Origin of the sequence: Deinococcus psychrotolerans, from assembly GCF_003860465.1 — a bacterium.
In the GTDB taxonomy this organism is placed as follows: domain Bacteria; phylum Deinococcota; class Deinococci; order Deinococcales; family Deinococcaceae; genus Deinococcus; species Deinococcus psychrotolerans.
In genome coordinates this window covers 568,294-680,676 of sequence record NZ_CP034183.1, presented here as the reverse complement: position 1 = coordinate 680,676, position 112,383 = coordinate 568,294, and the positions used below count along the sequence as shown (strand labels likewise).

The following is a 112,383-nucleotide window of genomic DNA, read 5'->3' as shown; positions in this document are numbered from 1 at the left end:
ACTGACTGGAGAGAGCATTAGCGGCAGCAGCGAAAGGGCGTCGAGGGAACGTGAGCGGCTCAGGTACGCGCCCAAAGCGTGTGATGCGCCCAAGACAACCGCGCCCAGCAAGGTAAAGCCCGCGAAGCGCAGCGTGTTGTACAGCATCAAGCTCAGCGGCGGGTCGTTATCGGGGCTGACGAGGCCGCGCCAAAACGCCAACGTCGGGCCGCCCACGCCGGAAAAGCTGCGAATGACCACCGCCAGCAGCGGTGAAAAGCAGATCAGCAAGGTCAGTGCCAATAAGCTGAACAGTGCCAGCGCTGCCGCGCCCCGCGCCCCCGGCAAGGTGCGGGCGGCTGAGGTCACTGCTCCGGTGGTCAGTCTGGTGTAGATCAATGTGGCCGCCAGCGTGACCACCAACTGTCCCAGAATCAGGGCGCTGGCCTCTGGCAGCCGCAGCTCGTAAGCGGTCAGGGTATAAATCTCGACTTCCAACGTGGCGTACTTCTCGCCGCCCAGCGTCAGCGGCAAGCCGAATGACAGAGCGCTATACAAAAACACCAAAATTGCTCCCGCCGCCAAACCCGGTAGGGCCAGCGGGAGGGCCACCGTCAGGGCCGCTTGCCAGTGACTGGCTCCCAGTGTGCGGGCCGCTCCGGTCAGGCTCGGCGGCACGCGGGCAAAGCCGCCGTAAGCGAGGCGTAGCATAATCGGTAAATTAAAAAACAAATTGCCCAGAATAATCAGCGCCGGGCTGTCCGAGAGGTCTAGGCCAGTCAGCTGGGTGATCCATCCGCGCGGCCCCAGCAAAGCGGTCAGGCCCAGCACCGCCACCAGCGTCGGCGTCACAAACGGCAACAGCAGCAGCCGCAGCAGGCCCAGTTTGCCCCTCAGGGCGTAGCGCGAAAGCAAGTAAGCCAGAGGCCAAGCGATGGCGGCTCCCAGCAGCACGGTGAGGCCCGCTTGGCTGAGTGTCCAACCCAATCGGCCCAGAAAATACGGCTCTCGCCAGATGCTGAGATTGATGCCGCCCACCCGCATCACGCTGATGAGCGGCCACACCAAAAAGACACCCAAAAAGCCGAGCGCGGGCAGCGCGATCAGCCAACCGAGAGCGGGAGAAGAAAAACGGCGCACCCGCTTACGGTAAAGCTTTTTCACGGAGCCAGCAGGGAGTAGCCTCACGGCCCGTCTTCACATCTCCAGCCTCTAGCATGAGCTTATGAATTTGTTCGGCTTTCTTGGTCACTACCCTTGGCTCGGCTACTTGTCAGGTGCGCTACAACTGATCTTTCTGGTTCACGCCATCACCACCCGCCGCCCCACCTATTGGTTTTTTATCTTGTTGTTCGGCAGTTATATCGGCGTGCTGGCCTACCTCTTTTTGGAAGTGCTGCCCGGAATGCGCGGCAACGCCCGGCGGGTGTCCAGCACCTTGCAGCCCGCGCTAGAAAATCTGCGGCCACTCGAGAGCCGCATCCGCGAAGTGAGAGAGCGCACCGAGGAGAGTGACACCCTGCAAAACCGCGCCGACCTCGCCGCCTTGCTGGCCCGCGCTGGTCGCGAGGATGAAGCGCAGGGTGTATTGGAGCCGCTGCTGACCGGCATTTACGCCGATGATCCGTTGGTGCTGCTGACCAGCGCAGAGCTGTCGATGGCAAGGTGCGATCCAGCGGCGGCGGCGGCGCATTTGAAGCGGGTCGACCTCAAAACCAGCGCCTCTATTCGTACACGCACACTGACGCTGCTGGCGCAGGCGCAGGCCGAACAAACCCTGAATAGTGAAGCCGAGGCCACCTATCAGCAAGCCCTTATCGGCGCGACCAGCGAAGAACCCCGCGTGCGTTACGCCGCTTTTCTGATTGCCCAAAACCGCAGCGCCGACGCGAAGCGCGAACTGGACATTGTGGCCAAAACCGAGCAGCGGGCCAGCCGACTTTATAAAGGCCAGGAGCGCGAGTGGTTCAGCATGGCGGGCAAGCTGCGGCGCGAATTAAACTGAAGCATGTCTACTTCTGCTCCCCTCCTGACCACCAAATTTCAAGAAGCGCTGGTGCTCGCTGCCCAGTGGCACGCCGCCCAAACCCGCAAAGGCAGCGGCGTGCCTTACCTCTCGCACCTTCTGGGCGTGGCTTCGCTGGCCCTCGAATTCGGCGCGAACGAAACCGAGGCTATCGCCGCCCTCCTGCACGACGCGCTGGAAGACGGCCCCCACAACACCGGGCGCAGCCACCAGGATCTCCGCGCTGAGATCGTGCGGCGTTTTGGCGAAGAGGTGGCCCGCTTGGTGGATGCCGCCACCGACGCGACCCCCGATCCGCACGGCCTCAAACCCGATTGGGCCACCCGCAAACGCGCTTACCTCGTTCACTTACCTCAGGTGTCGGTGTCTGCGCTGCTCGTCTCGGCCTCCGACAAACTCCACAACAGCCGCAGCATTTTGGTGGACACCTTTACCGATGGCGAAGGTGTGTTTGAGCGCTTCACCGCCGGGAAAAACGGCACAGTGCAGTATTACCGCTTGCTCTCCGACGCTTACCGCATGGCCGCCCAGCGGCCCGAAGTCGCCGCCCGCCCGCGTTTGCTGACTTTGTTCGCCGAGTTGGAACGTACGGTGAGCGCTTTAGAAACGGCTTTGGGATTCGAAAAAGAGGCGGTGCGGGTCTTTACGCCGCTGGGGTAAAACAAAAAACACCGCACTAGACGGTGTTTGTTTGGTGGGACGTGTAGGGCTCGAACCTACGACCCGATGATTAAAAGTCATCTGCTCTACCAACTGAGCTAACATCCCTTTCTGGTGCGGCCGCGCTCGTAAGCGGGCGAAAGGGAGTATAGGGGTCAAGTCCCTCCATTGTCAAACGCGGCGCGTACCTGAGCGCACAATCAGCGGCGCGGCAGCTTGGGCGGCAAAACCTGATTGGGCTGCAGGGCCCGCCCGCCTTTCATGCCTGCTCCTTTCATGCCGCCCCCCAGCGCTCCCATGCCTTTGCCGCCGCTCATGCGCTGAAGCATTTTCATCATGTCCTTCATCTGCTCGTGCATTTTGACCAGTTTGTTGATCTCGCTGACCTGGGTGCCCGCGCCCGCCGCAACGCGCTTGCGGCGCGAGGCATTCAAAATCTTGGGATTGCGCCGCTCCTTCATCGTCATGCTGGAGATCATCGAGTCGATTTTGTGAATCTGCTTCTCGTCGATGCTAAATCCTTCCGGCAGGGCGCGGCTCATGCCCGGAATCAGCTTGATGAGGTCGCCGAGTGGCCCCATCTTGCGAATCTGGCGCAGTTGATTGAGCAGGTCTTCAAGGTCGAATTCTTCGGCCTTCTTGGTTTCCATGCTCTGCAAATCGGCTTGCTGCGCCCGCTCGATCAGGCCCAGCACGTCGCCCATTCCCAGAATGCGGCCCGCCACGCGGTCAGGATAAAATGGTTCCAAACCGGTCAGCTTTTCGGAGGTGCCCGCGAAATAAATCGGCTTGCCCGTTACGAAGCGTGCCGAGAGCGCCGCCCCGCCGCGTGCGTCGCCGTCCATTTTGGTGATGATCAGGCCCGATAAGTTCACCCGCTCGTCAAAGGTTTTGGCCACGCTCAGCGCCTCTTGCCCGGTCATGGCGTCCACCACCAGCAGCGTCTCGGTGGGCTGCAAGGCGGCCTGAAGGTCGGCCAACTGGGTCATCAAATTTTCGTCGATTTGCAGGCGGCCGGCCGTATCCACAATCACCAGATCGCGGAAATCTTGCTGCTGAAATTCATTCAGGCGCTGTCTGGTCTGGGCGGGCGTTTCGCCGTTGGCGACTTCCAGCACCGGCACACCGACTTGGTTGCCGAGGGTGCGGAGTTGCTCGCGGGCGGCGGGGCGCTGGGTATCGGCGGCAATCAGCAGCACCCGGCGGCCTTTTTCCTTGTAGAACTTGGCCAGCTTGCCGGTGGAGGTGGTTTTGCCCGCGCCCTGAAGGCCGACCATAAACACCACGTTGCCTTCATTTTTGAGGGTCGGCTGCTTGGACTCGCCGCCAAGCGTCTGAATCAGCTCATCGTGAACCAGCTTGACCACCATCTGACCGGCGTTGAGGCTGCCCAGCACTTCTTGCCCCACCGCCTTCTCGCTGACGCGTGAGACGAACTCTTTGGCCACGCCGAAGTTCACGTCGGCCTCCAGGAGGGCCATCCGAATTTCGCGCATGGCGACTTTGACTTGCGCGTCGGTCAGGGTTTTTTCACGCTGGAGGCGTTCCAAAATGTCTTGCAATTTGTTGCCGAGGGTCTCAAACATGCTTTATACGCTAGCAGAACTCAGCCGCCAAAAAAGCGGTTTGGTCGCTGCGGCTCTCAGTAAGCCGGGCACGGTGGGGTGTATCATCGAGCTCAATTCACAGGAGGCCCCGCATGCGTTTTGAGAATGCCCCGTCATGTCCTGTTCAGCGCCCCCAATCGCCCCGCCCATTGGTGCTCAGAGCAAGCGCTGTCTGCGCGGGCGCACTCGGCTTTTTGTCGGTGGGCAGCGCCTTTGCCGGAGCCTGTGACCATCCTTATTTTGCCAACGCCGGCACGTTTACTTACCGCACCACAGCCGCAGGACAAGTCATCACCACCACCAGCACCATCAAGCTTTCCGGCAACACCGTCACGGTAAATGGAGAAACTTCGGGACAGGCTTACAACGTGGTCTACGACTGTAGAGGCGGCCAAATCAGCATCAGGGCCGGGAGCCAGCAAAAAACCGCGATGATCATGAGCAGCGTGCCGCCCGCCAGTCAGTGGAAAAACGGTTTTGTTTGGAAGTCGGCCGCGACGATTGGCAGCATGACCAGCCAGACGACCAACCGCATCGTGGGCAGTGAGCAAGTCACCACTCCTGCCGGAACATTCCAAGCCCTCAAGGTGCAGTCCAGCACCAGCATGGATATCAGCAAAATGTTTAAAGGCCAAAAAGTGCCGCCCGAAATGGCCAAAAGCATGAAGGACGTTCAAACCACCGCTTGGTATGCCAAAGGCGTCGGGGTCGTCAAACAGGTGTCGCCGAACTCCAGCTTGGAACTCATCAAGGTCAGCCGCTGAGGAGCGCTTCAAACACCTGTTCAGATCAAGGCTGAACACCCACCTGCTTCAGCGCCGCCCGCCCATGTTCTTTGGCGGGCCTTTTTTGACGCCGGCGAAGCGGTTTTTCTCGGCGCGTTTGGCAATCCGGACTTGCGAGGCCTGCGCCGCCGTCGGCTTTTGGCCGGGCTTGACGGGGCGCGGCGCGGGTTGGCCGACCAAGGTGTCCAGCGTCATCAACTTGAAAAAGGGGATATACACCACCGTGATGAGCAGCAAGGTGCCCCACCACGTTTTGAGATATGCGCCCAGTCCCACTGCGTACACCAGCGCCTGAAGCAGCGTGACCACCAACACGAACAGCAAGGTGCGGGCCAGGATTTTGAGCAGTTTGGTGCGGTTAAAGCCGGGAGCGGGGTCGGCGGTGGTGAGCCAAGTCCAAGGATTCATGAAAGCTCCTGTGAAGGGGTGGAGGAGACAGCCAACAACTCGGCGGCAAAAGCGCTGAGCTGCGGCTGGAAGTGGCGCGGCTGCTGAGGGTCGAGCTCAAGCAGCAGAGCAGGTTTGCGGGCCGTCTGCTCAAGGCGGGTCAGGGCGCTGAAGGTGGCGGCGTCGCGCACGGTGCAGGCGTAAATCAGGCCGCGCACCGCGCCTTTGCCTTCCAGCCACTGCTGAGCGCCGTAGAGGTCAGCCTCGCCTGCCGGAAGCGCTTTGCCACTGGGCAAGGTGAACCGCTGGCCGCGCTCACGCAGTTGCTCACGCGGCAAGTCGCTGGCCCACACCGCAAACAGCCCGGCGCTTTCGAGTTGGCCTCTCAGCGGCCCGATCAAAAATTCGTCGCGCAGCAGACTGGCCGGGCCGATCACCGCCACGCTGGTCTGAGAAGCGCGGCTCAGTGTCGGTACTTGTTCGCGCACCGGCAGCGAGAGCGGCTTGGCTTTGCTGAGCGCCAAGCGAACCTGCCCGGCGTTGTGGGTGAGCTGCTGGCCGAGTTCCAGCGCGGCGTCGGTCATGGCTGAGCCGCCGTCCGGTACGGCCTTGAGCGTCGGCAACCCGCTGATCCGGCGTGGCAACAACTCGGTGAGGTCGCTGGCCCAAGCGTCTTGCCACACCGCTAGGGTTTGCGGCAGCAGCACCAGGTCGACTTGGCCGAGTTCAATGACGCGCCCCAGCACCAACTGCACCTGAGCGGGCGCGTCGGGCAAGCTCTCAAAGCCCAGGGCAAAAGCGCTCTCGGCGGGCAGATGGGGCGTCACCACCTCGAGGCCAAGTTCTTCCAAAAAAGTAGTCCAGTAGCGCGTGTAGCGTGCGCCCAGAACGTCCAACAAACCAACTTTCATCCGCGTAGTCTAGCGGACTTGCGCGGCTGGATTTGCTCGCTTGCTCTCTGCCGCTTCAAAGCGGGACAATGCTGGGCATGATCACACTGACAGTAAACGGCTACGGAGAATTTCAAGTTCAAGACAACGAGCGCTTGGTGCTGGCTTTGGAGCGCAGCGGCGTGGACATTTTGCACCGCTGCGGCGGCGTGGCCCGCTGCACGACTTGCAAGGTGGAGTTCAGTGTGGGCGAGCCGTTTCAAATGACGCAGGCCGAACACGACAAACTCGAAGAAAAGGGCCTGAGCGGCGTGCGCTTGTCGTGCCAAATTCTGTGCCAGCACGATATGACGCTCACGCCTGTGCAGACCGAGAAAAACAGCGGCTTGGAAGCGGGCAAGACTCCTGCCGAAACAGTCGAGCCGGAACCCGTTTGGATCGAGCGGAGCTGAGGCGCGGCTTTTAAGAAAGTGTGTTCAGCGCCTGTGTGCTGGGCGCATTTTAATCCGGCCGATGTGAGCAGGAAAAATACTGATGCCGCGTTGTGGAGCTGGAATCAGGCAGAATCGGTATACAGCTATTCGTGTAATTTGCATCTTCATGCAGTAAACTTGCATCTTCATGCGTCGGGCCGTTAGACTGACCGTCTGATGCTGACTTCTTCTCTGCCTTCTCCGACGCTGCTGACCGCCGACACTTTGCCTGCTCCGGTAATGGCGGGGCGCGACTTTTTATCCAACCTCGATATGACCAGCGCCGAGCTCCGCAGCGTTCTGGACACCGCCGCCTCGATGAAGCGCGGTGAGTGGCGCGGTGTCAAGCCGCTTGCGGGGCTGTCGCTGGCGCTGGTTTTTGAGAAAGCCAGTTTGAGGACCCGCACCACTTTTGATGTGGGAATGTACCAACTCGGCGGCCACGCCATCACCCTGTCGAATCAAGAAATCGGCCTCGGCCAGCGTGAGCGCGTCAGCGACGTGGCCCGCAACTTGGAGCGCTGGGTAGACGGAATCATGGGCCGGGTTTATTTGCAGCAGACCCTGCACGAATTGGCCGACCACGCCTGCGTTCCGGTCATCAACGGGCTGTCGGACATGCTCCATCCGGTGCAGCTGCTGGCCGATTACCAGACCATCGAGGAGGAGTTGGGGAGCGCGGCGGGCAAGCGGGTGGTCTACATCGGCGACGGCAACAACCTTGCCAACAGCCACATTCATATGGGCGTGCTGAGCGGCTCCGACGTGACCATCGTGACGCCGGTGGGCTACGAACCCAACGGCGGCGTGCTTCAGGGCGCACTCAAGCGGGGCGCGGCCGTCACGCTGACCAACGACCTCGCAGCGGTGGAAGGCGCGGACGTACTGTATACCGACGTCTGGATTTCGATGGGCCAAGAAGCCGAAGCCGACATTCGCCGCCGCGCTTTTCAGGGCTACCAAGTCACGCCGCAGATGCTGGAGACAATCGCCCCAGACGGCATTTTTCTGCACTGCTTACCGGCCCACTACGGCGAAGAAACCGTGCCGGAAGCCACCGAACATCCCAAGAGCCGTGTGTTTGACCAAGCCGAGAACCGCCTGCACGCTCAAAAGGCCCTGCTGTATCATCTGCTGGGCGCGGCCAAGCCGAGGTGGTGAAGCGGTCAAGGCGCTGAGAGCGGCCGCCGCTTCCCGTGCTTGATCAAATCGAGGTCACTTGCTGAAAGGAGGAGTTTCAGCCCACTTTTCCCGCGCTGTTGGGTTAGGCTAGAGACGATGCGGCGGCTTTGGTTTTATTTGGTTTGGCTTGTTGGTCTGCCCACTCGCTTCTCACAGGGAAGGCCGTGAGCCAGTCCAATGACCTGGAGTCGTTCGATCTCATCGAGCTGCTCTCGGTGCTGGCAAAGGGAGCCAAAACGGGTGCGCTCCGCATCTACCGGGGCCAGCAGATCTTTACTTTATGGCTCTCGAGCGGGCGGGTGCGCCGGATGGACGGGGCGGGCTTTGACACGGGCGCAGCGGTCTTGGCCCAGCTCCTTGAAGACCCGAGCGGACGCTTTCATTTTGAAGCGGACGAAGTGGTTCCCTTTCCCAATCTCGATCAGTCGCACGACGCCTTTGCTTACGCTGCCCTCAAGCGGATGCCGCCTCCGCCGCTGAAATTTGACGGCCCGGGCCGCCTGGAGTCGCCGGAGCGCTTCGCAGAGTTGACTTTAGACTTATACGAACAAGAAGTCCTGCGCGGCGTGGCCGAAGGCAAGCCCCTTTCAGAATTGGCTGCCGCCCGTGATCCGAGGGCCGCGCCGCTGCTGGGCCGCCTGACCCGCCTGCGCTTAATTGGTGAGCGCCGCACGCGGGTGGCCCGCTTGGTGGTGCAAGTTCAGCGTCAAGCGGGCGGTCGCCAAGGCAGCAGCGCGGCCATAGACGAAACGATCTTCCGGCGCTGGCGCGAGGCGGTGGGCGGTCACATCGAATATATCCAGGTGCGCGAGGAACGCAGCGGCAAGGTGTATCAAATGCCTGTCAGCGCGGCAGCCGACGCCGGCACTTCTTTGCAGCTCAGTCCCGAACTGCTGATCCGAACTGGCCTGAGGGCTGGAGACGCGGTACTGGTGCGCCCAGTGACGGCGCTGACGGGTGCCGAACCGAACTCCAGCTGAAAGCAGCACCAAGCAAAGTTAAATTCGGCTTTAATCAAGTTGAGAAAGCTGGGCAGTGCAGCCGCCACAATACGTCCATGACTTCTTCCTCTGCTGAGGGCTTTACGCTGTCCGGCAACGGCTCGTCCAGTCCTGTGCTGCTCAGCCCGCTGCGTATCGCCCAACTGACTCTCAAAAACCGCGTGGTGGTCTCGCCAATGTGCATGTACAGCGCTGAAGACGGCTTTGCCAACGATTTTCATTTGGTGCATCTGGGCCGATTTGCACTGGGAGGCGCAGCTTTAATCTTCACGGAGGCCGCCGCCGTGAGTCCAGAAGGCCGCATCAGCCCAGGTGATTTGGGACTGTGGAACGATCAGCAGATCGGCCCGCTGGCCCGCATTGCCGACTTCGTGCATCAGCACGGCGCACTGATCGGCATTCAGCTGGCGCACGCTGGGCGCAAAGCCGGGATGTCCGCGCCTTGGAAGGGCGGCGAACTGGTGCCTGCGGAAGAGGGCGGCTGGACAGTGCTGGGGCCAGACGTACACGCTTATTCGCCGCGCTACGGCTCGCCGCACGCCATGAGCCCCGAAGACATCGCGCAGGTGGTCAAAGACTTTACCGCCAGCACCCGCCGCGCTGTGATCGCCGGATTCGACACCCTCGAAATTCACGCCGCGCACGGCTATTTGCTTCACCAGTTTCTCTCGCCGCTGAGCAACAGCCGCCTCGATCAGTACGGCGGCACTTTAGAGAACCGCGCCCGCTTGCTGCTGGAAGTCACCAGAGCCGTGCGCGGAGTCTGGCCCGATCATTTGCCGCTGTTCGTGCGCCTGTCGGCGACCGACTGGGCACCCGGTGGCTGGGACATCGAGCAGACCGTAGAAATCTCCCGCCAGCTTTCCCGCGAAGGGGTGAACGTCATTGACGTTTCAAGCGGCGGCCTGACGCCAGATCAGCAAATTACTGCCGGCCCCGGCTACCAAGTGCCGTTTGCCGAGCGCCTCAAGCAGGACACCGACCTGACGGTGATGGCGGTGGGCATGATCACCGAGCCGCAGCAAGCCGAGCAGATTTTGCAGGCCAAGCAAGCCGATTTGGTGGCGCTGGCCCGTGAACTCCTGCGCGATCCGCAGTTTGTTCAGCGGGCGGCGTGGCAATCTGGCCAAACGCTAGACGTGCCGGTGCAGTACCAGCGGGCGTGGCCGAAGCCCGAGTAAGAAAAGGTTTGACAAGATTCCGGACGCTGCGCCGGAAAATGAGAGAGGCCAGCGGATGGTGTGTGGGGCAGTGGAGCGGACAAGACCGTTCCACTGCCCCATTGCTCCTACCTCGGCACGTGGCTGGCTTCAATCACGATCTGGCCGTGTTGCAGCCGCGCCACTTCGGATTCCACTCCGCTGCTGAGTTTTCTCATGCTGCTCAGGCTGCTGCCCTCGGGAGCGCGGGCCACCGCTCCGGCGATGCGGATCTGGGGGCTGGCAATCGGTCTGCCCCAGACAATCGCGCTCTCGCGTCCGTCGGCTCCGGCGTGGACGACGCCCCTGAGCGCTCCCAGCACGATCACGTCACCGCCCGCCACCAGTTCCGAGCCGGGATTCACGTCGCCCAGCACCACCACGCTGCCGCCGTATTCGCCCCGGAAGCCTGCCCGCACGCTGTTGGGCAGCACGACGGTGTGGTTGTCCAGGCTCTGGGTGATGTTGCCCACTGGCAGGGCCGCTGTGGGCAGCGCGGTGCTGGAAGAGGACGGCGCTGAACCTTGCTCGGTGATCAGAGCGGGGCTGGGGGCCGTCACGCGGGGAGCGCGAACTCGGCTGATGCTGCCGCCCGCCGCCGCCACCGCGCCGCGCACCGCGTCGAGGGTGTCGAGGTGGGCTTCAATGTCTATTTCCAGCGTCACCTCGCTGGCCAGCAGCGCGGCGCGGGCAGCCAGCGGCCCCGCCACCGACTGCGGAGTGTCTGAGTCGTCGAGCTGGATATTCAGGCCGCCAAGTGTGCCGCGAAACTTCATGTATCTCACTTTACAGCTTCGGGGGGCGCTGTGCCGCGCCTCCGTGTCGCTTGTTGGCAAGGCAGGTGGGGGCCGAGGGAGCGTGGGCTGCGTCCTGCTGGGCTCCTGGCACAGTTTGCAAGCTTGTTTACACTCACTCCAAAGTGTGCATCTATCCGCAGTGCGTCTCGATGGTGTATCATCGGCGCATGCTTCTTTTGGAGGGCACTCTTCGTGCAACTTGATTCCGGCGCGGTCGCTGAAGGCCGCGTCACCCGCGTCACTGACTTCGGGGCGTTCATACAATTCGACAATGGCGAAACTGGGTTGGTTCACATCTCCCAAATTGCCCATTCGTTCGTTCGCAACATCCACGACCATGTCCATGAGGGCGACACCGTGGACGTCAAGGTCTTGGGCCGAGACGAACGCGGCAGACTTGATTTGTCGATCAAGGAACTGCTCGAGGAACCGGAAGAAATTCCGCGCCCCCGCGCCATTGGCCGCCAAAGCCCGCAGTTTGAAGCCAAGCTGCGCTCGTTTATGCGCGACGCCAAAGAGCGCACCACCGCAGGCGGTAAAAAGCCGACGACGCCCACCAAGCGCAAGAAGTAAGCGTTTTGGTGTAGGTGTCGACAGCAGTGCTGGGCAGCTTTGAAGGTGGCTGAGGAGCAATTGGAGTTCTAGGGTCTGAGCGAAAAGGTGCTCAGACCCTTTCGCTTTGCTCGTTTGAGCCGCCGCCTCCACCTTGCTCTAAACTGGCGGACATGGACGTTTCAAATGAGGCCCAACCTGCCCTGCGGGGGCGTATTGTTTCACTGCTGCTCGTCGACGATCATCCGGTGGTGCGCAAGGGCACCCGCGAACTTTTTGAAGGCCAGAGCGATCTTCAAGTGGTGGGTGAGGCCGACAGCGGCGAAAGCGCTGTGCGGCAGGCCCGCGAACTGCTGCCCGACGTGATTTTGATGGACGTTTCGATGCCCGGCATGAACGGCATCGAGGCCACCAAGCTGATCAAAGCCGAGCGCCCCAGCGTGGGCGTGCTGGTGCTGACCAGTTACGACGACGACGCTTACGTGTTTGCCCTTCTGGAAGCGGGCGCGGCGGGCTACATCCTCAAAAATGCGGGCGAGGAAGAACTGCTCGGCGCGGTGCGGGCGGTGGCGGCGGGTGAAAGTGCTCTGACGCCAGCGGTGGCCCGCAAAGTGCTGACCCGTTTCAGCGCCCAAAGTACCCCGAGTCCGGTGGACGACTCGCTCTCGCCGCGTGAACTCGAAGTCTTGCGAATCGCCGCTTCGGGCCGCACCAACAAAGAAATTGCCCGCGACCTCGATATCTCTCCGCGCACCGTGCAAGTTCACCTCGCCAATATCTTTTCCAAATTGGACGTGGGCAGCCGCACCGAGGCTGTGCTGTACGGCATCAAGCGCGGCTGGATTGACCTGAGCGCAGGGGAGTGATGCTGGAGTTCCCCAAGTCAATTTAAGGAAAGACCAAAAACTGACCCGGCACCTCGTCCACCAGCCAGACGCCGTTTTCGGAGCGGTAAAAGAGGTGTCCTCTGGCGTGCATCAAACCGGAGCGTACCGTCAGAACCACGGCTGGGCCGCGCCTCGCACCCACGCGGTGGGCCGTCTCCACATCTGGCGAGAGGTGAACGTGGTGGCGCTGCATAGGCCGTAGACCGCTAAGCCGAATACGGCCGAGCGCGGTGGCCACCGTGCCGTGATACAGGACGCTTGGTGGCTCGGCGGGCAGCAGCTCCAAATCCACCGGAACGCTGTGGCCTTGGTTGGCGCGAATTCGCTCTCCGTGCAGCGAAAAGCGCTGTTTGTCGGACTGGGCCACCACCCGCTCCACTTGCGGGCGGCTGACGCCCAGATGCATCAGGAGCGGCGCTAACGGCACCCAGCTGCCCACTTCTAAACTCAGGCCCGCTTGGTGCGGTGCGTGCCGGAGCAGATACGAGAGTTGGTGAGAGAGTTGTTTGTCGGTCACTGGACTGTTCATCTTTCCAGTCTTGCCCTCAAGGCGGCGCGGCGCATCGGCCAAACAACTTATGAAGATTCCGGTCAATGAGTTACGCCGTTTAGGGCTGAGCGAGATTGTGGGCAAGCACGGCCAGCACGACACGCAGCCGTAAGGCGGCTACGGTTTTCGTTTGTGCCGAACGAATTTGGGCGTTGACCAGTTGAGAAAAGACCGTTTCAATACGTTTGCGGAGCTGGGGGTGGCGGGAAACCCGCCACCCCGTGTCATAGCGAGTGTTTTTCTTGGGTGGAAAGACGAACCCTAAGCAGCAATAGCCTTTACCGCCAATGATCTTCGGGCCGTCAAAGTCCGGCCAACGCTGGTTGAGTTCAAAACCGACCGTCGTGTCGTGGAGATTGGCAGGTTTCACGAGATATTGGAGAATCCGGCCTTGAGGGCTGACCCAAGCGTGAAGCTTGTATCCGAAGACATGGCCTTGTGTGCCGTACCCCCAGCGAGCACCCGGAAACGCACACCCCTTCGCCCGCTTGGGACGACAGACTGGGAGTGGCATGGAGTCAATGATGACCCCCGCACACTGCTGTGGTGGGCTGACCACGGCCTCCAACTGCGCGAGGAGCCGGACGCCACGTGTGTAGGCTTGGGTGTAAGACGGAAGACCGGGACGGTCTTCACACAAGATGTTCCACCATACTGAAGCGTAGGGATGCTTGAAAACAAATCGCGTCAACAGCAAAGCGACGAGCATCGCGTCGGTCATTTTTTGATGTTTACAGCGCTTCGTATCCCAGAAGTAACGTTGAGACCAGCGATGAAAGAAGCGGATGACCGAACGACGGGTTAAACTGTGGTGGGGACGGTATCTGTACATACCGTCCCCATTTTCGCTGTCCACGTGCATCCGGAGTCAACCTCATCGCACCCCTAAACGGCGTGAGTTATGAAATAACTGTTGACCCGACCAGCGGGAGTGGGAGCAATACGGATTCCAGAATGGAGTTGGCTTTCGGTACTTTTCCGAAAGAGAACGGAATGACCGGAATCCGTACGAGGGAGTTTAAGCTGTTTGGCTGCTAGGCTTACTTCACCGTGATGCTCGCCGCCCTCGCCCAGCTCAGCCAAGCCCAGCACGCCAGCGGATTTTTGCAGGCGCTGACCGCCATTGCCGCCGAGCAGACCAAAGCGCACGGCGCACAGGCGCGGCTGGGCGACTCGCTCAGCGTCATCTGCGCCGAGGGGCGCGGGCTGGGGCTCAGCGACGGCAGTTTGGCCCGCCTCGCCCTGACCACTGGCGCACCGCAGCGCAGCGCCATGATCTGTGCCTTGCCGCTGCTGTGCGGTTCCGGCGCAGTGCTGGAAGTCATCGGCGGCGCTGAGGCGGCCCTCCTTGAGCTGGAAACCGCGCTGCCGCTGCTGTGCCTCGCTTTTGAGGGCGCACTGGCCAGGGAAGCGCGGCGCGGGCGCGGACGCGTCACCGAGACGCTGGCGCAGCTGAGTACCCGCATTGGCGGAAGCTTGGATTTGGCCGAGGTGCTGACCGCCACGGCCCACAGCGCCGCCCATTCGCTGGGCTTCGAGCGGGCGCTGGTGGGCTTGTTTACCGAGCAGGACGAGAGCGGAGCGCGGGCACGCGAGGTTTTCACGCACGGCTTTGACCAGAGTTTCAGCGGCGATGTGGGGGTGGGGCCGGAGAGCTTCGAGCGCTTGATGGAGCGCGGCGAGGTGATCGTGTATGACCACGAGCGCGACCACGCGACGCCGCTGAGCCGGGGACTGGCCGAGTTCGCGCCGCTCTTGGCCTTGATCGCGCCGCTCAAAGCGCGGGGCAGGGCGCTGGGGATTTTGTACGCCGATGTGCGGGTGCGCCGCCCGCTCAGCGAGGGAGACGACACCTTGCTGCTGGCGCTGGCCGAGCAAGCCAGCCTCGCCATCGACAACGCCCGGCGTTACGCCGACGAAACCCGCAAGCGCCACGTGGCCGAGTCGCTGCGTGAAGTGGGCGCGGCCCTTTCGCACAGCCTGCACCTCGCCGATACCCTCGGCAGCGTGCTGAGCTACGCCCGCACTCTGTTTGGGGCCGACGCCTGCGCTGTTCACGAGCTGCAACCCGATGGGCGCACGCTGAGCATTCGCAGCGCGGTGGGGCTGAGCAGCGAGTACGTGCTGCGCTCGCGGGCCAAAGTCGGCGCGGGTGTAACCGGGCGGGCCATAGAAAGGGGGCAACTGACTTTTAGCCGCGACGTGAGCGCCGAGAAACAGGGCGGCGGCTCGCGCTACACCCGTCAACTGCTGGCGGCGGGCAAGTACCCTTACCGGGGCGTGGTGGGGCTGGCACTCTCGGCACGCGGGCACGTCTTCGGCGGCCTGACCTTGTATTACAAAGACCCCTTGCCGCTCGATACCGAAGACTTGGCGCTCACCGAAGTGTTTGCTGCGCAGGCCGCGCTGGCCATTGAGAATGCCCGCCTCTACGAAGACGAAGTGCGCCGCGAGCGGGAAGGGGCTGTGCTGCTGAGCGTCGCTGCCCGCTTGCAGTCGCCGCTGGCCCGTGACGCCCTGAGTGAAGTGGCCCGCGAACTCACGGAGGCTTTGGGCGCGGAGCGCGGCCTGCTCATGACTTTGGACGACGCGGGGCGGTTTCATGAGCTGGCCACCGTCCATTTGCCGACCGTCCATTTGAGCGCTGCTGTTCAATCAAATACAACCGTTTACTCGAGCACTGCTGTTCAATTCCACACAGCTGTTCAATCAAGTCCAGATGTCCAGTCGAGTTCAACCGCTCAATCAAATTCAGCCGCTCAATTGAGTGCAGCCGAGCTGCAAGACGCCGCCGACTCCGAGCCGCTGCACTGGCTGGCCTCGCAACTCGGCAAGGGGCCGCGCCCGCTGACCCGCCGCCACCTGTTTGACGGCGCGTCCAGCGGCCTGCTCGCGCCCGTGCAGCATCAGGGCAGTTTGCTGGGCTTTTTTTACGCCGACCACACCCGCGAAGACCCGCCCAGCGAGCGCCACTTGCATTTGGCCCGCTCACTGACCGATCAGGTGGCCCTCTCGCTGAGCCGGGAGCGGCTGCTCAGCGCTCTGGCCCGCGAGGAAGCCCGCTACCGCTTGCTGGCCCACAGCGCCCACGACCTGATTCTCGCCGCCGACCCTGCCGGACGTGTGACCTACGCCAATCCGGCCAGTCAGCGCCTGCTGGGGCCAGTTGAGGGCCGCGACCTGTGGCCGCTGATGAGCGCCCCGGCTTTTTTGACGGCGTGGCAACTCTGCTTGGCCGAGCCGGAAAGCGGGGGAAGGTGCGAGATCGCCGTCAGCGGTCTGGAGCGCGAATTGCGCTTGGAAGTGCGCCTGTCTGCCGTGACGGGGGGTGGCGCGGCGGGCGTACAGGGCATGCTGCTGGTGGCCCGCGACCTCAGCGAACTTCAAACCCTCGCCGCCGAAATCCAGCGGCGCGGCCAAGAGCTGGAGGCGGTGTCGGCCCGGCAAGGCGAGTTGCGGCAATTTCTTTCGCTGTTTACTCAGGCGCAAGAAGAAGAACGCCGGCGCATCAGCCGTGAGTTGCACGACGACACCGCGCAGGTGTTGGTGGCGCTGGGCCGCAGAATCGACCGCCTTGGCCGCGATTTGACCGGCGAGAGCCGCGAGCGGGCCGCCGACATCCGGGCTGATCTCAACTCGGCCATCGAGAGCGTGCGCCGCTTTGCCCGCAATTTGCGCCCCAGTGTGCTGGACGATCTGGGTTTGCTGCCCGCGCTGGAATGGCTGGTGTCGCAGTCCCGCACCCCCACCCGCTTGGAGGTGCAGGGCGCGGAGAGGCGGCTCAGCGGCTTTGCCGAGCTGACGGTGTACAGGGCAGTCCAAGAAGCGCTGGGCAACGTGGACAAGCACGCGCAGGCCAGTAGCGCCGCCGTCAGGGTGATGTTTCAGGCCGGTGAAGTGGATGTCAGCGTCAGCGACGACGGGCGCGGCTTAGACCGGGCCGAAGCGGAGCGGCAAACCCAAGCGGGTCACATGGGGCTGCTGGGTTTGCGTGAGCGGGTCGCACTTTCCGGCGGGGAACTGAGCGTGGAAAGCAGCGCTGGGCAGGGCACGCAGGTGCGCTTCGCGTTGCCGGGGTGACGTTTACCCCCTTTCTGAGCGCGGCTCAGCCGCTAAACTTAAAGGATGAAGACCGCTGCTCCCCGTCTGATCGCCTCGCTGGTGGCGGGTCTCGCCAGCGCCCTGATTCTCTACGGCGTCTTTTTGTCGGATGGACGGCCCTTTCCCTACCACAACCGCGTCCCCGACGCTGAGCTGGCCTTTAAGATGATCCCGCTGGAACTGCTGGTCGGTCTACTCATCGGCTGGCTGGTGTACGGGTTGTTTGGCCGCCGCCAAGCTGCCGCGCCGCGCGGCGACATTCAGGAACGGATGGTCTACCGTTTTGCCCACCGCCGGGGCGGAGCATTCACCTTGCCCGAGCTGGAAACCCAGTCGCCGCTCAGCGCCGAGCAGGCCCGTCAGGTGGTGGAAAAACTCTTGGAAGCGGGCCGCCTGAGCCGCGAGGGCGAGACGTACCGCCTGAAGGCTTGAGATGACCCCAGAAGAATGAACACCGAAGAGATGAACACGGAAGAGATGAACACCGAAGCGCTGCTGCTCACCGAAGCCAATTTCGACGCCTGGGAATCGCTGGGCGCGGTTCTGAACAGTCTTGAGCCGCCATCCGAGCGCTCTGTCTGGTTGCTGGAGCATCTGCGCGAAACCAAGCTGGAAATCTGGGCGCTCTGTCTGGCTGCAACGGACAGGCCCGCCCCGCCCGCCTCCCTGTCGCTACTGGAGTTGTGCCGCTGGGAGGTGGAAAGCGCCCGCTCATTGAGTGCCGTCGAACTCGGAACAAACGCCGTTCACGCGGGCCGAACCTTTGACGTGTCGGGTTTGCTGCGCCAGAGTGCGCGTCATACGGTCTGGCACGCGGGTCAACTGGCGGCGCTTGCCAGCTCTCTGTGAGCGCTCCCTATGCCCTGTTTGATTTGGCGATCAACCGCGCCGCCAATACCCTGCGCGGCCTGCCCACCACTGGGCGGGAAGCGGCACTTGACGAGTGGCATGTCCGAACCCGTTTTGCCCGCCGCGTGCCGCTTAGTGAAGTGCGGCGCTGCTTGGAGACCCGGCCTGCTGGCGTGTGGCACTGGCAAGGCGGGCCGGAAGGCGGCTGGGAAGCAGGGAAGGGGGCGTTTCCTTAAATTCCGTTGCCCTCCTCGGTCAGCTCGCGCAGTCGGGCAATCAAAGGCCGCAGCATCTCGCGCTTGAGTTTGAGCGCCGTGCGGTTGACCACCAAACGGGCGGTCGAGTGCATCACCACGTCGCGCTCCTCTAGGTTGTTGGCCGCCAGAGTGCTGCCGGTCTGCACCAAGTCCACCACCGCGTCAGCCAGTCCGGTGAGGCAGGCCAGCTCGATATTGCCGCTGAGCTTGATGACCTCGGCACTCAGCCCCCGCTGTGCCAGATATTCGCGGGTCAGGCGTGGGTACTTGCTGGCAACCCGGCCAAGCGGCCCCGCCGCGCCCACTTCGCGGATGAGGCTCAGGCGGCAAGCGCTGAACTTCAAGTCCACCGGCTCGTAGACGCTGCGCCCGCTCTCGGCCAGCACGTCTTTGCCGACCACACCCGCGTCGGCCACGCCCAGATCCACGTACACCGGCACGTCCTGATTTCGCAGCTCCAAAACCTGCACGCCGTTCATGTCAAAGCGCAGGGCGCGGCTTTTTTGTGGCAGATACAGCGGCAAGCCTGCCCGCGAGAGCAGGTCTATGGCCTCTTCAAAAATGCGGCCTTTGGGCAGGGCCAGCGTCAAGCCCGCCGCGCTGAACTCGGGAGCCGGATTCACGCCTTCACCTCAATCAGTTGCTCGCCGCGCACCATCCGCACGATGCCCCGCGCCGCCGCGTAGCGTTGCCAGTCGGCTGGGTCGTTTGTCCAGGCCCGCTCTGCCACCAAGCCCAGCGTTTGGGCGTAGTTCACTCCGGCTTCGTCGAGCGCCAGCACCGCTTCGCGCTCGGGGGGAAGGTGGCGGGCGGCCACTTCGGTGAGGCGCTCTAAGCCCACCGCGAAGCCCGCGCCGGGAAGCGTCTCGCCGCGCCCGCCGTAGCGCCCGCCGCCCAAGACCGGCTGCGCGTGGCCCGCCACGTAAGCCCGGAAGGTGTAGCCGCTGTAATAGCCGTAGCGGCGGCTCATGCCCAGATCGAACAGCAACCGTTCTGGCCCGAACGCGGCAGCGATGGCCAAGAGATCATCAAGCGCTTGCCGTGCCCGCTCACCCAGAGGCAGGGCGCTGGCTGCACTCAGCACGTCCGGGCCGCCGTACAAGTCCATCACCCGGTAAAGCAGGTGGCCCAGCTCGGCGGGCAAAGCGTGGGCGCTCAGGCCCGCTGCCAGATCAGGGCCACTTTTTCTATCCATCGCGTCGTGGAGCGTGTCGCGGGCCGCGCCAGTAATGCCTGCGTCTTCGAGGAGGCCGTCCACGAAGCCGGGGTGGCCGACTTCCAAGTGGGCAGCGACCCCCACCGCCGAGAGGGCCGACAGCGCCACTTCCAGCAGCTCGGCGTCGGCCTGTGGGCTGCGGACGCCCAGCAGTTCCACCCCGACTTGGGTAAATTCGCGCAGGTGGCCGAGTTCGCTGGTCTGACCGCGCAGCCACAGCCGCCCGGCGTATTGCAGCCGCAGTGGAAAGGGGCCAGCCGGAAAGCGTCTGCGGGCGAGTTGGGTAATGGCGGTGGTGAATTCGCTGCGCAGCGCCAGCACCGAGCCGCCTACATCAATCAGCTTGAAGGCGGTGGCGTCTTGCGGGTGGTCGTGGTTTTGAAATTCCAGCGTGGGCACGTCCACGCCCCGGTAGCCGTGCTGGGCAAAGTGGGCTGAAAGTTTGGAGCGCAGGTATTCGCGCCAGGCCCATTCGGGCGGCAACACGTCGCGGGTGCCTTCGGGAAGGGTCATGGGGTGTGGGTGGGGGAGAAGGAAAAAAGGAGAGCAAGCATCGCCGGGCATGATAGCGCCGCCCCGAGTGTGTGGGCCGGAGAGCGCCGCCTTCTCACGCGGGCTGCCCTATACTCCGGGCCTATGCCGCGCCTCCGTTTCGCCTTGCTGCTCATCCTTCCGGCGGCGCTCCTCAGCTGCGCCCGCGAAAGCGATCAGTTTAAGCCGCACATCATCATCACCAGTCCTGAAGGCGGCGCAGTCAGCGCCAACAAAAGCTTTACCCTCAAGGGCTACGTCCTCGACGACAAAGCAGTGGCGCTGCTCAAGGTGCAAGGCGAGAAAGTGCCGATCAAAGCGGGCAGCAAAATCGCGCCGTTCAGCTATCAGACCAGTATCAAGGGTGATACCACTACCCTGAGCTTGCTGGCCCTCGACAGCTCCGGCAACAAAACCACTTTGGAGTTGCCGCTGCGGGTAGACAACACCCCGCCGGTCATTCGCGTGACCAAGTTCGAGCGTGACAACAAAATCATCCGGGTCAGCGGCGTTGTTACCGACAACACCAGCGTGGCCCAAGTCTCGGTGGACGGCAGCGTACTCAATATTACGCCGGGCAACAGCACCGAGTTTTATGCTGAAACGACAGGAACTTATGCGGACATTGAGGCCAAAGACGGCGCGGGTAATGTTGCTCAACTGCGGGCCAGATAAGAGCGGTGCGCAGTGAGCTTGCCGCCTCAAACCCGTCCAGCGCAGCGATATCTCTCTGAGCAGCAACCCACTGAACAGCAGCCGACCCGAACACCGCGCTCCAAACCCAGCCTCGCTGAGCAAGCGCCGTCGCCCGCCGAGCTGCCGGAAGTGGCCCGCCGTCTGGCAAAGCGCTATCTGCCCACGCCGCCCACACCCCGCAGGGCGGCTGAGCCCCTCGACGGCCTGATCAGCACCATTTTGTCGCAACAAAACACCGCGCCGATCACCCGGCGGCAGTTCGGGGGGCTCAAGGCGGCATATCCGAGTTGGGAGATGGCACTGGCCGACGGCCCCGACGGCATTGAAACGGTGCTGAAGGCGGCGGGCGGCGGCCTATCGCGCATTAAGGCCAACTACATCTGGAATGTGCTTGACCAACTCGAAACCACACGCGGCGAACTCAGCTTAAAAGACACCCGCCAGATGAACGACGCCGAGGTTCGCACGCTCCTGGAAAGCTTGCCCGGTGTGGGCATGAAAACCGCTTCGTGCGTGCTGCTGTTCGATCTGGCCCGTCCCGCCATGCCGGTGGACACCCACATCCTGCGGATCACCCGCCGCTTGGAGTGGCTGCCCGCCCAGTGGAATGCGGTGAAAGTCGAGCGTTGGTATGACGAAGTCTTGCCCGCGACTTGGGCTGAGCGCTACACCTTTCACGTCTCGGCTATTCGGCACGGGCGCGAAACCTGCAAAGCCCAGCGGCCCAAGTGCGGCGAGTGCGTACTGCAAGAGCTTTGCCCATCGGCGGGAGTATTTTTGAAGTGAAGCGTAGGGCTGGTTTTGTTTACTTGCGCCGCAAGAATGTTCCCAAGCGCTGTAAGGCTGACGGTGTTTCAGCAGCGCTTGGCTTCTCTGCGCCCGTTTCAGATGCCGACCCGAGTTCGCCTGCCATCACCGCGCTCAGCAGCAGCTTGTCGAGTTTGCCCAGCGGTGACTTATCCGGCGGCGGCTCATTTGGTGGCAAGTCATGACCTGTAGGCAGAGAAACCGAACTTGGACTGACTTCAATCTGTAGGGCACCTGCAAAGTTCAGGAGTTTGTTGAAAGCAGATTGACCTCGCTCACTGCCCATGTCTGCACTGATGATCTGATGGGCGCTGAGTTCTATTTCTCCGAGCCAGCGGGGCGCAGAGGGATGAACGCTGAGATCAGAAAGTTTCACCCGGTAACTCCGGCGGCTCACCGAAAACAGTTGCAAGACATCGGCCAGAGGCATCTCCGCCGAAGAAGTCAAAAACGCGGTGCGGTGGGCGTCCGGCTGCAGGTCTTGCACCGAAGCCAACTCCGCTGAGCTGTCAAAGGTGGTGCCGGAGAGGACAGCGGGGGCGCTGCGCTCGTCGCCCTGCGCCGCCAGCGCCATCAGCAGGTTCTCACCGCTGCCCGACAAACTGCGCCGCCGGATGGGAGCCGCGCTCCGGCTGACGCTAAACTGTCCGCCCTGCTGCTGAAAGAGGGTGCGCAGGGCCTTGAGGCCCACATAAGCGCCGATAGGACGGCTGGGCCGGAACATGCAGTCGGCGGGCTGACCCTGATCGAACACCACGCTGAACTCACCCGCCAAGGTCGTGAGCTGCCACACCAGCGTCTCTTGGCGGCGGCACAAGTACAAAAACAAATCTTCCAAGATGTCGTAGGTCAGTTGCCCTTCGATGAAAGTGAGTTGCCGCTGGTCGGTAGCGGGCGGCAGCGCTGCTCTCAGTCCGCTCCGGTTCTCCCGTTGCTGATCCATTCCCGTCTCCTGTGGCCTGCTTGCTGCTGACTGGTCGGCCCGCGTGCTTGGGCGGCCTGCTGTGCATTGTGGCACCTGCTTGCCCCCGAGTGGAGAGGAAAAAGCCGCAAAACCAAGCCGGGTGGTGGGGATGGTGATAAGGGAGCGGCTTTAGCCAGATGCGGGTATGAGAGAATGGAAGCGTGAGCATTGTCATTCTTGATTTCGGCAGCCAGTACACCCGCCTGATCGCCCGGCGTTTCCGTGAACTCGGCACCTACAGCGTCATTTTGCCCGGGAACGCTTCGCTAGAGCGTATCCAACAAGAAAATCCTGCCGGCTTGGTGCTCTCGGGTGGCCCCAGCAGCGTCTATGACGAAGCCGCCCCGCGCCCTGCCGAAGGCGTGCTTGACCTTGATATTCCCATTCTGGGCGTCTGTTACGGCATGCAGTACCTTGCCCACCAAGTCGGCGGCGAAGTCAAGCGGGCAGGCAAGCGCGAGTACGGCAAGGCCGATCTGACGCGCTACGGCGGGCAACTCTTCGAGGGGATTCAGGGCGAGTTCGTGGCCTGGATGAGCCACTCCGACAGTGTGACCCAGTTGCCGCAGGGCTACGAAGTGGTGGCCGAAACGGAGGACACGCCTGTCACCGCCATCGAGAACAGCGTGACCCGCCGCTACGGCGTGCAGTTTCACCCTGAAGTGGTGCATACCCCCAAAGGTGGGCAACTCCTCGCCAACTTTCTGACCATCTGCGGCGCGTCCCGCGACTGGACGGCCCAGCACATCGTCGAAGACCTGATCGCTGGAGTGCAGGCTCAAGTCGGAGACGGGCGGGTGCTGCTCGCCATTTCCGGCGGGGTGGACAGCTCTACGCTGGGTCTGCTGCTGGCCCGCGCCATCGGCGATAAGTTGACGGCCGTCTTTATCGATCACGGCCTGCTGCGCCTCGGTGAGCGCGAACAGGTAGAAGCCGCCCTGACGCCGCTGGGGGTGCATCTGGTGACGGTGGACGCCACAAAGGAATTTCTGGGCGCTCTGGCAGGCGTGTCTGACCCTGAACAAAAGCGCAAGATCATCGGCCGCGAGTTTATCCGGGCCTTCGAACGTGAGGCCCGCGAGTACGGCCCGTTTGATTTTCTGGCGCAGGGCACCCTCTACCCGGACGTGATCGAGTCGGCGGGCGGGCTGAGCAGCGACAAATCCGGCGCGGCCAACATCAAGAGCCATCACAACGTCGGCGGCCTACCGGACGATCTGGCCTTCAAGCTGGTCGAGCCGTTCCGCACCTTATTTAAAGACGAGGTGCGCGAGATTGCCGCCCTGCTGGGCCTGCCTGACCCCGTGCGGATGCGCCATCCTTTTCCCGGCCCTGGCCTCGGCATTCGTATTCTGGGTGAGGTGACGCCCGAGAAGCTGGATATTCTCAAGCGGGTGGACGACATTTTCATTTCGGGTCTGCGCGAGTTTGGCCTCTACGACACCTGCTCGCAGGCGCTGGCGGTGCTGACGCCGATTCAGAGTGTCGGCGTAATGGGCGACGAGCGGACTTACAGCTACACCGTCGCTCTGCGGGCCGTGACCACCGGCGACTTTATGACCGCCGAGTGGGCGCGGCTGCCGTATGACTTTCTGGCCGCCATGAGCAGCCGCATCGTCAACCAGGTGCATGAGGTTAACCGGGTGGTTTACGACATCACTGGCAAGCCGCCCGCGACGATCGAGTGGGAGTGAATAAAAATATAGTGGGTGCCGCTTTGTTTCATTGCATTCGTCTGGCACAGACAAAATAGGCCTGACGCGTCCTGCGACGATCTATTTCATCTGGGACGAAGCGCCGTTATATCTCGAACCCTTGCCAGATCACCTGATTGGCGCACATGCTCAGCACCGAGCCGACGTGCTCCTCATGCTGAATGTCGCTGGTTTTGGTGACTTTTAAGCCTTGACGGTATTGCTCGCTTGAGGCATTCACACCTTCGATGCGTTTCTACGCCCCCACTGCCGCTTTGACCCTCGCCTTTGACCCGCTGGGCGTGATAAAACTCCTCTATGGAAAGCGTCGTTGCCCTCTTTAGTGAACCTGCACAGGCCAAGTCAGCTCTGCAAACCTTAGAAGCACGCGGCTTTAACCGCGACAACTTGGGTTTCAGCATCAATGATCCGGTGGCTGAAAACGATATTGCCCAAGACACCGGCATCTCGCCGGAGCAGGGCGCTCCTGCGGGCGTCAGCGGCGTGCTGCGCGGCACGGGTATAGGCATCTTGGCGGGTCTGGCCATTGCCTTGCCCGTCTGGTTTCTCATCTGGGTGTTTCCCGAAACCCGAATCTACTCGATGGGCGGCGCGTATACGGCGCTGTTCGGGGTATTGGGCGGCGGCGGCATGGGCGGCATCTTCGGAGCGCTGGCCGGAACCGATCACGGCGATTACGTCAAGTTGCTGCGGCAATTCGGCATCCCTGCTGCCGACGCTGAGGCTTACGACGCGGGCATCCGTTCCGGTCACGTGCTGGTGGTGGCCCGGAGCGAGCGCGGTAGCAAGTCCGACGAAGCCCTGAACATCCTCAAGCGCAGCGGCGCGGTGGATTTGTCGCAGGTGCGCGGCAGCGGCGCTCTGGCCAGTCAGCGCGGCACGCACTAAACAAATTCTTTTTATAAAGGGCCATTTCAGAAATGAGGTGGCCCTTTTTCGTTTCCTCCGGCTTACAGTGCCCGCAAGCCGACATGCCCCGTGTCTGATTCCGGAAGAGCGTAGATCTAAGCTTAGGTGGCTGCACCCATACGGCTTGAAGGCTGTACTTGTCGACCCGTTGGAGCTTCGGTCGGTATTTGACTGGCTATAAAAGCCACCACGACACAAATGGGGCTGCACGCACAATCATGCGGCAAAACCCAAGCGTCATACAGAGACTCGCTTTTCTGAGTACAGACTTTTGATTATACTGCTGTTCAGCATGATAACTGGTACCCCTGAGCTCGCGCCGCCGAGAGGCTGGCGCACTTTCCTTACATTGTGGGCGTCGCAGTCGCTCAGTTTATTGGCCACCAATGTCGCTTGGTTTGCCATCACTATCTATTTCACCACTGTGGTCTACGCTGCCGACTCGCAGCGCCCGCAACTCGCGCTGATGGTCGGGGCACTGGGCCTGCTCACTTCCGGGCCGCAAATCGTCTTGGCTCCCCTCGCCGGTTCTCTCACCGACCGCTACAGCCGGCGCAGCATCATGCTGATTTGCGACTCGGTCAGCGCTTTGGTGGCCTTGATGGTTACACTGGTGGTTTGGAGCGGTTCGCTGAATGTGCCGCTGCTGCTGCTGGGCGTGCTGCTGGGGCGGGTTGCGGCAGTGTTTCACGAAAGCGCGTTTGAAGCCAGCTACGCCATGCTGCTGCCCGAATCGCAACTGGCCCGCGCCAACGGCCTGATGCAGACGAGCTACAGCGCTGGGGCTATTCTCGCGCCCGCGCTGGCGGCGCTGATTATCGCGTTTCCGCAACATCTCAGTGGCGGCTTGTGGGGACTGGGCAACGGCACCGGACTGGTGATGGTGCTCGACACGCTCAGCTTTGTGGTGGCGGCTCTCGTTCTTTTCTGGCTCCACATCCCCAGTCCACAGGAGCGCCCCGCTCCCGGCGCAAAGACTGATTTCCGAGCAGATTTCAAGCTGGGCTGGCACTACATCAGCCGCCGCCGCCCGATGCTGCTGCTGGTGCTACTGGTGGGCGTGACCAACTTTGCTTTGGCGGGCGTCAATCTTTACGAAACCTTGCTGGCCCGCTTTAACCTTGACGCCGACTTTGTCCAGCGCGGGCTGAGCTTTGAATCGGGGTACGCCATCATGACCACCGTGACCGGCGTGGGTACGCTGCTCGGCGGCCTGATCATCAGCAGTTGGGGCGGCCTCAAGCGCAACCGCATTTTTGGTCTGCTGATTCCGCTGCTGGTTCAGTCGCTGGCCGTTTTAACGATGGGCTTATCGCGCTCACTGCCGCTGACCTGCGCGGCGCTGCTGATCTTCGGGCTGTCCTATCCGCTGGGCGGAGCGCACTCGGCGGCCATTTGGATGTCGCAGGTGCCGCGTGAGTTGCAGGGGCGTGTCTTCAGCGTGCGGCGGGTGGTGGGGCAGTCGTCTATTCCGCTGGGGGTGGTCGTGTTCAGCGTTTTGTCAGCCCGCTTCGTGCCGGGGCCGGTGGTGGTAGTTTTCGGTGTGGTAGCGGTGCTGGCCATTGTGTCTGCGCTGCTCGGCAAGCAGGTGCGGCGCGTGGAAGACAAAACTTACCTCGACGAATTGGCGGCGCAGGCCAGATAAACGCTTGACCTGACCGCCGCTGGCCCTTAAACTACCCCTTGCCTGTTTGAGTGCGTGATTGCAGCAACGGGAACCGGGCGGTTAGCTCAGTGGTAGAGCTTTCGCTTTACACGCGACGGGTCGGGGGTTCAAGTCCCTCACCGCCCACCAACGTAGACGCACTCTAAGGAGTGCGTTTTTTGCTTTTGTAGCGCAGCGTGTAGCGATCAGAGTGTTATGCAGAAGGATATACAGTTAAAAAAGAGTTATCCACAGGCTTAACGCAGCCCTGTGGATAACTTTTGTGTCGGAAGATCGGAGCCTCCTATGTCGGATGTCCGGTGCTTGTGTCGGATGATTAAGGCCGTCCCTTGAGCAGCCTCGCCGCCCTGAGCACCGCTGAGCGTGATCAGGTGCGCGAGTACGCCTACGGACAGATGGGCCTGATGGTCGGCGGGTGGGCGGCGTGAAGTTCATCGCACAGCGGCAGGACTCCCTCAGTGGCGGGTCATAGCGGATCTGGCCAAGGTGTCCGGGCTTTGAGGATACCGGCCAGATCAGAGCTCTGAAACTCCTCCTGAGTGATCGGCGTTATCTGTGTTCCAGAGAGTCGCAGATGACGCTTTTCGAGGATGTCGGTGAGATCATTCCAGAAGCCTTCAATGTCACCAAGACTTACGCGCCCGGCGTCATCTTCGGCCACCAGTAAGCCCACCGAAAACCAAGCGGCGGGACGGAGGTCATGGGGGGAGGTCATGGACGTACGCTACGAAACCCTCGCGTACTCTTTCCTGACAAGAGGGAACATCCTGCCTATGCTGAATGTGGAAAATCTTATACCAACCGAAAACGCACTTACTCTCGGCACTCGGCCAAAACGGGGACTTCTTTTGCTACTTCTTCGAGGTTACACAAGCGTATGTAGCTCAGCAACTTGAGGAGTACAGAAGCTCGCAGGTTAGCTGAGCTAGCTGACTGGAAAGCCCCCTGCGCCCGCGTTTGCGGTAGTGCAGGGGGCTTTCTCGTTGCGGACTTGTGGCGTTTACTTCGGCCAGATCTGCTTGCCCTCAATCAGCACCCTGAAGGTCGGCTCAGCAATCTTCACGCCTTGCGCCCGCTGGGTGATGACCAAGTTCTGCGGCCCCACGAGCTGCGGCGTATCCCGCCCGCTGGCCTCAATCACATGCACCGTGGCGAAACTGACACCCGCGCAGCCCACCGAGATCACGCTCACCTGGCCGGTGTCGAGTCTAGAAGCGGTGGCTGTGCAGGAATCGCCGGTGAGTGGCTGCTCGGCCTGGTAGGTGGTGACTTCAAGCCAGCTCTGCTCCGGCCCACCGAATGTCACGGGCGGCTGCGCAGGGAAGAGTGGTGGAGTGAGCGGCGCAGGCTCAGCGGCCTTGACGATGACCGGAGCCAAGTCGGTGAGCTGCTGAACTTGTGCAGCCGGGACGGATGGTGGTGAGCAGGCGGCGAGGGAGAAGATTCCAGCGAGAGCCAGCAACATCAGATTCTTTTTCATGGAGCCTCCTGTACAAGTGGCGCGTCGTCACCAACCACAGCGGCCCAATCGGTGCGGGTCATGTGACTAGCTTCCTCCGGCGTGATCGGTGTCAAGGTTTCCGGCAGCGGGTCAGGAAGGGCAGCAGGCAAGGGGCTGGCAATTGGCGTCGGCTGCTGCGCGGCAAGCTGGCCCAGCACTGCCGTCACCGCGTCTACTTTGCTTAGGGCCTTCTCTGCCGTGCGCTGCTGCTGGTAGCTCACCAAGCCGCTCACCACTGCGGCCAGCACCACGCCCGCCAGCACGCCGCCCCACGGCTCCGGCGCTCGAATGCCCAGCGCCGGAGCGACTTGAGCCAGCATCACGCCGCCGAGAATGCCGCCCAGCACCAGCGAGAGGCCCAACACCCAGAGGCCAGTGAAGTCGTATTTGCTGTTCTTGAGGATAGTCTGCGCGAGCACTTTGAAGAACTGAGTCAGCCCGAGCTGGGCGGAGGCCAGCAGCAGCACGAACACGATGCCTGCCAGTCCAAGTTGGCCAAGGTAGGGCAAGAGAAGTTCGGTCATTTCAACCCCTTCGCCGCCGCGAGTTCAGGTGGCATGTAGACGGTGCGCGGGCGCTTGTCGGCTCCCAGCAGCACCCGGCCCTCGGCATCAACGGCGATGCTCGTCCAGTCCGGGCGCAGCGTGCCGTTTGGGTCACGATTCTGCGAGTAGAGGTAGAGGACAGGGGGCGCAGGTGCCGAGGGCCGCGTAATGGGGGTGGCTGCGGCATCCTGCCACTGCTGCGCCTGAGTTCTGAGCGTGTCGACCCGCCGTGTCCAACCTCGTCCGAATGTTTTCCAAGAGCTGAGGCTCTGCAAGAATTGCAAGCGCAAATCCAAGTACCGCCGCCAGTCTTTTGTTTGCGCGAGAAAGCCCAGCGCACGCGAAACGCCGCTGTTGATGGCGGTGTCAAAGACCACTAGGGCAAGCGGAGCCGGAAGATGGTCACAGGCCGCTCTGTCCCAGTAGTTCTGTTTATAGATGGCGCGAGCGTCGGCAAGCGTGAGGTTACGAATGTCAAGCGTCGGGTAAGCGTGTGCCGCCACACCGTACTTTGTGCCCTTGAGAATCCCACCCTTTTGGCCGAATGCACCATCAGACCAATTTCCTCTGTCGCGTGGGTCAAGGCTCAAACCGCCTTCATGGCCGATGACGATTTCAAACGCCTCGTTAAATCCGTTCACTTCTTGCCTCCCTTAAAGCAGCTCTCCGGTATGACGAACGGCACCCGGTAGGCTGCTGCATCCGAGTTGAGCGATGTGGCCGCGCTACGAACCTCGTAGAACCCCGGCTCCAGATCGGCGGGCAGCTTGTACCTGCCAAAGCCGCTCGTAATGGTTTTGCCTTGCTGCGCGTTCGTCCAGATGAAGTATTTCGGCTGCACCTCTGGCGTCAGGCTCTTGTCTTCTGAGGCGTCCCAGAGGGTGCGAACCACCATCAGCAGCGTCGGTGTCTTGTTGACGGTGAGCTGAGATTGCCACGTCACCGTCTCACCGGGGCACATGTCTGCCTTACTGGGCAGGTACACATCGGCCGAGTAAGTGAAAGGCGAAGGCCGCTGCAAGCTCCCCCAGAGCTGGACAGCAAGCAAGCCGAGCAACAGCGCTACACACGTTCCCAGCACCCACAGAAAGGGCTTCACCCAGCGCGGCATGATATGAGCGAATTGCGCGTTCATGGCTTCACCCCGGCGAACTTGAGAACCAACCCAACAGCGGTCAGCACAGTGATAAGCGACGTGCCGCCGAGCCACTTGAACAGCAGCATCACCACGCCAAACCGTGCCGCTTGCAGCTCAGCCGTCTTCTCCATCACTTCAAGCCGCAAGCTGAGTTGCTGGATGGTTTTCCGCATAGACTCAGTACCGCTTTCGGGATCACCACTTACGGCCCTGTCAAGTTTTTCAAGTGTCCGAGCGGCGGCGTTGATGTTGTTCTCAATGTTGCTGAGGCGCTGAGCGGTATCAAGATCGCTCATGGCCCACGCTCCACAGGCACGCCCCGCCAGCGGCCCGCCTCGCCCGTGACGGTGTTCAGTTGGCTGGGGTCGAACTGCTCCCAGCGCCAGAGGATTGAAGTCCACAGCTCACCTGTCGGCAGCGTGGTTTTGGTCTTGCTGATCTCCCACGCCCCAGTCAAAGGCTTGATGGGTTGGTACGGTGCGCCCCTCCGCTTGGTGCTGATGGTCGAGGACTTGCGAACCCTGAACACCGTGTCGGCAGAGCAGGACGCCGCAACGGTAAAGCGCACATGGTAGGCCGCGCCGCGTACCTCATCCGGCGTCACAGTGAGCGTGCAAGGCGTGGTCTGAGTGAGCAGCGCCCCGCCGATCAGCGCTGGCACGAGCAGCAGAAAAGTAAGTTTCAAGTGGCCTCCGACATGCTTAAAGTCTCGCCGCGCCCCTGACACCCGAGCGCGGCAAAGCAGAAGCCCGCGCAGAGGCGGGCTAAGGGTGGGATTTGGTGGTTGGTGGCTCTGAGAATCAGGCTAGCTTTTACACGGATCAGCCCGCTTGAGTGGGTAGTGATCAAATTCATGGCGATGCCGCAGATAGGAGGAGCGTGTGATGGTGGTAATCAAGCTCAACAGGGTGAGAGCCTCAATACCGATGCTCCAACCCCACGGCACTTTGAGAAAAGTCAGCAGCAGGCCCACAACGAGCGTGGGGAGAACGATCATCCAGAGGCGGTTGCGTAGACTTTTCAGCAAGCAGGCCAGCATGTATTCGCGCCGTATCATTCTTCCAATATTGAATGTTTTGCATGACCGAGTCACCACCTTTTTGGAGGGTGGATCAGAAGCAGGGCTGCGAGGGCAAGGATACGTTTCAAGGGGTGAGACTCCTGGAATGAAAGAGCCGCCCGAAGGCGGCTGGAAGTGGGTGGATTAGGCTGCGCTTTGTGCTCAGTTCGTGTATTCGTACTTGTGCCGCTGGTAGGAACCCCAGGCGGTGTAACCTGCCAGCAGAACGTGCGATACAACCGCGAGGGCAACGGCTACCCAGAGTGGTTGCTCCACAATCAGCAACCCAATCAACACCAGCACTGGAAGTCCAAAGAGCCAGCTCCAGCGCTTTTTGAGGCTCTTCAAGATCACCGCTCGGAAGTAATCAGCTCTTGTCACATCTCAGCATACCTTCGATAAATCTTCACAAGATAAAATTCTTCACGTGCCGGTCAAGGTATCCGCTACCCGATATCTCTGATAAGCGCTCAGCCGCTATGCTCATGAGAACACCCCGCGCACGCTAATGCGGGGGTGAAGTTGGGCCACTAAGAATGCGTATTTATGAGATCGGAATCAAGATCGAGGATGCACTGCCGTAGGGTAAGAGCGATGGGCCAAGTCGAATTGGCGTCGGTTGGCAGTTTTTCATGCCAATACCGCACCTGCACGAAGGCACCGCTGCTGCGCTCAAGAACATTTTCTAACCAGCGCCGGGGGTCAACGCCCACTGACCATTCAGCCGAAAGATTTTGCTGTTGAGCCAGCACCATCGCGTAAGCATGCCCGAGCTTGGAGTGAACCCAAAGCGCAGGACCAGCAGGCAAGTCACTTCTAGGCTGGATGATAGCGGGCGGCGAACTCGGCAGGTGGGACGTAGCCGAGACTGGAATGCAGGCGTTCTTGGTTGTAAAGCTTACCGATGAAGTGGTTCACATGGCGCTGTGCATCGTCCAGATCAGCATAATCTTGAAGATCAACCTCCTCTGTTTTGAGAGTTTTGTAGAAACTTTCCATGCGAGCGTTGTCGTAGGGATTGCCTCTTCTGGACATACTTGGCGTGATACCCATCGCCCGCAGGCGGGCGATATAGAGCCGGCTGGCATATTGGACACCTTGATCAGAGTGATGAAGGAGTCCAGGTGCTGGATTGCGAGCAGCAAGCGCGTTATTCAGCGCGGCCAGTGATAGGTCGGCGTCGATAAACTTTGACATTGACCAGCCCACGATCTCACGCGTGAAACTGTCCAGCACGCATGCCAAGTAGACGAAACCCTGCTTCACCCTCACATACGTCAGATCAGCTTGCCAGACCTGATCTGGTTGGGTTGGAATCACTTGTGGGAGCAGATTGGGGAAGCGTTTCTCGCTGTGAGTGGAATCGGTGGTGCGCTGGTAACGCCGCTTGGGTCGACACAATAAGCGATGTTCCCGCATGACCCGCAGAACGCGTTTGTGATTGATGGACTGCCCGCTGCGTGCCAGTTCGCGAGTGACCCGCCGATACCCATAGCCGTTCCACTTCAGCACCACTGCTTCAATGTCAGTAGCGAGTCGTTGATCTTGGTCGATGACTGCGCGGTTTCGTTGACGGAGGTACCACGACCGACTGACCGCATGCAGCTCACACAGGCGACGCACCGACACCGTGGGATGCGCGTGTCGCGCATCCGAGATCATTTGGTGCCTTTGTTCAAGCGGTACGTCGCCAGCGATTTTTTCAAGATGGTGTTTTCTAAGGCAAGTTGGCCGCAATACCGCTCCAGCTCAGCAATCCGCAGCTCGGCGCTGCGATCTGTGGCCACGCCGTCGGTGAAGGCGGCTTCTCCGCGCGCCTCGACCTCTTTGCGCCAACGGTGGATCAGGCTGGGCACTAAACCATGTTCCCGGCTGAGTTGAGCGGTCGTTCGCTGGCTTGAATTGATTTGGTTGACGACCTGAAGCTTGAATTCACGGCTGTGATTGCGTCCTGGCATGAATGCTCCTTCGCGCTGTGATCAGCCTAACGGCTGGTCGGGGCAAAGTGGCTTGGCCGTTGGTCCTCTCTAGGGGGTTCATTCCAAGCTTTTCCCGATTAGGCATCGAGAGCGCTTTATAGAGATCATGCAAGCCGTGCACGCGATCAAAATGTCCACCAGTTAGATTGATGTATAGCTTGAAGTACAGCTCGCAAGCCAAAGCCTCGCAGAGGATCGTCGGCTCGAGTATTTTCAATGCTTCGTCTGCCTTATTGGGAGGCATCGTCTCCAAGCGATGGTTCATGACTGCGCCCAAAGCAAACGCCGCTTCCAGATAGGATTCGGCGTTTCTGAATAAGCTCTTTCTATTGATCGTCCGAGGTGGCTGCTTGCTCATGCCTCATACTAAAGCCACACCTTGCCGCGCTCAACCTCAACAAGCACGTGCGAGTCATAGCCCTCCCAGTGCTGTTGGAACTGATCGAATCATTCCAATATGGTTTCTGCCCCTGTGTCCATACGCGCCTCCGATCCTAGACAATTTCTCCGCGTTCTTGCCCAAGCTGCAAAACGCCATCACTCCCCGATAGCTGCCGAAATCGGATCTCAGGAAGAGGTCAGCTAGACTCGCTAAAGTGTGGACGATGAAAAAGCTCTCGTTCCTCCTCATGGCCCTCAGCAGCTTCGCCTTCGCTCAGGACGGCCTCTACGATGCGGCTCCGCCCGCCAACAGTGCCTTCGTGCGTGTCTTGAACGCCCCTGCGGCCACCCTCGGCGACAAAGCCGTGACCGCAGACAAGGCTGCGGCCAGCGTCTACGTCGTCGTTCCGCAGGGCGACTTCACCGCCAAAATCGGCAGCGTTAGCGGCAAGCTGAAGGTCGAGGCCGGCAAGTTCTATAGCGTGGTCGCCGACGGAGCCAAACTCAACCTGCTTACCGACCCGTCAGCTGAGAACCGCGCTAAGGCGCTCTTGGTGATTTACAACCTCAGCAAAGCCGCCAGCGTCGATCTCAAAACCGCCGACGGCAAAACAGCGGTGGTGAGCGGCGTCAAGCCCGGCGAGAGCGGCAGCCGCGCGGTCAACGGCATCACCGTGGATCTGGCGGCCTTCAGCGGCAGCAAGCCGCTGGGTACCCTCAAAGGCGTCAAGTTGGAGCGTGGCAGCGCCTACGCTCTGGTGCTTACTGATAGCGGCCTGACCCTGACCACCAGCAGCACCAAGACCAAGTAAACAGGGGGCGGGCGTGGTCTTCAGCAGCAACGTCTTCCTGTTCTTGTTCCTACCAGTCTTCCTAATCATCTACTACCTCCTGCCGTTCAAAGGGCGGAGCGCGTGGATTCTCATCGGCAGTTACGCGCTGTACTCGTGGTGGCGACTGGATTTCTTGTGGCTGCTGGCTGGCGTGACGTTGGCAGCTTATTTCTTTGCCTTGGCGATAGACCGCTCCAACGGGCCACGCCGTTTTCAGCTGCTGACCGTGGCGGTGACGCTTAACCTGTGTGCTTTGGCGTACTTCAAGTACGCCAACTTCGGCATCAGCAGTTTCAACGCCGCCATGACCGGTTTGGGCTTCGCGCCATTCGCTTGGGCACCGATTTTGCTGCCGATTGGCCTGAGCTTCTTTATCTTTCATGCCATCTCCTATCTGGTGGACATCTACCGCAAGGAAGAGCCGCCCACCCGCAATCTGCTGGACTTCGCGGCTTTTATCGCCCTCTTCCCTCACCTGATCGCTGGGCCAGTCTTGAAATACAACCTGCTGGCCGATCAGTTCCTGAGCCGCACCCATACGCTTGAGAAGTTCAGCTACGGGGCCACCCGTTTCATGACCGGCTTTGCCAAGAAGGTGCTGATCGCCGACACCATCGCGCCGCTCGTGACCGCCAGCTTCAATCAACCCAGTCCCAGCTTTTTTGATAGTTGGCTTGGCGCTTTTGCCTATACCTTGCAGCTCTACTTCGACTTCTCGGGGTACTCGGATATGGCTATTGGGTTGGCGGCCATAATGGGCTTCAAATTCCCCGAGAACTTCAACCACCCCTATATCTCCCGCAGCATCACCGAGTTCTGGCGCAGGTGGCACATGAGCTTAAGTTCGTGGCTGCGCGAATATCTCTACATTGGATTGGGTGGCAACCGTAAGGGTCGGGCCCGTACCTACATCAATCTGGCGCTGACGATGGTGCTGGGTGGGTTGTGGCACGGGGCCAATTGGACGTTCATTCTGTGGGGCGCGTGGCACGGCGGCATCCTGGCCATCGAGCGACGCATGAAGGAAGCCAGGGCGTGCATGGCGTCCTGCATGGATTCGTTCAGCTTGCTTTCTGCCGTGATCTTGAAGGTGGTGCCGGTGAAGCTGACCATCTGCAAGCTGCCGATCTTGGCGTAAGGGCTGTCCACTGCGGTGAGCGCGGCGGGTTCGGTGACGATGCGGAAGCTGCCTGTCTGGATTTCGGCGAGCGTGCTGCTGACCGGCGGCAGGAAATTGGCAAGGTACAGGTTGGCCAGCGCGATGGGACGGGTGGCGATGTACTGATTCAGACCGGCAGAAATGCGGGCCAGGGCGAGCGCAAATGGGTTCACAATTTGTCCCTTAGACCGTCACAATCAGGCTGCCCTGACTGGCTTGGAAGATGAAGTTGGAGCCGAGCGCGGTCTTCAGCCCTGCGCTGAGCACTTTGGGCGTGCCGGTCGCGTCAGGCAGTTGGTCTTCGTAGATCACGCCGCCCGCGTACAGGCCGGTGGTCAGATCAGAGCCGCGTGACGTGCCGGGCACGGGCGCTTCCACGATGTCCGAGGCCATCAGGAACGCCTTGCCAGCTGCTTCGGTGCCAGCAGCGGGAATCAGGCTCTTGTCGGTGTCGCGGATCACGACCGTTCCAGCCGGAATCACGCGGTTGCCCGCCGTGCCGAACTTGGCGTCCGTAAAGCTGGCGAGCTTGATGGTGCCGCCCATAGCAATGCGCTGGAGGCTCTGTTCGTCGGCAGTGAACTTCACGCCGAGGCCGTAGGTGGTAACAGTTCTACTCACGGTTTAGCTCCTGTGGAGGGTGTAGCGAAGGGGTCAACGACCACGCGCTCAGCACTCGGGGCGCGGCGGCCTAGAGCGTCGGTGATGGCGTTGCCGGTGGGGGCTGGCTGGCTTCCTGCGCCGGACTGTCCAGTGATGACCGTGCCTTGCGCGGTTTGACTCGCTGGAAACAGTGCGGGCATGAAGGCCGTCCAGTTCTGCTGGGCGTAGGTGCGGAGTTCGCCCTGATCGGCTCCCTCGGTGTTCAGGACGCGCACTTCCCGCCGTGCGGGGTTCGCGCCTTCAGCCGGGATGTCGCGCACTTCGGCCCGCAGGCCAGCAGCGCGGAGGCGGTCAGAGAGAACGTCGGGGTTTGCGCCGGAAGCGTCGGCCAGGGTGCGGCCCGTTTCGCGCTGCACTGCCGCTGAGCCAAGATCGAGCTGCGTGCGGAGAGCGGTGGGGTCAGCGTTGATGGCTTGGTAAGCTGTCCACTGCTGGGTTTGCTCGGGGGTCAGGACAGTTGCGCCTTGCGCGGGGAGCTGACCTTCGAGTTCGCGGATGCGGGCGCGGTGCTCGCGGTTTTCCCCGAAAAGCAGCTCTGCTGTCCGGTCTGCGCCGCCGGAGCGGTCAATCAGGTTTTGCAGGCTGCGCGAAATGTCGGGAACCGGAGCGGGCGCAGGCGGGTTGGCATTGGCAGGTGGCGCGGGGTGCTCCCCTGGCTCGTGTGGCGTTCCACCGTTCCAGAGTGTCGGCCCCGGCCCGAAACGGCCAAAGCTGCCCGTGTCGTAGAGCATGGAGAGGGTGGCCCCGCCTTGTGGGTTGGTGTGGGTTTTGACAGCCTTGCTGGTCATGCAAGCAGTCTGCAAAAGCGCGTGACACCCGAGGAAAAGGAAAACCGCCCGGTGAGGGGGCGGCTGGGATACGGTGAGTTATGAAGAATTGGCTCAGCACCTGAAGACTTTAGTTTGAAGTTGTACTAAAGGGAGAAATACTGTAAATTCTCTGTCATCTCTTAGATTTTGCTCTGTATTCTGAATTGGGGATGGCCGACTTTGTTCTATGGCATAAGCAGAGTCTTATTTTTCATATGGGGTGATGACGATTTCGTCCTTTATCTTAAAATTCATACCCCCACTTTTGAAAGTCAGAGTTAGTTGCTGACGGGAGATCGCGGCTTTACGCTCCACTTCAACTGGATAGTCGACGTTCATTACACCACCCTTGAATTGAATGAGGAGGGGTTTGGCAGTGATGCCTTCGGGCAGATCAACGGCTTTAATCTCCATCGGCCCGCTATAATTCTTGAAGCCAGTTATGACTAGAGGTAGTAGATTAGTTTCGCCAGATTTAAGAAGGCTCGAATACAAATATGCGTCGTATCCAATAACATTGAATTGGATTGGAACTCGTGCGATCTCAGTTGTAACGAAATTGGTGTAATCTAGAACAACCATTTCCATAGAATGTTTTCCTAAGGTGGCTGTAGATTTAGCGTAAAGACTCAAAAGCACAGATTGCGTTCCTGGGACATCGAATGGAGTTCGAGGAGTGAGGAGCGTGAAGTCCTGATCTGAGTCCCCATTCAAACTGAAGAAGAGTACTGATGGCCTATCAGCACTGACGTTAAGTTTAAAATACGCTTTCCCGTAACTCGCCGGATCTGGTGCGACGTTAATTTCTTCAGGGCTATCGTACGCAACCTTGACCTTGACCTTAGCAGCACCACTGCCAGGAGGAGGGGTACTTGTCGATGTGGGACCACAGGCTGTCACGAAAAGCAGCGGCGCAATCATCGCCGAGTAGATGAAAGATAATTTCATAACGTGCTCATAGTGTAAGCCCTCTGACGTGTTGTCGATTTAAGCTTCCTGATCGTTACTTGCAAGGCTGAGATGTCGACCTGTGGACTGCCCCTCAAAACGGGAGCAAGCAGTAGTCAAGGAGGCTATCCATTATTGCCCATCAGCGCTGACAAAGTGGTTAGCGCTGAGAGCGTTTTGAACTGAAGTTGTCGGCTATCGAGCAGGCGCTGCCCAGCACCGACACAACACCGCCTGTCCCGGCAGTTCCGGCGCACTCCGCCAAGTGAACACCCGCCCCTGCAATGCCTGATGAACCGGGCGCACTCTGGAATCCTGCTGGGTTTCCCACTGAAACTGCTTGACGCCCAAAGCCTTCAACCGGTCTATGCCCGCGCGACTCGCAGCCGTCAGCATCTGGTCCTGGGCAATCAGCACTGCCCGGCTTCTGTGAACGCCTAGGTGGGCTTGCAGTAAGTCAGCCGCCTTCTCGGGTGTGAGGCCCAGCCGTAGGGCTTCTCTGACCGTCCGAGCGGCGTCGTCTCTGAAGCGCCTGCCCTCTGATTCCCAGTAACCGTTCATGGCTTTTCTCTGCTTGTCCACGGCCTTCACCTGCAAGCTGGCCGGATCGTTCAGTTTCAAGCTGGAATCAAGCAGCTTCACCAGATCGTCAGACGTAAGTACCCTGTCCCGCACGGCTCGCTTCAGCAGCCCTGTCAGTTCAGCGGGCGGCGTCCTCGTGGCGGTCATGGCCTCGTCGATGCGGCGCAGCACCAGCGGCAAGCTTGCGCGGCGTCTGCCGGGTGGCAAGGCCAGCACGCGGGTCAACTCAGCTTCAGCGGCCTTGAGTGCCACTTTGCGGAACTGGCGGAGCACTGCGCCCCGTGCGGCTTGCAGGTGGGCGTCCTCTCGCTTGCGGGCGAGGGCGATGAGGCGGCGGGCTTCAGGGGTTTGGGGCATTGTCCAAAGCCGCGCCGTCTAGCGCGTTCAGGTCTGCCGGGTTGACCGGGGGAGCGCCGCCGAGATCCGCCTGCCGCTGTTCTTCCACCTGGCTGTCCGAGATAAGCAAGGCAGGAAAAGCCAGTTGCAGGGCTTTCAGCCCAACCCAGGCCGGGGCCGCTGCCAGAATCTTCAGGGCAAGGGCGGGTGTGATGCCCTCAAGGGCCATGCGCTCTTTTTCTGCCTGACTTTCTTCAATGCCGATCCGAGCATGGATTGATTCGAGGCTTATCACGCCCCCTTCGTGCAGCTTCAGTGCCGTGTCCACTTCGGCAGGCGTCGGCTGCACAGCGCTCATGCGGGCCTGCACCGTCGCGTGGAAAGCGTCGTAATCCGGGCGTCGACCAATGAAGTGCAGGCCCAATCTCAGCACTGTGTTGATGACCCAGCGAACAAGCTGCTCAAGTGCCATGCGGGTGGGTTCCAGACTGCTGATGAAGTCCTGTAAGCTGCCGCTTCCCACCGCGCCGCCCCCACCGTCCCGCTCTGGCGGTATAACCCACGCTCTGGCTAGTGCGGGTGCCGAATGCCGAGTTGCTCAAGCTAGGGGAGCGGTAGGCGTTGGGTACGGTGAGTTGGTGAAGCTGAAATGGAAAAGGAATATCTGAATATCAAGGAGATGAATTGTGTCAATAATATCTATAAGAGGCATTTTTGATCAGCTGATGCTAACAACTACAAAAATTGTTGCTGGTGACGGAGGGAGTGGGACAGGGTTCTTCTATTTTGGTAAGAATGGGACAACTACACTTCCGTTGCTCATCAGCAATAGACATGTTTTTGTTGAACAGAATTCGATGGAATTTCAATTTCATGTAGTAAAAAAGATTGCCTCAAACGATTCTGAGAATGTTATTCCATCCGGCACTGCGGTTACATTAGCATCAATCACTATTGAGGTAACCGAACTCCAAGAAAAGATAATTTACCATCCAAATCCTAATATAGATCTGGCAGCATATGATATGAGTGCGGCATACAAATTAATCCCGGAAGACTACGCCTTGCTTAAAATTAGCTTGAGTGGTGACTCGTTCGTCCAAGATGATTGTTTAGATTGCAATACATTAGATCAAGTAATTATGATCGGGTATCCTACTGGTTTATCGGACAAATTCAATTATATGCCTATTGCCAGAAGTGGCGTAGCTGCCACAATCCCCAACGTGGATTATAATGGTAAACCTATTGGCGTCGTGGATATCGCAGCTTTTCCAGGCTCTTCAGGCTCACCAATTTATATCCGTCATCCAGAAACGTCAAAGTTAAAATTACTGGGTGTTCTCTTTGCAGGGCCCCAACACAATGCCGACGGCTACGTTGAAGTGGAAGAAGTTCCAATGCATCTACATGGTATCGCCGAAACCAATATCCCAATCCATCTCGGTTATTACGTCAAGGCTCGGGAAGTGAAAGCACTGATTCGTCATATTGCTGTTCGTTTGGGAATACAGACTCCGGCAGGGGCAGAGGCCGGGTAAGACTGCGCGGCCCTTCCGGCAAAGGTAGAGGCCAGCTATCGGCAACAGGGAAGGGATCAGGTAAAGGAATCGGCTGTTCCCATTTCATACTAAATCCTTTCGCGCCCGTGGCAAAAGTATATGCATAACCCTCATCACCACTCCCAAGCACAAACGAGGATAGAACCAAACCATGACTCGCTGCCCCGCTCCCCAGTCAGTTCCCAAGCGCAAGCTCGGCTCTGTGTTCCAGCGCAAGCAGGATGGTCGCTGGGCTGCCGCTGTGACGCTCAGCGATGGTCGCCGGGTGACGCGCTACCTCAAGCCCGACACGCCAAACCCTGAGAAAGCCGCGCACGAGCTGCTTGCCAAGCTGATTACCGAAGCGGCAGCAGGTGAGGACATCACACCTTCACGCATGACACTGGCCGATTGGTTGGATCGGCACCTTCAGCGCACCAGTCGGGGCCGCGCTCAGGCCACCATCCGAGACCGGATGTACCTCGCCCGCAAGATCACTGGCAAGCTCGGCAAGGTAATGCTGCCCAGCCTGACGCCCGCTCGGTACAAAGCTGGCTGGACGGGTTAGAAGACAGTCACCGCACCCGACTCAAGAGCTTGCAGCTCCTCAAGGGTGCACTTGCCGAGGCGGTGGCGCTCGGGCACCTGACCCGCAACGTCGCAGGAGTCGCGCGGCTTGAAAAGCGTCCAGCCAAGCGGGTCGGCACCAGTTGGACACAGCCGCAAGCTCGGGCCTTCCTCGACGCAAACGAAGACACGCCGCATTACCTCCTTTGGAAGCTGGCCCTGCAAACCGGAGCCCGAATCGGCGAGCTGCTGGCCCTGCAAGTAGATGACGTTGATGTGGAGCGGGCCAGCTTGCGGATTGAACGCACCGTGACCCTCGGGGCAGGGGAGAAGACGCGCCGGAGCGTCGGCCCGCCCAAAACCGAGCGCAGCCGCCGCACCTTCCGGCTCCCTCCTGACGGTATGGCCACTGTGAACGCCATGCTTGAGCGCCGTGAGCGGCTGCAAACTGAGGCTGGCCCGCAGTGGCACGCCGAACGCTGGCTGTACCCATCTGAAGTGGGGACGCTCTACGGTTACGACAATGCCCGCAAACGTTGGGCCGCCGCCCTGCGCCGAGTAGACGTGCCGCCCATCCGGATTCACGACCTGCGCGTGACCTTTATCTCGTTGGCCCTGCGCCGGGGAGTCAAGCCTGAAGTGGTGGCCCGCATGGTGGGGCACTCCTCACCGATCATCACCATGCGGGTGTACCGGCAGATTTTTGAGGACGAACTGGACGAAGCGGGGCAGATGGTGGCTGATCTCGTGTAGCGATCGTGTAGCGCGGCAGGGTCTGAATAAGGGTGTCGAACGCAGGAGATAAGCCGGAAAGTGGTGATAGCGTCGGTAAAGATTTGTTAGAGGGAGTGCGGGCTTTGGCTTTACACGCGACGGGTCGGGGGTTCAAGTCCCTCACCGCCCAACACAAGGAAATGCCCGCCCAGTGCGGGTTTTTTCGTTTCTGGCCACTGGCGAGAATAAACTCAAAATGGCGTTTGTGCGTACTACGTGCGTAACCGGAGATTTAGCCAAGCATGTCGCCCAGGCTCCCCGCTCCCCGACATATACTGTCTGGAACTGACGCAACGTGAAGGCCACTGAGGAATGCCCAAGTTGTGTGCGTACCGCCGAAATACTGCGCCGGAAGCTCAGCGAGGCGTAGGTGTGACGCAGGCGTTGAACCGGCAACTGCCGCATATCAGCCGCCTTGCAGATGTGGTGTATACCGCGCTTCGTGTTGTTTGAGAGCAGGGTGCCGCCTGTCGCCGAGTACGCTGGTAAACACCTAGCCTGACTCCTGCTCTTTCGCGCTCAGCGCCTTGTGGTTCAGATTCTGGCGCTCACGGTGGCTGGTAAGAAGCGGCATGGTATCCGGTGGCTGGTGAACCGTCCGTTTGCTGCCCGCCGTCTTGGGGGCCGACACGTCTCCAGCCTCTACTCTCTTCTGGCCTCGCCCTCAAAGTTTTGCTGGAGGTGGAGAGCCAAGCCACCGCGCTGGCACAAACCGGCATCAAATTGATCGGTTCGGCCAAGAAAGCACAGGCTAACATCGTTACCAAATATGGCCCAGGCCACCGCGAACAGGCTGGAACCCAAAGACACCTTGATAGACGACGAACTGGTGGGCGAATACGCCGGCGGGGCCGTGTCACCTGTCAGTCACAGACGACAGCAGCCTTGAACAGGGTGAGTTGAAATGAAACGGGGCTGATCACAGTGAAAACGTAGATTTGTTTCCTGGGCATTTTCAGCACTTCAAATGCGTTGTAAGAAAGACGTGAAGTCCGCCCATTTACCCTGACGCATGAAACGCCCCCACCGGTTGGTTGTTCCTGCGGCCCTCAGTCTCCTCGTCGCCCTGAGTGCCGCGCAAGCGGTGAGCGTCAGTATTGCTACTGTCAGTCCACTGACTGGAGACCAGAGCCCCACCGGCATTGATCTCCGGAGAGGCGTCGAACTCGCCGTGAACGCACGTATGGCGGAGCTGAAAACAGCGGGCATTGACCTTACACTCGTTCCCTTCGATGACCAGGCCTCTGCGACCAGAGGCGAACAGATCGCCAAGACGATTCTCGCCACCAAGAGCATTCTTGGTGTGGTCGGTGCCAACAACTCCAGCGTTACCAACGTCCTCGGCGAAGCGTTCGCTTCTGAGAAGCTCGCTTTCATATCCCCCAACAGCACCAACGACGCGCTCAGTACACACAACTGGTCAAATTTTAATCGGGTTGTTTCCCCCAATGCTGCTCAAGTTGTCGCCGCTGCCAATTATATTGCCGAGACGCTTCACTCCACTTCGGTTTATGTCGTGTCAGACAACACTGCCTATGGCAACGGCCTCACCCGGGGACTCATTGAGGGTCTGAAAGCCGCCAAAATTCCTGTCGCGGGTTACGTTGGGGTATCGACGCCTGCTCAAATTGCTAACGTCATCAAAAAGATCAAAGCCAGTGGTACTCCCCTGGTTTATTTCGGCGGCACAGATGATGTCGGCGGGCAATTCGTCAGAGATCTCAGGGCAGCGGGGGTAACCGCGCAGTTCATGGGTGGCGACGGGCTCGATTCTCCGAGCTTCATTCAACGTGCGGGCAAAGGCACTGTGGGCGTGCTTTACACCAGTGTGAGCGGCCCGGTGAATACCTTCTCGAATTATCTCGATTTTACTGGGAAGTTCCGTGCTGCTTACAAGACTGAACCGAGCGGCGTGGCGGTATACGCTTATGATGCGGCGAATGTGATGATATCCGCCCTGAAAAGCAGTATTACCGGTACGACTTTGCCGAGCCGAGCGGTGGTAAGTGCAGCGGTGCGTAAGATTGATTTGCCCGCCTGCTTTGCGAGCGACAAAACTGATTGCCTAACCATTACAGGCGCTCTGGCGTTCACTTCTTCTGGAGAGCGCGTACGTTCGCGGCTGCTGATTATGAAGTACGACGAGATGTACCAAGCCAAGATGATCAAAATCCAGACGGTCAATGCTGCTGACTTGAAGTGATACTTCGGTATCGCCGCCGCACCTGTGTAGGAAGACGATTCAGACTCAAGACAAGTCTTTCGGCTGATCCCCGCCTGTCTATTCAGTTGCGGCTACCGGCACGGGATCTGGAGTGAGCTGCCGAGCAGGCATCCTGAAGTAAACCAAAACCTCCGCCCAAGTTGATGTTTTGAGCGGAGGTTTTTGGGTCGCTTGCCCTCAGCGCTGGGTGAGCGGAAAGCCCGCCTGTTTCCAAGCGTTGAAGCCGCCCTGTAATTCGCGAACGTTCGAGTAGCCCTGTTTATTCAGGGTGGCGTGGGCAATAGCGCTCATGCTTCCAGAACGGCAGTAAAGGACGATCTGGGCCGTATGGTCGCGCGGCAACTGGGCGCTGCCCTTGATTGCGTCGAAGGGAATGAAGGCGTCAGTCCCCGGAATTGCACCCTCGAACGGCACATGAACGTTGATCAAGGTAAACGATTTGTGCTTGAGCGCAGTCGCCAGTTCCTGCGGCGTGAGCAGACTGGGGGCCGCGCTGGCCGATCCCAGGGCCAGCATGAGCAAAATAACGAGAGGACGCATAAGGGAGTTTAGGACTCAGCAGCCCAGATGACTGCATGGTGCACACCAGAGCGAAAACTTTTACCTTGATGGCTCAGAGAGGTCAGTCTTCACAGGGTGGGCCTCTTCACGCTCGGCGGTTCACAAGCCGCCTGGGCGACGCTGGCCCCTGATAGATCAGACCTGGGTCACTTACAGCAGGCAGATTCAGCCCATGCGTCCAATCATTTTCCTGTCCTTTGTACTCTTGCCTTGGTCTGCTGCCCAGGCAGGGAATCCCGCGCCGCTCAACGGCATCTGGAAACTGACCCAGTTCAGCAGCGCCGCGCCGAAGTCAGAGACGGGCTTCAAGCCGGACGCGCAGCTTTTCATCGTCAATGGGCAACTGAGCGGCTCGTATGGTTGCGGCACCTTCAAGGGCACTTTGGAGGCCGCACTCAGTACGGCGCGAATCCGTATCGAGCCGTTGCCGCCCAAGGCAAATGTCCGCTGCGTTTTCGCAGTCAAGGGCGAATTCCATAACGCCATGAACGCCGCAACCCAGTACACCCTGAGCCGCACTCACTTGGTGCTTTTTTCCAAACAGTCCCGTCTAATCTTTGAGCGAACCGGATACGTGACACCCGCCAAGAAATAGCGTCTAAAAATTCAGTGGGATACCCTAAGTTCGGGAGTGTTCCGCTGGCTTGGCAGTAAACGAAAAAGAGCGCGGGTTGGGAAAACATTGCTGGCGGCTTTTAGCCTTTCATCTCTCGCGTCTTGACACTCTTAGCGGTAATCACGAATCCCAATCCCTCTTCTTCCTCGTTGCTCAGGCTCAAGGTAAGCGCATCAATGCGTCCAAAAAAGTGTTTCTGCGCCTCTGTGTTGGGTTTGGATGTTACCGCTTGGCCGCTGCTGAATTTGGAGCGGAACGCTGGTCAAGCACTCTGTACACAACACCGAAGCCTCCGCCTTGGCCGAATCTGGGAGTGGAGGCGTTTCTTGTCGTATGAACACTCCACAGTTGCTTAGAAGAGGAATGGACAGCTCCCCAATGCTTTATTCCACTCCCGTTGGTCGTTGGGCAAAGCGGCTTCTTGACCAGAGCAGCGCAGATAACGACGCTTGGCCGTACCTGCTGGGCCTATCCGCTATCTTGGACAAAGAGGCACCTACCGGGCCTGCCCGCTCGATCAAAAAGGAGCTTCTTTTTTGACAAATGCTCCAAAGGTCAGCGGTAATCACGCTTAAAGAGGATCGTGCTCCTGGAAGAGCGGTTGGAGCAGGCTCTCGAAATCCTCACGTGTAAGGTGATCCAAGTCGACAGGCACCACCTTGCCTGAGAATTGAAGTCCCCGCTCGGCTGCTGCGGTCGTCATCACTTCCCATAACGCTTCGTGATCCGCAAGCGTGACCGCACTGCCGTCAAGACGAAACAGCACTCCTATAACAGCTGATGATCTCGCTTCCGGTGGCGTCATGCGGTGATGATAGCAAGAGCATTCCGGCGGATCAGTCTCGTCAGGGTAGACTTCTTCTTCATTCTCAGTCATCTGCAGGTTATCTGGGCTGCGCTCCCAGACCAGCATCTGTCCGGCCCTTACACCGCCTGCGCTGCAAGGGCCGAGGACAAGACAACTAAAAAGCGCTGACCTGACTGATGCTGGAGGCGTTTGTGTTGTTTCAGGTCAGCGCTCAGTGCAGTTTCGGAGTGGAGTTCTGGAGTGAGCGCCGCCGTTTGACTGCGTACATGCGCTCATCTGCCAAGGCGAGTAGTCCCTCTCCCGCCGCCTCGCTGCTGTAAGCCGTTCCCACGCTGGCTCCCCGCAGCGCCCCCACCTGACGTGCAGCCAGTACCGCCGTGTCCACGGCCTCAAGGACGGTTTCCTCGTCTGCGTTACTCAGCACCACGAACTCGTCGCCGCCCAGCCGGTAGACCTCGCCTGCATCGCCCAGGGTCACTTTAAGGGTTTGGGCAAACACCTGAAGAAGCTTGTCACCCTGGGCGTGGCCCTCCTGGTCGTTGAGCGCTTTGAGGCCGTCCAAGTCCAGCCCCGCCAGCATGAAGGGCGCTACGTCTGTTTGCCGCCGGATCAGGTCTTCTTCATACGCTCGGCGGTTGAGCGACCCGGTGAGCGCGTCATGGCGGGCTTCCTGGCGACTCAGCTCAACTTCGAGCCTCTGGTTCAGGGTGCCGCGCACACTGCGCCCCGCCGCTTCGAGCAGGGCACGGTCACTGCCGCGCCAGCGGGGCACCAAGTTGGTTCGCAGCCGCACGGCCATCAAGAGCGAGGTGACGCCACTGCGCGTGCCGAGCGGCAACCAAGCGATTTGCTGAACGCCACCTTCCACGCCAGTTGCCAAAGCATCTGGGTGACTTGGGTAGTCGTTCAGATAGAGCGGTTGACCGAGTGTTTTCAGAGACCAGGTGATTGAATTGGGCCAGTCAGGTCGTTGGGCGGGAAGATCAGTGGTTGTCTGGGGAAGTCGGGGATTGAGGTGCGCGGCCTCTACCCGCAGGCCTTCCTCCTCAAAGATCAGCAAGCCGATGTAGTCGGCGCTGAGTGCTTCGGCCAGCAGGGCGGAGGCACTCAGCGTCATCTCTTCCGGGGTCAGATCCAAGTCCATCAGCGCAGCGATCCCCTCCAACACCCGGGCGTGATCCAGACCTCGCTGGAGGTCGGCGTTGCGGTGGGCTTGGGCATTCAGCTCGCGGCTCAGCTCCAGGTTGCGTGCCCGCAGCTCCAACTCGCCGACCACCAACGCTGCCAGGTCTTGCAGGGAGTGAAGGTCGTCAGCAGTCAGTGGGTGGGGCTGGTGGTCGGTAACGCAGAGCGTGCCGATGCGGTGACCTGCCGGGGTGGTTAGGGGAGCGCCCGCGTACATATGGATGTGCGGCTCGCCCGTGACCATCGGGTTGTGGATGAAGCGCGGATCGGTGTGGGCGTTCTCGATCACCATCGGCTCCGCTCCCAGGATTGTCCAGGCACATACGGAGTCCCGGCGCGGCGCGGTGGTGTCGCCCGGACCGCTGGTGGCCTTGCTCCACTGGCGGTACTGATCCACGAAGTTGATGAAAGCCACCGGGGCGTTCAGCAGGCGGGCGGCGAGCCGGGTGATACGGTCAAACGCTTCTTCCGGGGGTGTATCGAGAACCTCGTAGCGGGCCAGATCGAGCAGCCGGGCGTACTCGTCGGGTGGAAGTGGCGCAGCGGTCATGAGCGGCACTGTACTCGTTCGGATACTTCTGCAATCTGACAACTGGGTATCTCTGAAGGTGAGCGGCTTTTGTACGCCGCCTTCAGCGAGGTTAGCCGTAGCGTATCCAATAGCTGGCCTGAGCCGCTGCACTTACCTCGGGCGGGTTTGCGCCGAAGCGCTAGGCCTCTTCTTCGCTCTCAGCAATCCACAAGTCGTCCGGGCTGTGCTCTCAGATTAGTATCTGTCCGGCGTGCGCGGCGCAGACGGTGAATGGCTGTGTGGTTTGTGTTTGCCTGCAGACCTCTCCTGTATTTCTGAAGAAAATAACGCTGGGTAGCCAGACCCGGCCCATGATCTTGTCAAGCTTATGGGCACTTCCAACGCGGGCCACTGAGTATCATGATCGGGTGCGGCGGGTATTTAAAACTGGTATAGAGGTGAAATGAAGCCGTCTTTCGCGTGGACGTTGCTGGCGCTGCTCTTCGTCTTCGTTCTGGCGCTGGCTGCTCTGTCAGTGGAAGCGGCCTTAGACGGGGACAGCGGCACAGCCACGCAAGGGGGCGGCGCGGTGCTTGTCCTGTTGGGGTTATGCTGGACAATCTTCCAGACGATGAGACGGCGGAGGTGAGCGCTCAGCAGCTTGACCCTATGACCGGCGGCGCTTCTCACTGCCCTGGAAGACCTACGTTTCAAACGGAAGTCTTCGCCCACGACCTGGCTTCACTTCTCCAGCGGAGGCAAAAGCACCTGTCAATCACGGATTGGTCAAGGTCTTCATTTCTTGATTCATCCTGGTAGTACTGCCTGTCAGCGCCGAGAGATTCAAGGGGACGGGAGCGCTGCCTGGAGCAAGAACTGTCATGATGGATGGGCAAGCACCAACGCTCCCTAGAGCCTTGAGTGCTCCTGCGGATGACCGACCAACCGCGAGACTCGTCACGTTGCGGGCGTGAAGCGAGCGGCCATCTGGCAACGATACGGCAGTGTCAGGGTCAGTTTGGAAAGCTGCTTGCCAGTCATCACACAGCGAGTCTACCCCCTGCAATTCGCCCTGTACGCGCTCTCCAGTTGCCAGAGTCAAGGCAACAGGAGTGCGTAAGGAAATGAGGTCAGCCATAGTTTGAGGGTGCGTGTCCTTTGGAGTGGCGAGAGACCAGATCAGGCTCATGACCAGCGAGGCGATGACACCGGCCACAACTTTATTGGCCTTCATGGAACCACTCTAGAGCACTATGCCTGTCAGTTTCCTGACCTTATAATTCCCGCCTTCTTTTCACCGTCCTTATTGACCGGTCAGTCGGGTAAGGGGTAGGAGGTGCGAGCTCAGCCTTAGGTGACCGGTGAGTTTCGCGCCACCATTCCCTTCAATGATTTACCCCCTGCTGTCATAACAAACGCTCAAATGAAGCGTGTTCACCTGAGCGCCAAAAGCCGCCGCAGGCCTGTGGCCTTGTGCTAAACTAGGAATGCTTCTGGGCTACAGGACGCGCCGTAAGAGCGTAGAGCCCTAGACAAGCGAAAGAACCGCGTAGGCCCCCGCAAATGCAGGCCCTGTCACTTGATGACCGACGCCGCACTGCGCTGAGGCTACGCTCCGTCCTGAACAGGTGCAAAGTGCCGAGAAAGAAACAGGAGCGCCCAGCGCCCACCGACAGTCAAGTTGCTGCTTTGCCCGTTCCGATCGCCGTGGACGAAAAGAGCGCCGAAGCCGCCAGCCGCAGCCTTCAACAAGCCGCGCCGCGCCGGAGGAGCAACGCCACTTCCAAGCCGAGTGCCGAAGTGATTCCCCCACAAGCCCTCCAGCAAGCAGCGTCCAGCAACTCCAGTGGGCCAAGCAAAAAGGTGCCGAGCATCCCTAAAACCAATTCATCTAAAATCAAATCCGCCCGAACCAAACCGACGACGCAGGTTGAGCCGCTCCCCGCCGAGCTGCGGCCTGAGCTTACCGCCGCACCTTCGCCAAAGCCCCAGTCAAAGGGCCGTAAAAGCAAGGTGCAGGAGCCAGAGAGTCAAGTTCTAGAAAACCGAATTGAAGCTGCCCCGATCGTGCAAAGTAAGCCAGCCAAAGCCTCCAAGCGCTCCCCAACCAAGCGCAGTGAAAGTGCAGAAGTGCTTCCGAGTGCAGTGGTCAGCGAGTCTGAAGTCACGCCCGCTGAGCCCAAGCTGAGCGCCGCGCTGCAAAGAAAAGGCCGCCAAAAAGCGGAAGTACAGGCTAAACTCCCAGAGCAGCCCGCGCAAACGGTTCAAGCGCAGCTTTTGCCTGAGCCGGTGCTGGTCGAACCCGTAACTGCGGACGCGCCACCAGAGCCTGAACCTGCTCAAATGCCCGTGACAGCCGGGACGCCCAAACCCAAGGCGGCCAACCGTCAACGCCGCACCGCGAAATCTGCTGTTGCGCCTGAGATAGAATTGGGCGCTGCTCAGGCGGCTGTGTCCCTGCCTCAATTGGCCGAGCCTGAGCCGCTCCCCATGTCAGCTGACGAGCAGTCCAGCCCGCCCAAACGTGGGAAGCGCCGTAAGGTCGCCGAGTCAGCGCCTGAAGCCCAACTCGACGCCGCATCCACCATCCAGCCCATTCTTGAAACGCTGGAAGCCGCTCCAAGCGAAGAAGCCGAACCTGTGGCCGCCGAACCTGCTCTGGAAGCGCAGCCGCCAGCCGAGGGGGCTCCCGGCGAACCAGATCTCGACGCGGCCCAAATTCGCAGGCGTGAGCGCACCCCCAAAGGCACCCGCCTGAAGAGGGGAGAGCGGCCAGCAGTGGCAGTGGTCGACGCGCTACCCGAGTCAGACGCCCAAGTTACCCAGCCCCAACACGCTGAAACCAGCCAGCTTGTTCAAGTTTCGGCGGCTCACGCTGTCAGCCCCGAGGCCAAAGAACTGATCATCGAGCAGCTCCGCAAACTGGGCCGTCCGGTGCATGTCCGTGATTTCGAGCGCACCTTTACCCGTCAGGGCCGTGAGAGATTGGGCGTGCGGCGCGACCTCGCGGGCCTCTTAGAAGACCTGACCCTCAGCGGCGACGTGATTCGCACCCGCCGCCACACCTACGGACTGCCCGAAGCCATGAATTTGGTGCGGGGCCGCTTTCAAGCGTCGACTGGCGGGTTCGGTTTTGTCATTCCCGATTCGGGCGGCGACGACTTTTATATTCGGGAAGGTGAAACGCTCGAAGCCTGGAACGGCGACATCGTGCTGATTCGCCCCGAAGGCCGCAATGGCGGCAACGACCGTTATGAGCGCGGCGGTGGCGGAAACCGCAGTCGCCGCGACAGTTCGCCCCGCGCCGCCGTGGTTCGCATCGTCAGCCGCGCTTACTCGCAGCTTGTCGGCTCGCTCGACCATCAGGCCACCTACGCTTTCCTCAAGCCCGACGACCACCGCGCCCGCCACCGCATCATGCTGATGCCGGACGGCACCGAGGGGCTTCCCAACGGGGCGAGAGTCGTGACGCAACTGTTTTGGCCCGAAGACACCGGCGAAGACGAAGTGTACGGCGAAATCGTGCGGGTGCTGGGCAACGAGGATGATCCTGCCACCGAAACCCAAGCCGTGATCGTCAAATACGGTCTGCGCGACGAATTTCCTCCGGAAGTTTTGGAGGAAGCCGAACGCATTCCCCTCAAGCTGCCCGACTCGGCCCTGCGTGAGCGGCTGGATTTGCGCGACTACCACATCTTCACGGTGGACGGCAGCGACGCCAAAGACTTCGACGACGCCATTCACATTCAGGCGACGCCGGAAGGTACCTTCGTGGTGGGCATTCATATCGCTGACGTGAGCCATTACGTGCAGCCCGGCACGGCGATTGACGAAGAAGCCTACGCCCGCGCCACCAGCGTCTACCTCCCCGGCGCGGTGCTGCCGATGCTGCCCGAACACCTCAGCAACGGGGTGTGCAGCTTGGTGGAAGGCGAAGACCGCCTGACCATGAGCGCCATGATCGAGCTGTCCGGCGACGGCGAGGTTCTCAGCACCGCGTTTACGCCCAGCGTGATTCGCAGCAAAGCTCGCCTGACTTACGACGAGGTGCAGGCCTACTCGGAAGCGGTGGCGACCTTGCAGGGCAGCGCCCGCATCTTGGAAGGCGATTTGCATCTGCTGCTCAAAATCACCGCCAAGCTGCGTCAAAAGCGGCTGCGGGAAGGCAGCCTCGATTTCAAATTGCGCGAAGTCAAAGTGGACGTGGACAAAGACGGTCATATGCAGCTTATTCCGCTGCGCGAGGAAACCGCACGCGGCATGATCGAGGATTTGATGCTGCTGGCCAACAAAGCGGTGGCGCATTTCCTCCTCGAAAAAAATGCGCCGACGCTGTTCCGCATCCACGAAGAGCCGACGATGGCCCGCTTTCAAGAAGTCAGCGCCGCGATTGGCCGCATGGGGCTGGCTTTCCCCGGCGGCGAACCAACTCCGCAGGCCTACCAATCGGTGCTCAAGGCCGTGCGCGGCACCAGTCAGGAAAGTGTGGTCAATACCTTGCTGCTCAGGAGTATGCAGCAGGCCAAGTACGCCGAGGAAAACCTGGGTCACTTCGGCCTAGCCTTTGAGGAGTACTTGCACTTTACCTCCCCGATTCGCCGCTATCCCGACTTGCTGGTTCACCGGGCACTTAAAGCGGCGCTGAGCGGCCCTGTCACCGACCGGGTGCGGGCCGAGCTCGCCGCGCCGCTGACCGAGCAGGGCCGTCACACTTCCGAGCGCGAGCGTAATGCCAGCGACGCTGAGCGCGATTTGACCAAGTATTACCAAGCCAAGTGGGCGCAGGAGCACTTAGACGAAAGCTTTGAGGGCCGCGTCTCAGGCGTGATCGCTTCGGGCCTGTTCGTGGTCTTGGAAAACGGAGTGGAAGGCCGCCTGCACATCTCCAACCTCGGCGACGACTACTACTTTTATATCGAAGACGCCAGCATCCTCAAAGGCCGCACTTCGGGCCGCATCTACCGTATAGGCGAGAACATCGACGTGACCATCAGCGGCGTGAATCCGCTGGCCCGCCAAATTGACTTCACTCAAGCAGAACAAACTCAGGAGAACAGTATGGACGGCAACGACAACCGCCCCCGCGCTCGCCGCCGCGAAGACCGCGAAACGCAAAAGCGCGAGAAACTCAGCAGCTTCTTGCCACGTAAAAATGGCGAGGCAGAGCCCCAAGCCGCCCCCGACGATGTGCAGGAGCCGCAAGACCAAGCTCAATCGGCGCAGTCCCGATCCACTCAGTCTGTGCAGCCGAGCCAGCCTATGCAGTCGGCCCGCCGCGAGCAGGGCAGTGGCCCGCGTCGTGACAGCCCCCGGAATGACACCTCGCGCAACGATACCTCCCGCAGTGACAGCCCTCGGAGTGACAGCGCCCGCACCGACACCCGCTCGGAGCGTCCACGTCAAGGCGGTGTGCAAAGCGGCACTCAGAATTCCAGCGGCCCGCGCACTGGCGGTTACCGCCGCCGAGTCGTCACCCTAGACCGCCCCCGCAACGAGCATTTGCGCCCCGTGAACGTCACGGTTCAGCGGATGTACTTCGGTGATTGGACGCTGGAGAACATGCCGCCCGACGAGGGGCCGGGCCGCGAGCAAGGCAGCTACCGCAGCGGCGGCGCTCAGCAGTTTCGGGGCCGTAGCCAAAGCGGCGCTGGTGCAGGCCCGCGCAGCGACACCCCGCGCAACACCCGCCAGCCGCGTAACGAAGCCCAAAGCCAGCGCCTCCAGCCTGCTGCCAGTGCCACTGCCGCCGGTGCTACCGGCGATACTGCCGAGAGTGCTGCCGACGAAGCCCGCCGCCGCCGCCGCCGTCGTGGCCGCCGTGGAGGCAACGGGCCGAGCTAAGTTCGGTGTAAGGTTTTAAGCCCAGTCAACGTACTGGGCTTTTTTTATTTCGAGTGGTCAGAACAGTGAAGGTCGGAAATTTTGCCCGCTCACCATTTGTACAAATATCCCACTGAAAATCTGGTGCCGAGGCCCGACTGCACGCCGAGAGTCAGACTGTTGTTGGCGTTGAAGTTGTAGCCGACCGTCAGTGAGGGGCGCACGGTTTGCAGATCAAGGCCGCTGATCGGGGTGCTGACCCGGAAGGTAAAGCGGTTGTCGTCGGTGGTGTAGGTGGCGTCAAACAGACCCTTGCCGGTCAAGTCCACCTGATACTGAATATAAAACTGCTTGGAGAGGTAAGTGCCCACCGTGAATTTGGCGTCGAGGTTGCCCTCCGGGGTAATCAGGTTGCTGGAAATGCGGAAGACGTCTACGCCCAGAGCGCGGGCGATGTTGCGCTGGAGTTCGCTCAGCACGAACAGGTTCAGGGCGGTGCTGATGGCGCTCTGGCCAAGTGAGCCGATGTTGCTGCCCACCGTGGTGATATCGGGCGTGCCGAGGGCCAAGAGCGAATAAAGTTCGGCCTGCGAGTAATCGCTTGCACTGGCGCAGGTGGTGCAGCTCAGCTCGGTGTCGAGTTTCAGCGCCCGCGCTCCCGACTGCACCACGAAGGAGCCGTCGGCCTGGAGCTGCACGCCGATAGGTTTACCGCTCTGATCTGGCACGCGGCCCTGGGCGGTGAGACTGAAGACTGGATAGAGGCTGCTGCCGTCGAAATTGGCTGAGGCGTTTTGCAAATTGAAGTTGTTGTCGCGCAGCAGCAAATTGCCGCGCAAACTCTTGACGTTGCCGCTCAGTCTCGGCGAAGCGCCCGTGCCGGACAAGGTGAGCGCGGCCGAGAGTTCGGCTTGGGCCAGATTTTCATCTACCCGAATGCCGTTGGGGGCGGTGATGGGAATGTCTTGCAAGACGACGCGCTGAAGAAAGGGGCTGACTGGCTTCTCGCCGGTTTTGCTGGGGAAGACGGTGAGTTCGTCGGGCAGCGGGCTGACGAAGTTGCTTAGAGGGTCGTTGCCGGGGGTGCTGCTGACGGTGCCGGGCAAGCTGGCCGCACCGACCCGCCCCAAAATCAGCCGATCAAAGCTGGCTTGGCCGCTGATGACAATCTGCTCGCCCAGCGTTTTGGCACTTAGCGCGGCATTGAGACTGCTTTCTCGGGCGTAAATGCTGCGGATCGGCAAGTTGTAATTTTGGGCGATCACCTTGACATCAATGCTGGGGCTGACTTGTCCGCTCAGGCTCAGCGTTCCGCCTTGCTGAGCAGCGGCGGTAGCCGTCCAAGTGCCCTGATTCTGGGCGTTCTGGCCCTGCGTCAAGCTGGCGTCCAGGGTGCCGAGGTTGCCGAGCAGGTCGGCGCTCAGGGTGCCTTGGTAGCGCAGCACGGTGGCGCTGAGCTGGCTGCTGGCAAACTGTCCCGAGGCCCGTAGCGTACCCACCGTACCCAAGTTGCCCGACGCCTGCACGGCGGCCTGCGCCGTAAACTGACCGTCGTTGCCGAGTTGTCCGCTGAGGCTGGGCACCTGCACGCTGATGCCGGAAACGCTGCCCAGCAAATTCGAGCCGCTGAGGGTAGCGGTGGGCTGCTCATAAGTGCCGCCCACATTCAGCGTCAAGCTGCCTTTTAGTGCCGGAGCGACGCCGCTGAGGCTGGGCACGAAGGCCAGCACCGGCGTGAAGGTGGTGTTGATGAAAGCCGCTTGCAAATTGACCTTCTGACGGGTGTATTCTCCAGAAACGCGCCACTGACCTGCGCCGTCGAGCTGCAAATTGAACTGGCGCAGTTCGCGGTTGCGGAAATCTATTGTGCCGGAGCCGATGAGCGTGTCTGTGCCTGCCGTGACCCGCACCCGTTCGGCCACCACATTCAGGCTGCCCGACAACACGTCCGAGAGCGGCGCGTCGAGGCGGGCGATGCCGGTCACGATGCCGTTGCCGGGCAGTTTGCCGGTAAAGCCGGAAATGATGTTGCCCAGCGGCAGCGCTTCGAGTTGGCTGCGAACGCTGAGCTGCCCATTCGTGACGGCCCCGAAAAGGGTGGAGCTGCCCACGTAGCCGCGCAGACGCCAGTCGCCGCCCGCCAGCGTGCCGTCGATCCGCGCTGGAAAGCTGGCGTTGCCCAGCTTCAGGGCTTTGGACGAAACCGCGAAGCTGCCGCTGTCTGCGCTGAGTATCAGTTGTCCGCTGATGGCCCCGCTGATGCCCTGAGCGAGTTTGAGCTGCGCCAAATCGAAGTTGGAAACGCCCACCTGAATTCGGTAGCCCGCTTCGCTGGGTTTAAGGACAGTGTAACTGCTCAAAATGGGCGCGAGATCGGCGATGCCGCCGTCACCGCTCACATCGGCGCGGCCCATGTCTGTGACCGCCTCTCCGTCCAGCGTGAAGTTCTGGCCCGCCAGCGTCACTGTGCCGTTCAAGTTGACGGGCAAATTGGAGACGTTCAGCGGCAAGTTTTCCAGCTTGAGCTGCCCGCCTGCGCCGCTGTCATCTAGAGTGACATCTGCCAGAATTCGGCCCTGATCTTTGGTGAGTTCGCCTTTGAGGCTGCCGCTCCAGCGCCCACCCGCCGCACTTTGCTCGGCGCTGAGCGCAACCTGGCCGTAAGGCGCGGTGACATTGGCCTGTACTTGCCCTTTGCCGTTGGTGAATCTGACCTGGGCAGAGCCGGAGCCGGTGAGCGGCAACTCAAAATAAGGCAAAACCGCTCCGCTGCTGAGGTTGCTGAAGCTGAGGCTGGCCGAGCCGCTGAGTTTGTTGTCGAGTGCTGCCACCGCGCTGACTTGCCCGCTGAGGTCGCCAATGTGCAGGCGGGCGAGGTCGAGCTGCTCGGCAGTGACGCTGAACGTCTTGCCGTCATACCTCAAATCCCCACTCTTTACGCCGTCTGATAACTGGAGTTGAGCACCTTTCAAGTTGCCCTTGCCGTGCGCCGTCCACTCACCGCGCCGGAAGCTGAGCTGGGCTTGCGGGTTGGCCGCTTCTCCGCTCAGGCCCAAGTCCAGTTCACCTTCGGGCCGGATAAGGCGGCCTTCGCCTTCCCAGACGTAACCACTTCCTATTTTGAGCAGGCTCAGGCTGCCACTGGCCCGCGTGGCGGGGCCGTCCTGAAGGGTCAGGCGTGCGCCGCTGCTGCTGGCCGTCAGTTGAGCCTGTGCGCCCACCAGACCCAGTGTGCCGCTGAGTCTCGGCGCGGCGAATGGCCCCGAGAGGTTCAGCGGCGTGCCCGCGCTCAGCACGGCTCCCACTCCGCTGATGACCGGCCCGCCGCTGAGCGAGACCTGACCGCTCCAACCGCTTTTTTGCGTGGCCGCTCCATCGAACGCTCCGTCAAAGCCTGCCGCCGTCAGTTGCCCCGTCGCCTTGAGGCCCGCTGCGCCGTAGGTCAGCTTGGCCGAGCCGCTGGCCGCGCCCGCTGCGCTGACTTGGGCGCTGATTTCGCCGCTGTTTTCTCCGCTCAGACTCGCGCTACCGCTGGCGGTCAAATCAAGGCCCGCTGCCGCCGCCTTGAGATTGGTGAACCGCAGTTGCTGGCCGTCGAAACTGCCGACCGCCGCACCGTTTTGGCGCATCTCGCCCCGGAGTGCAGTGAGCGAACCGGAAAGGCTCAGCGAGGTGGTGGGCAGGCTCACCCCGCTGCGGCTGAGCTTGCTGAAGGTGCCGCTGGCTGCCAAGCGCAAATCGGTCAGCGGCCCGCTCAAGCTGGCATTCAGCTGTCCACTGCCCTCTGCGCCGATCAGGGCGAGCGGTGTCAGGGTGGCGCTGGCCTTCACCATAGGGTTGAGGCCAGTAAGGCTAAGCTGCCCGCTGCCAAGGGTTCCGGCGCTGATTTGGTACGAGCCGTTGCCGCTGCCGATCAGCTTAATCGGTTCGTTAAACCCGAGTTGGCGCAGACTGACGAGGCGGGCGGTGGCCTCTCCGCTGAGCTTGGGCCAAACGCCGCGCAGATCAAGATTGAGCCAGTTGCTGCCTTTTTGGGCACTGTCCGTTTTGGTCTGCGTCACATTGCCGTAGAGGTGAAGCTGCGCTGTTTGCTGGGCAAGGTTGAGCTGCGCCGCGTCGGCATACACCGTGCCGCTGTAAGGGCCAGTCAGAGCAGCTTTGAGGTGAATTTGCGGGTCTTGCAACTGGCCCGACACGCTGGCCGTCGCCTCGCCCTCGGGCCGCGTGGCCCTCAGCATGCCGCTGAGCGTGGGATTGGCGTAGTCGCCGCGCAAAACGAGGTCGCCGCTGGCCGCCGTGACGCCGTACTGTTTGAAAGTCAGGCCGCTGGCTTTGATGCGCAGGCCGTTTTGAAAGCTGCCGGTCGCGCTGAGGTCGCCGCCGTAAGCCCGCCCGGTCAAATCCGCCCGCGCCACTCCGCCGCTGTAGCGGGCCGAGCCGCTGACGCTGAAATCTCCAATGGTGCTTTGCTGGCCGCTGAGCGAGAGGTTTTGAGCGCTCAGGCTGATCAGGCCCGCCGAAGTGGAACCGCTGGCCTGCGCCGTACCGGACAAGCGTAGCGAGCCGACCCCCAGCGAGGGCGGCAGCAAGCGTGAGAGCGTGACCCCAGCCGCGTTCAGCGAGGCGGTGAACGCAGCGCCGCTTAGCTTTGCCGAACCCTGAAGGGCTTGGCCGTTCAAGCTGAGTTTGGCTTGCCCCGCCGCGTACTCGCCGCTGAGGTCGCCGCTGAGTTGCCCGTCGGCGTCGCTGAGTTGCCCGCTGAACTGAGCGCTGAGGTCGGCCCAACTGGAGCCGCCCAAGTCGGCGGTTCCGCTGAGGCGTAGGAGTTGTGGCCGCTGCCAAAACGCGCCGATGTCCAGAGAAGCCAGTTTGAGGCTGCCGTTTGGCGAAGTGGGCAAACTGGCCGAGAACTGGCCGCTGAGCTGGGCCGGGCCGAGGCTGGCCTGCACCTTCAGTGGGCCGTTGCCGCTGAGCTGGGCGCTCAAAGCTCCGCCCGGCGCGTTGCCCACCACCTTCAGCGCTCCGCCCCAACCGGTCTTGGCGTTCCAACTCAGCGGGCCATCGAGTTGCAAGTTGGTGTCGCCGTTTCGGTACGGTGCATGCAGAGTCAGATTGGCGGTCTGAAGGTAATTGGGCGCGTCGGTGCGGCCCCGCGCCACTCCGGCCAGCGGCCCGCCCTGCGCCGTCACCATGAAGTCTTGGCCTTTTAACACCGCATCCAAGCGCGTCCTGGTCAGGCCGAAGCCCAGCACGTCCGAAGTCAGCACGCCGCCGAGCGCCAGTCGGGGAGCCGCGTAAGCCCCCGACGCGCTGAGGCTGTAGGTGCCGGGAGCATAGGCCGTCAGGGTGGCGCTGCCGCTCAAATCAAGCGCCGGATAAGCTTGCCCGCTGAGGCTGGCCTGCGCCGAGCCGTCACCGAGTGGGTAGCTCAGTTGGGCGTCTTGAAGAGTGACGACGCCGCTCTGATACATGGCTGGAATTTCAAAAGCCGCGCCCGCCAAGTCGCCGCTGACCTGCGCTGTGAGCTTGCTGAGCGTGCCGGAAAGCGTTCCGGCCACCTGGCCGACTTGTCCGGTCAGGGGCTTGAGATCGGCGGCGTTGAAGGTGCCGTCCACCGTCCACTCGCTCGCCGCCTTCTGAGCACTTAAATCGAGATTCAGGCCGTCCAGTACGCCGCTAAGACTGGCAATCTGGGGGCTAAGGCTGGCTCTTGCCGTTACCGAACGGCCCTGAAGGGGGCCGGCGGTAAACGTTCCGGCGGCTTGGGCCGTCCAACTGGTGTTGGCGTCCAAGCTGCGGGCGTCTCCTGTAACCGTGCCGCGCACGCCACCAAATTCAAAAGCGGCGTCGGCCTGCGGGTACAGCGACCCTGTCACCGAGAGCGCTTGCCCGCCCAAGGTGCTGCGAAGCGCGGCGCTGAGCTGGCCCCCACGCAGGTTGAGCTGGCCCCGTGCGGCCTGCTGATTGAGGCTCAAATCCACTTGGGCCTGTCCGCTGGCCCGCGCAAAGTCAAGGCTGGGTACGGTCACGTCGGCGCGGAACTGGCCTTCTAAGTCGGCCAAAGAGGCGTTCAAGGTTGCTAACACCGGCCTGAGGGCTTGAGCGTCCAGCACCGCGTTTTGCAGGCGCAGGTCTTGCCCGTCGTAACTGATCGGCAGACGCGAAGTCGGCAGGGTCAGCAGCGCTTTGGCGGTGAGCTTGCCGCTCCAGCCAACTTGTCCGCTCAGGCCCAGTATTTCGCCTTGCCAGCGCCCACCGCTGAGGCTCAGCGCCGCACCGCTGAGGGAGAGTTGGGCGCTCAGTACGCCCGGCACCAGATTGGTTTTGACGCTGGCAGGCAACAATGTGGGCGGCAGTGCGGCTTCCAACTCGGCCAAATTGACTTTGAGTGTGCCACCAAATTCTGGCAAGACCTTGACTTGGCCCGCCAAAAGCGTGTCCTGCGGCGCGGCGCTGAGCGTCTTTCCATTGCCGATCAAGCGCAAAGAACTGGGCTTTTTATTGACGGAGTAGCGCACGCGGGTGTCGCCGCTCCAGTTGCCGCCCGCGTAACGCAGCCCGCCCACCTTGACCGACAAGGGAGAGAGCGACGCTTCCAGCGGCAAGTCCTGCGCTGGAAGTTGGGCGCTGAGCGCTCCGCTGCCGTACTGCTGGGCCTTGAGCCGCACGCTTCCCAGCAATTTGTTGCCGCTGCCGCTGGCCTGTGCGCTGAGATAAGGCCCGTCCACCTTGAGCTTGAGATCGCTGAGCGCTGTGGGCAAGTTCAGCCGCCCACTGGCCTTGATTTGGTGCTGATACAGCGTGCCGGAGGCCGTGAATCGCCCGTTTTTTGCCTCCACATCAAGCGGCCCCAGCTTGGCCGAGCCGCTGAGCTGGCCGTTTCTGGCACTCAGTTTGCCCTGTAAAGTCTGGCCCGCCACTTTGAAGTTTTGGGCGTCCAGCGTGAAGCTGCTCAGCGAGTTGACTTTGATATCGGCCTGCCCGCCCTGCCCGTCGCTGGCTTTGAGGGTGCCGCTCAGGGCTGCTTTTTGGCCGCGCACTTGGCCGCTGACATTCACGCCGCTTAACAAACCGCCGACATCTAAAACGTAATCGAGGGTGCGGGCGTTGGCGCGGCCCGTGGCCGTCAGGCCCGCGCCGCTGAGGTTGACCTTCAGGGCCGTCCAAGGGCCGGAGGCGCTGAAGGCGTACTCGCCGAGCTGGCCCGCCGCGCTGAGGTTGCCGCTGTAATCCGGTTTCCAAGTGGCGTCGACGCTAACTTGCCCGGCCTGCCCCGCCGCGCTCAGCGTCTGCTGACCCCGCGCCGAGACTTCGCCGCCCTTGTACATCAGGCCGAGGTCGCCCCAACTGCCGTTGAGGGCCAGCGTGGGGGTCAGGCTGCCTTCTAACCGCAGCGCCTGAGACGGCAGGGCCACGCTGCCAGTGTCGATGGAACTGGTTTGACCGGAGGCCCGCACCCGCAGGTCGCCGTAAGAACCACTGAGCTGGGCGCTCACGGTTTGCGGGCCGCCCACGCCGCGCCAAGTCACGGGGCCGGAAAGCTGGACTTGCGGATACACTTGGCCGCTGAGCTGCGCCGCGAGGTCGCTGAGCTGGCCGCTCAAGTTGGCCGACACCGCACCGTTTTGCCGGGTCAGAGTACCGCCGACCTGAGCGCCCGCGACGCTGGCTTGCAGTTTGGCCGTGCCACCGAGTCCGGCCAGATTGAGCTGGAGATTGCCGCTGAGTGCGGGCGTGTCCACGCCGAGCAGCGGGCGCAGCGCCGCCAAATCCACTCCGCCGGTGACGTTCCAGTTTTGACCCTCGAAGCTGCCCTGAGCGCTCTGCTTACCGGATTGTAAATTGAAGTTGATGCCGTTTGTGCTGCTCAGGCTCAGCTTGCCCGCGAGGTCGGCTCCCTTGACCTGAACCCGCGTAGTGAAGGGCGCTTGCAAATCGCTGAGCGCCTGCACCTCCACACCGCGCACAGTGCCGCTGAGGCTGGCCTGCTGCCCTTGGCCCGTCGCCATCACGTTGACGCCGTTGCCGCTGGCGGTCAGTCGCCCCGTTACGCGGCGGTCGGTCAGGCGATAAGCCGCTTGGCCGTCAATGCTGAACTCCTGCACCTTCAGGTGGTCGGCTTTGAGGCTAAAGGTATCCCCGTTCCAGCTCAGGCGCTGCTGACCGGCTTGCCAAGTGCCTGTGCGGGTCAGCCAATTGAGCTTAAACGGGCCGCTGAGTGAACTGGAGACGCTGGGCACCTGAGCGCTGAGTTGCCCGCTGAGCCCTTTGGTGAGATCAACCGCCCCACTGCCGTTGGCGCTGATGCCCGCCAAGCCCAACGCGTCAGCTCGCCACGTTCCCACAAATTGCCGGTTGGTGCTCACCGAGAGCGTGCCGCCTCCCGCTTCGTTCACACTGGCCTGTAAGCCTGAATCATTCAGCTTGCCCTGCGCCGCTAACGTCAGCGGCCCGATTTTGACGCCCTGAGCCTTGAACGCCAGATCGTTGAGCGGCCCGCTCACACCCAGCACGCCGCCGCCCGTTTCGCTGAAATTGGCCTGCACCCGGCCTTGCTTGAACTGCCCTTGACCGCTCAGGGTGAGTGGCCCGACCTTAACCGCTTGGGCCTTAATCGCCAGGTCGTTCGGCTGGCCGCTGACCGCGACTTTGCCGGTGACGCCGTAAAGGCTGAGTTCAAGCTGAGCGCTGAGCTGCAAGCTGGTCGGATTGAAGTTGGCCTGAACTGGCCCGCCAACGGCCCGACCTTGCAAGCTCACTTGGTTTTGCGCGTCGAGCTTCCCACTCAAATTCAAAGGTTCCTTGAGAAGTTGCCCGCCGAGGCTAAAACGTCCTCCTTGATTCGCCGTCCATTGGCCCGCCAGCGTCTGCACTTCGCCCAGCAAGTTGGTGGTGGCCTGCACGCTGGCTTGGCGGGTGTCGGTGCGGTAATCGGCCGCGCCATTGACCGTCAGGCCTGCCGCTTTCAAATTGCTGGCAACCACGCCAAACGTTTCGCCGTTCCAGCTCAGGCGTTGCTGACCGGCTTGCCAAGTGCCTGTGCGGGTCAGCCAATTGAGCTTGACGGGGCCGCTGAGCGAACTGGAGATCCTGGGCACCTGAGCGCTGAGTTGCCCGCTGAGTCCCTTGGTGAGGTCAATCGCGCCGCTGCCGTTGGCGCTGATGCCCGCTAAGCCCAACCCGTCAGCCTGCCACGTTCCAACGAAGCGGCGATCAGTCTCCACCGAGACGGAGCCGCCCGCCGCTTCATCCAAACTGGCCTGTAAGCCTCTTTCGTTTAAGCGGCCCCGCCCACTGAACGTCAGCGGCCCGACTTTGAGTTGCGAAGCGCTCAGTGCTAGATCGTTGATCTTGCCCGCCACCGAGAGCCGGCCCGTCAGGGTGTAAACGTCGGGGCGCAGCGTCGCGCTCAGCTCGCGCTGGGTGAGTTGATAACTGGCTTCTACCGGCCCGCCGAGGCCCGTGCCCGCCACTGTCAGTTTGTTTTTGGCGTTGATCTGGCCGCTCAAGTTCAGCGGCTTTCGAAGCAGTTGGCCGCTCAGCGTGACTGCGCCGCTTTTGTTGAAGGTCCAGTTGCCCGCGATCTGCTGGCGTTCACCCAGCAAACGGGCCTGCGCTCCGAACCGCAAGGTATTTTGCTGAATGTGCCCTTTGGCAAAGGCGAAAGCGTAGTCGGCCCCCAACTCACGGTAAGGAATATTGACGAATTGGCCCTGAGCGCTTTTAAGCTGGGCGCTGGCCTTCACGGTCTTCCAGCCGCTGATGTGCGCCGAGAGCTGCACCGCGCCGCTGGCAGGCAACTTAAGGGCTTTGCCCAAAGCGGTCAAGGTCGGGCTGGCCTGGGCCCTGACCTCAAAGCGCTGGGCGGCCAGATCCACTTTGGCCTGTGCCGTGACGGGGCCGCCCAAGCCTTGCCCGCTGACTTGCCCCTGAATCACGTCCCCCCGGTGGGTAAACTGGCCTGAGACTGGCTCAATCTCCACAAACTTGGCTTCAGGAACCCGCACCGCGCCGCCGACCAGCTTGAAATCGCCTTCCAGCTGGCCGCCGCTGAGCCGGTACTGCCCCGTGACCTGTCCCGCCGTAACGCCGCCGGGTCGCCAGTAAAAGTTGATCAGGCGGGCGTCGGCCGAAAAGTCGGCTTTGCCGCTCAGCTCGCCGTTTTTCTCGGCGTACTTCAGGGCCGCGCTCACATCGCCGTAGTCGGTTTGCCCGCTGAGTTCGAGTTGGCCCTGATGGTCGCCGGTGCTGCTGCCCGACACGGCGAAGTGCCCGTTGGGAATCTCCATTCCTTTGCCGTTCAAGTTGAGGCGCATCTCTTTGATGGAGACGTTTCCCGGCAAAATGGTCAGCGGCAAGCTGGGCGCTGATCCCGCGCTTTTCTTGAAAAGGTCTTTGAGGGTCAAATTGATGACGCCGCCGCTGAGGCCCAGATTCAGCCGCACTGTTTTGTCGCCGAGGCTCAGCGTCGCGAGGCCCACTTGGGCTTGCTCGGCCCGCACACTCACGCCCGGCCCCTTGACACTCAGGCCGTGCGCCGAGACATTCCACAGCGGCCCGCTGACGGACGCCGCCGAAAGCTGATAAGGGCCGCCCACTCTGGTGAGCAGGGCTGGGCCGTAGAGGGCTGGGCCAAACGCGATCAGCAGGAGCGCCGCCACCAGCAACACAGCAAAAATTTGAGCGAGGCGGCGCAGAATCACAGCGCTCATTCTAAGGTCTGCGTGATGAGCCGAGTGCGCCTCATACTCACAGCCTCATCAGAAAGAATGGACTCGAATAAGTCGGCTTTCACAAATACTGTAGAGTCCATTTCGCCGCGCCGCTCAGTCTTCCGGCGCGGGCCAAAGCCGCAGCGTCGGGAGCGGGGTCTTGCCGCCACAGGTAAGCGCTGACCCGCTCGGCAAAGTCGGCTTGGTCGTACTTGGCGGCAGGCAGCAGCGTTTGAATGATGCTGCCGCCGCTGACCCGGTACACCGCGCCGTAAAGCTGGCCTTTGCGGGCGTCCAGCGAGACGGCCTGCTCACCTTCATGCTGGACGTCGATCAGACTCTCCAAGGTGCCGACGCCCAGCACGGGCGCACCGATGGCGCGGCCCAGTCCCAGCGCGTAGCTGGCCCCCACCCGCACGCCGGTATAGGACCCCGGCCCAGTGCCGATCACGATTTGCTGCACGGCGCTTTTGGGCAGATTGGCGGCCGTAAGCAGCGCTTCCAGAGCGGCAGGAAGCTGCTCGGCATGGGCACGCCCGACTTGACGCACTTCGTAAAATTCGCCGTGCGGCGTCAGCAAGCCCAGCGCCAGATAAGGCGTGGCCGTTTCGATGGCAAGGGTAATGGGGGCAGAAGATAAGTTCATTTGGTTTGGGGCCTTCGGTGAGTGCTTTTGGTTAAGAACATGCAGCGCCTTATTCAGTCCTCTTTCAAGTACCCCGCGCCGATGAGTTCTTTGAGGAGGGCTTCCAGATCGTGCAGGGCAACGTCACGGCGCAGGGCGTATTCGGCGGGAGTCAGGCCGTCCACTAGGGCTTTTTGGAAACTCAACCCGTCTTGGCCGTAGCGGGCGCGGAAGCTCTGGTAAGCGGCGGTAATGGCGTTGACCGCGTCGCGTCCGCGCAAAGTCGCGACGTAGCCGTGATGCGCCCAGCCCGCCAAGCTGCGCGGCAAAATGAGCGTCTGTGGGCGCAGCGGCGCGGGAAAAGCCCCCTCATACGACAGGCCGGCGGGCAAGGTCGCCACCACTTGCCCCTGATCGTAAAACACCGCTTCGCCGGGGCGCGAGTGCAGCCCGGTAAAATCGTCGGTAAGGTTGAATTTCCACGCCCGGCTGCCCACCCCACTGAGAATGTGAGCGAGGCGCTGATCGAGCGGGTAAGCCGAGAGCGGCGCACCCTGGTCGTAGAGGTGCAGCAGCTCGCCCAGCGCCTGCTCTCCGGTACTGCTCAGGCCCGCCGCCGCCACGGTGCGGCCTTCGTAGACCAGCACGTAAGCGGCCTGCTCACCGAGGCCCGCGTGCAAAAAGCCGTACCAATTCTGGTCGTGCAAAAAGCGCAGGAAGTCGTGTAAGTTGCAAAATCCTGTTTGGATGCCGGTGTGGCTCGGCGTCACGGCAGGCAGAAAGCGGGCCAGAAACGGCGTGGTGCCGGGAAACATCGGTGTGAGCGCCGTGACCATCATGGTGCTCGCGCTCCCCACTTGCGCCTGCGGCGAGACGCTGAGGTGCAGCTCCGTTTTGCCGTCCGTGTCCACAGAGGACTTGGCGCTGCTTTCACGGCCTTCCACCAGCAGGTCTTCCGGCAAAATCAAACCGTCGAGCAGGCCCGCGAGGCTGCTGTCGCCGCTTTCTGCCTCAGGCTGCGGTGTTTTTTCGGTGAGGGGTTGTTCGGGCACGTTGCGGCGCGGGGCCGCGCGGCGCTTGGCGTCTTTGCCTTCGCCTTCAGGCTGAGGATTATTGGTCACGGGAGCCGTCTCCTTGGGCTTTGGCTGGGCCAGCACTCTTGAGTTCGGCACGGTAGCGGGCCGCGTTGGCGACGTAGTTGGCGGCGTTGCCTGCCGCGTCCACGGCCTTGATGACTTTGGCCGGCACGCCCACTGCCAGCATTCCGTCCGGCACTTCGCGGCCTTCGGGGAGCAGCGCCCCCGCGCCCAGCACCGCGCCCTTGCCGAGGCGGCTGCCGTTGAGCATCACCGCGCCCATTCCCACCAAGCTGCCGTCTGCGCAGACCGCGCCGTGAACGATGGCGCGGTGGCCTACCGTCACGTTCTGGCCGAGGGTGCAGGGAAAGCCGGGGTCGGTGTGCAGCACCGCGCCGTCTTGCACGTTGCTGCCTTCTCCCACCGTGATGGCTTCCAGGTCGCCACGCAGCACCGCGCCAAACCACACCGAGGCGTTTTGGCCGATCACCACGTTCCCGATCACGTCGGCGCTGGGGGCAATAAACGCCGAGTCGTCAATCTGAGGCGCAAAGCCTTCCAAACTGTGCAGGCTCATCCTTCACGCTCAGCTTGCTTGAGAGCGGCGCGGAGCAGCTCGCGGTCTTCACCGAAGCTCAGCGTGGTCAGCGCTTCGTCGGCGCTTACGAAACCGCCCTCGATAAACGTGCTTTCGAGTTCGCCTGCTTCGGTGCTGGCCTCCATCAAAAACCAACTGATGGCTCTGGCCTCGCCCCGGTCATTGGTGTAGTGGGTGGTGGGCAACTCGCCAGCGATGCTGGCCTGCACGCCGGTTTCTTCTTGCACCTCACGCACGGCGGCTTGCTGGGCGCTTTCGCCCGCTTCGAGGTGGCCTTTGGGAAAAGCCCAGTCGCCGCTTTTGTAGCGCACCAGCAGTACCCGGCGGCCGCGCAGCACCACGCCGCCCGCTCCCGGTACCGGCACTTGAGACGTGGGGGAAGATGAAATCATTTCAGCAGTATAAGGGTGAGTTCAAGCTGAGGGCCGGTGGGGGAGGCAAAACGAGTCGGGGGCCGTTGGTAAATGCTGGGCCAATCTTTTTTTAGGTCTGGTCAGGGCGCTCACGCTAGGCTGGGGTTATGCAAACTGAATACAAAGGCCGTCTGATTCAAGCCGATCAAGTGGATGTGGCGCTGCCCTCCTCGTGGGGCGGCAGAGACGACGGGCCGCAGGGCTGGATCAAGGTGGACGGCGTAGACGTGACCGACCAAGTCGCGGTGGAAGGCGGCGACCTCGAAACCCACGTTCAGCGGGCCAAAGCACTGATCGATTCGGGCGAGATTTAGAGCGCTGGGCAGCGCTGCCGACTTCATTGCCGCGAATCTATTTGCTGAACTGCCCAAGCATTGCCGTCTGGATCGCTAAAGAAGATGAAGCCGACGTAGTTGAGCGACTCATTGGCATCAGCAGTTCTACGCCCACCCGCGCTCATGACACTCACTTCACTGACCTTCACACCGCGCAGGGCCAGTTCGGCATGGGCAGCCCGAATATCTTTGACAACCAGTTGTAATCCCTTGAGTGAGCCAGCCGCCATTTGGTTCAGCGACGTTCCAAACACAACCGAACAACCTGACCCCGGTGGTGTGAGTTGCACAATGCGCGAAGTCGGGCTGATTTGGGTGTCGTGATCCACCTTAAAGCCGAGCTGCTCGGCATAAAAAGCTTTAGCACGGTTTATGTCAGTTACCGGCAATACCACCACTTCAAGCGTCCAGTTCACCTTCTCCTCCCGTGATTCAGTCTCCCGCTCTTTCGAGTGTTCCGGTTGCCCGTCCCAGTTGTGTTCTGGGCGTCAACCCGTCAGCGCGGATCATCCGGCGCACTTCTTGGCAGCGGCAAGACGGATAAGTACAGAGCATACCCTCGGGATGCCGGGCCAAAAACGCCTGTACGCCGTCCACCAGGTCGCGCACGCGGTAAGCACTGAGCTGGGCGCGGCCCACCGTGACGTGGCGGCCCTGCACGTGCGGCGCGATATTTTCAAAATCTGCTGAGCAATTGGGAAAAGCCGTCGGCACCACTTGGCCGCTGAGCGGCACGTAGCGCGTCAGCAGCGGCACGCCCGCCAAATACTCGCCGTAATGCAAAGTGGTGTTGCTGGAATGATCCACGCCGAGCAGCAGCGCCACCGCGTCGAGGTCGTAGAGCGCTCCAATCGGGCCATATGGACTGAGCAGCGACTGCGCTTCCACGACGGCGCGGGCTTCTTGGCCCACCGCTACGAAACTCAACGCCGGATGAAAAGAGCGCAGCGCGTCGGGCCGCTCGACGAGCAGTTGCGGCAGCCGCCCGATGTCGCGGCTGACCCGGCTTTCGCGGCTAAAATGGGCGTAAATGGTCGAGGTCGGCGCACGTAGCAAAGTCGCGTAAGTAAACGAAGGTGCGCTAAGGGTGGCGGTGCGGCGCATCAGTTCGCCGAGCAGCGCGGGTGCTCCGCCCTCGACCTGCCCGAAGGCCCGCAGGCTGGCGTGAACAATGGCGTGCTGAGTGCCGTCTAGCCCGAGCGCCGATAGCCCCTCAGCCAGCATGGCGGGCGTGACTTGCGGGCGGCGCAGCATGTTGAGCATAAACAGCAGTTTAGCGCGGAAAGTGGGAAGTGAGAGCGGCGTATACGCAGGAGTGAGTCGCCATTCAAAAAGCCAAAGAAATGGCCAAGCCCTAAGGGGTTTGGTGTCAGTTCTTTTCCGTAAAGGTGACAAGCCACGAGCTGAGCGCCAAAAAGGAGGCCACCGAACTTTTCTCCGGCGGCCTCTCTTAACGTTGAAATCCTACTTCACAAACAACATCTGCCTATAGGTCGGCATCGGCCAGTGTTTGGCGGCAACGACTTTTTCCAGTTTGTCGGCGGCCACCCGCACCGCCTGCATAGCGGGCAGCACGTTGCTCTGCATGTGGTGGGCCTTGTCGTGAATTTCTTCGCCGCCCTCCGCCGCGTTTTCCCCGCGCAACTTGCACACGGCGTCGTACATCTCGTCGGCAGCGGCGGCCACTTCTTCAGAGATGGCGGCGGCGGCCCTGCCCTGCTTGATGCCGCTCAACTCGGCCAAGTACGCCAGCGCAGCGGGCATGATCTGGGTGGCGGCCACCGACTCGGTGGTTTCGCCCTCGATATTGACGCTCTTGAAGTAGATGTCGTACATGATCTCTTGGCGGGCGGCCAGTTCACGGTCACTCAGGACGTGGTACTTGGCAAACAGCTCGGCGTTTTTGGCGTCGGTCAAATGCGCGATGGCGTCCAAGCTGGTTCGCATGTTGAGCAGGCCGCGCTCGTGCTCGGCTTCTTGGTGCCACTCGTCGGCGTAGCCGTCACCGTTAAACACGATGCGCCTGTGCTTTTCGTAGGTCGCTTTGACCAGTTCGCCCACCGCCGCCTGAAGATCCATGCCGCTGTCGAGCTTGGCTTTGAGTTCGGCACTCAGCGCCTGCACCGCGTCGGCCACGACGGTGTTGAGCACCGTGACCGGAAAGGAAACGCTCTGCGAGCTGCCCACCGCGCGGAACTCGAACTTGTTGCCGGTGAAGGCAAACGGGCTGGTGCGGTTGCGGTCTCCAGCGTGACGTGGAATTTGCGGCAACACATTAGAGCCCAGGCCCAAAAAGCCCGCTGCTGCGCCGCGCCCGCCCACACCGCTGGAAATCCTGTCCAAGATTTCGGTGAGTTCGCTGCCCAAAAAGATGCTGATAATCGCAGGCGGCGCTTCATTGGCCCCCAAGCGGTGATCGTTGTTGGCCGAGGCCACGCTGATTCTGAGCAGGTCTTGGTGTTCGTCCACCCCTTTGATGATCGCCGAGCAAAAAAACAGAAACTGCAAGTTCTCGTGCGGGGTCGCGCCGGGTTCAAGAAGATTGTCGCCCAAATCGGTGCCCATGCTCCAGTTGCAGTGCTTACCGGAGCCGTTGATGCCCGCGAAGGGTTTTTCGTGCATCAGGGCCACCAAGCCGTATTTGCGGGCGGTGTTGCGCAGAATTTGCATAATCAGTTGTTGGTGGTCGGCGGCCACGTTGCTGTGCTCGTAAACCGGAGCGATCTCGAACTGGCCCGGCGCGACTTCGTTGTGGCGGGTCTTGACCGGAATGCCCAGTGCGTAGAGCTGCAACTCCGAATCGGTCATGAAGCTCAGCACCCGGTCAGGAATCGCGCCGAAATAATGGTCTTCGAGTTCTTGGCCGCGCGGGGGCTTTGCGCCAAATAAGGTGCGGCCCGTCATCACCAAATCGGGGCGGCGGTAGAAATAGTCTTCGTCAATCAAAAAGTATTCCTGCTCCACACCAAGGCTGCTGCTGACCCGGCTCACCGGCTTTTCAAACAAACTGAGCGCCGGAACCACCGCTTTGTTGAGCGCTTCGATGGAGCGTAGCAGCGGGGTCTTGAGGTCGAGCGCTTCGCCGGTCCACGAGGCAAAGGCCGTGGGGATGCACAGGGTCGCGCCGTTGGCGTGGCGCATGATAAAGGCCGGGCTGCTCGGGTCCCAGGCGGTATAACCCCGCGCCTCGAAAGTGGCTCGCAGGCCGCCCGAAGGAAAACTGGACGCGTCGGGTTCAGCCTGAATCAGTTCGCTGCCGGAAAACTGGGCGAGTGCCGTACCGTCGCTGCTGGGCGTCAAAAAGCTGTCGTGCTTCTCGGCGGTGCCGCCGGTCAGGGGCTGAAACCAGTGGGTGTAGTGGGTGGCTCCCTTGTCCATCGCCCAAGTTTTCATGGCCAGAGCCACCGCGTCGGCGATTTTGGAATCCAGCGTCTCGCCGCGCTCCAAGGTGGCCTGCAAGCTTTTGAACATTGGCTTAGAGAGGCGCTGGCGCAGGGTTTCGAGCGTCAGAACATCTGAGCCAAACACTTCGCTCATCACTTGGCTGGGGCTGTAGTGCTGCTCAACGTCGACCCGCCAGTTCCGGGCGGCGGCGACGACTTCAAAGTCTTGGTTCATGCGTTCTCCTTGGGTGCGATGCTGAGGATGCAGGACTGAGCAGGTTTGAGCCTTTCTGGAAAGGAGTCGCGCTTTTGGGCAAAAGGTCTCAAAGTCTTCCGGCTTCGTGTAAGTATAAAGGACAGCAGAAAACGGCGTCAACGATTTGTCAGACAACTTGTCTCTTTCCGACCTATTTGGCCGAAATAACCCAAGCTGCGGCGCGTTTTGGCCCTGTGACTCAGAACATCTTGCCAGCTTTGCTGATACATTTTGCAAGGCATAGATGGCGTTCAGTGCCCCTGATCAACTTGGCCGCCAAGAGCCTGAGCGCCCCCAGCAGGCCAGTTGGCTAAAATAATGGAGCCTTCACTTTCCTCCCTGCTTCCCCCACCCTCACTTTCTTTTACTCGCTGCGAGGTTTTTATGAACTCAGCCGAATCCGTTTCACCGACCCAAGCCGAAATCTTGCAGCGGCTGCACGATGGCCACGTCAACTTCTTGCGCCTGCAATTTAGCGACGTGCTGGGCACCGTCAAGAATATCGAGGTGCCGCGCAGCCAATTTGAAAAAGCCCTCTCCGGCAGCGTGATGTTTGACGGATCTTCCATTCAGGGCTTTACCCGCATCGAAGAATCCGACATGCTGCTCTCGCCCGACCTCTCCACTTTTTTGATTTACCCACAGTTCTCGCGCGAAGAGGGCGAGCGCGGCAAAGTCGCCCGGATCATCTGCGACGTGCTGCTACCGTCAGGCGAGCCGTTTACTGGCGATCCGCGCCACGTCCTCAAGCGCCAGATCGCCAAAGCCGCCGAAAGTGGGTTGAAGCTTTTTGCAGGCACCGAGCCGGAATTCTTTTTGTTCGAGCGCGGCGAGGGCGGGCGCGGCACCACCCTGACCAACGATCAGGCCGGGTACTTCGATCTGGCCCCGATTGATAAAGGCGAGCGCATCCGCCGCGAAATCACCAACAAACTCGTTGAGATGGGTTTTGAAATCGAGGGCGCCCACCACGAAGCCGCGCCGGGCCAGCACGAGATCGATTTCCGCTACCAAGACGCGCTGGCCGCCGCCGACGCCATCAGCACCTTCAAGTTCGTGGTCAAACGGGTGGCGCTGGAATACGGCCTGCTGGCCAGCTTCTTGCCCAAGCCGGTGGCGGGCGTCAACGGCAGCGGCCTCCACGTTCACCTCTCTCTTTTCAGAGGCGGTGACAATACCTTTTACGACAAAGCCGGCGAATTTGAGCTTTCCGACACCGCGCTGCACTTTATCGGCGGTCTGCTCGAACACGCCCCCGGCATGTGTGCCGTGACCAACCCGACGGTCAATTCCTTTAAGCGCCTGGTGCCGGGCTTTGAAGCGCCGGTCAATGTGGCGTGGAGCACGTCCAACCGCTCGGCGCTGGTGCGAGTACCGGCCAAACGCGGCAACTCTACCCGGGCCGAATTCCGCTTGCCCGATCCGAGCTGCAATCCCTATCTGGCCTTGGCGGTGATGCTGGCGGCGGGCCTTGACGGCATCGCGCAAAAAACCGTGCCGCCGCCGGCTATCCAGCGCAACATCTACCAGATGACGGTGCGCGAAAAGCGCCACCACCGCGTCCGCGAGCTGCCGCGCGACCTTTACGACGCTCTCGACGACTTGGAGCGCGACGAGGTGATTGCCGGGGCGCTGGGCGCTCACGCTTTAGAGCACTATCTGCGGGCCAAGCGGGCCGAGTGGCGCAGCTACGCTTCGGTGGTTCACCCCTGGGAGATTGGGCAGTATCTCGAATTGGTCTGAGCCCAGCGCTGAATCTTGCTCTGAGCAGGCCAGCTGATGAGTAATAGAGCGTTAAATGAGTGAGAATTGCTCAGTCCTTGATCAGCTCGCAATAATATACCCTCCGATCAATGTTTATTTAAAGACAATTGCGTGGCAGGCCATGAGTCCAACATTGACATCGCATTAAGTACCTCATACACTGTCCCCAGTTCCCACTTAACCTGTTGCCGCTTTGACGGCACTTGGAGGCTTATGAAAAAAACCAGTATTCTTGCCCTGACGTTGATCGGTAGCTTGGCTTTAGGTTCGGCCAGCGCCCAGACCTCCCTCAAGATCGCCAGCCTCTCCCCGCTCTCCGGCGGCCAGTCCGACCTTGGCTCGCAAATCAAGAACGGCGCTCAGCTCGCCGTCAACGAATACGTCCCCCAGTTCAAAAAACTCGGCTACGATCTCAGCCTGACCGGCTATGACGACCAAGCCGATCCTGCTACCGGCACCGCCGCCGCCCGCAAAATTGCCGCCGACACCAGCATTTTGGCCGTCGTAGGTACCCTGAACTCCGGCGTGGCAATTCCTTCCAGCGCCGCCTTGGCTCCCAGCCACGTGGCTATGGTCAGCCCGGCCAACACCGCCAACCAGGTCACCGACCGCGGCCTCAAGAACATGAACCGCATCGTGGCCCGTGACGACGCTCAGGGCCCCGCCGGAGCCAACTTCATGTTGACCAAGCTCAAAGCCAAGAGCGTCTACCTCCTCAATGACAAAACCGCCTACGGCGAAGGCCTGACGGCGGAAGTCAAGAAGGCCCTGCTCGCCAAGAACGCCAAGATTTCCGGCGACGAAGGCACCGAAGAAAAAAGCGATTTCTCGGCCATCATTCAGAAGATCAAGCTGACCAAGCCTGATGCCATTTACTTCGGCGGCATCTACAACCAAGTCGGCGTGTTCGTCAAGCAGCTGCGTGAAGCGGGCGTCAGCATTCCGTTGGTCGGCGGCGACGGCCTCGACAGCGAGCAGATGGTCACCATCGGCGGTAAAGGCTCAGACAACGTCTACTACACCACCGTGGCGGCCCCTGCCGACGCGCTGCCCGCCGCCAAGAAAGTCGCTGACGCGTACAGCAAGGCTTACGGCAAGGACATTCAGGGCTTCGGCATCTTCGGTTACGACGCTGCCAAAGTGGTGCTGCAGGGCATTTTGCTGGCCTCCAAAGACAACGGCAACAAGCTCCCCAGCCGAGAGCAAGTCGAAACCGCCATGCGTAAAGTCCGCGCCACCGGCCTGCTCTCCGGCACGGTGCAGTTCAACAGCATGGGCGACCGCAAAGCCGCCAAGATGTACATCATGAACATCAGCGCGGGCAAGTTCAACCTCGATTCCACCCTCAACGTCAAGTCTCCCGTCAACTAAACCCTGTAGGCTTCGCGGCTTTGCAGTGAGGGGCCGCGCAACAGGGGCTGGGCAATGTGCCCGGCCCCTTTTTTGAATAACCAAACCTGACGCTGAACTGACTTTGGGAGCGGCCTGTGCGCCGCAAAGGGGGAACTCACTTGGATTTTGCAACACTCGCGCCATTTTTGGTCGGGGTGATTATCAGCGGCTTGGTGCTCGGCTTTGTCTACGCCATTATTGCGCTGGGCTACACCATGGTGTACGGCGTTTTGCAGCTCATCAACTTCGCTCACTCGGAAGTCTTCGTGACCGGCGCAGTGGTGGGCTTCGAGATCTTCCGGGTACTGGCCGACAACCCCATGAACGGGTATCTCAAGCTCCTGATCGCGCTGATCGCGGCGATGGCGGCGTCGGGCGGGCTCAACGTCCTCATCGAGCGCCTGGCTTACCGTCCGCTGCGTAACGCGCCCCGTTTGGTGCCGCTGATTACCGCTATCGGCGTTTCGCTGATCTTGCAAGACTTGATCCGCATTATCGAAGGCTTTCAGGGACGCTTCGATTTGACGTATCAGTTGCCGCAGGGCTTCAGCACTCCGTTTTGCGGCCCCGAAAGTAGCTGTGTCAGCGTTGGTAATTTCCTGTCCAAAATCGGCATCAGCCTCCAGATCAAAGAAGTCGTGATGGTCTTGGTGGCGCTGCTCTCGCTGGCCGCCCTCAATTACCTGGTGAACTTCACCAAACTGGGCCGCGCCATCCGCGCCGTTGCTCAAGACCGCGTTACGGCTGGCCTGATGGGCATTGACGCCAACGGCATCATCAGCCTGACCTTCTTGATCGGCGGGGCGCTCGGCGGCGTCAGCGGCGTGCTGTTCGGTCTCAAGTTCGGCACCGTCAATGCGTACTCGGGCTTTGATCCGGGCATCATCGCTTTCACGGCGGCTGTGTTGGGCGGCATCGGCTCGATTCCCGGCGCGGTGCTGGGCGGCTTGGTGCTGGGCGTGATTCAAAACCTCATCGGCGTGACCAACATCCTCGGCGACGCGCTGGGCATTGCCAACCTCGGCGTCATTGATTCGTCGTATCAGCGCATCGGCGGCTTTTTGGTGCTGGTGCTGATCCTGATCTTCAAACCCACCGGGCTGCTGGGCCGCAGCAATGTGGAGAAAGTATGAACGCGGGGAAAGTATGACTGCCATCCGTCCGGGTTCGCAGCCGCCTATCAGTGCGCCTGACCGCAGCATTTGGCTGATCGTCATCGCGGTGATCAGCAGCGCCCTCTTGCTGGTGAGTCAGGAGCAAAATTGGCTGGCCGCTCTTCCCTCAGCCGTCCGCAATTTCCTCAAAAACCCCTTGGTCGCCTCGCTGGTTCTCACCCTCTTTTTGGCGAATTTGCTGTTCGCTTACCGCTGGAAAGCCCACCTCTGGGCCAAACTGCTGGTCGGCGGGCTGAGCCTGTTTCTGATTTTGCCCTGGGCTGGGCGCGACAACACCTCGGTGCTGGATTTGGCGATTCAAATCGGCATTTTCGCCGCGCTGTCGCTGGGCCTCAACATCGTGGTGGGCCTCGCGGGACTGCTCGACCTCGGCTACATCGCCTTCTTTGCCGTGGGCGCATACACCTGGGGCATTTTTGGCAGCGGACAGATCGGCAAAGTGCTGACTTACTTCAAGGACAATGGCGGCAATAACGGCCCGGTAGTAGCGCTGGGTGGCTTGGTGCTGGTCATTATTACTGCGCTGAGCTTGCGGGCCATCAACCGGGTCAAGGGCAAACGCCCACCGCTGACCAGTGCAGCGTTTTTGCTGGCGGCGTTTGGTCTCCTGGCCGGCGTGACTTTGTTGGTGCGCGGCATCGTCGTTTTGGCTTCGGCCAACGCGGCGGGGTTTGCGAGCGGTGTCAATCCCAATTTCTTCTGGCTGTTTCTGATTTTGGCGGTGGCGGCGGCGGCCAGCGTCGGCGTGCTGATCGGTTTGCCGGTCCTCAAGCTCAAGGGCGATTACCTCGCCATCATCACACTGGGCCTCGGCGAAGTGATCCGGGTGCTGGCCAACAACCTCAGCACCTATTCCAACGGCTCGCAGGGCATCACGCCCATCGGCTCAGCTTCGGTGCCGTGGTTTGACTCTCTGGCTGCGGCACTGGGCTTTTCACCAGCACAGTACAATCTGTTTTTCCTGTATTTCGTGGTGCTGGCGATTATCGCCATTATCATTCTGGCCAATATGCGGCTTGACCGCTCCAAAATTGGCCGGGCCTGGATCGCCATCCGCGAAGACGAAGTTGCCGCGCAGGCGATGGGCATTCCGCTGGTGAAGACCAAGCTGATCGCCTTTGCCACCGGCGCAAGTTTTGCTGGCGTCATGGGCGTGATTTTTGCGGCCAAGCAGGGCTTCATCAGCCCCGAATCGTTTATTCTCAACCAATCCATCTCGGTGCTGAGTATGGTGGTGCTCGGCGGCCTCGGCAGCATTCCCGGCGTAATTTTGGGAGCCGCCGTCGTGACCATTCTCAACATCAGCTTGCTGCCTTCTTTGGGTGAAGCCACCGCCAGCCTGAATTTGCCGCCGCAGGTCAATCCGGCGCAGCTCCAGCGCTTGGTGTTCGGCAGCATCTTGGTGGCGATGATGCTCTTCAGGCCAGAAGGTCTGCTGCCCAGTGTCCGGCAGCGCCGCATGATGCACGAAGACGACGACCCGACCGACAACCAAACGCCGCAGGACTCGATCGCGGGCGAACTCAATCCCGAAAATGCGGCGGAAGTCTACTCACCGGGCGTGGCGACCCGGGCCGACGATGAGCGCGGCGGAGGTACACAATGACGGCTGCTGCGCGTCCCAATCTCGGCAAGTCGGCGGCTTCCGGCAACATCTTGAGCATCAAAGGGCTGACCAAAATCTTCGGCGGCCTGACGGCGGTCAACAACGTCGATCTCGAAATTCCGCGCCAGAGCATCGTCAGCGTGATCGGCCCCAACGGTGCGGGTAAAACCACGTTCTTCAACATGATCACTGGCATCTATGAGCCGTCCAGCGGCACAGTGGATCTCGACGGCGAAAATCTGATTGGCCTGCGGCCCGATCAGGTCACGGCGGCAGGCATCGCCCGCACCTTTCAGAACATCCGGCTGTTCGCCTCGATGGACAGCCAAGAAAACGTGATGGTGGGCCGTCACTCGCGCCTCAAGGCCACCTACATCGATTCGCTGCTGCGAACCAAGCGTTTTCACGAATCGGAAAAAGAAGCCGAGGACGTGGCCAATTTGATGCTGGAGTTTGTCGGTCTGGCCCGTTTCCGGCATGATCTGGCCACCAACTTGCCTTACGGCGATCAGCGCAAGCTCGAAATCGCCCGTGCACTGGCGACCAGTCCCAAACTGGTGCTGCTCGACGAACCGGCCGCAGGCATGAACCCCCGCGAAACCGAAGAACTCAAGAGCCTGATTCGCCGCATCCGTGACGATCTGGGCGTGACCGTTTGCCTGATCGAACACGATATGCGCTTGGTCATGACCCTGAGCGAACACATCACCGTACTCGATTACGGCACCAAGATCGCCGAAGGGCTGCCGCACGAAATCCGCAACAATCCCAAAGTCATGGAAGCGTACTTGGGACGCGGCGCGGTGGCGGGCGAGTACGGCAAAGAAGAAGTTGTTAAAGGGAGTGCGAATGCTTGAATTGAAGGGCGTTCACACCTATTACGGCCACATTCACGCGCTCAAAGGCATCGATGTGCTGGTGCCCGACGGCGAGATCGTGGCGCTGATCGGCGGCAACGGCGCGGGCAAAACCACTACACTCCGCACGGTGAGCGGAATGCTCAAGCCCAAGCTGGGCAGCGTCACCATGCAGGGCAAAGACATCTCGGGCATGCCGGCCCACCAGATTATGCAGATGGGCATGAGCCATGTGCCGGAAGGCCGCCGCATTTTCCCGCAGCTGACTGTCCGCGAGAACTTGGAGATCGGAGCGCACACCGTCACCGACCGTAAAGTCGTCGAGGAGCGCATCCAAGAAGGCTTTACCTATTTCCCGCGCCTCAAAGAGCGCGAGAACCAGCTTGGCGGCACCATGTCCGGCGGCGAACAGCAGATGCTGGCGATTGCCCGCGCCCTGATGGTCAATCCCAAGCTGCTGCTCCTCGACGAGCCGAGCATGGGGCTCTCGCCGCTGTTCGTGGAAGCGATTTTCGACATCATCGTCGAACTCAACGCCAAGCGCAAAACCACCATCTTGCTGGTGGAGCAAAACGCCCAGATGGCGCTCTCGGTGGCCAAGCACGCCTACGTGCTGCAAACTGGCGAGGTCAAGTTGTCGGGCAACGCGTCGGACATTGCCGAAGACGAGAGCGTCAGAAAAGCCTACTTGGGCGAGGACTAGCAGCGAGCAAAGACTGTCCTCACACGCTATAGTACGGCTCACCGCTCAACTCACATTCTTTTGGAGGATTCATGAAACGAAACAACCGTACCCTGAAAAACGTTCTTTTAACTGCTCTTTTGGCCGCCTCAGCGGGCCTGAGCGCCCAAGCCGCCACCCTGGTCTACGGCAACAACGGCGACCCGGTCAGCTTGGAGTCCGGCAACATCACCGACGGCATCTCGATTTTGGTGCAGCACCAGATCTACGACACCCTCGTTCACTTCAAAGACGGCACCACCGACACCATTCCGGGTCTGGCGACCTCGTGGAAGGCCAACGCCGACGCGACTTCGTGGACGTTTAACCTGCGTAAGGGCGTCAAATTCCAAGACGGCACTCCGTTTAACGCCGACGCGGTGGTCTTTAACTGGCAGCGCTTCTTCGATCCCAAAAACCAGTACGGCTACCGCGATCAGGGCCGCACCTACGAAATCGTCGGGCAACTCCTCGGCGGTTTCAAGGGCGACAAGGGAGCTGTCATCAAAGACATCGTCAAAGTCAACGACTACACGGTGCGCTTTGATCTGACCGGCTCCAGCTCGGTGCTGCCTTCGGTGGTCGGCGCGGGCTACTTCGGCATCGCCTCGCCAGCAGCCATCAAAAAAGACGGAGCCAAGTACGGCACCCCCACCAGCACGCCGGTCGGCACCGGCCCGTTCAGCTTCGTGTCGTGGAAGACCGGCGACAGAGTCACGCTCAAGGCCAACACCGCTTACTGGGGTGCCAAGCCCAAAGTCGACACGCTGGTGATCCGCTCGATCAAAGACGCCAGCCAGCGCCTCAACGAACTCAAGGCCGGCACCATTGATTTCACCGCTGATTTGTCGCCCGACAGCCTCAAGCAAGTCACCTCCGACAAGACCTTGGTGGCGGTTCGCAAGCCCAGCTTCAACGTCGGGTTCCTGAGCCTCAACAACTCCAACCAGTACCTCAAGAACGACAAGGTGCGCCAGGCCATCAGCATGGCCATCAACAAAAAAGCCATCGTGGACGCCTTCTGGAACGGTCTGGGTGTTTCCAGCGCCAGCTTCTTGCCGCCGGTGCTGAGCTGGGCCAACTCCAAGAACGTGCCGGCCGATTACAAGTACGACCCCGCCGCCGCCAAGAAGATGCTGGCCGACGCAGGCTACCCCAACGGCGTGAGCCTCGACTTGTGGTACATGCCGGTCAGCCGTCCCTACTTCCCCAACCCCAAGCCGATTGCCGAAGCGATGGCCGCCGACCTCTCGGCCATCGGCATCAAAGTTAACCTCAAGACCGAAGACTGGGCCAAGTACCTCGACGACCGCAATAAAGAGCCGGGCTTCGATATGTACATGATCGGCTGGACCGGCGATTACGGCGATCCGGATAACTTCTACGCCGCGTACTACGGCCCGAGCGCCGCCAACGACATCAACTTCAAATCGCCCGAACTCAACACCCTGCTCGATCAGGGCCGCGCCGCTGTGGGTCAGGCTGCCAAAGCCAAGATTTACTCGCAGATCCACGACATCACCTACAAAGCGGCCTACCGCTTGCCGATCGTGCACAGCCAGCCGCTGGCCGCCGAGCGCAGCTACGTCAAGGGCTGGGTTCCGAGCCCTCTGGGCAGCGAAGCATTCAACAAAATCTCTATCGTTGGGAAGTAACGCTTAACAAGAGAGGGCGGAGCGCCGGTGCGGCTCCGTCCTCTCTGTTTGCTTTTCCGCACATCACAGTCCACTTTTTCTTTGTGCTAAAGGAGTTCCGACTTGGCCGCTTACCTTATCCGCAGACTCCTCCGAACGCTTCTGGTGATGATCGGCATCAGCGTGGTGGTGTTCGCCTTCGTGCGCTCGATTCCCGGCGATCCGGCAGTGGCCATGCTGGGCGAGCGGGCCACCCCCGAAGCCTCAGCCCGGTTGCGCGAGCAGCTTGGCCTCAATCAGCCTTGGTTCATCAATTACAAAGACCCTGCCCACCTGTTTGACGCGCAGTATCCCAAATATGTGGGGGCACTCCTGCGCGGCGACCTCGGCAACGGCATCAAGAGCCAGATTCCAGTGGCCAGCGAGCTGAAGGTGCGCTTTCCGGCCACCGCCGAACTGGCCATCGGCGCAATTCTCTTCGCGCTGCTGATCGGGCTGCCAGCCGGCATCGTCGCCGCGCTGAGACGCAACACGCCCTGGGACAACCTCGCCACCACCGTCAGCTTGGTGGGGGTGAGCATGCCGGTGTTTTGGCTGGGGCTGCTGCTGTCGTGGTTTTTCGCGGTGGTGCTGGGCTGGCTGCCGCCGAGTGCGCGGCTAAGTATCGGCTACAGTATCGTGCCGATCACCGGCCTAGATGTCTTAGACGGCCTGCTGCGCGGTCAATTTGCCGCCGCTTGGGACGCCTTTACCCACCTGATCTTGCCGTCCATCGCGCTGGGCACCATTCCGATGGCGATCACCGCCCGCATCACCCGCAACTCGCTCTTGGAAGTGCTGGGCCAAGACTACGTGCGGACTGCGCGTGCCAAGGGTCTGCCTCCGCGCAGCGTGACGCTCAAGCACGCGCTGCGCAACGCGCTGCTGCCGGTGGTCACGGTGGTGGGCCTGCAAATAGGAGCGCTGCTCGGCGGCGCAGTGCTGACCGAGACCATCTTTTCGTGGCCGGGACTGGGGTCGTGGCTTTACGACGCCATTGCGCTGCGCGATTATCCGGTGATTCAGGGCGGAGTCATCTTTGCGGCGCTGATCGTCAGTGTGGTGAATTTGCTGGTTGATCTCAGTTACGCTTTCCTCGATCCGAGGATTCAGTACGGATGAAGGCCGTCCAAGCAGAAAAAACACGTTCAGGAGAAGCACTATGACTGTTGTCGCCGCCGTTCCCAAGCGCAAGAAGCAAGAAAACATCTTGTGGCGCAGATTCAAGAAGAGTGCTCCCGGCAAAGTAGGGGCCGTGATCGTGCTGTTTTTCGTGGTCATCGCGCTGCTCGCGCCGGTCTTGCAGCCTTACGACCCTTCCACCGACATCGATTACCGCTTCCGCCTCGCGCCGCCGAGCATTTCCGCGCTGTGGGACAATGACACCAAAGAGAAATACACCGACGCCGTCAGCGGTAAAGTTCAGTATTTTAAGCATCCGTTCGGCACGGATAATCTGGGCCGCGACATTGCCACGCGGGTGCTGCACGGCGCACGGGTCAGCCTCCAGATCGGGATTTTCGCCACGGTGCTGGCGCTGGTGACGGGCAGTTTGCTGGGCTTGCTGGCCGGATTTTACGGAGGCTGGATCGATACGGTGCTGGGCTATTTCAGCGACGTGATGCTGGCCTTTCCGAGTATTTTGCTCGCCATCGGCATTGTCAGTATCTCCAACCGCCCCGGCCTGACCACCGCCATGATCGCCGTGAGCGTGGTGCAAATTCCCATTTACTTGCGCCTGGCCCGCAGTGTGGTGCTGAGCGTGCGCGAGCGCGAGTTCGTGCAGGCCGCCAGCGCTCTGGGCGCGGGGCAGGGCCGCACCATCTTCAAGCACGTGCTGCCCAATAGCCTGACGCCGCTGATCGTGCAGGGAGCGCTCAGCATCGCCACGGCCACCATTGAGGCCGCCGCGCTGGGCTTTATCGGGCTGGGCGCTCAGCCGCCGACCCCCGAATGGGGCACCATGCTAGCCGATAGCCGTGAATACTACACCCAAGCGGCTTGGACGATGATCTTTCCAGGCTTGGCCATTTTGCTCACTGTGCTGGGCTTTAACTTGTTCGGCGACGGTTTGAGAGACGTGCTCGACCCGAGAAGCAACCAGTAACAGTCAGCGCAGCAGGGGCCGTTTCCTTTGGGAGGCGGCTCCTGCTGCCTACCCCCATGACACGATCCAAAAAAAGCCCGCGTCCGTAAGTGGAGACGCGGGCTTTTTTGGCTTGGTTTTAGTGGCTCAAGCTGGCGCGGGGCTCCAAAGCGTAAAAGGCGACGACGGCCACCAACGTGCCCACCCAACCGGGAGCGCTGCCCAGATCAAAGCTGAATTCGCGCCCCAGTACGGTGCTGCCGAGCCGGCCTTCGAGCTTCTCGCCGGTTTGCTGGGCCGAGATGTTCCAGCCGACAATCGGCGCACCGAGGTAGCCGCTGACCCGGTCAACGCCGCGCAGGGTCAGGCTTTCTTTGCCCACGTTGCCGCGCAACTCGCCGTCTTGCAGCTCGATCAGTACGCTTTCGTCGCCCACCGTTCCGGCCACGCCGCGCTCGGTGATTTCGAGTTCAATGTCCTTGCCGCTGAGCTTACCGCCCGCACGGCCCACAATCTTATCGCCGTCGATGGCGCAGCGGATGGTGTATCCATCCGCGCCGCCGAGGCGTCCTTTGAGCAAATCGTCCATGCGGAGCAGTATAGAGGCAAGCGGGCCTGTGGGAAGCCACACCACGCTAATGTGCGGCGTTGACTTCTACTTTTCCAGTGTAGTGCTGATAATTGGCGCTGAGGGTATACGTTCCCGGATCGCCCGCGCCGCTGAGGTTGAGACTGAAATTGCCGGGTGGGCAGCGCACGGCGCTGAGTTCGGTGCCGTCGGGAGCCAAAAACCGGAAAGTGACGTTGCCGCTCTGGCCCTGGCAACTGCCGGTCAGCTCCAATTTTCCGCTGTCATAGGTGGGAAAGGTGTAGGTGCTTTTGCCCTGGGCATTGAGCAGATACAGCGGCGTGAAGGTCAAGCTGCCGGCCCGCAGCCCCACCGTGAAGTAGAGAGCGGCCAGAGCCACCGCCACCAGCAACCAGAAAACGCGCATCAGCTTACAGATTAGCGGATTTTTGACGGCGCGGCGTGAAGAAGGCTAGAGCGTGTCGGGGGGGGCGGCTTACGCTTCTTTCGTACGCTTTCGCTGGGCGTGTCTTGTAGACTCTGGTGATATGTCTTCTTCCATCTTCACTCCTGCCCGTCCGCTGCGCGTCGCCGTGATCGGCAGCGGCCCCAGCGGGATTTATGCCGCTGAAGCGCTCATTAAGCAAAGCCAAGTTCCCGCCGAGGTGGACGTCTTTGACCGCCTGCCCACCCCTTACGGCTTGGTGCGCTACGGCGTAGCTCCCGACCACCTCAAGATCAAGAGCGTGACCACCCTCTTTCAGAAAGTACTGAGCGATACACGGGTGCGTTTTTTGGGCAACGTCGAACTCGGTAAAGACCTCAGCGTGGACGACCTGAGGGCGCACTACGACGCCGTCATTTACACGGTGGGCGCGTCGTCAGATCGGCGGCTGAGGGTGCCGGGCGAAGACCTGACGGGCAGCCTGAGTGCCACCGAGTTCGTGGCCTGGTACAATGGCCACCCCGATGCCGCCGCCCGCACCATGCTGCTGCACGCGGCGGGCGCGGCGGTGGTGGGTGCGGGTAACGTGGCGCTGGACGTCTCGCGCATTCTGGCCAAAACTGCCGGCGAACTCCACACCTCCGACATCGCCGCCCACGCGCTGGCGGCGCTGGAGCACTCGCAGGTCAAAGATGTTTATCTGCTGGCGCGGCGCGGCCCGTTGCAGGCCAAGTTCACCACCAAGGAGCTGCGCGAATTTGGTGAGCTGGAAGGCGCGGATGTGGTGGTGCTCCCAGAAGAAATCGCCGTGAGTGACGAGGATTACGCCGCCATCACCGACAATGTGGTGCGGCGCAATGTGGACGTGTTGCGTGAGTTTGCGGCCAAGCCGCTGGCCGGTAAGCCCCGCCGGGTTCACCTGCGCTTTCTGGTGTCGCCCGCAGCACTTCTGGAGGGCGCAGCGGGCCATGTTGGCGGCATCAAGCTCGAGAAAAACCGGCTGGACGAAGAGGGCAACGCGGTGGGCACCGGCGAATTCGAAACCCTGGACGTTCAAATGGTGCTGCGGAGCGTGGGCTATCAGGGGGTGGCGCTCCCCGGCGTGCCGTTCGACGACAAGCGCGGCGTGATTCCCAACACGGCGGGCCGGGTGGAGGGGCGCAGCGGTGAATACACCTCCGGCTGGATTAAGCGCGGCCCCAGCGGCGTGATCGGCACCAACAAAGCCGACTCGGTGGAAACTGTGAACACCTTGCTCGCCGACCTCGGCACGTTGACGCCCGCTCCCGGAAGCAGCCGGGAAGCCATCGACGCTTTGCTGGCCGCCAGGGAGGTCGACGTGGTGACGCTGAGCGATCACCTGACCCTGGAAGCCCACGAACTCGCCGGAGGTCAAGCGGCGGGCCGTCCGCGCCTCAAAGTGGCCGAGCGTGGGGCCATGTTCGAAGTGATTCGCTCCGGGCGCTGAAGGTTCAACCAGCGTGGATGAACTGCTGGAACTGCTGCTGACACCGCTGGACGAGCCGCACTGCCAAGCTGTCAGGCAGTGCTGGCAAAGGCGGAGCCCCGAAGACGCGGAATACAGCAGCGAACTTGATAGGTTGGCCGCTGCTCTTCAGGATTACCCCGAAGTCTATCCTCCGGAGTGGTGGCTCAATCCGGTTTTGAGCCGTTGGTGGCTTTGCTTGCGGGTGGACTGGAAAGCTGTGGACGAGGTGGAGTGGCAAGTACAGGCCATCTCACACACGCTGGGGCTGCGCGAACCTCCCTTCGTCAGTCAGGTGGCTTATCAGCCGGGTGTTTGCGTGCCGATGGTGCTGATCGAGGCGGCAGCTTGGCTGCGTTTACGGGGCTACGAGCTGCTCGCAATTGATACGGGCGGTGACGAGTACCTTGCCTTCCCGGTACGGTTGAGCCTGCTCAGGGAGGCCTTTCAGGCAGCGCATACCCTTTCGCTCCGCGTACACCTGATTTAATGGAGCGTGTCTTTTTTGCTCCATTCATCCACCAACACTTCCCCCACCGACCTGCTGATTATCGGCGCGGGGCCGGTGGGTCTTCACGCGGCCTTTTACGCGGGGCTGCGCGGCCTCAGCGTGCGCCTTTTGGAAGCTCAGCCTGAAATCGGCGGTCAGCTCAGCGCCCTCTACCCCGACAAAGTGGTCTATGACTGGCCCGGCCTCCCGGCTATCCGCGCCGCTGAGATTGTCGCCGCACTCGCCGCCCAGCTCGCTCCCTTCAATCCTGAGTTCCGCTTCGGCGAAGTCGCTCAGCAGCTTACCCAGACTCCCCAAGGCTGGACAGTCACGACCCAAAAGGACAGCTATCCGGCCCGCGCCTTAATTGTGGCGGCGGGGCTGGGGGCGCTGCTGCCACGTGGGGTTCAGCTCAGCGGCGTGCATCCTGATGTACGAACCTTGCCGCCTGATCCGCAAACGCTGGAGGGCCAGCGGGTCTTGATCGTGGGCGGAGTGCCTCAAGCGGTGGAGGCAGCCCTGAAGCTCTCGGCCAGCGGCGCACGGGTGAGCCTGACGCACCGCCGCGCCCTGTTTCGCGGCAGTCCTGCCCAGCTCGCGCAACTCCAAAGCCTGCGGGAGAGTGGGCAACTCCATATCTACGCGCCCGCCGAACTCAGCCGCCTAGACGCGACCGGCGCGTGGCTGGACAGGGGAGACGAACCACAGCACGTCGCCGCCGCTACGGTGGTTGTCCTGAACGGACACCTGCCAGAGCTGACACCGCTGCAAAGCTGGCCGCTGGGTTGGCAGGGCGAGTACATCCCGGCGGACGCGGCTCAGCGCACGGTGTTGCCCGGCGTCTTCGTGGCGGGTGATCTCAGCTTGGCGGGCGGCGACTTCAAGCTGCTGAGCGTGGGCCTCGCTCAAGCCGCGCTGGCCGCCAACCACGCCGTGCATTTTGTGCGGCCTGACCAGAAAGCCAAACCGGGCCACAGCAGTGACCGGCGGTTGCCGTAAAAGTCCTCGACTACTCTTCGAGCTGGTACTTCATGCGGTAACGGTTTTGAGACGCTTGCTCGATCAGTTCGCTCGGCTGGCTCATCTGCGGTGTGCTGATGGCCTGCCCCACGCTGATTCGCAGCGCAATGTCTTTGTAGCTGGTGCCGGCCAGAGCGCTTTGAAGCTGCCGGGCCAGCGGCGTCAAATCTAAGCTGGCCGGTTCAGTCAACACCGCGAACTCGCTAGCTCCCCAGCGGAACACCACGTCGCGCCGCGTGCGCCCTTGCCGCAGCACCTCGGCGACCCGGCGCAGCACTTCGTCGCCCGCCGCGCGGCCATACATTTCGTTGACGCGCCGGAAGCCGCCCAGATCGATCAGTAGCAGGCCCAGTGGCCGCGCCGCCCTTTGGTTCCAGCGGTTCTCGGCGGCGCGGGTAAAAGCCAGCCGGTTACCCAGTCCGGTCAGCGGGTCGAGGGTCTTGAAGCGGCGCAGTGTCCAGAACCGCCCGCCCGCCACAAAAGCGGTGCCGAGAATAGCTGAGAGCGAAGCGGCAGTGCCGGGGAACAGCCAGTTGGCTAGAAACAGCGGCACGCTCAGGCCCACTCCCACCAGTGCCAGTCCAAAGCCCCAGATATCGCCCAGCCAGACTGCTGAGGCCGCCAGCACCGCGCAAATCAGGGCGCTGAGCCAAAACGGCACGCTCCTCAGCGGCTCACCCAACAGCGACGAGACGGCTCCCGCTTGCAAGATCACGCCCGGCACCGGATCGAGGCGTGAATCGGGAAAAGTGGTGCCGGGAACGCTGCTGGCCGTTAAGCCGATCAGCACGACCTTGCCCTGCAACTCGGAAAACGCCACATTGCCGTTGACCACATCCCGAAACGAGTAGACAGGCAGCGCCCCCGGGTTGGCAGGCAGCGAGCGCAGCAGCTGCTTACTCGTGTCGAGTGTCCGACTGGTTCCTGCCAGCCGAGCAAGCTGTGCGCTGAAGCTGGGCCAAAGCTGACCGTCCGTGCTTTGATAGGCGGTTTGAAAGCGGCTGACCGCTCCGCCTTCGATGTTGAGGCTGGCCACGCCGTACAGGGCTTTCCAAGCGCGGGCACCCTGCGGCAGTTGTGGACTGCTGGCCAGCACCACCCCGCCCTGACCCACAGCAGCCGACAAAGAAGCGTCGCCCGCCTCTGGAGCGCCGAACAAGATGTCAAACCCCACCGCTTTGGCTCCGGCTTGGCGCAGGGTGCCGAGGGCGCGGGCGTAGAGGTCGCGGTTCCAATCACTCAGCCGGCCGTAATCGCGCAGCGAGGCGTCGTCGATGCCCACCACCACCACTCTGGGGTCGGGGGGACGGGTGAACGTGCGGTCAAGGACGCTCCACAGCCGCACATTTTCTGGAAGGCCCATCAGCAGCCCCACGGCGAGGAGCGCGGCCAGTGGCGCAAGAACAGCGCGGCGCTCAGGGCGCGGCATAACCCACACCGCCCTCGCCCGCAGCGCCGGCACTGAATTCGACCCGGCGAAGATTGCCAGCAGCGTCGCGGGCCTGAAGCGTCACTGCTGCGCTGGGTGTCGGCAGCGGCAGCGTCCAATCAAAGTCGGCTTGCTGCGGCAGGCGCAGGATGCGGGTGTAGCTGCGCCCACCGACTTGTACGCTCAGCACAACCGTGCTGGACACATCCTGAATCTGGCCGCTCAAGCGGATCACCCGTCCCGCCCGGCTCGCCTTGACACCGAGCAGCAGGGGTGGGGTACGGTCAATCAGCAGGGCGCGGCTAATCGTTTTTTGGCGGCCGCCGCGCTCTGCGCGGATGGTCACCTCGTAGCGGCCTTCGGGCAAGCGGCCTTGCAATCCACCGCTGCTTTGCAGCCCCTCGCCGCTAGCTTGCAGCTTAAAATTGCCCTCGGCGTCGCCAAACATGGGAATATCGCGCCCCGCCACCTGTACACTCAGGCGAGTCTCCGGCTGGCTGCGAACGATGAGCGCCAAATCCGGCAAGCTCGGTGCCAAGCTCACGTCGAGTTGAATCGGCCCTGAGCGCTGAGCGTCGAGTGCGAGGTTGGCGGCGTCCGCCGCGTCGGTGACCAGCGGCTGCACTTCTCCGGCAGCGGTGCGCTCTTGGCCGCTGAGCATCAACAAGCCCGCGCTGCTGGGCAGCTCGACTTGGCCGTCAAAGACTTTCACGAGGCCGCTGTCATCTACCCGGAAGACCGTGCCGCGCACCGCTGTGGTAATGGTCGGGGTGGTGATTTCGTAGCCGCCCTGCCGCTTGGCCACCACGTTCCAGGCGCTGCCGCGCAGCAGTTTCAGCACCACTTGGCGCTTGGCCCGGCCCGTACGGTCAAGCACCTGGTCAATGCTGAGTACGCTCAGAGCACTTTGGGGCTGAAGGCGCAGATAGCCGCCGCCGGTAAAGCCGATTTCGGCCCACGCCGAAGCGCCCGTCAGCAGTTGCTGGCCGACGTTGAGCTTTTCACCGATCTTGACTGGGCGGCTAACTGGCGCGGCGCTGGCGTTGAGAGCGGGCGTGTCTTGAATGCTGACCGGCCCGGTGGCGGCTTCAATGACCGCTTCGCCTTCGCCGCTGAACTGCGAGCGGTACCAAGCGTCGCGCTCAGCAAAAGCCGTGATCTTCTGCGTGCCGAAATCGTACTGCTGGCCGGCCCCGAGGGTATAGAGCTTGCTGCCCACCGAGATGCGGGCCTTGCCAGCGATCACCGCCACCCGGCGGGTCGGTGCCGTTACGTCCACGCGCACTTGGCCGGCTGCCGAGAGGTGAGCTTTTTGACTGAAGAAGCTGACTTGGCCGGTCAAATAAAACTTCCCCGTTTGGAAGTCCGGTTCATTCTGGTAAATCCGCAGCGCCGATCCGCTTGACGCCAAGACTTGCCCACCCGCGCTTTGCAACTGTGCCCGCCCCGCCCCGATTCGCAGCGCCTGTCTGACAGGTTGGTCGGTTACGGCAGCCTGCCAGGTGCTGCCAAGGCTCTCGACACTGCCGTTGACCCGTTGCAGCGTCGGCGGCGCTCCCGTTGCAGCGCTGGCTGTCTCGGAAAGCAGAAGAATCAAATCAAAAAGAAGAAAAATTAACAAACGCACATGCACAGTTTAGCGGCCTCCGCGTTCCGGCGCTGACTTTGCGCGGTGGGGTAAGCGCCGACGATGAAGGAGAAGTAGACAGGTGATGCAGACGGGTAGGCTACCTGAACGCCTCGTTTGGCTCAACATTAAAATCCTGTGGGCACAGAGAGTTCCCAACTTTATGCTTTGGGGGGAGGAGGTACGGCCGAATGCGCTGGTGGTGTTCGTTTCAGGCTGGAGAAGATGGCCGCTGGTTGGGCTCATTTTGCCGCTGACTGAAGTCGGGGTGGGTATTCCCACGCGGCCATGTCATACTTTACGCCGTGCTGCTCGCTTTAGAAGATGTTCAAAAAGATTACGGCGCTCAGCCGGTGCTGCTGGGTGTCAGTTTGCAGATCAATCCCGGTGACCGCATCGGCCTAGTGGGCCGCAACGGTGCAGGCAAAAGCACGTTGCTGCGGCTGCTGCTCGGCGCAGAAAAAGCCGACGCTGGAACCATTCGGATTTTCCCCGGTGTGCGGGTCGGCAACTTGACCCAAGACCCCAGCTTCCCGCCGGAGAGCACCGTGTCGAGCGTGATGGAAGCGGCGTTTCACGAACTCGACGCCCTCGAAGCCGAGTTGGAAGAAGCCGCCGCCGCGATGCACCTCGGCACGCCCGAGAGCATTCAGCATCACGCCGAGCTGCTCGAACACTACGCCCGGCGGGGCGGCTTCGAGCGCCGCTCGCGCAAAGACGCCGTGACGCTGGCTTTCGGCTTCCGGGGCCGCGAAAACGACGCCACGTCCAAGCTCTCCGGCGGCGAGCGCACCCGGCTGGGCTTGGCCGCGCTGCTGGTCGAAAATCCCGATGTCTTGCTGCTCGACGAGCCGACCAACCACCTCGACATCGTGATGGTGGAGTGGCTGGAGGCGTTTTTGTCGCGTTATCCGGGCGCGGTGCTGGTCATCAGCCACGACCGGGCGTTTCTCGACGCCGCCACCAACGAAACCGCCCACCTGTGGCGCGGTGAAGTCAAAGTCTATCCGGCGGGCTACAGCGCCTTCCGCACCCTTCTCGACGAAGAACTCATGCGTCAGCAGGCCCGCGCCGAGCAGGACGCCAAAAAGGTGGCCACCCTCGCCGCGTCGGCGGCCCGCATGAAAATCTGGGGGCTGGGCATGTCCAAGCTGGCCCGCCGCGCCAGCAGCATGGAAACCCGCTTGGAGCGCCTCAAGAAGTCGGCGGCCAGCGCTCCGCCCAGAGCCGAGCGCACCGCCCGCATCCTCTTTCACGCTCCGCCCAGCGGCGACATCATCCTCGACGCCCGCCACCTCACCAAGCGTCTGGCCGGGCGAACCCTCTTTGAAAATGTTCAGGTGCAAATTCGCCAGGGTGAGCGGGTGGCGCTGGTTGGGCGTAACGGCGCGGGCAAAACCACGTTCTTCCGGGTGCTGCTCGGCCTGATGCCCAGCGACGATCCAAGAGGTGAGAGCCGCACCGGAGCGCGGGTCACGGTAGGCTACTACGATCAGCAGCTCAGGGGCGTGGACGAAAGCAGCACCCTTTACCATGAGGCCCGCGAATACGTCGAAAAAGACGCCGAGGCTCACGATTTGCTGGGCACGTACATGTTTCCGTATCTGAGCCACGACAAATCGGTCAAGGTGCTGTCGGGCGGCGAGCGGGCGCGGCTGGCGCTGCTCAAGTTGGCCCAGGAAGACCATAACTTTTTGGTGCTCGACGAGCCGACCAACCACCTCGATATGGAGATGCTCGAAAGTCTGGAGGGAGCGCTCGACGATTTCGGCGGCACCCTGCTGATGGTCAGCCACGATAGACGCCTCATCGAGCATCTGGCCGACCGCATCTGGCTTCTCGAAGACGGCCAGTTTTACGAGTACCCCGGCGGCTGGCAGTATTACCGCGAAAAGCACCGCCCCGCCGAAAAGGAAGCGGAAGCCAAAGCCGCGCCCGTGAGGCAAAATCCGGCCAACCCCAAAGGCAAGGGCCTGTGGCACCTCAAACGTGAAGTGGAGCGCTTGGAAGTGGAAGTCGCCCAGTTGGAAGCTCAACTTGACGAGGCCCAAAACGCGCTGGCCCACGCCGCTCCCACTGCCGACTTTGCCGCGCTGGGACAGCAGGCCGCTGAGTTGGAAGAGCGGCTCCTGACCCGCATGGAGGAGTGGGAAAAAGCGCAGGTGGAAGTCGAAGCGCGGAGCTAATTCAGCTTGCCGCTCCGCCCTTTTTGCCGATGTGCCGCTCAGTGCCCTCTTGCAGCCGCTTGATGTTTTCACGGTGCTGCCAGACGGCCAAAACACACAGCAGCAACAGCAAAATTACCTCCCACCACGGGCGGCCCAGAGCGAAAGCAGTGGTGACGGCCACTGCGCCGCCGATCATGCTGCCTGCCGAGACGTAGCGGGTGATGGCCACCGTAAAAACGCCCAGAATAACGACGCACAGTCCGACCAACGGGTCGATCGCCACGATGGTGCCGAAGCTGGTGGCCACGCCCTTGCCGCCCCTAAAGCCCAGGAAGGGGCTGTAGTTGTGGCCCAGAATAGACAGAGCGCCGCACATCGCCGCCCATTCGGGCAGCAGACCCAGCCAGCGGGCCAGCCAGACGGCAGCCGCACCCTTGAAAACGTCGAAAAGCGCCACCGCCAACCCCGGCCCCCAGCCGAGGGTGCGCTGCACATTGGTGGCTCCAGCGTTGCCGGAACCGACCGTGCGGATGTCGATGCCGCGTGAACGCGCAATCCAGGCGGCAGCGGGCAAGGCTCCCAGCAAATAAGCGAAGACCAGGGCGAGTAAAGTGTTCAAGATCACGCCTGCAATTGTACCCGCCCGCACACGGCTGGGGGCTTGATGGGCTTTTGGGGTCTACAAGCGTTGCCTTCGCCCCAGCAGCAGGCGTATACTGCTTGCCGAACAACAATTCTTTTCCTAGCGTTCTTCTGCTCCGCTGAAGTGCCGCGCTGCTTTCATTCTCAGAGCGTAGAAAGAGACAAACAAATTGGAAGCGGTTCATCCGCCCCCGAGGAGATTTATGAAAAAAGTGTTTAAGTCGGCCCTGACCATCGTTTCTCTGTCCCTGCTGAGCAGCGCTTCTGCGGCCAGCCTCACCGTCTGGACGCACTTTGGCGACAGCGAACTGACCTGGCTCAAAGCCCAAGCCGCCGCGTACACCAAGACCAGTGGCAACGCGGTGCAAATCGTCAGCGTGCCGTTTGACCAACTGCCTGACAAGATGATTCAGAGTGCTCCCAAGGGCCAAGGCCCAGACCTGGTGGTGACGTTGCCGCAAGACCGCCTCGGCCAACTCGCCGCCGCCGGCGTGATCGAGCCGATGGACAAGTATGTCACCTCCAAGAGTGACCTCGACAAAACGGCCGTGAGCGCCATGACCTACCAGGGCAAACTCTTCGGCTTGCCGATGTTCGCCGAGTCCGTCGCGGTGGTCTACAACAAAAAAATCCTCCCCAACGGCGTACCCACCACCTGGGACGGCTTTATCAAAGCAGCGCAGGCCAATACCGGCAGCGGCAAGTTCGGTTTCCTGGTTGACCTTTCCAACGCCTATATGAACTACGGCATCTTCAGCGCTTACGGCGGTTACGTCTTCAAAACCACTGGCGGCACCGTCAACGTCAAGGACGTGGGCTTGTCCAACGCCGGTTCCGACAAAGCGGCGGCGATGCTCAACGACCTGCGCTACAAGTACAACCTGGTGCCTGAAGGCGTGGACGGCGGCGTCGCCAAAGACGCTTTCGTGCAGGGTCGCCTCGCCATGCTGCTGACCGGGCCCTGGGACATGGCCGACATCAAGAAAGCCAACATCGATTACGGCATCGCTGCGCTGCCCACGCCCACCGGAGCCACCGGCAAGTGGTCGCCGTTTGTCGGCGTGCAGGGCGTGATGATGAACGCTTACGGCAAAAACAAAGTGGCGGCGGCGCAGTTTGCCAAAGCGCTGGTGAGTGGTGACGCTCAGGTGGCCTTCAACAAAGCTGGTGGCCGCATTCCAGTGAGCTTGTCGGCCCGTGTCAAGCTCAAGAGTGACCCCGTGGTGGCGGGTTTCGGCAAGTCCATCAGCGCCGGAACCCCGATGCCCAACGTGCCGCAAATGAGCGCGGTGTGGGGGCCTTGGAGCAACGCCGTGGCCCAGAGCGTGCAAAAAGCCAACCCGAACTACACCAGCATCTTGGACGGTGCCGTCAAAGAGATCAACGGCAACATCAAGTAAACCGAGCTGTCAGAAAGCGCCCCACTGAGAAGGTGGGGCGCTTCTTTTTGGTTTGTGCAGCCAGCGGCGTTCGGAAGGTGAATAAACATAAAGCCTATCAAGGCAGAGCAGTACACGCTCTCCTTGCTCCTACTTCAACACCGGATACAAATCCACCGGCACGCCGGGGCGGATGTCGTCGCGGGCAGCCAGGCCCACCACCGCGCTCGCACCGCTCTGAGCGCCGAGTTTGCCCAGCACGTCAAGGCGTTCGCTGTCACTCAGGCCCAGATCGTTGATGTATTCCAGCGGCACGCCTTTGGAGGTCAGATCAAAGACCGTGTCGCGGATCAAATCGGTGAGCTGCGAGCTGAGGTTGTCGGTGCCGCGCTGCAAGTTGATGCTGACTTGGCGGATAACCTGTCCGCGCCGAAACAGCACGGTTTGGGGCTTGGCATCACAGTTGAGGTCGACCGGAAAGCCGGTGGCGACGTTGACGGCGGCGCGGCACTGCACGAAGGTGTTGGTATTCAGACCGCGCAGTTTGGTGTCGAGTTGGGCGCGGGCATCCGGCGAAAGCCGCGCGGCGGGCATGCCGCGAGCGCCCTGTTTCTGGGCAGCGGTGGCGGCAGCTTTCAAAAAGTCCGGCACGTTGCGGACGCTGGCCACCACGCCGGCATACACGAGGTCGTTGCGGCTGTAAATAAGATCGGTGTTGCGGTTGGCGCTGAGTTCGCTGTTGGTGCGTGAATAGTCGACTTCGAGCTTGGACAAGTTGGCTTGGGCGCTGCTGAGACTGTTTTTAAGGGTGTCGTTGGCGGCGCTCAGATTTTGGCGCTGGCTGTCTAAAGTGCCGATCATGTTTTGCAAAGTGCTCAGCTCGCGGCGGATACTGCTCAGATCTTGGGCGGCGGCGTCGCGCTGGGCTGTCAGGTTGCTGCGCTGCTTGAGCAGTTGGTCGCGCTCGGCGGCGAGGCTTTCGCGCTGGGCCTGCGCCAAATCGCGGGCCTGCAAAGCGCTGTCGCGGGCGCTGAGCGCCTGATTGAGGGTCTTGGTGGCCGCCGTGCGGGCCTGGTTGGCGAGGTCGCGCTCCGCCGCCGCTTTGTTCCGCTCCGCTGTGGCCTTGTTGCGCTCCACGTTGGCTTGGTCGCGCAAGGCATTGGCCACATTTCGCTGTGAAAGTGCCGCGTCCCTTCCGACCAAGAGGGTTTGCCGTTCTTCTCGCAACGCGCCGAGTTCGCGCGTCGCTTGATCGCGGCTTTGCTGAGCCGCTTGGAGCTGCGCCCCGACTTTGGCCCGGCTGGCCTCAAGCGTCTTGGTTTGGTCTTGCAGCGCCTGCACTTGGCCCTGAAATGCCTCCGCTTGGGCCTGGGCTGTTTTGGCGTCTTGCTGGGCTGAGGCGCTGCGCCTGTCGAGGTCGACGATCTGGGTACCGAGCAAATTCGCCCGCGCCGCTTGAGCCAGTTCGCGCTGGCGGCTGCCTTCGAGGGCTCGCTGCGAGTTGCTCAGCGCCTGACGGTTTTTGGCGGCCTGCGCTTCGAGGTCACGTTTGAGGTTTGCCAGCTCGGTCACTCGGCCCTGCAAGCCGCTGACTTCGCTTTGCAGCTTGGTGCGGGCGGCCTGAGTCGTTTTAAGCTTGTCTTCAGCGCCCGTGAGATCGGCCAGCGCCGCCGCGGTTTCCCCTTTGGACTGGCGTACGCGGGCATTGGCGGCGTCGCGCTCCTGCTCGGCCACCGTGAGGTCGGCGGTGGTGGCGCTCACGTCTTTTTTGAGCTGCTTGAGTTCCACCCGCAGTTTGTCGGCCTGAACGATGTTGTTGATCGCGCTGCGGTTAATCAGCCCAAACGCCAGCACCGAGGCCAAGCTGATGCCCATGCCCGAGGCCACTGCCACGATCAGCGCCGTGGTCTTGGGCCGCAGTCCGAAGAGGCGCAGGTGTTTGCGCCCGGCTTTGCGGGCAATGGTATCGGCGCTGTAGGCCACCAAGCCCGACAGCAGCACCACAAAAATCAGAAAGCCGAGTAGCACGCTTTTTCCTTAGTCCTTACAGCTCGAAGTCGTCGCCGAGGTAGTGGTTACGGGCGTCGATATCTTGGGCAAAGGCAGCGGGTGTGCCTTCAAATTTGACTTCGCCGTCATACATCAAATACACCCGGTCACACAGCGCAATGGTTTCGCGGACGTTGTGGTCGGTGATAAACACCCCGATGCCGCGCCGATCACGCAACTCACGGATCAAGCGCTGAATTTCACGGATGCTTTTGGGATCGACGCCAGTAAACGGCTCGTCCAGCAGTAAAAAATCGGGATCGGTGGTCAGGGCGCGGGCCAGCTCCAAGCGCCGGCGCTCCCCGCCTGACAACTGATACGCCTGCGAAGACGCCAAGTGGGTCAGGCCAAACTCTTCCAGCAAACTGTCGGCCCGCTTTTCTTGCTCCGCTTTGCTGAGGTTTTGATATTCCAAAATCGCCAGCAAATTATCGCGGGCGCTCATCTTGCGAAAAGCGCTGGGTTCCTGCGGCAAGTAGCCGATCCCGCGCCGGGCGCGTTGGTGCATCGGCAGCCGCGTAACGTCTTGACCCGACAAGGTGATACGGCCTCCGCCGGGGCGCACGAAGCCGACCATCATATAAAAAGTAGTGGTTTTGCCCGCGCCGTTGGGGCCGAACAGCGCCACGATTTCACCGCGCGTGACGCGCAAATCCACACCGCGCACGACCTGGCGGCGGCCGTAAGTTTTGCTGAGGCCTCTCGCCTCGAAATCGGTTTGTCCGTTGGCGGGAAAGTGAAGGTCAACTTGGGGAGCGGCAGCGGTCACGCGGCACAGCCTAGCACGGCCAAAATTGAGGGCGGTGAGCGCGTTCACCAAGCGCTGTGGCCTTTTGCGCCCCGGACAATGCTCTAAACTGTCTGTATGAAATTCACCATCATCGTGCTGGACTCGGTGGGCGCGGGCGAGCTGCCCGACGCGCAGGCGTTTGGCGACGTGGGATCGCACACCCTCAACCACACCCTCAAGGCCAGCGGCGTAGAGCTGCCCAACCTCGCCGCGCTGGGTTTGGGCCAAGTTCCCACCCTTGAACTCGCCACCCCCGCTCCAGCGCAGGCCAGCGGCAGCTTTGGCCGCCTTAAGGAAGTCAGCCCCGGCAAAGATACCTCCACCGGCCACTGGGAATTTATGGGTGTGCAGCTCGAACACGCTTTCCAAATCTTTCCAAACGGCTTTCCCAGCGCCGTAATGAACCAGTTCACGGCAGCCACCGGCACCGGCTACCTGTGCAACAAGCCTTACAGCGGCACCGAAGTCATCAAAGATTACGGCCCTGAGCACCTCAAAACCGGCGACCCGATTGTTTACACCTCTGGTGACAGCGTGTTTCAAATTGCCGCCCACCTCGACAAAGTGCCGATTGAAACCCTTTATGCTTGGTGTCAGGCCGCCCGCGAGATTTTGCAGGGCGAATACGCCGTGGCCCGCGTGATCGCCCGTCCCTTCCGGGGCGAATATCCTTTCGAGCGGGCCGGTGAACTGCGCCGCGACTTCTCGCTGACCCCGCCGCGCACAGTGCTGGACGCTCTCAAGGACGCCGGAAAAGACGTGATCGGCATCGGTAAAATTCCCGACATCTACGACCATCAGGGTTTTACCGAAGAGCACCACACCGACGACAACGCCGACGGCATTCGCAAAACGGTGGCCCGGATGCACCAAGATTTTGACGGCTTGGTCTTCACCAACTTGGTGGACTTCGACAGCAAATACGGCCACCGCCGCGACCCGCACGGCTACGCACAGGCGTTGGGGGCCTTTGATGACGCCCTGCCGCAACTCTTGGCCGAGGTGCCCGCAGACGGCTGCTTGCTGCTGATTTCCGATCACGGCAACGACCCGACCTGGCCCGGCACCGACCACACCCGCGAACACGGCTTGCTGCTGGCCTACCGCCCAACGGGCAAAGGCGCTGGGGTGCATCTGGGTGACCGCCAAACCTTTGCCGACATCGGCGCGACGGTGGCCGAGGCCCTGAACGTCAAGTGGGACGGCCCCGGCGAGAGCTTCTGGAACCTGATTCAGTGATTCAGGCCGCGCCCCTCGCTGAGCGTCCCCGCTGGCTGGGCAGCGAGTCGCTGCGCTTGACACTCACTTTGGGTGGGCGCTTTGCTGGAGAGCAAATCTGGCAAACTCAGCTGGAGAAGTTCGGCGCTCAGGGCCTCGGCTACCAAACGCGGGTACAAACCGATTTCGGTGGGGTGTTGCCGGTCATCCGAAAGGTGCAGGTGTCTCGCTACTGGCCGGACTTTTCCAGTTTGAGCTACAGCGAGAGCGACGGGCGCAACAAACCGCATTTCGAGACGTTTTTTGACGCGGAGGCGGCGCTGATCACCCTGCGCCAAAACCGTGAGGAAGCCACCGCGCCGCTGCTCACCGCCCATTACGATCCGGTCAGTCTGGTGATGGCTCTGCGGAGTCCTGACGCGCCCGAGCACCTTTGGCGGGCAGCCCTGACCGGCGGCGCGGTGCATATCCAGCCGCTGCCGGTGACGGAGGTGGCGGGTCAGGCCGCCCGCACCTATTATCTGCGCCCCGGCGGCGCGTACGTGGCGAGCGAGTTGGCCGCCCCGCACCGCCTCCTGCGCTTGGTGCAGCCCACCGATTTCGGGAGCGTGGACGCCAGTTTGGTGGTCGAGGCACGCCGTAAAGAAGAGGGGAGGAGCGAGAAAAGCGACAAGCCGAGGCGGCGTCGGAGTTGACCGGACTTAAGGAAGCCGCGCTACCCTCCCCGTCAGACACAGACGTTAAACTAAGCGCCTGATGCATCAATCCTGCGTTGAACAGCTTATTCTTGCCAAACCCCGAGGCTTTTGCGCGGGCGTGGTGATGGCCATCGGAGCCGTCGAAAAGGCCGCCCGAACCGAAACCAAGCCGCTGACGGTTTACCACAGCATCGTCCATAACCACACCGTCGTCTCGCGGCTCGAAGAGGGCCACGGCGTTCACTTTGTAGAAGAGCTGGACAGCTTAGAGATGTTGCCAGCAGGCAGCGAAACGTTGGTGTTTTCGGCACACGGCGTCTCGCCGCAAGTCCGGCAGCGTGCCCGCGAGCTGGGTCTCTCGACCATTGACGCCACCTGTCCGCTGGTCACCAAAGTGCATACCGAAGCCAAAAAATATGCCCGCGAGGGCTACACCATCCTCTTGATCGGCGACAGTGCCCGCCACCAAGAAGTCATCGGCACGTTGGGCGAAGCGCCGCAGCAAACCATCATCGTCGGCGTTCTGGGCAAGACCGGCGAGGGTCTCAGCGATCCTCACACCGTTGAGGTGCCTGACCCTGAAAAGCTGGTGGTGCTGACCCAAACGACCCTCAGCGTAGACGACACCCGCCGCACGGTGGACATTCTCAAGGCCCGTTTTCCAGCGCTCCTCATTCCGCCCAGCGAGGATTTATGCTATGCCACCAAAAACCGCCAAGACGAGATCAAGCGGATTGCCCCGAAAGTAGACGCCTTTTTGGTATTGACCAGCACCCACAGCAGCAACGGAATGCGCCTCTTGGAGTTGGCGGCGGAGCTGTGCCCGCGCACGTACCGCTTGGAGACGGCTGACGATGTGCGGGACCTGGAGTTGAGTGGCGTGCGTTCGGTGGGCATCAGCAGCGCCGCCAGCACGCCCGACGACTTGGTGCAGGCTGTGGTGGAGTACTTCCGAGTTCTCAATCCCGCACTGCAAGTGACTGAACAAGGCGAGTGGGAAAACATCACCTTCCGCGAACCCAAGAAGGTAGGGCCACTGGGAGAAATCAGCAAGCAAACGGCGCTGAAGGTATAAGCGTTGGTCGAATCTCTAAAACAGATTCGACCAACGTTTATAGTTCTCCCTTACTTACTCAGTGCGCTGATAATGCTGAACATTGGCAGGAACATCCCGGCCACGATTAACCCAACGATGGCCCCGAGAAAGACAATCATAATCGGCTCAATGGCTGCAGTGAGACCTTCAATAGCTTCTTCCACTTCGCGGTCATAAAAGTCGGCGACTTTAGCAAGCATAGTGTCGAGGGCGCCGGTTTCTTCGCCAATCGCCACCATGCTCACCACCATCGGCGGAAACACTGGACTGGCTGCTAGGCTGCCACTCATCTGTTCGCCGACCATCACCACGTTTTTGGCATTTTCGATGGTGTCTTCGACAATGGCGTTATTAGCCGTACCTTTGGTGATTTCCAAACTTTCAATGATATTGACGCCGCTGTTGATCAGTAGGCCGAAGGTACGGGCGAAGCTCGCTATGGCGCTTCGCTGTATCAAAGTGCCGAAAACAGGAATTTTTAATTTGAAATCATCGACGACACGCCGACCTTTTTTGGTGGAGTAATAATAGCGGTAGGCAAAAACGAGGGCCGCAACAATCAGAACGATCACAATGGTCTTCGTCTTCAAGAAGTCAGACATCGCCATCAAGACCCGAGTGAGTAGAGGCAATTCTGCGCCAAGCTGTGTCAACATTCCCCCGAACTGCGGAACAATGGTAGTGAGCAGAAAATAAGTAATTAAGAGAGCAAAAACTAAAACAATTACTGGATAGGTCATGGCACTCTTGATCTTCCCGCGAGTTGCCAAATCTTTCTCTTGAAATTCAGCGATTCTCTCCAATACGCTGTCGAGCGTGCCGCTGGTTTCGCCTGCACGCACCAAATTGATGTAGAGGCGATTGAAAACTTTGGGAAACTTGGCAATCGCTTCAGACAGCGGCGTGCCTGCTTCGACGTCATTGCGGACTTTGCGGACGACGTTTTGCAGCCCCTTATGTTCGATTTGACGCTGTAAAATAGTGAGCGACTGCACTAAGGGTACCCCGGCATTAATCAGGGTGGCGAGCTGCTTGGAGAAAATAGCAATCGGCTTGAGGCCTGGTGGGCGGTCACTCAGGAAGGGGATCTTGAGGTCGTTAAGATCAGTCTGCATCCCGCCTTTGGGTGATTTGATGTCGACGATCAGGAGACCCTTGGCACGCAACGAGTCGCGCACCTGAGCAATGGTGTCCGCTTCAGTTTGGGATTTGAGAATCTTGCCGCTGCGATCACGCACGCGGTATTCAAAGACCGGCATGCAGTGAGTATAGTCGGTGAAGTCTTGCGCTGGACTTACAGCCGCCCGCAAGACCCGACTCAAACTGGAGAACTTTATTCATGCCGCCCAATCCTTCCCCCAAATCCGACTTAATACAGCCGTGGCCGCAAGCTTTAGCAGCTTTGGCAAGCGGCCAAGTCATCGGCTTTCCTACCGAAACCGTTTGGGGGCTGGGTGCAGATGCCCGTTCCCCCGGTGCTGTCCAAGCCTTGTCGCGTCTCAAAGGCCGTCCGGAAGGCAAAGCCTTGCAAGTGTGCTGCGCCGACACCGAGCAGGCCCGCCGCCTCGCTGAGTCAGGGCAGCCTCTCTTTGAAGCGCTCCTTACGCTGCTCCCCGGCCCGCTCACCTTGGTGGCCCAAGCCTCCTCCGCTTGCCCGCCTTGGCTAATTTTCGAAGGCAAAGTGGGTCTGCGCGTGCCGCGCCACGCTCTGACGCAAGAACTCCTCCGGCGTTGGGGAGGCCTGCTGGCGACCACCAGCTTCAATCCAGCGGGTCAGCTGAGCGCTCTGACATGGGCTGAGGCGCAGCGTTACGGGTTGGCCAGCGTGCTACTGAGCGGCGAAACTGAGCCTGGCGGACTGCCCAGCACCGTCGTGGACTGTCAAACCGGACAAATTCTGCGTGAGGGAGCTGTTCCGGCCAGCGTCATTCACACGTTCACCGCCCAGCTCTCGGCGAAGCGGTGAGAGCTTTGATCGGCGCGGCGCTGCTGGCGGCTGGCCGTCCGGTCAGGGCTGCCGAACTCGCCAAGCTGTTTGAACTTCCTGAGACTCAGGTTGCGGCGGCGCTGCAAAGCTTCATCGGCGAAGTTCAGCAGGCGGACTTGGGCTTTCAAGTCGAAGCCGTGGCGGGCGGCTACCGCTTGGTGGTGCCGTCCGAACTGGCCCAGCAACTTGCGCCCCTGCTCGCTCCGCCGCCGTTGCCGAGTCTGTCAGGCGCGGCGCTCGAAGTGCTGGCCATCATCGCTTACCGTCAGCCGGTGATGCGGGCCGAAATCGAAGCGATGCGCGGCGGCAGCGCCGGCACGGTCGTCACTTTGCAGGAGCGCGAACTTATCAAAGTGGTGGGCCGCTCTGAAGCGCTCGGCCAGCCGCTGCTCTACGGCACCACGGAGCGCTTTTTGTTGGAATTTGGGTTGCGAAGTTTGGCGGACTTGCCGCCGCTGCTCTCAGAGGGCACAGAATTCAGTCAGTTGCTGCGCGGGTAGGCTTAGCTCATCAAAAAATTCTCGACGACCTCGTTCATCTGTGCGCCGTCCATCAAAAAAGCGTCGTGGCCGTGCGGACTTTCGAGCTGCCAATACTGCACATTTTGCAAGTTCATCGCCTGCGCCCGCACTTCTGAAGCGGGATACAACTGATCGCTGGAAATACCCACCACCAGAGCGGGCGTTCCGATCAACTTTAAATCGGCGTCGCTGAGCTCAAAGGTGTCCATCGCGTGGGTCAGTGCCAAATAACTGCGCTCGCAAAAGCGCTCAGCCAACTTCTGCCCCTGATATTCGAGGTAAGTGGAAATAGCCGCCCTGCCAGCTTGACGCGAGCTCGGCCCCGCCTGGGTCTGCGCAAAACTCTGCGGTGAGCGGTAACTCAGCATGGCGATCTGACGAGCGACTTTTAAGCCCTCGCCGCCGGGAGCCGCCAAAATGGCGCTACGGGCAGCGGTATTCAGTCCGATGGCCCAGGGCGAGTGCCGTGCAGGAGCGCCGATCATCACCGCTTTGGTGATCAGATCAGGAAAACTGTGCAGCCAAGCATAAGCCAGCATGCCGCCCATGCTGCCGCCCACCACGCTGACTTTCTCCACGCCCAAAAAGCGCAGCAACTCGCGCTGAACCCGCACCATATCGCGCAAAGTCAGCTCGCCCAGCCCCAGCTCGGCAGGTTCGCTGCTGCCCGCGCAGCCACCCAGCACATTGCTGCAAATGATGAACTGCCGATCAGGATCAAGCGCTTTGCCGCGCCCGAACACGGCGGGCCACCACTGATGCACGGCGCTGTCGCCGGTCAGGGCGTGCAGCACCAACACCGCGTCCGTACTGGGCCGCCCATACGCGTGATAAGCCACCCGCACGTCGCTGACGACCTGTCCACTGTCGAGCAGCAGCGGAGCGTCACGGAACAAGACGACCGAACATCGCTCCGGCGTTTCGCTGGGCGGCTGAACAAATCTCGGCTCTCTTTTCACCGCCGTCATACCGACTCCAACACACCCACGAACGCTTGCGCGAAGTCTTCTTTGATGTCGTCGATGTGCTCGATGCCCACCGACACCCGCACCAAACCCGGCGTGACGCCGCCTGCGGCCTGCGCGGCTCCATCAAGCTGCGAGTGGGTGGTGCTGGCCGGATGAATCACCAGCGTTTTGGTGTCGCCCACGTTGGCGACGTGCTGGGCCAGCTTGACCCGTTCAATAAACGCCTCTCCCGCTGCCCTGCCGCCGCTGAGTTCAAAGGTCAGCACTCCGCCTGCGCCGCGCGGCAAATACTTCTGGGCACGCTCAAAGTGTGGATGCGCCTCCAAACCCGGATAAGTGACTTTGCTGACTTCCGGCTGCTCCAAGAGCCACTTGGCGAGGGCCAGCGTGTTCTGGGCGTGCCGCTCACCGCGAAGGGAAAGGGTTTCTAGGCCCTGAATGAAATTCCAGGCTTGCTGCGGAGCCAGGGTCGGGCCCAAATCGCGCAGGCCCTCGGTGCGGGCACGCAAAATAAACGCCAGATTCGGCAAGCCCAGCGCGTTGCCCTCGCCAAAGGCCTCCCAGAAATTCAGCCCGTGGTAGCTGGGACTCGCTTCGGTCATCAGCGGGTAGCGCCCGTTGCCCCAGTTGAAGGTACCGCCGTCCACGATGATCCCGCCGATGCCGTTGCCGTGCCCGCCGATCCACTTGGAAGCGCTTTCGACCAACAAATCTGCGCCGTGCTTGAGCGGCTGGCAAAAGTATCCGCCCGCGCCAAACGTGTTGTCCACGATGACGGCCACGCCTTTGGCATGCGCGGCGGCGCTGATGCTTTCAAAATCAGGAATATTGAGCGCCGGGTTGCCAATCGTTTCCAGATACACGGCGCGGGTCTTGTCGTCGATCAGCGCCGCAAACTCTTCGGCTCTTTCCTCGCCGGAAGTGAAGCGCACTTCGATGCCCAGCCGGGCCAGCGTCACTTTAAATTGATTCACCGTACCGCCGTACAAATTGGGCGTGCTGACGATGTTGTCCCCATTTTGTGCCAGCGTGGTGATCGCCAGAAACTGCGCGGCGTGCCCGCTGGAGACGGCCAGCGCCGCCACTCCGCCTTCTAAGGCTGCCACGCGCTGCTCGAACACGTCGGTGGTGGGATTCATGATCCGCGAGTAGATATTGCCGAAGGCCTGCAAGCCGAACAATTTGGCGGCGTGATCCGTAGACTCGAAGACATACGAATTGGTGTTGTAGATCGGCACGGCCTGAGCGCCGGTGGCAGGATCGGGTTTTTGTCCGGCGTGAACTTGCAGGGTTTCAAAGTGCTTGTGCGTCATAACGTGGCCCTCCGGTGGGCTGAGAGAACTGCTGGGGGCCAAATAAAAAAGCCCCCGGCCTACATCGGGAGGGAGTCCATAGAAAAAAACCCTGCCCTTATCGTCGTCCCTGCGCGGTCATCGTTAACGCTTGCGCTGGGCCTTGGATGAAGCACCGTTGCCGCGATGAGGGCCGGTTGCTGCGCCGTCACTGAGCCAAATCTCTCAGGCGCTCTGGATAAGAGTGTTCTCACGCTTGGAGAACTCGGGTAGTCTAGCGGCTAGGCAGCGGAGGGTCAAGCCAACGCTCAGTAAATATGAAATCCGCTCAGGCCGCTGCTCTCGGCCCACTGGGCGTCTACACTTTCCACCACCGCGTGCTTGGGGCCGCGCTTAAGCTGGTGCAGCAGCCGTTCCAAGTCTTCTTGGTGGCCCTCAGCGACGACTTCGACCCGCTCATCGTCGGTGTTCTCGGCGTAGCCTGACAAGCCGAGGTCGCGGGCGTAGCGCTGCACGTACAAGCGGTAGCCCACCCCCTGCACGGTGCCGGAAATCAGGGCGGTGAGGCGCTTCACAGCATCGTCAGCGGGCTGGAGAGCGCCGCCGCTTCCGGCAAGAAGTTGGGCACCATCGGCAGCGTCTGACCGTCTACGCCCACGAGTTCGCCGTAGAGCATATGCGGCGTGGTGGCCGTCACCCGCGCTTGATACAGCCCTGCACCAACCGCGCCCAGCGCTTTGGGCACCACGATCGGGTGGTTGCCCCGCGTATGGCCTTCCAGGTGGCCTTCCGAGTAAGCGTCGCCGCGCAGCAAGACTTCTTGAACACTGCCCTGAAAACGGGCGTTTTTCTTGGCGCTCCAGTCTTTTTGCACGGCGATGAGGCGCTGCAACCGCTCGGTTTTGACTTCGCGTGGCAAGTCCTGAAAGTGCTGGTAACTCGGCGTGCCGGGCCTCGGCGAGTAGATGAACATGTAAGCCGAGTCGTAGCCCACTTCGTCATACAAGCTCAGCGTCTCCTGAAAATCTTCCTTGGTTTCGCCGGGAAAGCCCACGATAATGTCGGTGGCCAGTACCGCTTCCGGCATGTGCTTTCTGATCTGGGCAATGTGCGTCAAGTACTTCTCGCGGTTGTACTCGCGGGCCATCCGGCGCAGCACTCTATCCGAGCCGCTCTGCACCGGCAAATGTACGAACTCGCAAACCGCTGGCGTCTCACCCATCGCCGCCGCCACGTCTTCGGTAAAGTTCATCGGGTGGCTGGTGGTGAATTTGATGCGCTGAATGCCGCTCGCGCCGACCATCCGCAGCAGTTCGGCGAAGCTGGGATAGCCCGCCAGTTTTGCGCCCGCGTCAAAGCCGTAGGCGTTGACATTCTGGCCCAGCAAAGTGACTTCCTTGACGCCTGCGCCGAGCAAGCTATCCAGCTCGCGTAAAATCAGGTCGGGGTGGCGGCTGACCTGCGGCCCCCGCGTGGTCGGCACGATGCAGTAGGTGCAGTGGTGGTCGCAGCCGCGCATGATGGTTAGGTGGGCTTGCAGCTTGCCGGTCGGCGGCGGCGGGATGTGGTCGTGCAGTTCGTCTTTGAAGTTCAGGCCCCAAAAGCGCTGGTTGCTTTCCAGCGCCTTGCCGATGTCGAGCAGGCTGCCCGGCCCCAGCAGCACGTCGACTTCAAACTTGCGGGCAATCTGCTGGCCTTCTTCGAGTTGGGCGAGGCAGCCCATCATGCCGATGACCAGCGGGCGCAGGGCTTTTTCCTTGCGGAGCTGGCCCAGCACGCTGCGAACTTTGTCCACCGGCTTGCCGCGCACAGCGCAGGTGTTGATCAGCACAAAGTCGGCGGCGTCAATAGAATCCACCATATCCGCGCCGAGCGAGACGAGTTGAGACTGAACCAAATGCGAGTCGTATTCGTTCATTTGGCAGCCGTAAGTAATCAAGTGTGCTTTCATGCATCCTCCTGGGCGGGCTGGATGGATTCCAGAGCCACGGGTCAAACAGGAATACTAGCGCAGTCTGAGTGCAAAAGGGGAGAGCTAAAGAATATATATAAGCCTGCTCTGTTCCTGTGTAAGGGCAGATTGTCCGTCGTCACACTCCTCCGACGGTGCTGAAGCGCTTTTTTACCTGAGAGAGGTGCTGGCGGCAAGTGGGCTAAACTGCCCTCACTTTGCTGCTTCCCATCCTCACCGCCCCCACTGCTGCCGGAAAAACGGCCCTCGCCCTCAAACTGGCCCAAGCCTTCCGGCTCGAAATCGTGGCTGCCGACGCTTTCACCGTGTACCGGGGACTGGATATCGGTACGGCCAAGCCCAGCGCCGCCGAGCAACAACAAGTCCCGCATCACTTGATCGATGTCGTGGATGTCCAAGACTCTTTTGACGTGGCCCAGTGGCTGAGCCAGGCCGAAACGGCCATCACCGATGTCCTCAGCCGCCAAAACATCCCATTGATCGTCGGCGGAACTGGCTTTTACCTCAAAGCGCTCATGCGCGGCCTGCCGCTGACCCCGCCCAGCGACCCCGCCGCCCGCGCCCAAATCGAAGCTGAACTCAGTGAGCGCGGCCTAGACGCTCTGCTGGCCGAAATCGCCGCCCTCAACCCCGCCGAAGCCGCCAGGATGGAGCGCAATCCGCGCCGAGTCGTCCGCGCCCTAGAAATTCAGCGCCGCACTGGAAAATTTCCGGTTGAATTCGGTACCACCCAGCCTGCCCACACTTACCGGGTCTTTGCCTTCACCCAGCCTGACCTGGAACAGCGCATCAAGACCCGCGTAGACGCCATGCTGGCCGCAGGCTGGCCGGAGGAAGCGGCGTGGCTGGCCAGCCAAATTCCGCCTGAATCTTCCGCCACCGTTTGGCAAGCCCTCGGCTACAGAGCTGCGCTGGCCCTTGCACGCGGCGAACTGACCCAGCCCCAGGCCGCCGCCCAAATCAGTCTCCAGAGCCGCCAGTATGCCAAGCGCCAATTGACGTGGGCTAGAACCCAGCTCGGCGCGGAGATTCAAACCCGGCCGCAAGTGGAAGCTGACTTACGAGCGCTGCTGTCCTGCGCCCAAGAGCGCCCGCGCACGCCTAAACTAACGCCGTGAGCCTGCCTTCCAGCCAAAACGTCCTCGACTTACCCGAATTCCGCGCCATGTTGCTGGCCGCCGTCACCAGCACTTTGGCCAGCCGCGCGGTGGCCCTGACGCTGGCCTATCAGCTTTACCAGATCACCAAAAATCCGCTGACGCTGGGCCTGCTGGGACTGGTGGAAGCGATCCCTGCGCTCAGCCTCGCTCTGTTCGGCGGCGTGGTGGCCGACAGAAATGACCGTCGCCGCATCCTCCTCTTTACCATTAGCGTGGAAGTCATCTGCGCTCTGTGCTTTGCGCTCTACGCTCCGCACGCGCCCACTTCCGGTATCTGGCCGCTGCTGAGCCTGATTTTCGTCCTCGGCCTGGCACGCGGCTTTTCGGATCCGGCGCTGCCCGCTTTTCAGGCTCAGGTGGTGCCGCGTGAACTGTTGCTGCGGGCCTCGGCGTGGCGCTCCAGCGCGGGCCAAGCGGCTTCCATCGCTGGCCCGGCGCTTGGCGGCGTCCTCTACGCCAGCATCGGCGCGGGCGGCTCCTACACCTTCGCCTTCGTGCTGCTGCTCGTCTCGCTGGGGTGCGTCGCTTTCGTCAAGCCCAAGCCCGTTCCCCGGTTCAAAGTGGGTGAGCCGTTCGTTCAGAGCATCAAAGAAGGACTGGCTTTCGTGGTGCAGCGGCAAGTCTTGGTCGGTAGCATGGCGCTCGATTTGTTCAGCGTGCTGTTCGGCGGCGCGGTGGCGCTGCTGCCCATTTTCGCCTCCGACATTCTCAAGGTCGGCCCCACCGGTCTCGGCGTGCTGGTGTCGGCCCCCAGCGTGGGCGCACTGGCGGTGATGCTCTACGCCACCAAGCACCCGCCGGGCAAAGGCGCGGGCCGCATTTTGCTGAGCGCCATCGCCGGCTTTGGCCTCAGCATCATGGTGTTCGGCTTCTCGCGCAACTTTTACCTGAGCGTGGCTGCACTCATCGCCACCGGCATTTTTGACGGGATCAGCATGGTGATTCGCAGCGCCACCTTGCAGCTCAAAGCGCCCGATCACATGCGCGGGCGGGTAAATGCCGTCAGTGGGATGTTTATCGGCGCGAGCAACGAACTGGGCGCTTTTGAAAGTGGCGTGGCGGCCAAGCTGCTCGGCACCGCCCATAGCGTTTGGCTCGGCGGCATCGTGACGTTGATCGTGGTGGGCGTCACCGCTTATCTGGCCCCCGAACTGCGGGCGATGGACCTGACCGACATTGCCGAAGACTTGCCCAATACCACCGCTGAACGCAGCTAAACGGCGGCCTAGCCCAGCTCAGGACATCTATCCTTTAAACATGTATTTAAAAAGCATATTTTCTAGTCCATGCTCACCCCTTCACAGACCGCCATCATCAAAGCCACCGTTCCGGCCCTCGAACTGAAAGGCGAAGAGATTACCCGGCACTTTTACAGCGCCCTGTTCGCCGCTCACCCCGAACTGCTCAACGTGTTTAATCCGGCAAATCAGGCCACGGGGCGTCAGGCCCGCAGTCTGGCGGCCTCGGTGCTGGCCTACGCCGCCCACATCGAAAACCCTGCTGTGCTGGGGCCGATGCTCAGCCGCATCACCAACAAGCACGTGAGCTTGGACGTCTTGCCCGAGCAGTACCCGGTGGTCGGCCATTACTTGCTGGAAGCCATCGCCACGGTGCTGGGCGACGCGGCCACCCCAGCGATTCTGGACGCCTGGGCCGCCGCTTATGGACAGCTGGCCGACCTGATGATGGGGGCAGAACAGCAGATCTACGACGCTGACGCGGCTCAAGTTGGCGGCTGGCGCGGCTTCAAGGTCTTCAGGGTCATTCAAAAAGCCGTTGAAAGTCAGAACGTGACCTCGCTGATTCTCGAACCGGCTGACGGCCAGCCACTGCCGCCTTACCGGGCCGGACAGTACCTCAGCGTCAAAGCGCAGGTGCCGGGATTTCCGACTCAGCAAATCCGGCAGTACAGCCTCTCCGACGCGTCCAATCAGACGTCGTACCGCATCAGCGTCAAGCGTGAATTTGCGCCGAGTGAAGCGGCTTGGGACGCGCCTGAAGGGCTGATTTCCAATTACCTGCACGATCAGATTGAGGTCGGTGCCGAGGTGCTGGTGCATCTGCCCGCCGGAGATTTTTATCTGCAAGACACCCAGTTGCCGGTGGTGCTGCTGAGCGGCGGCGTGGGCATCACCCCGATGCTCAGCATGCTCAATACCCTGATCGCCACCGGTTCAAAACGCCCGGTGGTCTTTGTCCACGCCGCACTTTCCCAGGACTTCCACGCCTTCAGAGCACATGTCAACGAGCTGGCAGCGCAGCATCCCCAAGTGCGCAAGGTGATCTACTACACCGACGTCACCGACCGAGATCGCCCCGGCGAGCACCATGACCTCGCGGGCCTGATCAGCTTGAAGACGCTGCGCCCGTACTTGCCGGAAGGTCAGGCTGAATACTATTACTGCGGCCCTGAGGGGTTCGTCTCGGCTGCCGAGGGGATGCTCGACCAGCTCGGTATTCCTGCTCAGCAGCGTTTTACCGAAACCTTTGGCCCCACGCAAACTGCCGCTCCCGCCCTGAGCTGATTGCCGCCATACTGCTGGTATGCAGCTCACCCGCTTTACCGACGCTTCGCTGAGAGTGCTGATGCATCTGGCCCAGTTGCCGCCGGGTCAGCAGGCCACCACTCTGGAGCTGGCTGAGCGCTACAACATTCCCTACAACCACCTGCACAAAGCGGTGCATCACCTCAGCAAGGTCGGATGGATCAGTGCGGCACGCGGGCGCAACGGAGGCATACGGCTCGCCGCCGCCCCCAGCGACTTGACCATCGGCCAGGTGGTGCGCTCCACCGAACCGCCCGGCGACGTCATCGACTGCTTGAGTCAGGAATGTCCGCTGCGGCTGCACTGCGGTTTGAAAGGTGTGCTGAATCAGGCCACTCAGGCTTTTTATGCCCAGCTCGACCGCACCACGCTGGCAGACGTGGTGGCGACCACCCAGTTTACCGAGCTGCTTCCTGCGCCGCCAGCCGCGTTGCCAGCCGAGTCGCCAGAAAATCCTTGACGCTCTGCGCGGCCCGGGCGTTCATCCCCGGAATGCGGGCAATATCGTCCAGGCTGGCCGCTCCCAAGTCTTCCAAGCTGGAAAAATGTTCCATCAGCGCAAACTGGCGCTTTTCACCGATGCCCGGCAGATCGTCAAAGACGCTTTTGAGCATGTCTTGGCCGCGCAGCTTGCGGTGATAGGTGACGGCGTAGTGGTGAACTTCGTCGCGCACGCCGATCAGCACCCGCAGCGCCGGATGGGTCTTGGGCAGCAGCAGCTCGCGGCCTACGCCCACCTCGCTGCCGCCGGTCAGCCAAAACTGTGCGCCGTAGCGTCCGGGCAAAATCAGGGTTTCCTCGCGCTTGGCCAGCCCCACCAGCGGTACATTCACTCCGACTTCCTTCAGGGCGTCCAGTGCCGCGTTGACTTGCCCGCGCCCGCCGTCGATCAAGATCAAATCTGGCAGCGGTAATTTATCCGACAAGCTGCCGGAAAACCTGCGGACAATCGTCTGGCGCATCGCCAGGTAATCGTCGGGATGATCCAGCCCTTTGACTTTGAAGCGGCGGTGCTCGCTCTTGCGTGCCCGCCCGCCTTCAAACACCACCATCCCCGAGACGATATTGGTGCCGAACAAATTGGAATTGTCGTAGCCCTCGATTCGCCAGGGCCGCTCCGGTAAGGCCAACACCTCGCGCAGCGCGTCCAAACCCGGATGATCGCCCCGGCGCTCCAGCAAGGCCAGCTCGGATTCCAGGCCGGTCTGGGCGTTGCGCTGGGCCATCTCGGTCAGCTCCGTTTTGTCGCCGCGTTTGGGCAGCCGCATTTCGACTTTGCGCCCCGAGCGCTCGCTCAGCACCTGCGTCCACAGCGGCGCGTCGGCGTATTCGGCGGGCAGCAAAATCAGCGGCGGCACGTGGGTGGCCTGCGCGTAGTAATCCTGCACGAAGGCCCCCAGAATTTCGCCGCCTTCACTTTCGTCGGCCCCGGTCAAAAAGCGCTTGTCGCGCCCGACCACCCGCCCGCCGCGCATCCGGAACAACTGCACCATCGCAAACTCGCCGGCCTGCGCGTAGCCCAAAAAGTCCAAATCTTCGCTGCTGGTCTGCAAGGCGGCCTGCTCGGTGCCGAAGAGTTTCTCGACTGCTTGCAAGCGGTCACGCAGCCGCCCGGCCTGCTCGAAATCTTGCTTGACAGCGGCTTCTTTCATGTCCACTTTGAGCTGAGCCACCACGCCCGCCGCCCGCCCTTCAAGGAGCGCTTTGACGTCGTCGACCACCCGCGCATACTCCGCCGGATCTGCCCTGTCCACGCACGGCCCCAGACACCTGCCCATGTGGTAGTTCAGGCACGGGCGCGGCTTTTTCTGCATCGGCAAGCCTGAATTCTTACGCAGCGGAAACATGGTATCGATCAAGTGCTTGACCCGCCGCACCGCCGAAGCGTCCGGATACGGCCCGTAATAACTCGCTCCGTCTTTGATGACCCGGCGGGTGATGACCAGCATCGGAAACTTCTCGTGCGTCAGCTTCAAAAACGGGTAATGCTTGTCGTCTTTTAGCAGCACATTGTAATAAGGACGGTGCTGCTTGATCAGGTTGGCTTCCAGCACCAGCGCTTCCACTTCGTTTTTGGCCGAAATGAATTCGAGTTCCAGCGCCTCCCGGGTAAATCTTCCCGATTTGCCGCCCGCTTTGAAGTGCTGACCCACCCGGCTTCTCAGGTTGTTGGCCTTGCCGATATAAATCGGCGTGCCGGTTTTGCCGCGAAAAATGTACACGCCCGGCGTGGTCGGCAACACCGGCAAATCATCAAAATGCATGGTCTGATTTTAGCCAAATCGGCACTTCCAAACCGTGCCAGCGGAACATGAAGGCCAGCTTTAAGCCTGACTTCCCGCGCCATCCGTGCCCGATTTCTGTGTCCGCCACTCAAGTGACCCGGCAAGCCGCTGGGGCTGCCGCCCACATTTTCTGGCCTCCAGCTTTTGCGCTCAAATGAGAAATTCACCAACGCTGCCTTCATCCACCAGCTTCTAGACTGCGGGCATGACTGCCACCCCGCCCGCCCGTAAAGACGTGCCCCGCGAGCAAACTTGGGACATCGAAGCCCTCTACGCCACCCCTCAAGACTGGGACACCGAAGCGGCGGCGCTGGCCCAAGACGCGGCGGCGCTGGGCCGCTACGCGGGAACGCTGGGCCAATCGCCCGAAGCGCTCGCCCAGTACCTGAGTGCCTGTGAAGCCGTAAGAATGCGCCTGACCCGCTTGATGTCGTATGCCGGCATGGCCGCCAGCGTGGACGGCAAAGACACCGAGGCCGCCGCCCGCCGTGACCGGGCTTCTTCGCTCGGGAGCGTCTTTGCTGCCGCCACCGCCTTTGAAAGCCCCGAACTGCTGGCCCTCGACGAAAAGACGGTGCGCCCGTGGCTGACCCGTCCCGACCTCGCGGACTTCGCGGTGATGGTTGAGCGCGTCTGGCGGGGCCGGCC

Annotated in this window: 105 protein-coding genes, 2 tRNA genes and 1 riboswitch (2 of these 108 cut by a window edge); of the genes, 53 read left to right on the top strand and 54 right to left on the bottom strand. The window is 61.3% G+C overall.

Going from position 1 to position 112,383, the window contains the following annotated elements; translation table 11 throughout:
* A protein-coding gene (locus EHF33_RS03340; protein ID WP_124872770.1) for an ABC transporter permease crosses the window boundary here: on the bottom strand, positions 1-1,023 show its 5' portion. It extends 444 nt beyond the left edge of the window; 1,023 of the gene's 1,467 nt are visible here — the first part of the coding sequence; the start codon lies at positions 1,021-1,023; the stop codon falls past the left edge of the window.
* Between the two features lie 181 nt (positions 1,024-1,204).
* Here EHF33_RS03340 and EHF33_RS03335 point away from each other — a divergent pair, with 181 nt between their 5' ends.
* Entirely contained in the window at positions 1,205-1,984 is a 780-nt protein-coding gene (locus EHF33_RS03335) for a hypothetical protein (protein ID WP_124867875.1), read from the top strand.
* 3 nt (positions 1,985-1,987) lie between these two features.
* Positions 1,988-2,665, top strand: coding sequence for an HD domain-containing protein (locus EHF33_RS03330; protein ID WP_124867873.1), 678 nt, complete (start codon positions 1,988-1,990; stop codon positions 2,663-2,665).
* Between the two features lie 32 nt (positions 2,666-2,697).
* Here EHF33_RS03330 and EHF33_RS03325 read toward each other — a convergent pair.
* Both EHF33_RS03325 and ffh read right to left on the bottom strand, forming a co-directional pair.
* A tRNA-Lys gene (locus EHF33_RS03325) sits at positions 2,698-2,773 on the bottom strand.
* Between the two features lie 92 nt (positions 2,774-2,865).
* Positions 2,866-4,251: a signal recognition particle protein gene (ffh, locus tag EHF33_RS03320; protein ID WP_124867871.1), complete on the bottom strand. Its 1,386-nt coding sequence runs from the start codon at positions 4,249-4,251 to the stop codon at positions 2,866-2,868.
* Positions 4,252-4,364: 113 nt separating this feature from the next.
* Here ffh and EHF33_RS03315 point away from each other — a divergent pair, with 113 nt between their 5' ends.
* Positions 4,365-5,036: a TapB family protein gene (locus tag EHF33_RS03315; protein WP_124867869.1), complete on the top strand. Its 672-nt coding sequence runs from the start codon at positions 4,365-4,367 to the stop codon at positions 5,034-5,036.
* A gap of 48 nt (positions 5,037-5,084) precedes the next feature.
* Here the strand turns inward: EHF33_RS03315 and EHF33_RS03310 are convergent, their stop codons facing one another.
* Positions 5,085-5,465 (bottom strand): hypothetical protein, encoded by a 381-nt coding sequence (locus EHF33_RS03310; protein WP_124867867.1) that lies wholly within the window; start codon positions 5,463-5,465, stop codon positions 5,085-5,087.
* Positions 5,462-6,355: a hypothetical protein gene (locus EHF33_RS03305; protein ID WP_124867865.1), complete on the bottom strand. Its 894-nt coding sequence runs from the start codon at positions 6,353-6,355 to the stop codon at positions 5,462-5,464. Before EHF33_RS03305 ends, EHF33_RS03310 begins: the two co-directional genes overlap by 4 nt.
* Before the next feature lie 77 nt (positions 6,356-6,432).
* Between EHF33_RS03305 and EHF33_RS03300 the strand changes: the two genes are divergently transcribed.
* The 4 genes from EHF33_RS03300 (at position 6,433) to EHF33_RS03285 (ending at position 10,171) form a co-directional block, all read left to right on the top strand.
* The gene (locus EHF33_RS03300) at positions 6,433-6,786 is read left to right on the top strand and encodes a 2Fe-2S iron-sulfur cluster-binding protein (protein ID WP_124867863.1); all 354 of its coding nucleotides are present in this window, start codon (positions 6,433-6,435) and stop codon (positions 6,784-6,786) included.
* 261 nt (positions 6,787-7,047) lie between these two features.
* Positions 7,048-7,968 (top strand): ornithine carbamoyltransferase, encoded by a 921-nt coding sequence (gene argF / locus EHF33_RS03295; RefSeq protein WP_164473489.1) that lies wholly within the window; start codon positions 7,048-7,050, stop codon positions 7,966-7,968.
* A 185-nt stretch (positions 7,969-8,153) separates the two neighbouring features.
* On the top strand, positions 8,154-8,969 hold the full coding sequence (locus tag EHF33_RS03290; RefSeq protein ID WP_164473394.1) for a DUF4388 domain-containing protein: 816 nt from the start codon (positions 8,154-8,156) through the stop codon (positions 8,967-8,969).
* Between the two features lie 77 nt (positions 8,970-9,046).
* On the top strand, positions 9,047-10,171 hold the full coding sequence (locus EHF33_RS03285; RefSeq protein ID WP_124867857.1) for an NADH:flavin oxidoreductase/NADH oxidase: 1,125 nt from the start codon (positions 9,047-9,049) through the stop codon (positions 10,169-10,171).
* Between the two features lie 107 nt (positions 10,172-10,278).
* On the opposite strand, the gene EHF33_RS03280 is transcribed toward EHF33_RS03285, so the two are convergent.
* Positions 10,279-10,965 (bottom strand): septum site-determining protein MinC, encoded by a 687-nt coding sequence (locus EHF33_RS03280; RefSeq protein ID WP_124867855.1) that lies wholly within the window; start codon positions 10,963-10,965, stop codon positions 10,279-10,281.
* A gap of 213 nt (positions 10,966-11,178) precedes the next feature.
* Here EHF33_RS03280 and EHF33_RS03275 point away from each other — a divergent pair, with 213 nt between their 5' ends.
* Together EHF33_RS03275 and EHF33_RS03270 are read left to right on the top strand one after the other, a co-directional pair.
* Positions 11,179-11,559 carry a S1 RNA-binding domain-containing protein gene (locus tag EHF33_RS03275; protein WP_124867853.1) on the top strand — a complete coding sequence of 127 codons (381 nt, stop codon included), beginning with the start codon at positions 11,179-11,181 and terminating at the stop codon, positions 11,557-11,559.
* A 152-nt stretch (positions 11,560-11,711) separates the two neighbouring features.
* Complete coding sequence (locus EHF33_RS03270; protein WP_124867851.1) at positions 11,712-12,404, top strand: response regulator; 693 nt, start codon at positions 11,712-11,714, stop codon at positions 12,402-12,404.
* Between the two features lie 22 nt (positions 12,405-12,426).
* On the opposite strand, the gene EHF33_RS03265 is transcribed toward EHF33_RS03270, so the two are convergent.
* Both EHF33_RS03265 and EHF33_RS03260 read right to left on the bottom strand, forming a co-directional pair.
* Positions 12,427-12,954, bottom strand: a complete 528-nt coding sequence (locus EHF33_RS03265; protein ID WP_124867849.1) for an RNA 2'-phosphotransferase — start codon at positions 12,952-12,954, stop codon at positions 12,427-12,429.
* Positions 12,955-13,033: 79 nt separating this feature from the next.
* Entirely contained in the window at positions 13,034-13,807 is a 774-nt protein-coding gene (locus EHF33_RS03260) for an IS982 family transposase (protein ID WP_124867847.1), read from the bottom strand.
* Between the two features lie 221 nt (positions 13,808-14,028).
* Here EHF33_RS03260 and EHF33_RS03255 point away from each other — a divergent pair, with 221 nt between their 5' ends.
* From EHF33_RS03255 to EHF33_RS03240, 4 genes are read left to right on the top strand one after another with little or no spacing between them, the layout of a single operon-like run.
* Positions 14,029-17,055, top strand: coding sequence for a GAF domain-containing sensor histidine kinase (locus EHF33_RS03255; protein ID WP_124872768.1), 3,027 nt, complete (start codon positions 14,029-14,031; stop codon positions 17,053-17,055).
* A gap of 45 nt (positions 17,056-17,100) precedes the next feature.
* A complete protein-coding gene (locus EHF33_RS03250; protein WP_124867845.1) occupies positions 17,101-17,508 on the top strand; it encodes a hypothetical protein in 408 nt (135 codons plus the stop codon).
* Positions 17,509-17,523: 15 nt separating this feature from the next.
* Positions 17,524-17,925 carry a hypothetical protein gene (locus EHF33_RS03245; RefSeq protein WP_241191232.1) on the top strand — a complete coding sequence of 134 codons (402 nt, stop codon included), beginning with the start codon at positions 17,524-17,526 and terminating at the stop codon, positions 17,923-17,925.
* Positions 17,922-18,161: a hypothetical protein gene (locus tag EHF33_RS03240; RefSeq protein ID WP_124867843.1), complete on the top strand. Its 240-nt coding sequence runs from the start codon at positions 17,922-17,924 to the stop codon at positions 18,159-18,161. The genes EHF33_RS03245 and EHF33_RS03240 overlap by 4 nt, the downstream gene beginning before the upstream one ends.
* Here the strand turns inward: EHF33_RS03240 and hisG are convergent.
* Positions 18,158-18,805 carry an ATP phosphoribosyltransferase gene (gene hisG / locus EHF33_RS03235; protein ID WP_124867841.1) on the bottom strand — a complete coding sequence of 216 codons (648 nt, stop codon included), beginning with the start codon at positions 18,803-18,805 and terminating at the stop codon, positions 18,158-18,160. The two genes, EHF33_RS03240 and hisG, sit on opposite strands and share 4 nt — an antisense overlap.
* Positions 18,802-19,911, bottom strand: coding sequence for an ATP phosphoribosyltransferase regulatory subunit (locus tag EHF33_RS03230; RefSeq protein WP_124867839.1), 1,110 nt, complete (start codon positions 19,909-19,911; stop codon positions 18,802-18,804). Before EHF33_RS03230 ends, hisG begins: the two co-directional genes overlap by 4 nt.
* A gap of 123 nt (positions 19,912-20,034) precedes the next feature.
* Here EHF33_RS03230 and EHF33_RS03225 point away from each other — a divergent pair, with 123 nt between their 5' ends.
* The gene (locus EHF33_RS03225) at positions 20,035-20,604 is read left to right on the top strand and encodes a hypothetical protein (protein ID WP_124867837.1); all 570 of its coding nucleotides are present in this window, start codon (positions 20,035-20,037) and stop codon (positions 20,602-20,604) included.
* Positions 20,605-20,616: 12 nt separating this feature from the next.
* Positions 20,617-21,411, top strand: a complete 795-nt coding sequence (locus EHF33_RS03220; RefSeq protein WP_241191231.1) for an endonuclease III domain-containing protein — start codon at positions 20,617-20,619, stop codon at positions 21,409-21,411.
* Positions 21,412-21,430: 19 nt separating this feature from the next.
* On the opposite strand, the gene EHF33_RS03215 is transcribed toward EHF33_RS03220, so the two are convergent.
* Positions 21,431-22,375: a DUF4388 domain-containing protein gene (locus EHF33_RS03215; protein WP_124867835.1), complete on the bottom strand. Its 945-nt coding sequence runs from the start codon at positions 22,373-22,375 to the stop codon at positions 21,431-21,433.
* Between the two features lie 182 nt (positions 22,376-22,557).
* Between EHF33_RS03215 and guaA the strand changes: the two genes are divergently transcribed.
* Positions 22,558-24,090, top strand: coding sequence for a glutamine-hydrolyzing GMP synthase (guaA, locus tag EHF33_RS03210; RefSeq protein ID WP_124867833.1), 1,533 nt, complete (start codon positions 22,558-22,560; stop codon positions 24,088-24,090).
* Positions 24,091-24,196: 106 nt separating this feature from the next.
* Here guaA and EHF33_RS21725 read toward each other — a convergent pair whose 3' ends face one another.
* Positions 24,197-24,331, bottom strand: a complete 135-nt coding sequence (locus EHF33_RS21725; RefSeq protein ID WP_277425529.1) for a hypothetical protein — start codon at positions 24,329-24,331, stop codon at positions 24,197-24,199.
* A 77-nt stretch (positions 24,332-24,408) separates the two neighbouring features.
* Here EHF33_RS21725 and EHF33_RS03205 point away from each other — a divergent pair, with 77 nt between their 5' ends.
* The 3 genes from EHF33_RS03205 to EHF33_RS03195 all read left to right on the top strand — a co-directional run bounded on the left by EHF33_RS03205 (position 24,409) and on the right by EHF33_RS03195 (position 26,815).
* Entirely contained in the window at positions 24,409-24,999 is a 591-nt protein-coding gene (locus tag EHF33_RS03205) for a hypothetical protein (RefSeq protein WP_124867831.1), read from the top strand.
* A gap of 313 nt (positions 25,000-25,312) precedes the next feature.
* On the top strand, positions 25,313-26,665 hold the full coding sequence (locus EHF33_RS03200) for an MFS transporter (RefSeq protein ID WP_124867829.1): 1,353 nt from the start codon (positions 25,313-25,315) through the stop codon (positions 26,663-26,665).
* Positions 26,666-26,740: 75 nt separating this feature from the next.
* A tRNA-Val gene (locus EHF33_RS03195) sits at positions 26,741-26,815 on the top strand.
* 871 nt (positions 26,816-27,686) lie between these two features.
* Here EHF33_RS03195 and EHF33_RS03190 read toward each other — a convergent pair.
* From EHF33_RS03190 to EHF33_RS03135, 12 genes are all read right to left on the bottom strand, one after another.
* Complete coding sequence (locus tag EHF33_RS03190) at positions 27,687-28,166, bottom strand: YajG family lipoprotein (protein ID WP_124867827.1); 480 nt, start codon at positions 28,164-28,166, stop codon at positions 27,687-27,689.
* A complete protein-coding gene (locus tag EHF33_RS03185; protein ID WP_124867825.1) occupies positions 28,163-28,711 on the bottom strand; it encodes a hypothetical protein in 549 nt (182 codons plus the stop codon). Before EHF33_RS03185 ends, EHF33_RS03190 begins: the two co-directional genes overlap by 4 nt.
* Complete coding sequence (locus tag EHF33_RS03180; protein WP_124867823.1) at positions 28,708-29,373, bottom strand: glycoside hydrolase family 108 protein; 666 nt, start codon at positions 29,371-29,373, stop codon at positions 28,708-28,710. The genes EHF33_RS03185 and EHF33_RS03180 overlap by 4 nt, the downstream gene beginning before the upstream one ends.
* On the bottom strand, positions 29,370-29,843 hold the full coding sequence (locus EHF33_RS03175) for a hypothetical protein (RefSeq protein ID WP_124867821.1): 474 nt from the start codon (positions 29,841-29,843) through the stop codon (positions 29,370-29,372). Before EHF33_RS03175 ends, EHF33_RS03180 begins: the two co-directional genes overlap by 4 nt.
* Before the next feature lie 20 nt (positions 29,844-29,863).
* Entirely contained in the window at positions 29,864-30,166 is a 303-nt protein-coding gene (locus EHF33_RS03170; RefSeq protein ID WP_124867819.1) for a metal-sensitive transcriptional regulator, read from the bottom strand.
* On the bottom strand, positions 30,163-30,555 hold the full coding sequence (locus tag EHF33_RS03165; RefSeq protein ID WP_124867817.1) for a hypothetical protein: 393 nt from the start codon (positions 30,553-30,555) through the stop codon (positions 30,163-30,165). Before EHF33_RS03165 ends, EHF33_RS03170 begins: the two co-directional genes overlap by 4 nt.
* A 120-nt stretch (positions 30,556-30,675) precedes the next feature.
* Positions 30,676-30,927, bottom strand: a complete 252-nt coding sequence (locus EHF33_RS03160; RefSeq protein ID WP_124867815.1) for a hypothetical protein — start codon at positions 30,925-30,927, stop codon at positions 30,676-30,678.
* Positions 30,928-31,092: 165 nt separating this feature from the next.
* Positions 31,093-31,311 carry a hypothetical protein gene (locus EHF33_RS03155; RefSeq protein WP_124867813.1) on the bottom strand — a complete coding sequence of 73 codons (219 nt, stop codon included), beginning with the start codon at positions 31,309-31,311 and terminating at the stop codon, positions 31,093-31,095.
* Between the two features lie 149 nt (positions 31,312-31,460).
* On the bottom strand, positions 31,461-31,739 hold the full coding sequence (locus EHF33_RS03150) for a hypothetical protein (RefSeq protein WP_164473393.1): 279 nt from the start codon (positions 31,737-31,739) through the stop codon (positions 31,461-31,463).
* Positions 31,740-31,746: 7 nt separating this feature from the next.
* Positions 31,747-32,592 carry an IS3 family transposase gene (locus EHF33_RS03145; RefSeq protein ID WP_124867809.1) on the bottom strand — a complete coding sequence of 282 codons (846 nt, stop codon included), beginning with the start codon at positions 32,590-32,592 and terminating at the stop codon, positions 31,747-31,749.
* Positions 32,589-32,888 carry a transposase gene (locus EHF33_RS03140; protein ID WP_124867807.1) on the bottom strand — a complete coding sequence of 100 codons (300 nt, stop codon included), beginning with the start codon at positions 32,886-32,888 and terminating at the stop codon, positions 32,589-32,591. Before EHF33_RS03140 ends, EHF33_RS03145 begins: the two co-directional genes overlap by 4 nt.
* Complete coding sequence (locus EHF33_RS03135; protein WP_124867805.1) at positions 32,863-33,267, bottom strand: hypothetical protein; 405 nt, start codon at positions 33,265-33,267, stop codon at positions 32,863-32,865. The genes EHF33_RS03140 and EHF33_RS03135 overlap by 26 nt, the downstream gene beginning before the upstream one ends.
* 247 nt (positions 33,268-33,514) lie before the next feature.
* Between EHF33_RS03135 and EHF33_RS03130 the strand changes: the two genes are divergently transcribed.
* Entirely contained in the window at positions 33,515-34,102 is a 588-nt protein-coding gene (locus EHF33_RS03130) for an alginate O-acetyltransferase AlgF (protein ID WP_241191306.1), read from the top strand.
* A gap of 13 nt (positions 34,103-34,115) precedes the next feature.
* Entirely contained in the window at positions 34,116-35,261 is a 1,146-nt protein-coding gene (locus EHF33_RS03125) for an MBOAT family O-acyltransferase (protein ID WP_241191230.1), read from the top strand.
* Positions 35,262-35,465: 204 nt separating this feature from the next.
* On the opposite strand, the gene EHF33_RS03120 is transcribed toward EHF33_RS03125, so the two are convergent.
* The 5 genes from EHF33_RS03120 to EHF33_RS03100 form a co-directional block, all read right to left on the bottom strand.
* Entirely contained in the window at positions 35,466-35,903 is a 438-nt protein-coding gene (locus EHF33_RS03120; protein WP_124867803.1) for a hypothetical protein, read from the bottom strand.
* A complete protein-coding gene (locus tag EHF33_RS03115; protein WP_124867801.1) occupies positions 35,900-36,733 on the bottom strand; it encodes a hypothetical protein in 834 nt (277 codons plus the stop codon). Before EHF33_RS03115 ends, EHF33_RS03120 begins: the two co-directional genes overlap by 4 nt.
* A gap of 225 nt (positions 36,734-36,958) precedes the next feature.
* Complete coding sequence (locus EHF33_RS03110; protein ID WP_124867799.1) at positions 36,959-37,702, bottom strand: hypothetical protein; 744 nt, start codon at positions 37,700-37,702, stop codon at positions 36,959-36,961.
* Positions 37,703-37,897: 195 nt separating this feature from the next.
* Positions 37,898-38,641 (bottom strand): minor capsid protein, encoded by a 744-nt coding sequence (locus EHF33_RS03105; RefSeq protein ID WP_124867797.1) that lies wholly within the window; start codon positions 38,639-38,641, stop codon positions 37,898-37,900.
* Positions 38,625-39,143, bottom strand: a complete 519-nt coding sequence (locus tag EHF33_RS03100; protein WP_124867795.1) for a hypothetical protein — start codon at positions 39,141-39,143, stop codon at positions 38,625-38,627. The genes EHF33_RS03105 and EHF33_RS03100 overlap by 17 nt, the downstream gene beginning before the upstream one ends.
* Positions 39,144-39,306: 163 nt before the next feature.
* Between EHF33_RS03100 and EHF33_RS03095 the strand changes: the two genes are divergently transcribed.
* The 4 genes from EHF33_RS03095 to EHF33_RS03085 all read left to right on the top strand — a co-directional run bounded on the left by EHF33_RS03095 (position 39,307) and on the right by EHF33_RS03085 (position 43,705).
* Complete coding sequence (locus tag EHF33_RS03095) at positions 39,307-40,161, top strand: trypsin-like peptidase domain-containing protein (protein WP_124867793.1); 855 nt, start codon at positions 39,307-39,309, stop codon at positions 40,159-40,161.
* Between the two features lie 172 nt (positions 40,162-40,333).
* Positions 40,334-40,729: a hypothetical protein gene (locus tag EHF33_RS21010; RefSeq protein ID WP_164473392.1), complete on the top strand. Its 396-nt coding sequence runs from the start codon at positions 40,334-40,336 to the stop codon at positions 40,727-40,729.
* Positions 40,730-40,758: 29 nt separating this feature from the next.
* On the top strand, positions 40,759-41,481 hold the full coding sequence (locus EHF33_RS03090) for a site-specific integrase (RefSeq protein ID WP_164473391.1): 723 nt from the start codon (positions 40,759-40,761) through the stop codon (positions 41,479-41,481).
* Positions 41,482-42,514: 1,033 nt separating this feature from the next.
* Positions 42,515-43,705, top strand: coding sequence for a branched-chain amino acid ABC transporter substrate-binding protein (locus tag EHF33_RS03085; RefSeq protein WP_124867789.1), 1,191 nt, complete (start codon positions 42,515-42,517; stop codon positions 43,703-43,705).
* A 198-nt stretch (positions 43,706-43,903) separates the two neighbouring features.
* On the opposite strand, the gene EHF33_RS03080 is transcribed toward EHF33_RS03085, so the two are convergent.
* Positions 43,904-44,266, bottom strand: a complete 363-nt coding sequence (locus EHF33_RS03080; RefSeq protein ID WP_124867787.1) for a rhodanese-like domain-containing protein — start codon at positions 44,264-44,266, stop codon at positions 43,904-43,906.
* 193 nt (positions 44,267-44,459) lie between these two features.
* Between EHF33_RS03080 and EHF33_RS03075 the strand changes: the two genes are divergently transcribed.
* Positions 44,460-44,882, top strand: a complete 423-nt coding sequence (locus tag EHF33_RS03075) for an META domain-containing protein (RefSeq protein WP_124867785.1) — start codon at positions 44,460-44,462, stop codon at positions 44,880-44,882.
* Between the two features lie 592 nt (positions 44,883-45,474).
* Here EHF33_RS03075 and EHF33_RS03070 read toward each other — a convergent pair.
* On the bottom strand, positions 45,475-45,780 hold the full coding sequence (locus tag EHF33_RS03070) for a hypothetical protein (protein WP_124867783.1): 306 nt from the start codon (positions 45,778-45,780) through the stop codon (positions 45,475-45,477).
* Between the two features lie 142 nt (positions 45,781-45,922).
* Positions 45,923-47,446, bottom strand: coding sequence for a sensor domain-containing diguanylate cyclase (locus EHF33_RS03065; protein WP_124867781.1), 1,524 nt, complete (start codon positions 47,444-47,446; stop codon positions 45,923-45,925).
* Between the two features lie 424 nt (positions 47,447-47,870).
* Between EHF33_RS03065 and EHF33_RS21005 the strand changes: the two genes are divergently transcribed.
* Positions 47,871-48,056 (top strand): hypothetical protein, encoded by a 186-nt coding sequence (locus EHF33_RS21005; RefSeq protein WP_164473390.1) that lies wholly within the window; start codon positions 47,871-47,873, stop codon positions 48,054-48,056.
* Between the two features lie 126 nt (positions 48,057-48,182).
* Here the strand turns inward: EHF33_RS21005 and EHF33_RS03060 are convergent, their stop codons facing one another.
* Positions 48,183-48,641 carry a hypothetical protein gene (locus tag EHF33_RS03060; RefSeq protein ID WP_124867779.1) on the bottom strand — a complete coding sequence of 153 codons (459 nt, stop codon included), beginning with the start codon at positions 48,639-48,641 and terminating at the stop codon, positions 48,183-48,185.
* A gap of 1,109 nt (positions 48,642-49,750) precedes the next feature.
* Here EHF33_RS03060 and rnr point away from each other — a divergent pair.
* Positions 49,751-53,248 carry a ribonuclease R gene (gene rnr, locus EHF33_RS03055; protein WP_420889954.1) on the top strand — a complete coding sequence of 1,166 codons (3,498 nt, stop codon included), beginning with the start codon at positions 49,751-49,753 and terminating at the stop codon, positions 53,246-53,248.
* Between the two features lie 89 nt (positions 53,249-53,337).
* On the opposite strand, the gene EHF33_RS03050 is transcribed toward rnr, so the two are convergent.
* The 5 genes from EHF33_RS03050 to EHF33_RS03030 all read right to left on the bottom strand — a co-directional run bounded on the left by EHF33_RS03050 (position 53,338) and on the right by EHF33_RS03030 (position 66,630).
* Positions 53,338-63,939 (bottom strand): translocation/assembly module TamB domain-containing protein, encoded by a 10,602-nt coding sequence (locus EHF33_RS03050; protein WP_124867775.1) that lies wholly within the window; start codon positions 63,937-63,939, stop codon positions 53,338-53,340.
* 79 nt (positions 63,940-64,018) lie between these two features.
* Positions 64,019-64,585, bottom strand: coding sequence for a tRNA (adenosine(37)-N6)-threonylcarbamoyltransferase complex dimerization subunit type 1 TsaB (tsaB, locus tag EHF33_RS03045; protein WP_124867773.1), 567 nt, complete (start codon positions 64,583-64,585; stop codon positions 64,019-64,021).
* A gap of 53 nt (positions 64,586-64,638) precedes the next feature.
* Positions 64,639-65,685: a hypothetical protein gene (locus EHF33_RS03040; protein WP_241191228.1), complete on the bottom strand. Its 1,047-nt coding sequence runs from the start codon at positions 65,683-65,685 to the stop codon at positions 64,639-64,641.
* Entirely contained in the window at positions 65,675-66,217 is a 543-nt protein-coding gene (locus EHF33_RS03035; protein ID WP_124867771.1) for a gamma carbonic anhydrase family protein, read from the bottom strand. Before EHF33_RS03035 ends, EHF33_RS03040 begins: the two co-directional genes overlap by 11 nt.
* Complete coding sequence (locus EHF33_RS03030; RefSeq protein ID WP_124867769.1) at positions 66,214-66,630, bottom strand: NUDIX hydrolase; 417 nt, start codon at positions 66,628-66,630, stop codon at positions 66,214-66,216. The genes EHF33_RS03035 and EHF33_RS03030 overlap by 4 nt, the downstream gene beginning before the upstream one ends.
* Positions 66,631-66,758: 128 nt before the next feature.
* Between EHF33_RS03030 and EHF33_RS03025 the strand changes: the two genes are divergently transcribed.
* A complete protein-coding gene (locus EHF33_RS03025) occupies positions 66,759-66,965 on the top strand; it encodes a hypothetical protein (RefSeq protein ID WP_124867767.1) in 207 nt (68 codons plus the stop codon).
* A gap of 23 nt (positions 66,966-66,988) precedes the next feature.
* Here EHF33_RS03025 and EHF33_RS03020 read toward each other — a convergent pair whose 3' ends face one another.
* The 3 genes from EHF33_RS03020 to EHF33_RS03010 form a co-directional block, all read right to left on the bottom strand.
* Complete coding sequence (locus EHF33_RS03020) at positions 66,989-67,402, bottom strand: VOC family protein (protein WP_124867765.1); 414 nt, start codon at positions 67,400-67,402, stop codon at positions 66,989-66,991.
* Positions 67,403-67,418: 16 nt separating this feature from the next.
* The gene (locus EHF33_RS03015) at positions 67,419-68,249 is read right to left on the bottom strand and encodes an AAC(3) family N-acetyltransferase (RefSeq protein ID WP_124867763.1); all 831 of its coding nucleotides are present in this window, start codon (positions 68,247-68,249) and stop codon (positions 67,419-67,421) included.
* A gap of 201 nt (positions 68,250-68,450) precedes the next feature.
* Positions 68,451-70,604: a glutamine synthetase III family protein gene (locus EHF33_RS03010; RefSeq protein WP_124867761.1), complete on the bottom strand. Its 2,154-nt coding sequence runs from the start codon at positions 70,602-70,604 to the stop codon at positions 68,451-68,453.
* Positions 70,605-71,009: 405 nt separating this feature from the next.
* Between EHF33_RS03010 and glnA the strand changes: the two genes are divergently transcribed.
* The 9 genes from glnA (at position 71,010) to EHF33_RS02965 (ending at position 81,920) form a co-directional block, all read left to right on the top strand.
* The gene (glnA, locus tag EHF33_RS03005) at positions 71,010-72,368 is read left to right on the top strand and encodes a type I glutamate--ammonia ligase (protein ID WP_124867759.1); all 1,359 of its coding nucleotides are present in this window, start codon (positions 71,010-71,012) and stop codon (positions 72,366-72,368) included.
* Between the two features lie 234 nt (positions 72,369-72,602).
* Positions 72,603-73,760, top strand: a complete 1,158-nt coding sequence (locus EHF33_RS03000) for a branched-chain amino acid ABC transporter substrate-binding protein (protein ID WP_124867757.1) — start codon at positions 72,603-72,605, stop codon at positions 73,758-73,760.
* A 140-nt stretch (positions 73,761-73,900) separates the two neighbouring features.
* Positions 73,901-74,914: a branched-chain amino acid ABC transporter permease gene (locus EHF33_RS02995; RefSeq protein WP_124867755.1), complete on the top strand. Its 1,014-nt coding sequence runs from the start codon at positions 73,901-73,903 to the stop codon at positions 74,912-74,914.
* A gap of 13 nt (positions 74,915-74,927) precedes the next feature.
* Positions 74,928-76,562, top strand: a complete 1,635-nt coding sequence (locus EHF33_RS02990; protein WP_124867753.1) for a branched-chain amino acid ABC transporter permease — start codon at positions 74,928-74,930, stop codon at positions 76,560-76,562.
* Entirely contained in the window at positions 76,559-77,419 is an 861-nt protein-coding gene (locus EHF33_RS02985) for an ABC transporter ATP-binding protein (protein ID WP_124867751.1), read from the top strand. The genes EHF33_RS02990 and EHF33_RS02985 overlap by 4 nt, the downstream gene beginning before the upstream one ends.
* Positions 77,412-78,122 (top strand): ABC transporter ATP-binding protein, encoded by a 711-nt coding sequence (locus tag EHF33_RS02980; protein WP_124867749.1) that lies wholly within the window; start codon positions 77,412-77,414, stop codon positions 78,120-78,122. Before EHF33_RS02985 ends, EHF33_RS02980 begins: the two co-directional genes overlap by 8 nt.
* A 71-nt stretch (positions 78,123-78,193) precedes the next feature.
* On the top strand, positions 78,194-79,795 hold the full coding sequence (locus tag EHF33_RS02975) for an ABC transporter substrate-binding protein (RefSeq protein ID WP_420889950.1): 1,602 nt from the start codon (positions 78,194-78,196) through the stop codon (positions 79,793-79,795).
* Positions 79,796-79,897: 102 nt separating this feature from the next.
* Complete coding sequence (locus EHF33_RS02970; RefSeq protein ID WP_124867747.1) at positions 79,898-80,935, top strand: ABC transporter permease; 1,038 nt, start codon at positions 79,898-79,900, stop codon at positions 80,933-80,935.
* Positions 80,936-80,975: 40 nt separating this feature from the next.
* Complete coding sequence (locus EHF33_RS02965; protein ID WP_124867745.1) at positions 80,976-81,920, top strand: ABC transporter permease; 945 nt, start codon at positions 80,976-80,978, stop codon at positions 81,918-81,920.
* Positions 81,921-82,038: 118 nt separating this feature from the next.
* On the opposite strand, the gene EHF33_RS02960 is transcribed toward EHF33_RS02965, so the two are convergent.
* Both EHF33_RS02960 and EHF33_RS02955 read right to left on the bottom strand, forming a co-directional pair.
* Complete coding sequence (locus tag EHF33_RS02960) at positions 82,039-82,488, bottom strand: hypothetical protein (protein ID WP_124867743.1); 450 nt, start codon at positions 82,486-82,488, stop codon at positions 82,039-82,041.
* 46 nt (positions 82,489-82,534) lie between these two features.
* Complete coding sequence (locus EHF33_RS02955; protein WP_124867741.1) at positions 82,535-82,894, bottom strand: hypothetical protein; 360 nt, start codon at positions 82,892-82,894, stop codon at positions 82,535-82,537.
* A 121-nt stretch (positions 82,895-83,015) separates the two neighbouring features.
* Here EHF33_RS02955 and EHF33_RS02950 point away from each other — a divergent pair, with 121 nt between their 5' ends.
* From EHF33_RS02950 to EHF33_RS02940, 3 genes are read left to right on the top strand one after another with little or no spacing between them, the layout of a single operon-like run.
* Positions 83,016-84,380, top strand: coding sequence for an FAD-dependent oxidoreductase (locus EHF33_RS02950; RefSeq protein ID WP_124867739.1), 1,365 nt, complete (start codon positions 83,016-83,018; stop codon positions 84,378-84,380).
* Positions 84,381-84,393: 13 nt separating this feature from the next.
* Positions 84,394-84,888, top strand: a complete 495-nt coding sequence (locus EHF33_RS02945) for a DUF6630 family protein (RefSeq protein WP_124867737.1) — start codon at positions 84,394-84,396, stop codon at positions 84,886-84,888.
* Positions 84,889-84,894: 6 nt separating this feature from the next.
* A complete protein-coding gene (locus EHF33_RS02940) occupies positions 84,895-85,887 on the top strand; it encodes an NAD(P)/FAD-dependent oxidoreductase (RefSeq protein ID WP_241191227.1) in 993 nt (330 codons plus the stop codon).
* Between the two features lie 10 nt (positions 85,888-85,897).
* Here EHF33_RS02940 and EHF33_RS02935 read toward each other — a convergent pair whose 3' ends face one another.
* Together EHF33_RS02935 and EHF33_RS02930 are read right to left on the bottom strand one after the other, a co-directional pair.
* A complete protein-coding gene (locus tag EHF33_RS02935) occupies positions 85,898-87,337 on the bottom strand; it encodes a CHASE2 domain-containing protein (protein WP_124867735.1) in 1,440 nt (479 codons plus the stop codon).
* Positions 87,324-88,964, bottom strand: coding sequence for a FecR family protein (locus tag EHF33_RS02930; protein WP_164473389.1), 1,641 nt, complete (start codon positions 88,962-88,964; stop codon positions 87,324-87,326). The genes EHF33_RS02935 and EHF33_RS02930 overlap by 14 nt, the downstream gene beginning before the upstream one ends.
* Before the next feature lie 305 nt (positions 88,965-89,269).
* On the opposite strand from EHF33_RS02930, the gene EHF33_RS02925 reads away from it, so the two are divergent.
* Positions 89,270-91,150 (top strand): ABC-F family ATP-binding cassette domain-containing protein, encoded by a 1,881-nt coding sequence (locus EHF33_RS02925; protein ID WP_124867731.1) that lies wholly within the window; start codon positions 89,270-89,272, stop codon positions 91,148-91,150.
* Between the two features lies 1 nt (position 91,151).
* On the opposite strand, the gene plsY is transcribed toward EHF33_RS02925, so the two are convergent.
* The gene (gene plsY / locus EHF33_RS02920) at positions 91,152-91,757 is read right to left on the bottom strand and encodes a glycerol-3-phosphate 1-O-acyltransferase PlsY (RefSeq protein WP_124867729.1); all 606 of its coding nucleotides are present in this window, start codon (positions 91,755-91,757) and stop codon (positions 91,152-91,154) included.
* A gap of 220 nt (positions 91,758-91,977) precedes the next feature.
* Between plsY and EHF33_RS02915 the strand changes: the two genes are divergently transcribed.
* Complete coding sequence (locus tag EHF33_RS02915; RefSeq protein ID WP_124867727.1) at positions 91,978-93,174, top strand: sugar ABC transporter substrate-binding protein; 1,197 nt, start codon at positions 91,978-91,980, stop codon at positions 93,172-93,174.
* 129 nt (positions 93,175-93,303) lie between these two features.
* Here EHF33_RS02915 and EHF33_RS02910 read toward each other — a convergent pair whose 3' ends face one another.
* Entirely contained in the window at positions 93,304-95,181 is a 1,878-nt protein-coding gene (locus tag EHF33_RS02910) for a DUF3084 domain-containing protein (protein WP_124867725.1), read from the bottom strand.
* Between the two features lie 16 nt (positions 95,182-95,197).
* Positions 95,198-95,869: an LPS export ABC transporter ATP-binding protein gene (gene lptB, locus EHF33_RS02905; RefSeq protein ID WP_241191305.1), complete on the bottom strand. Its 672-nt coding sequence runs from the start codon at positions 95,867-95,869 to the stop codon at positions 95,198-95,200.
* A gap of 198 nt (positions 95,870-96,067) precedes the next feature.
* On the opposite strand from lptB, the gene EHF33_RS02900 reads away from it, so the two are divergent.
* The 3 genes from EHF33_RS02900 (at position 96,068) to ispH (ending at position 98,983) form a co-directional block, all read left to right on the top strand.
* Positions 96,068-97,231 carry a phosphopentomutase gene (locus tag EHF33_RS02900; RefSeq protein ID WP_124867721.1) on the top strand — a complete coding sequence of 388 codons (1,164 nt, stop codon included), beginning with the start codon at positions 96,068-96,070 and terminating at the stop codon, positions 97,229-97,231.
* Entirely contained in the window at positions 97,228-97,905 is a 678-nt protein-coding gene (locus EHF33_RS02895; protein ID WP_338135030.1) for a hypothetical protein, read from the top strand. Before EHF33_RS02900 ends, EHF33_RS02895 begins: the two co-directional genes overlap by 4 nt.
* 61 nt (positions 97,906-97,966) lie before the next feature.
* A complete protein-coding gene (gene ispH / locus EHF33_RS02890) occupies positions 97,967-98,983 on the top strand; it encodes a 4-hydroxy-3-methylbut-2-enyl diphosphate reductase (protein WP_124867719.1) in 1,017 nt (338 codons plus the stop codon).
* 50 nt (positions 98,984-99,033) lie between these two features.
* Here ispH and pilC read toward each other — a convergent pair whose 3' ends face one another.
* Positions 99,034-100,263, bottom strand: a complete 1,230-nt coding sequence (pilC, locus tag EHF33_RS02885) for a type IV pilus assembly protein PilC (protein ID WP_124867717.1) — start codon at positions 100,261-100,263, stop codon at positions 99,034-99,036.
* A gap of 80 nt (positions 100,264-100,343) precedes the next feature.
* Here pilC and EHF33_RS02880 point away from each other — a divergent pair, with 80 nt between their 5' ends.
* Both EHF33_RS02880 and scpB read left to right on the top strand, forming a co-directional pair.
* Positions 100,344-100,970, top strand: a complete 627-nt coding sequence (locus EHF33_RS02880; RefSeq protein WP_124867715.1) for an L-threonylcarbamoyladenylate synthase — start codon at positions 100,344-100,346, stop codon at positions 100,968-100,970.
* Positions 100,967-101,491, top strand: a complete 525-nt coding sequence (gene scpB / locus EHF33_RS02875; RefSeq protein ID WP_124867713.1) for an SMC-Scp complex subunit ScpB — start codon at positions 100,967-100,969, stop codon at positions 101,489-101,491. The genes EHF33_RS02880 and scpB overlap by 4 nt, the downstream gene beginning before the upstream one ends.
* A 2-nt stretch (positions 101,492-101,493) precedes the next feature.
* Here scpB and EHF33_RS02870 read toward each other — a convergent pair whose 3' ends face one another.
* The 4 genes from EHF33_RS02870 to miaB all read right to left on the bottom strand — a co-directional run bounded on the left by EHF33_RS02870 (position 101,494) and on the right by miaB (position 105,723).
* On the bottom strand, positions 101,494-102,480 hold the full coding sequence (locus EHF33_RS02870; RefSeq protein WP_124867711.1) for a homoserine O-acetyltransferase family protein: 987 nt from the start codon (positions 102,478-102,480) through the stop codon (positions 101,494-101,496).
* Positions 102,477-103,793: an O-acetylhomoserine aminocarboxypropyltransferase/cysteine synthase family protein gene (locus EHF33_RS02865; RefSeq protein WP_124867709.1), complete on the bottom strand. Its 1,317-nt coding sequence runs from the start codon at positions 103,791-103,793 to the stop codon at positions 102,477-102,479. Before EHF33_RS02865 ends, EHF33_RS02870 begins: the two co-directional genes overlap by 4 nt.
* Before the next feature lie 114 nt (positions 103,794-103,907).
* A riboswitch (SAM riboswitch) is annotated at positions 103,908-104,017 on the bottom strand.
* A gap of 63 nt (positions 104,018-104,080) precedes the next feature.
* Positions 104,081-104,347, bottom strand: a complete 267-nt coding sequence (locus tag EHF33_RS02860) for an acylphosphatase (protein ID WP_124867707.1) — start codon at positions 104,345-104,347, stop codon at positions 104,081-104,083.
* Positions 104,344-105,723 carry a tRNA (N6-isopentenyl adenosine(37)-C2)-methylthiotransferase MiaB gene (miaB, locus tag EHF33_RS02855; RefSeq protein ID WP_124867705.1) on the bottom strand — a complete coding sequence of 460 codons (1,380 nt, stop codon included), beginning with the start codon at positions 105,721-105,723 and terminating at the stop codon, positions 104,344-104,346. Before miaB ends, EHF33_RS02860 begins: the two co-directional genes overlap by 4 nt.
* 218 nt (positions 105,724-105,941) lie before the next feature.
* Here miaB and miaA point away from each other — a divergent pair, with 218 nt between their 5' ends.
* From miaA to EHF33_RS02835, 4 genes are all read left to right on the top strand, one after another.
* A complete protein-coding gene (miaA, locus tag EHF33_RS02850; RefSeq protein ID WP_124867703.1) occupies positions 105,942-106,862 on the top strand; it encodes a tRNA (adenosine(37)-N6)-dimethylallyltransferase MiaA in 921 nt (306 codons plus the stop codon).
* A complete protein-coding gene (locus tag EHF33_RS02845; protein ID WP_241191226.1) occupies positions 106,859-108,121 on the top strand; it encodes an MFS transporter in 1,263 nt (420 codons plus the stop codon). The genes miaA and EHF33_RS02845 overlap by 4 nt, the downstream gene beginning before the upstream one ends.
* 69 nt (positions 108,122-108,190) lie before the next feature.
* A complete protein-coding gene (gene hmpA / locus EHF33_RS02840; RefSeq protein ID WP_124867701.1) occupies positions 108,191-109,429 on the top strand; it encodes an NO-inducible flavohemoprotein in 1,239 nt (412 codons plus the stop codon).
* A gap of 19 nt (positions 109,430-109,448) precedes the next feature.
* Positions 109,449-109,910 (top strand): RrF2 family transcriptional regulator, encoded by a 462-nt coding sequence (locus EHF33_RS02835; RefSeq protein WP_124867699.1) that lies wholly within the window; start codon positions 109,449-109,451, stop codon positions 109,908-109,910.
* Here the strand turns inward: EHF33_RS02835 and uvrC are convergent.
* Positions 109,849-111,714: an excinuclease ABC subunit UvrC gene (gene uvrC, locus EHF33_RS02830; protein ID WP_124867697.1), complete on the bottom strand. Its 1,866-nt coding sequence runs from the start codon at positions 111,712-111,714 to the stop codon at positions 109,849-109,851. The two genes, EHF33_RS02835 and uvrC, sit on opposite strands and share 62 nt — an antisense overlap.
* 226 nt (positions 111,715-111,940) lie before the next feature.
* Here uvrC and pepF point away from each other — a divergent pair, with 226 nt between their 5' ends.
* A protein-coding gene (pepF, locus tag EHF33_RS02825; RefSeq protein ID WP_124867695.1) for an oligoendopeptidase F crosses the window boundary here: on the top strand, positions 111,941-112,383 show its 5' portion. Its footprint extends 1,351 nt past the window's final position; only the first 443 of its 1,794 coding nucleotides appear in the window; the start codon lies at positions 111,941-111,943; its stop codon lies off the right edge, out of view.

Excerpts from the sequence above, each read along its gene's own strand:
- EHF33_RS03335 (WP_124867875.1), top strand. The coding sequence starts at position 1,205 with ATGAATTTGTTCGGCTTTCTTGGTCACTACCCTTGGCTCGGCTACTTG.
- EHF33_RS03330 (WP_124867873.1), top strand. The coding sequence starts at position 1,988 with ATGTCTACTTCTGCTCCCCTCCTGACCACCAAATTTCAAGAAGCGCTG.
- ffh (WP_124867871.1), bottom strand. The coding sequence starts at position 4,251 with ATGTTTGAGACCCTCGGCAACAAATTGCAAGACATTTTGGAACGCCTC.
- EHF33_RS03315 (WP_124867869.1), top strand. The coding sequence starts at position 4,365 with ATGCGTTTTGAGAATGCCCCGTCATGTCCTGTTCAGCGCCCCCAATCG.
- EHF33_RS03310 (WP_124867867.1), bottom strand. The coding sequence starts at position 5,465 with ATGAATCCTTGGACTTGGCTCACCACCGCCGACCCCGCTCCCGGCTTT.
- EHF33_RS03305 (WP_124867865.1), bottom strand. The coding sequence starts at position 6,355 with ATGAAAGTTGGTTTGTTGGACGTTCTGGGCGCACGCTACACGCGCTAC.
- EHF33_RS03300 (WP_124867863.1), top strand. The coding sequence starts at position 6,433 with ATGATCACACTGACAGTAAACGGCTACGGAGAATTTCAAGTTCAAGAC.
- argF (WP_164473489.1), top strand. The coding sequence starts at position 7,048 with ATGGCGGGGCGCGACTTTTTATCCAACCTCGATATGACCAGCGCCGAG.
- EHF33_RS03285 (WP_124867857.1), top strand. The coding sequence starts at position 9,047 with ATGACTTCTTCCTCTGCTGAGGGCTTTACGCTGTCCGGCAACGGCTCG.
- EHF33_RS03280 (WP_124867855.1), bottom strand. The coding sequence starts at position 10,965 with ATGAAGTTTCGCGGCACACTTGGCGGCCTGAATATCCAGCTCGACGAC.
- EHF33_RS03270 (WP_124867851.1), top strand. The coding sequence starts at position 11,712 with ATGGACGTTTCAAATGAGGCCCAACCTGCCCTGCGGGGGCGTATTGTT.
- EHF33_RS03265 (WP_124867849.1), bottom strand. The coding sequence starts at position 12,954 with ATGAACAGTCCAGTGACCGACAAACAACTCTCTCACCAACTCTCGTAT.
- EHF33_RS03260 (WP_124867847.1), bottom strand. The coding sequence starts at position 13,807 with ATGTACAGATACCGTCCCCACCACAGTTTAACCCGTCGTTCGGTCATC.
- EHF33_RS03255 (WP_124872768.1), top strand. The coding sequence starts at position 14,029 with ATGCTCGCCGCCCTCGCCCAGCTCAGCCAAGCCCAGCACGCCAGCGGA.
- EHF33_RS03250 (WP_124867845.1), top strand. The coding sequence starts at position 17,101 with ATGAAGACCGCTGCTCCCCGTCTGATCGCCTCGCTGGTGGCGGGTCTC.
- EHF33_RS03245 (WP_241191232.1), top strand. The coding sequence starts at position 17,524 with ATGAACACCGAAGAGATGAACACGGAAGAGATGAACACCGAAGCGCTG.
- EHF33_RS03230 (WP_124867839.1), bottom strand. The coding sequence starts at position 19,911 with ATGACCCTTCCCGAAGGCACCCGCGACGTGTTGCCGCCCGAATGGGCC.
- EHF33_RS03225 (WP_124867837.1), top strand. The coding sequence starts at position 20,035 with ATGCCGCGCCTCCGTTTCGCCTTGCTGCTCATCCTTCCGGCGGCGCTC.
- EHF33_RS03215 (WP_124867835.1), bottom strand. The coding sequence starts at position 22,375 with ATGGATCAGCAACGGGAGAACCGGAGCGGACTGAGAGCAGCGCTGCCG.
- EHF33_RS03205 (WP_124867831.1), top strand. The coding sequence starts at position 24,409 with ATGGAAAGCGTCGTTGCCCTCTTTAGTGAACCTGCACAGGCCAAGTCA.
- EHF33_RS03200 (WP_124867829.1), top strand. The coding sequence starts at position 25,313 with ATGATAACTGGTACCCCTGAGCTCGCGCCGCCGAGAGGCTGGCGCACT.
- EHF33_RS03190 (WP_124867827.1), bottom strand. The coding sequence starts at position 28,166 with ATGAAAAAGAATCTGATGTTGCTGGCTCTCGCTGGAATCTTCTCCCTC.
- EHF33_RS03185 (WP_124867825.1), bottom strand. The coding sequence starts at position 28,711 with ATGACCGAACTTCTCTTGCCCTACCTTGGCCAACTTGGACTGGCAGGC.
- EHF33_RS03175 (WP_124867821.1), bottom strand. The coding sequence starts at position 29,843 with ATGCCGCGCTGGGTGAAGCCCTTTCTGTGGGTGCTGGGAACGTGTGTA.
- EHF33_RS03170 (WP_124867819.1), bottom strand. The coding sequence starts at position 30,166 with ATGAGCGATCTTGATACCGCTCAGCGCCTCAGCAACATTGAGAACAAC.
- EHF33_RS03160 (WP_124867815.1), bottom strand. The coding sequence starts at position 30,927 with ATGATACGGCGCGAATACATGCTGGCCTGCTTGCTGAAAAGTCTACGC.
- EHF33_RS03145 (WP_124867809.1), bottom strand. The coding sequence starts at position 32,592 with ATGATCTCGGATGCGCGACACGCGCATCCCACGGTGTCGGTGCGTCGC.
- EHF33_RS03140 (WP_124867807.1), bottom strand. The coding sequence starts at position 32,888 with ATGCCAGGACGCAATCACAGCCGTGAATTCAAGCTTCAGGTCGTCAAC.
- EHF33_RS03135 (WP_124867805.1), bottom strand. The coding sequence starts at position 33,267 with ATGAGCAAGCAGCCACCTCGGACGATCAATAGAAAGAGCTTATTCAGA.
- EHF33_RS03130 (WP_241191306.1), top strand. The coding sequence starts at position 33,515 with ATGAAAAAGCTCTCGTTCCTCCTCATGGCCCTCAGCAGCTTCGCCTTC.
- EHF33_RS03115 (WP_124867801.1), bottom strand. The coding sequence starts at position 36,733 with ATGACCAGCAAGGCTGTCAAAACCCACACCAACCCACAAGGCGGGGCC.
- EHF33_RS03110 (WP_124867799.1), bottom strand. The coding sequence starts at position 37,702 with ATGAAATTATCTTTCATCTACTCGGCGATGATTGCGCCGCTGCTTTTC.
- EHF33_RS03105 (WP_124867797.1), bottom strand. The coding sequence starts at position 38,641 with ATGCCCCAAACCCCTGAAGCCCGCCGCCTCATCGCCCTCGCCCGCAAG.
- EHF33_RS21010 (WP_164473392.1), top strand. The coding sequence starts at position 40,334 with ATGACTCGCTGCCCCGCTCCCCAGTCAGTTCCCAAGCGCAAGCTCGGC.
- EHF33_RS03085 (WP_124867789.1), top strand. The coding sequence starts at position 42,515 with ATGAAACGCCCCCACCGGTTGGTTGTTCCTGCGGCCCTCAGTCTCCTC.
- EHF33_RS03080 (WP_124867787.1), bottom strand. The coding sequence starts at position 44,266 with ATGCGTCCTCTCGTTATTTTGCTCATGCTGGCCCTGGGATCGGCCAGC.
- EHF33_RS03075 (WP_124867785.1), top strand. The coding sequence starts at position 44,460 with ATGCGTCCAATCATTTTCCTGTCCTTTGTACTCTTGCCTTGGTCTGCT.
- EHF33_RS03070 (WP_124867783.1), bottom strand. The coding sequence starts at position 45,780 with ATGACTGAGAATGAAGAAGAAGTCTACCCTGACGAGACTGATCCGCCG.
- EHF33_RS03065 (WP_124867781.1), bottom strand. The coding sequence starts at position 47,446 with ATGACCGCTGCGCCACTTCCACCCGACGAGTACGCCCGGCTGCTCGAT.
- EHF33_RS21005 (WP_164473390.1), top strand. The coding sequence starts at position 47,871 with ATGAAGCCGTCTTTCGCGTGGACGTTGCTGGCGCTGCTCTTCGTCTTC.
- EHF33_RS03060 (WP_124867779.1), bottom strand. The coding sequence starts at position 48,641 with ATGAAGGCCAATAAAGTTGTGGCCGGTGTCATCGCCTCGCTGGTCATG.
- rnr (WP_420889954.1), top strand. The coding sequence starts at position 49,751 with ATGCCCGTGACAGCCGGGACGCCCAAACCCAAGGCGGCCAACCGTCAA.
- EHF33_RS03050 (WP_124867775.1), bottom strand. The coding sequence starts at position 63,939 with ATGAGCGCTGTGATTCTGCGCCGCCTCGCTCAAATTTTTGCTGTGTTG.
- tsaB (WP_124867773.1), bottom strand. The coding sequence starts at position 64,585 with ATGAACTTATCTTCTGCCCCCATTACCCTTGCCATCGAAACGGCCACG.
- EHF33_RS03035 (WP_124867771.1), bottom strand. The coding sequence starts at position 66,217 with ATGAGCCTGCACAGTTTGGAAGGCTTTGCGCCTCAGATTGACGACTCG.
- EHF33_RS03030 (WP_124867769.1), bottom strand. The coding sequence starts at position 66,630 with ATGATTTCATCTTCCCCCACGTCTCAAGTGCCGGTACCGGGAGCGGGC.
- EHF33_RS03025 (WP_124867767.1), top strand. The coding sequence starts at position 66,759 with ATGCAAACTGAATACAAAGGCCGTCTGATTCAAGCCGATCAAGTGGAT.
- EHF33_RS03015 (WP_124867763.1), bottom strand. The coding sequence starts at position 68,249 with ATGCTCAACATGCTGCGCCGCCCGCAAGTCACGCCCGCCATGCTGGCT.
- EHF33_RS03010 (WP_124867761.1), bottom strand. The coding sequence starts at position 70,604 with ATGAACCAAGACTTTGAAGTCGTCGCCGCCGCCCGGAACTGGCGGGTC.
- glnA (WP_124867759.1), top strand. The coding sequence starts at position 71,010 with ATGAACTCAGCCGAATCCGTTTCACCGACCCAAGCCGAAATCTTGCAG.
- EHF33_RS03000 (WP_124867757.1), top strand. The coding sequence starts at position 72,603 with ATGAAAAAAACCAGTATTCTTGCCCTGACGTTGATCGGTAGCTTGGCT.
- EHF33_RS02990 (WP_124867753.1), top strand. The coding sequence starts at position 74,928 with ATGACTGCCATCCGTCCGGGTTCGCAGCCGCCTATCAGTGCGCCTGAC.
- EHF33_RS02985 (WP_124867751.1), top strand. The coding sequence starts at position 76,559 with ATGACGGCTGCTGCGCGTCCCAATCTCGGCAAGTCGGCGGCTTCCGGC.
- EHF33_RS02980 (WP_124867749.1), top strand. The coding sequence starts at position 77,412 with ATGCTTGAATTGAAGGGCGTTCACACCTATTACGGCCACATTCACGCG.
- EHF33_RS02975 (WP_420889950.1), top strand. The coding sequence starts at position 78,194 with ATGAAACGAAACAACCGTACCCTGAAAAACGTTCTTTTAACTGCTCTT.
- EHF33_RS02965 (WP_124867745.1), top strand. The coding sequence starts at position 80,976 with ATGACTGTTGTCGCCGCCGTTCCCAAGCGCAAGAAGCAAGAAAACATC.
- EHF33_RS02960 (WP_124867743.1), bottom strand. The coding sequence starts at position 82,488 with ATGGACGATTTGCTCAAAGGACGCCTCGGCGGCGCGGATGGATACACC.
- EHF33_RS02955 (WP_124867741.1), bottom strand. The coding sequence starts at position 82,894 with ATGCGCGTTTTCTGGTTGCTGGTGGCGGTGGCTCTGGCCGCTCTCTAC.
- EHF33_RS02950 (WP_124867739.1), top strand. The coding sequence starts at position 83,016 with ATGTCTTCTTCCATCTTCACTCCTGCCCGTCCGCTGCGCGTCGCCGTG.
- EHF33_RS02935 (WP_124867735.1), bottom strand. The coding sequence starts at position 87,337 with ATGCCGCGCCCTGAGCGCCGCGCTGTTCTTGCGCCACTGGCCGCGCTC.
- EHF33_RS02915 (WP_124867727.1), top strand. The coding sequence starts at position 91,978 with ATGAAAAAAGTGTTTAAGTCGGCCCTGACCATCGTTTCTCTGTCCCTG.
- EHF33_RS02900 (WP_124867721.1), top strand. The coding sequence starts at position 96,068 with ATGAAATTCACCATCATCGTGCTGGACTCGGTGGGCGCGGGCGAGCTG.
- ispH (WP_124867719.1), top strand. The coding sequence starts at position 97,967 with ATGCATCAATCCTGCGTTGAACAGCTTATTCTTGCCAAACCCCGAGGC.
- pilC (WP_124867717.1), bottom strand. The coding sequence starts at position 100,263 with ATGCCGGTCTTTGAATACCGCGTGCGTGATCGCAGCGGCAAGATTCTC.
- EHF33_RS02880 (WP_124867715.1), top strand. The coding sequence starts at position 100,344 with ATGCCGCCCAATCCTTCCCCCAAATCCGACTTAATACAGCCGTGGCCG.
- EHF33_RS02870 (WP_124867711.1), bottom strand. The coding sequence starts at position 102,480 with ATGACGGCGGTGAAAAGAGAGCCGAGATTTGTTCAGCCGCCCAGCGAA.
- EHF33_RS02865 (WP_124867709.1), bottom strand. The coding sequence starts at position 103,793 with ATGACGCACAAGCACTTTGAAACCCTGCAAGTTCACGCCGGACAAAAA.
- miaB (WP_124867705.1), bottom strand. The coding sequence starts at position 105,723 with ATGAAAGCACACTTGATTACTTACGGCTGCCAAATGAACGAATACGAC.
- hmpA (WP_124867701.1), top strand. The coding sequence starts at position 108,191 with ATGCTCACCCCTTCACAGACCGCCATCATCAAAGCCACCGTTCCGGCC.
- EHF33_RS02835 (WP_124867699.1), top strand. The coding sequence starts at position 109,449 with ATGCAGCTCACCCGCTTTACCGACGCTTCGCTGAGAGTGCTGATGCAT.
- uvrC (WP_124867697.1), bottom strand. The coding sequence starts at position 111,714 with ATGCATTTTGATGATTTGCCGGTGTTGCCGACCACGCCGGGCGTGTAC.